This window comes from Polynucleobacter sinensis (assembly GCF_001595985.1).
Lineage (GTDB): Bacteria > Pseudomonadota > Gammaproteobacteria > Burkholderiales > Burkholderiaceae > Polynucleobacter > Polynucleobacter sinensis.
Map to the genome: position 1 here is coordinate 171,680 of NZ_LOJJ01000003.1, position 113,330 is coordinate 285,009.

Below are 113,330 nucleotides of genomic sequence, written 5' to 3' on the forward strand. Positions count from 1 at the left end.
CCATAAGGGCTTCCGCCGGTGGCAGTGCTCATGAGATCTGCTTCGCTGTAAGGGAGTCCGAGAATCATCATGCCATGGTGAAGCAGTGGAATCATCATTGTTAGCAGGGTGCTTTCTTGGCCTCCGTGAAGACTGCCAGTGCTGGTAAAGACGCACGCAGGTTTGCCAATCAGGGCGCCATTCAACCATTCACCAGAGCTACCATCCCAAAAATATTTCATGGGGGCGGCCATATTGCCAAAACGGGTTGGTGATCCAAGGGCCAAACCAATACATTCTTTGAGATCTGCATATTCAACGTAGGGGGCGCCCTCTGATGGCACGGCTGGTTCAGTTGCCTCGCATACGGTGGATATGGGTGGAACCGTACGCAGTCTGGCATTGGCACCAGGCACGCTTTCAATCCCTTCCGCGATGAGACGAGCTAGCTCTTTAGTAGCGCCGTGGCGGGAGTAGTACAAAACTAATATATCTGCGTGGCTCATATTCTTCTCTTATCTTTTATGATACGGCGATGCGTCTCATTCGTAATCCTCAATTATGGCTCTCTCTTGGGAAAGAGATCTGGGAGAGTAATCGCGGCCAAAATCTGAAGCAGGTGGCGGCAAGCTTAGCTTTTACGACGACCTTGTCTTTAGTTCCCATGTTGACCGTTGCCTCTATTTTGATTGGTTACCTTCCGAGCGTGATCCGTATCAAGTATGCGATTCAGGCTTGGCTATTGGATACGTATATGCCTGGCGGTCTTAATCAACAAGTTTTTAATTACCTCGATCAATTTTCCTCTCAAGCCAAAGGGCTCACATTGATCGGTTTGATTGGGCTGGTGATCACCACCATCATGACTATGGCGGTGATTGAGAGCGCCTTCAATCAAATCTTTCGAGTGAGCAAAAGTCGTCCAGTTGTGAAAAAGATTGCTATTTATTCTGCGGCTACGATTTTGGGCCCCATTTTGCTGGGTATTGGTACTTATTTGAGCGGTCTCTTATTAAGTGCAGCAGAAGGTTGGACTGAATCACTGAGCTTTGGTTTGAGCCTTGTTGCTACAGTTTTGCCGGTGCTGTTGGCGATATCGGTATTCACGGTCGCTTACAAAATCCTGCCTTATGCCCAAATTCAATGGAGTGATGCGTTTACTGGCGCTTTCTTTGCGGCCATGACTTTTGAGCTTATGAAGTTTGGTTTTGCATTCTTTTTGACGCACGTTGCCTTTTATAAGACCGTTTATGGTGCTTTCGCCATCTTCCCTTTAGCGCTGATTTGGATTTATCTAACCTGGTGGATTACCCTAGCTGGCGCTGTACTTGTCGCCAATCTTCCAAGTATTCGTAGTGGGGTAATCAGGGTTATTCGTTACTGAAATACTGTATTTGACCCTTGATTCTGCCCATGCTTAAGAATATATTGTTCCAATAAGAAAACCATTGTTGGAGACCCAATGAAAGTTCGTGACATATTGCGCGTGAAGGGCAGCACACTATTTACGGTGGCGCCAGAGACAGCGCTGCAAACTGCTGTCTTGGTAATGAGCGAACATGATATTGGCTCATTGGTTGTTATGGACTATGAAAAGCTGGTGGGTATTCTGACCTTCCGAGAGGTGATCGCCGCACTAGCAAAACACCATGGCAAGCTCGATGACTTGAAAGTTAACTCTGTCATGAATGCTAAGCCCCTGACTTGCAATATGGAAACGGAAATTGATGAGGTGAGGCGCATGATGTTGGTTGATCACGCCCGCTACCTGCCCGTCATGGACCAAAAGATGTTGATGGGCGTTATCTCGTTCTACGACGTCGCCAAATCGGTTGTTGAGGCGCAAGATTTTGAAAACACCATGCTTAAGGCCTATATTCGTGACTGGCCTGAGGGCGAGGAAAAGGCTGCAAGCTAGTCAAAACAAGCTGACAAGGCCTGTACTGGCCTAATACCCCTGACAGATGACATAATGTCGTTATGTCAGGAAATACTTTAGGCCTTCTCTTTACTGTCACCACTTTTGGTGAATCTCATGGTCCCGCAATTGGTGCTGTCGTCGATGGCTGTCCTCCCGGGATGTCATTAAATGAGGCGGATTTGCAGATCGATTTAGATCGACGTAAGCCCGGCACATCGCGCCATGTAACGCAGCGCCAAGAAGCAGACAAAGTCGAAATTTTGTCCGGCGTTTACGAAGGTAAAACTACGGGTGCTCCGATTGGCTTGCTGATTCGCAATACAGATCAACGCAGCCAAGACTACGGCAATATTTTGCAAACTTTTAGACCCGGTCATGCAGATTACGCTTATCACTACAAATATGGTTTGCGTGATCCCCGTGGTGGCGGTCGTTCATCTGCGCGCTTAACTGCTCCTGTTGTTGCTGCAGCAGCGATTGCGAAGAAGTGGTTGCGTGAACAATACGGTACTGAGTTTTATGGCTATATGAGCCAGCTTGGCGAGATCGAGATTCCATTTAAAGATGCGGCATTGATTGAAAGCAATCCTTTCTTTGCTGCTAATCTGGATATCGTTCCTCAACTTGAAACCTACATGGATGAGCTGCGCAAGGCAGGGGACTCCTGTGGAGCAAAGATTGAGGTACGCGCTCGCAACGTACCCATTGGTTTAGGTGAGCCCTTATTTGATAAGTTGGATGCCGATATTGCGCATGCGATGATGGGTATCAATGCGGTGAAGGGCGTGGAAATTGGTGCTGGTTTTAAATCTGTAGCGCAGCGCGGAAGTGAGCATGGCGATGAGCTCTTTACTGATGGTTTTGCGACTAATAATTCTGGTGGCACATTAGGTGGAATTAGTAGTGGGCAAGATCTGCGTGTATCAATTGCTATTAAGCCTACCTCTAGCATCATGACCCCCAAAGAGTCTGTTGATCTGAATGGCAAGCCAATTACCGTTCAGACCAAAGGTCGTCATGACCCATGTGTAGGAATTCGGGCGACACCAATTGCTGAAGCTATGTTGGCCTTGGTTTTAATGGATCACGCCTTGCGTCACCGCGCTCAATGTGGTGATGTGAAGCATACGGTTCCGCCTATTCCAGCGGCACGACCAGGATCGGCATCTGATTAATTTCAATCGATAAAATAAGAAAAAGAACATGACACCTTCAGTGCGGTGGGCCTTCGGGTCCTTTTTCTTTTTATATTTCGCTTATGTTGGCTTAGTCTCCCCGTACGCCAGTCTATTTTTTGTAGATCGCGGCTTTAGTGTCATTGAGATTGCTGTTTTAATGTCAATGCTCCAAATTACCCGTATTGTTGGCCCATTTTCTTGGGGGTGGTTATCAGACTATCTATCAAATCGTATTGGCATCATTCGCGTATGTGCATGCTTGGCAGCGATCGTGTTTCTTTTTATCTTTTTCCTGCAGAGTTATGCTTCCTTCTTTGTCTGGATGTTTGTCTTACATACGATTCTGAGTAGTCTGATGCCTTTGGGCGAGTCCGCTACCGTGCACGCACTCTTTAAAGATAATTCTTTTGATAAGCGTTATGGTCGCTTGCGTCTATGGGGTTCCATTGGTTTTATTGCAATGGTTCTCTTTGCTGGAGAGTTGTTTCAGCGTAGCGGTATAGAGCTTTACCCCATCGTAGGCACGGTTGTGCTATTTGCCTTGGCTGCAATTACGTTCAAGTTGTACGAACCCAAGATGGAGCGTCGCAAGATGGTAAAGGGCGAGCTTTTGGTGGTGCTCTTTAATCCCGATGTGCGTTGGTTCTTGGTGTCGGGATTTTTTATGATCTTTGCTCATGCCGCCTTGTATGTTTTTTACTCGTTGTATTTGGCGGACCTTGGTTATAACAAGTTCGAGATTGGTTTGTTTTGGGCTTTGGGGGTCTTTGCTGAAGTGATTTTCTTTTACTTTCAGAGCAAAGTGCTAAGTCGTTTGGATGCAGAGATAGTCTTACAGGCGGCATTTGGGATTGGGGTGCTTCGATTCATCTTGATCGCATTCTTCCCGGTCACTTGGGTTTTGATCATCGCCCAATTAATGCATGCAGGAACATTTGGCGCTCACCATAGCGCGGCGACTAAATTATTGCAGCGTTGGTTTACGGGACCCCTACAAGCCCGTGGCCAAGCTTTGATGGCTACCGTATCCTATGGTTTAGGTGGCACACTTGGTGGATTGGTGGCGGGGTGGTTATGGGATGCTACGCAACCACGAAATGTATTTGTCATGTCAGCTTTGGCTTGCGGTCTAGCGGGTATGGCGATTCAAAAACTACGACCTCGCCATTACCCGACTCGATAATTTAAGAGCTTACATCGAAGCGTAGTTTGGTCCGCCGCCACCCTCTGGTGTAACCCAAACAATATTCTGACTTGGATCTTTGATATCACAAGTTTTGCAATGTACGCAATTTTGTGAGTTGATTTGCAAGCGTGCTTGACCATCATTCTCGACATACTCATAAACGCCAGCAGGGCAGTAGCGTTGCTCCGGACCTGCATATGTTTTGAGATTGAGGTTGACGGGAACCGCATTGTTCTTCAGCGTTAAATGAACGGGCTGATTCTCGGCGTGATTAGTATTAGAAATAAATACTGAGGAGAGGCGATCAAATGTGATCTTGCCGTCAGGCTTTGGATAGTCTATCGGTTGATATTGCGCCGCTGGTTCTAGGCATTCATGATCCGCATGTTTTAAATGGACTGTCCATGGCATGTTTCCGCCTAATAGTTTTTGCTCTAAGCCAACCATCAAGGTGCCAATATAGAGACCTTTTGACATCCATGGTTTGAAGTTACGCGCTTGGTTTAACTCAGTATGCAGCCAGCTATTTTTAAATGCGTTAGGATACGCAGCCAATATATCGGCTGAACGATTTTCGTTCAGCGCAGCCACAGCAGCCTCAGCGGCTAACATGCCAGTTTTGATTGCTGCATGACTTCCCTTAATGCGTGAGGCGTTTAAGAAGCCAGCATCACAGCCAATCAGTGCACCGCCTGGGAATACCGTTTTTGGTAGGCTATTGAGACCTCCGGCTGTTAGTGCGCGTGCACCATAGGCGATACGCTTTCCACCCTCGAATGTCTCGCGGATTTTGGGATGTAATTTGTAGCGTTGAAATTCTTCAAATGGAGAGAGATAAGGATTCTTATAAGAAAGACCCACAACCAAACCAACTGCAACTTTGTTATCGCCCAAGTGATACAGGAATGAGCCACCATAGGTGTCGCTCTCCAAAGGCCATCCGGCGGTATGAACGACTAGGCCTGGCTTACTCTTAGATGGTTCAACTTCCCAAAGCTCTTTGATGCCAATTCCATAACTTTGAGGATCAGCATCTTTATCCAAAGCAAACTTGGCGATCAATTGTTTTCCTAAATGGCCTCGGGCACCTTCAGCAAAGAGCGTATATTTGGCGCGTAACTCCATGCCTAGCTGAAACTGGTCTGTGGGTTGGCCTTCTTTGTCTAAACCCATTGCTCCGGTAATCACGCCACAGACTGCGCCATGCTCGTTGTAAAGAATTTCTGCAGCGGGAAAGCCTGGAAAAATTTCCACCCCAAGATTCTCCGCTTGCTGACCTAGCCAGCGTGTGACGTTGGCTAAACTCACTATGTAATTACCTTCATTCTTGAAGCAGTGAGGCAGCATCCAATTGGGAACCTGAAATGCGCTTTCTTTAGTCAAGAAAAGGAATTGATCTTGGGTTACTGCAGTATCTAGTGGGGCGCCTAATTCCTTCCAGTTGGGAAAGAGTTCTGTGAGCGCTTTAGGATCCATGACGGCGCCAGACAGAATATGTGCACCAATTTCTGACCCTTTTTCGAGAACGCAGACGCTTATTTCCTTGCCAGATTCATTGGCCAGCTGTTTTGCTTTAATAGCCGCCGATAGACCTGCGGGACCACCGCCGACAATAACAAGGTCATAGTCCATGGATTCTCTGGGGCCAAACTGTTCAAGCAATTCCTGGGCATTCATATAATTTCTCCGACAATTCTCAAAAATAGGGTCTTAAAGCAATTTTCCGTAATTTTTAGCAATTCCAGCATGTTTAGGGGCTCAATTACTCCCCTTAGTTTAGATCTAAGTAGGAAAAACTTAGTTGGCATTTGTCACCAATGGGCTTTGGTGTCTAAAGCGTTATGATTAGCTTTTTACCCTCTTTGGCAATAAATAGGACGAATGTATGAATAAAACTTACCCCTCAGCAGTTGATGCCCTACGGGATATCTTGAAAGATGGCCAAAAGTTGGCCGTTGGTGGTTTTGGACTTTGTGGCATTCCAGAGGCCTTGATTGGTGCGGTAAAAGACCTTGGCGCGCAAAATTTAACGGCGATTGCTAATAATGCTGGAGTTGATGGCATTGGCTTGGGTTTGTTGCTCAATTCAAGACAGGTAAAAAAAATGGTCGCCTCTTATGTGGGAGAGAACAAAGAATTTGAGCGTCAGTATTTGGCAGGCGAGTTGGAGTTGGAATTTACGCCACAGGGCACTCTCGCGGAAAAGTTGCGGGCTGGCGGTTGCGGAATCCCTGCTTTTTATACCAAGACGGGTGTTGGTACCTTGGTTGCTGAAGGTAAAGAGGAAAAAGAATTCGATGGTGAGCGATACATCATGGAACGCTCCATTATTTCTGATATTTCATTAGTAAAAGCGTGGAAAGCCGATAAGTCAGGTAACTTGATCTATCGCTATACCGCTCGAAACTTCAACCCAGTAGTCGCGATGGCTGGGAAGATCACAGTTGCCGAGGTTGAAGAAATTGTTGAGAACGGTCAACTCGATCCGAATGAGATTCATACTCCCGGTATCTATGTTCATCGCCTAGTGCTAAATGCAACGCCCGAGAAGCGTATTGAGCATCGCACTTTATCCGCCGCTTAATCAGCGCTAACAGTACAGAATATTTAGGAAGATCGACATGCCTTGGAATAGAGATGAAATGGCGGCACGAGCCGCTAAAGAGTTAAAAGATGGTGACTACGTTAATTTGGGTATTGGTATGCCAACTTTGGTTGCGAACCATGTGCCAAAAGAGATGGAAGTTTGGCTGCAATCTGAAAATGGTCTTTTAGGTATTGGCCCGTTCCCAACAGAAGCGCAGCTTGATCCGGACTTAATTAATGCTGGTAAGCAAACGGTTACCACTTTGCCTGGCTCATCTATTTTTTCTTCAGCGGATTCATTTGGAATGATTCGTGGCGGCAAAATTAATATTGCCATTCTGGGCGCTATGCAAGTGAGTGAGTTCGGTGACTTGGCCAACTGGATGATCCCAGGAAAAATGGTCAAGGGGATGGGGGGCGCCATGGATCTCGTGGCGGGCGTTAAACATGTAGTGGTCTTAATGGAGCATGTCGCTAAGAAAAAAGATGGCACGGAAGAGATCAAAATTCTGCCTAAATGCACTTTGCCATTAACGGGGGTGGGCGTAATTAGTCGCATCATCACCGACTTATGTGTGTTAGATATCACACCAAAAGGTCTGAAGTTGGTTGAGCTCGCTCCAGGAGTCACCAAGGAGGAGGTGCTCTCTAAAACAGGTGCCCCTATTGATACGTCTGGTTTCTAAATACTTTCTCAGTTAATGAAATAATGGGGTCTTAATGACCCCATTTCCTTTTAGGGATATCTCTATGAGTGCTGCAGACCATTCACTTCATGCTCACAAGCGGGGCGATGCCAAGCATTCCCATAGCAAAGAAGTTTCCAATCAAAACTTATTACTTATCGCCTTAGTCTTGACGCTGGGTTTTTCGGGTGTGGAGGGTGCAGCAGCTTACTTTGCCAATTCTTTAGCATTAATTTCAGATGCCGGCCACATGGTGACCGATGCTGCTGCACTAGGCTTGGCTTTATTGGCGCAAATTATTTCTCGTAGGCCGCCATCACCAAAACATTCATTTGGTTTTGGTCGCGCAGAGGCCTTAGCCGCATTCATTAATAGCATTGCAATGTTGGCATTGGTCGTTTGGATTATGGTTGAAGCAGTCAGCCGTTTTTACTCCCCACACCAGGTAGATGGCATCACTGTTACGGTGGTTGCCGCTATTGGGCTTGCAATGAATATTGTTGTTGCTTGGGTTTTGTCGCGCGATAAAAAAAGCGTCAATACTCGCGCGGCTTTAGTCCATGTGATGGGCGATCTTTTAGGTTCGATAGCAGCTTTGATCGCGGGTGTGGTCATTCAGCTTACTGGTTGGATGCCGATTGATGCAATTCTCTCAATCCTAGTATCTCTTTTGATCCTGAAGTCCACCGTTTCAATATTGCGTGAGTCATACCACTTCCTCATGGAGGGGGTTCCGCTGCACATTGATTATTTGCAAGTGGGCGATGATTTGAAAAGGATGCCTGGTGTGTTGTCTGTGCACGATCTTCACGTGTGGGAGATGACCCCTAGCTTCCCCGCTTTAATTGGGCATATTGAAATTGCCGACATGAATCAGTGGCCTGAAATTATGTCGCGAATTAACGCAATGTTGCTAGATAAACATGGCATTGATCACGTTACTTTACAGCCGGAGGTTGCGGGAGGTGATGATGAGCATGCGCATGATGATCCAGTCAATGATGCAGTAAATAAGACCAATGTAATTCATCAGGGTGACACTTTTTATGTGACTTGCACAAGTAGTGACGGGCCTCATCGCATGGCTTATCACGCTTGGGGAAACCCTCAGAATCCGCGAGTGCTGTTTTGTGTTCATGGCTTGACCAGACGCGGGAGTGATTTCAAGACGCTTGCCCAGGCAATGAGTAACGAATATTACGTCGTATGCCCTGATGTCGTAGGTCGTGGCGATTCCGATAGGCTAAAAAATCCGATGCTCTATGCGGTTCCTCAATATGTGGCGGATATGGCATCTCTCGTTAAGCATCTAAGGGTATCGCAGATCGATTGGTTTGGTACCTCTATGGGTGGGTTAATTGGAATGGTCTACGCTTCCATGCCAGGTAGCCCAATTCGTCGTATGTTAATTAACGATGTTGGTCCCCGTATTGAACCTGAAGCTATTGCGCGTTTGGGTTCATATGTCGGGCAGCCGTTTACCTTTGCTAATCGCGCTGATGCCTTAAATCGCTTAAATCAAATTTGTGCTTCTTTTGGCGAGCACACCCCAGAAGAGTGGGAGGTTTATAACGGCCCCATGCTGATTCAGAAGGATGGTGCATGGGTGATGCATTACGATCCAGATATTGCCGTACCTTTTGCGTCAGTCAACCCGATTATGGCTAAAGCGGGTGAGATGGCGATGTGGCACGCGTTTAAGAAAATTCATATTCCAGTGCTGATTGTGCGCGGTGGAGATTCTGATTTGTTGTCCGCTAAAACAGTCGCAGAGATGTGCAAGGTTAATCCTTATGCCCGTAGTATTGAGATACCAGGGGTGGGGCACGCGCCTGCATTTGTTAAGGCGGAACAAGTGGCATTGGCAAAAGAATTCTTTAGCTAAGGATCTCATTAGGTAATGTCTGCGCCAGCAAATGCATCCGAGGGATTTCAAGTGGTTGATGGTTGGTATGGTGAGCCAGCCGAGGATCATGCTGCCGGCGTTCTAAGCATTCTGCAGGGGCTTCATCTGGATGAGGCGACGCTAACCGCAGCAAATAATATTGCCCGCACTCATGGCCGAGAAGCGCTCACTAAGTTAATCGGTGATGAAGCTGCGAAATTACTAATTGGCTATCGAGGTCTCAGGCAGGCCCAAGCAAAGCTTGTGCGTAATGATGGCGGTCTAAGTATTTCTGGGCAAGAAGAGATGCTCAGAAAGATGCTCCTTGCTTTTGGTGATGACTTGCGAGTGGTTCTTATCTACCTGGCATCACGCTTGCAAACATTGCGCTGGATTACTCGCGAGAAGATTGTCATGCCCAAGGCTTGGGCGCAAGAGATTCTAAATATCGATGCAACCTTGGCCAATCGATTGGGTATTTGGCAAATGAAATGGGAGATGGAGGACTTAGCCTTTCGGGTTCTCTCCCCTGAAACCTATCGTGATATTGCCAAGATGCTCGATGGTAAGAGAGTTGAGCGCGAAGCATTTATTCAAAAGATTGTGGCGCGTCTCAAGCAGGAGTTAAGTCTTGCGCATATTACCGGCGATGTACAAGGTCGCCCGAAACATATCTACAGCATTTGGAAGAAGATGCAGGGTAAATCTCTGGACTTTGCCAATCTCTACGATGTGCGGGCATTCAGGGTGTTAGTCGATGATGTGAAGTCTTGCTACGCTATCTTAGGATTGGTGCATAACATTTGGCAGCCAGTGCCACGTGAATTTGATGATTACATTGCGCGGCCTAAGCCCAACGGCTATCAATCACTCCATACCGTTGTCATGGATGAGCAAGGTACGGCATTTGAGATTCAGGTACGCACTAACGAGATGCACCAGCAGGCTGAGTATGGTTTGGCTGCGCATTGGCGCTATAAAGAAGGTGCCTACAGTGGTGCTGCTACACCACCCAAGATAAATAAGGCTCCTGCAAGCTCTAGCGCCGTTCATCAAATGGGCACTCATAGTGCAGCTGTGGCCTATGAGCGCCAAATCGCTTGGGCAAGGCAACTGATTTCATGGAAAGAGGATGCCTGGGAGCAGCTTAAGCATCATGAAATAGACGATCATATTTATGTGCTGACTCCATTGGGAAAGGTCATTTCTTTGGAGAAAGGCTCTTCACCAATTGATTTTGCTTATGCGGTGCATACCGATTTGGGGCATCGTTGCCGTGGTGCGCGGGTGGATGGCGCTATGGTTCCATTGGATACCCCCTTGCAAAATGGTCAAACAGTGGAAATTATTGCCGTCAAGCATGGGGGTCCATCACGTGACTGGATTAGCCCAAGCCGAAATTATTTACGCTCGCAACGGGCCCGTACTCGGGTGCGTACTTGGTTCAATGCTTTGGATGACGAGGGGGCTGGGGCCAAGCCGACCGAAACAAAGTTAGACCAAAAAGTTGAAGCTAAATCTGCTACTGCAACTCCAGAGATTGTGCTACGCCAGAGTGCTCGTAAGCCAGGGCAGGTTGGTGATGTGCTGGTGGTAGGGGTGGACTCTTTGCTCACTCAGCTAGCGCGTTGCTGTAGACCGGTTCCTCCTGATGCGATTGCGGGTTTTGTAACTCAGGGTCGTGGTGTTTCCATTCACAGAAGATCTTGTAAAACATTTAGAAGTCTTTTGGAGAGAGCTCCCGAGCGTGTTATTCAGACGGCATGGAACGAATCAAGCTCTGACATTGGTGGTGGAAATGAGGCTAAAAAATTGTTTCCGGCAGATTTGGCAGTCACTGGCTTGGATCGCCCCGAGCTCATGCGGGAATTATTTGAGATATTGACCAGGCAAGGTGTACACGTGGTGGATTTGCGAAAGTCCTCCAAACGGGGCATGGCTCAAATCCTGCTAACCATTGAAATTAAAGACTCGGAAGCCTTGCGTATCGTGCAAAACAGCCTTGAAGAGGTGAAAGGTGTCACGCAGGTGCGCCGCCGGTGATAAACTCTAGGGCTATATAGGCTCGTAGCTCAGCTGGTTAGAGCACCACCTTGACATGGTGGGGGTCGTTGGTTCGAGTCCAATCGAGCCTACCAACGAATAAAGACCCAAAAGAGCGCGGTTGCCGAAATGCTTCCGCGCTTTCTTTTTTGTAAGTAAATTGATGGAGTTGTCATGCTTGTAGTTACTCTGCCAGACGGATCAAAACGAGAGTTTGATGCTCCTGTTCGCGTCATTGATGTCGCACAAAGCATTGGTAGCGGCCTTGCTAAAGCGGCGCTAGGCGGCATTGTTGACGGCAAGATGGTTGACGCCAGCTTTGTGATTGATAAAGACAGTCAACTCGCCATCATTACTGATAAGAGTCCAGAAGCGCTCGAGATCGTGCGCCACTCCACGGCACACTTGCTTGCTTATGCCGTTAAGGAATTATTTCCCGAGGCTCAAGTCACTATTGGCCCTGTAATCGAAAACGGTTTTTATTACGACTTTTCCTACCATCGTCCATTTACTCCAGAGGATTTGGTCGCGCTTGAAAAGAAAATGGCCGAGCTCGCTAAAAAGGATGAGCCAGTTACTCGCACGGTAATGCCTCGCGATGATGCTGTGAAGTTCTTTAAAGATCAAGGTGAAAACTATAAGGCAGAGTTGATTGCGAGTATTCCCCAGGGGGAGGACGTATCTCTTTATGCCGAGGGTAAGTTCACAGACTTGTGTCGCGGTCCCCACGTGCCATCCACTGGTAAGTTGAAGGTATTTAAACTCATGAAGCTTGCCGGCGCTTACTGGCGTGGCGATAGCAAAAATGAGATGCTGCAGCGTATTTACGGTACGGCTTGGCTAAAAAAAGAAGATCAAGATGCTTATCTCAATATGCTTGAAGAAGCTGAGAAGCGTGATCACCGTCGTTTAGGAAAGCTGCTCGATCTGTTTCATTTTCAAGAAGAGGCTCCAGGACTGATTTTCTGGCATCCAAAGGGCTGGTCCATTTGGCAAGAGGTTGAGCAGTACATGCGTCGTGTATACCAACGTGAAGGCTACCAAGAGGTCAAGGCTCCTCAGATTTTGGATCGCGGACTGTGGGAAAAATCTGGTCACTGGGATAATTACAAAGAAAACATGTTTACCACTGAGTCGGAAAATCGTGCCTACGCACTAAAGCCGATGAACTGTCCTGGCCATGTTCAGATCTTTAATTCTGGTTTGCACAGCTACCGTGAATTGCCTTTGCGTTACGGTGAGTTCGGTCAATGTCATCGTAATGAGCCATCAGGTGCTTTGCATGGCTTGATGCGGGTGCGTGGCTTTACCCAGGATGATGGTCACATCTTCTGCACCGAAGATCAGATTCAGGCTGAAGTAGCTGCCTTTGATAAGGCGGTTCGCGAGGTTTACAAAGATTTTGGCTTCACTGAAGTTGCTGTGAAGTTGGCTCTTCGCCCAGCCAAGCGTGTTGGCGATGATGCCATTTGGGATAAAGCCGAAGCTGCCTTACGTGGCGCTTTGACCGCCTCCGGTCAAGAATGGGAAGAATTGCCGGGTGAGGGTGCTTTTTACGGCCCTAAGATCGAATATCACCTCAAAGACTCTATTGGGCGTACTTGGCAGTGTGGCACGATTCAGGTGGATTTCTCGATGCCAGCCCGTTTGGGTGCTGAATATGTCACGGAAGAGAACACCCGCAAGGCTCCTGTGATGCTCCACAGGGCGATTGTGGGCTCTTTGGAGCGTTTTATTGGCATTTTGATCGAAAATCACGCTGGAAATATGCCAGTTTGGCTCGCGCCAACCCAGGCTGTAGTCCTTAATATTTCTGGAAATTCCGCTGCATACGCTCAACAAGTCCAGCAATCTCTGAAAAAACAAGGGTTTAGAGTCGAATCTGATTTGCGGAATGAGAAAATTACGTATAAAATACGCGAGCACGCATTACAGAAGATCCCATTTTTGCTAGTTGTTGGCGATAAAGAGGCTGAAAGTAATTCGGTAGCCGTTCGTGCCCGTGGCGGAGTTGATTTAGGCGTAATGCCTCTTGATGCCTTCGTTGCCCGACTCCAGCAGGATATATCCCAGAAAGTCGGACCCGAGCCTAGCTAGGGGTAGAACGGTTTTGATTGTTTTTTTATAGGAATTAAGAAGATCGCTACTGATAAATCGCAGCGCATAAACCGGGAAATTACTGCTCCTGAAGTGCGTCTGATTGGAATGGATGGGGAGCCCATCGGTGTAGTTAAGTTGAGTGAAGCCTTGGCTTTAGCTGAAGAGAAAGAAACCGATTTGGTGGAAATTGCTCCGACAGCTGTGCCACCTGTAGTCCGTATCATGGACTTCGGCAAATTCAAGTACCAAGAAGCCAAACGTTTGCATGAAGCTAAGCTTAAGCAAAAAGTGATTCAGGTGAAGGAAGTAAAATTCCGTCCCGGCACAGATGATGGCGACTACGGTGTAAAGCTACGCAATCTAATCCGCTTTTTAGAGGATGGCGATAAGACAAAGATTACGCTGCGGTTTCGGGGTCGTGAAATGGCCCATCAAGAAATCGGAGTCAGAATGTTGGAGCGTTTGAAGTTGGACTTACAAGAGTATGGCCAAGTTGAGCAGTTTCCAAAAATGGAAGGCCGCCAGATGGTGATGGTATTGGCCCCCATTCGTAAGGCTAAGTAACTGGGTTTTACCTGGTTCTTATGTAGGGAGGCGTTGTCAGTGAATAACTGAAACGCTGGTAGTTTGAAGTGCTTCTGGGTACAGGAAGAGTAACCGTCGGTTGCCACCTATGTTGCACAAGTAATTGAAGGGGTGCTTTATGCCCAAGATGAAGAGTAAGAGTAGCGCTAAAAAGCGCTTCACGGTTCGCGCAGGCGGAACGATCAAACGAGGTCAGGCTTTCAAACGCCATATCCTCACTAAGAAAACCACAAAGAACAAGCGTCATTTGCGTGGTTCCACTGAAGTTGCGAAGGCAGACGTTAAGTCAATTCGCTCCATGCTTCCTTACGCTTAACCTCAGACTAGATAGGAGAATTTAAATGCCAAGAGTCAAACGTGGGGTTACAGCAAGAGCCCGTCATAAGAAAATCACCGATGCCGCAACAGGCTATCGTGGACGTCGTAAAAATGTATTCCGTATCGCTAAGCAAGCAGTTATGCGTGCTGGTCAATATGCATACCGTGACCGTCGTAACAAGAAACGTGTATTCCGCGCATTGTGGATTGCTCGTATCAACGCGGCAGTTCGTCAGCATGACATGACCTATAGCGTATTCATGAATGGTATGAAGAAGGCTGCGATTGAACTCGACCGCAAAGTGCTTTCTGATATGGCCATTGCTGACAAAGCAGCATTTGCTGCTTTGGTTACTCGGATCAAATCCGTAGTAAACGCTGCAGCTTAATTCTTAGTTCATTTAAAAACTAAGCTGCAATGGTTTCTCTCGACCACATTGTCGAGGATGCTAAACGTGATTTCCTCGGAGCTGCCGATGCGGCAGCTCTAGAGGACGCGAAAGCCAAGTATCTCGGTAAGTCAGGTGTTCTCACTGAGCGTCTTAAGGCGCTTGGTGGAATGTCGCCTGATGAACGTAAGAGTGCTGGCGCCCAAATTAATCAAATCAAAACTCAAGTAGAAGCTGCATTACAAGAGCGTCGCCAAGCGTTAGCCGATGCTGTTTTGTCGCAACGCCTTGCGGCCGAATCGATCGACGTTTCTTTGCCTGGCCGTGGCCAAGCAGTAGGTAGCCTGCATCCTGTGATGCGTACCTGGGAGCGCGTTGAAGAGATCTTTCGTTCGATTGGTTTTGATGTGGCTGATGGACCTGAAATTGAAACTGATTGGTTTAATTTCACAGCCTTAAATAGTCCTGAAAATCATCCTGCTCGATCAATGCAGGATACCTTTTATGTTGATGGCAAAGATTCCAATGGGAAGCCTTTGTTGTTGCGCACGCACACTAGCCCCATTCAGGTTCGCTATGCAAGTGAGCACGTTAAAAAATATGCCAACACAGATGTTATGCCACCAATCAAAGTGATTGCGCCAGGCAGAACTTATCGTGTGGATAGTGATGCTACTCATTCGCCGATGTTCCATCAGGTGGAGGGATTGTGGATCGCTGAGAGCGTTTCCTTTGCCGACCTCAAAGGCGTGTACACCGATTTCTTAAGAACTTTTTTTGAGACAAATGCCCTTCAAGTGCGTTTCCGTCCATCGTATTTCCCATTTACTGAACCTTCCGCTGAAATCGATATGGCTTTTGGAAGCGGTAAGCTAGCTGGCCGTTGGTTGGAAATTTCTGGAGCGGGACAAGTACACCCAAATGTATTGCGCAATATGGGTATTGATCCAGAGCGTTACACCGGTTTTGCTTTCGGCTCTGGCTTAGAGCGTCTAACTATGTTGCGTTACGGCGTTGATGATTTACGTCTTTTCTTTGAGAACGATCTCCGTTTCTTAGCGCAATTCCCAGCTTAATTAGCTAACCTTCTAATAGTAGATAGCGCATATGCAATTTTCTGAATCTTGGTTACGCCAATACGTCAATCCTTCCCTCGATAGCAATGCCTTAGGCCATGCAATGACTATGGCTGGTCTTGAGGTGGAAGAACAGCATTCAGTTGCACCTGCATTTACTAAGATTGTGGTGGCTCAGATTTTGTCGGCAGAGCAGCATCCTGATGCGGATCGTTTGCGTGTATGTAAAGTTGATGCTGGTACTGGCCAAGAGTTGCAAATTGTTTGTGGTGCGCCCAATGCGCGCGCGGGCATTAAGATTCCCTGTGCATTGGTAGGCGCGGAGTTACCCCCGGCAGAAGCTGGTGGCAAGCCTTTCATGATTAAGGTGGGTAAGTTGCGTGGAGTAGAGAGCCAAGGCATGTTGTGCTCTGGTCGCGAACTTGGACTCGGTGATGATCACGAGGGCATCTTAGAGTTACCCGCGGATGCACCAGTTGGACAAAACATTCGTCAGTATCTTGATCTAGACGATCAAATCTTTGTTATCAAATTAACGCCTAACAAAGCAGATTGCCTATCGCTTATCGGTATGGCTCGCGAGGTTTCGGCAATTACTGGTGCTAGCTTATGCGCACCCCAGTGGACTTCGGCGCCAGTATCTATTCAAGATAAGCTGAAGGTTAGCATTGAGAGTGCCGACCTGTGTGGTCGCTTTGCGGGTCGCGTGATTCGCGGTGTAAATCCCCAGGCAAAAACTCCGGATTGGATTGTGAGACGTTTGGCACGTGCTGGCCAACGTAGTATCTCGCCTTTAGTAGATTTATCAAACTATGTCATGCTAGAAATGGGTCAACCAACCCATGTATTTGATATCGATAAGTTGACTGGTGATTTATCGGTTCGCTGGGCTAAATCCGGTGAAACTCTTGAGCTGTTAAATGGACAGACGGTGACCTTGCAGGGTCCTGACACGGCCGGCAAGATTCAAGATGCGGGTGTGGTGGCGGATCAAACGGGTCCAGTTGCTTTAGCTGGAATCATGGGTGGCAATCACTGCGCTGTAAGTGATGACACAGAAAATATTTATGTGGAGGCGGCTTACTGGCAACCTTCCGCAATACAGGGACGTGCTCGCCGCTTTAATTTCAGTACTGATGCTGCGCATCGATTTGAGCGTGGTGTCGATCCTCAAAATACTGTTAACTGTTTAGAATATTTAACCGCTTTGATTGTTGAGGTTTGTGGTGGCCAAGTAGGCCCTATAGATGATCATGTTTTGGCCTTGCCCGAACGCAAGCCCGTGCGAATGAGGATGTCGCGTGCCATGAAGGTGATTGGCATCCAGTTGACCGGTGAAATTATCGCTGATGTATTTCAGCGTCTTGGATTTGAATTTAAGCACGAAGCTAATGACGTCTTTGTCGTCACGCCACCAAGCTATCGTTTTGATATTGAAATTGAAGAGGATTTAATTGAAGAAGTCGCACGTATGTACGGCTTTGAAAATATTCCTGATGTGCCACCAACCTCCTCTTTAAAGATGAGTGCAAAAGCTGAGGCAAAGCGTGGCATTCATCTATTGCGCCAACGTTTAGCTTTACAAGGTTACCAAGAGGCGGTGAATTTTGGTTTTACGGACCTTGAGAGTGAGCAGCGCTTAGCAGGTGTCACAGAAAAAGATGTGATCGCTGTTGTTAACCCAATTGCCAGTCAATACGGTGTTATGCGCAGTAATCTTTGGGGTGGACTTTTAGCTAACCTCAAATCCAATTTAAATCGTGGTGCAAGTCGCGTCCGCTTGTTTGAGGCAGGTCGTGTATTTAAGCGAGACGCTCATGTTCAAGAAGGACCCGGGGTAGTGGCTAGCTTTTATCAGCCGCAGAGAGTCGGCGGTTTAGCTTATGGCACATTTATTCCCGAGCAGTGGGCAAGTGTTACACGGGCTGTAGATTTCTTTGACGTAAAGGGCGATCTAGAGCGTGTACTGGATCCGCTGCATTTCACTACTGAAGCCGCAGTTCATCCTGCGTTACATCCAGGACGTAGCGCCCAAATTCAATTGCTAAGCTCTAGTGGTAAGCGTAATATTGGCTGGATTGGTGAATTACATCCAGCGCTTCAGCAAGTTTATGAATTACCGCAAGCGCCGGTGCTATTTGAGTTCGATCTGGAGGCTGTTCGTGAATTGGGCTTGCCTCAGCCTGAGGAGTTGAGTAAGTTTCCTGCAGTGCAACGTGACCTAGCAGTTGTAGTAAAGCAAAATGTTTCCGCTCAATCCTTGATGGATGCAATGGCATCAAGCAAACAGGCTTTAGTAAGGGCGGTGGAGCTTTTTGATGAGTTCAAGCCGAAGGCCGGTTCGAGTAGCATGGCTGACGATGAAAAGAGTTTGGCTTTCCGCGTTACTTTATTAAACCCCCAGGAAACATTGCAGGATGCCCAAATTGAAGCGGTTATGATGACCTTATTAGCCTCACTAGAGAAAAATTGCGCAGCTCGTCTGCGCTAGGTTTAGTATTAGAAACATATACAGTACGAAAAGAGCTTAGTAATGACTGAACTAGCGAACAATGACACCGTTACCAAAAACGAACTTTCAGAAGCACTTTTTGATCAGGTTGGCCTGAATAAGCGTGAAGCAAAGGACATGATTGATGCGTTCTTTGACCGTATTGGTAAATCCCTGGAATCGGGTGTTGAGGTAAAGATTTCTGGTTTTGGAAACTTTCAATTGCGTAATAAATCTGCACGTCCTGGTAGAAACCCAAAAACGGGCCAAATGATTCCGATTGCTGCTCGTCGTGTAGTTACTTTTCATGCTAGTCAAAAGCTCAAGGATGTAGTTGAGTCACATGCTCGAGAAAACCGTATTTGATACTGGGTCGGCGCTGCCTAGTTCGCAGCTCCCCCCAATTCCTGCTAAGCGCTATTTCACAATTGGTGAGGTCGCAGAACTTTGCGGTGTGCGTTCCCATGTTTTGCGTTACTGGGAGCAGGAGTTTACTCAGTTAAGTCCCCAGAAGCGTCGTGGTAACCGTCGCTACTATCAACATCATGAAGTCGTCTTAATTCGCAAGATTAGGGCGCTTTTATACGAAGAGGGCTTCACGATTAGCGGTGCCCGCAATCGCCTTGATGAGGCACGCGGCGAATTGCGTCTGCGTGATGAATTGCAGGCAGTTCTTCAAATTCTCTCTAAATAGATACTGCTACAATTTAGTCTCTTGTCGGGGCGTAGCGCAGCCTGGTAGCGTACATGCATGGGGTGCATGTGGTCGGAGGTTCAAATCCTCTCGCCCCGACCATCTTCTTCGGTGCGATGATCTTCTTTATCTCGGCCTTAATTCACGATGAAAATTTAATTCACAATCGTATCTACCCTCTGGGTGGTAGCTTACGGTGATCTCAAACGCATTTTTTTGGACATTTTGGTAACTTCTCACGATTCGAAGAGCGGAGGAGTTGCTCGGGACATCAAGTTCTTTTGCCATCTCCGCATCTAATTTTGTGAGGCTAATTTTGACTTTAGCACTCTCAACTCGCTCTCCATAAAGCGCTTCTATTTGCTCGTGTACTGGAATGCTAAAGTGCGATTTATGTTTAACGACATCAGAGTAGCGGGGCAGGATGTAAAAATCAGTCCAACATAAAGGTTGGGAGTTTCCATCAAGCCTTCTTAGTGCTCCGATCTTGAACCAAGGTGTGCCAATCGGGCAGTCTAGTAATTGCGACAGAATACGATCACTTACGACATGCTGTTGGAGAATGTTTTGACGAATTGTATTTTGTGGATAGCTAAATAGATGACGCAGATCGCCCGCCACATGGGCAAAAACAGTGGGCTCACTTGCAGCAATGACTTTGGTGCCAGCCCCGGGACGGCGGCTAATCAGCCCTTTCTCAATCAAAAGTTTGAGCGCATCTCGAATGGTATGGTGACTGGCCTTAAATTCTTCGCATAAATTCGCCTCCGTTGGAAGGTTGGTACCAAGCGGGTATTCTCCACTGACAATGCGGTCGGAGAGAGTAGTGCTAATTTTTTGATACAGCGTTTGTTTGAGACTCATTTATTGCAACTGGCTATTATCTTTAATCACTTTGGTCCACTTGGTGCTCATATTAGTCCGCCTTAATATTGCCGTCTTTTACAATCTTGCTTAAACGCTGCATTTCTTTTTGAAAGTAAATTTGACTTTCAGCAGGCGTTGTTAGATTCATCACATCACCTCCATCAGCAACCACTTTTTCCTTAAAGGAATTAGATGTAATGACTTGCTCAATAGTTTTGCTCAATTTACTCAGGATCGGTGCTGGCACTCCAGAGGGAGCCCATACTGCATAAACAATTGACATCTCATAGTCTTTTAGATTGCCAGCTTCGGCAATGGTAGGGACATCTGGTAAGAGCTTGGCCCTAGTGGAGCTGGTGGTTCCAAGGGCAACGAGTTTTCCGGCCTTAACGTGGGGTAGTGCTAATCCAAATGCTGAAAAACTCAGAGGTATCTGACCGCTGATAGTATCAGTAATTGCAGGCGCACCTCCTTTATATGGAACGTGTGTCATTTTTATTCCTGCTTGATTGGTAAAGAGTGCGCCCGCTAGATGACTTGCGCTGCCGTTACCAAAGCTTGCGTATGCAATTCCATCTGGATCCTTTTTTGCAAGGGCAATCAACTCATTAATGTTTTTTGGCGGAAAGCTGGTATTTGCAACAAGCAACATAGGTACTGAGCCAACAATAGCAATCGGAATAATATCTTTTTCTGTTGAATAAGGAGTCTTGCCATACATAGATGGATTGATTGCATGTGAGGTAACCGACTGAAACATCAGGGTGTAGCCATCTGCTGGGGATTTGGCAACCAAATCAGCGCCAATCATTCCGTTTGCGCCACCGCGATTTTCAACGACAACTTGTTGGCCTAAGAGGGTGGTCATTTGGGTTGCCAGCGCTCTTCCTAGGGTGTCTGCAAATCCACCCACAGGCCAAGTGATGACAAGTTTGACCGGTCTATTGGGGTATGAGTCAGCTTGGGCCCAGGCTACCGAGGATATAGAGCTTAGGATGGTAAGTCCTACTAAAAAAAACTTTAAATTTGTGAAGCTTTTCATTGTCTCTCCGCAGGTAATTTTTAAGGCTATTAAGAAACTATCTTTTTATTTTTTAATTCATTAATTTCATGTTCACTCAAATCGAGATACTGAGTTAAAACCTGCTCAGTGTGCTCTCCAAGAAGTGGGGGTGCGTATCGAATCGAGCTAGGGGTTTGATTCATCTTTAGAGGAGTGCCTAGTGTTTTGAATTTACCGATCTTTTTATGCTCAAGCTCAATTACCATCTCTTTTGCCTGCGCCTGCTCTGTAGCAAGCGCTTCTTTGACGGTATTCACCTGTCCTACTGGAATGCCATTCTTACGAAGCAGTGCGATGAGTTGGCTGCTTGAGAAATGAATTAATTCTTTTCTAATTAACCCTTCAATAGCGGATCGATTATTCACTCTTGCTGCGTTTGATTTAAATCTTTCATCCTCCGCCCACTCAGGATGCTGGAGGATTTCAGAGAGCTTTACAAATTGCTTATCGTTACCAACAGCAAGCGCGATGACGCCATCGCTACAAGTAAAAGTAGTGTAGGGCACAATCGTGGGGTGGCCATTGCCATAGCGTCCCGCATCTTTTCCAGTGGCTAGATGGCTATTCCCTACGTTGGCAAGAAGAGCAATCGAAGTATCAAATAAGGACACCTCTACAGCTTGGCCTTTTCCAGTTCTATAGCGCGCCAATAAGCCAGCTTGAATGGCATTAGCAGCCATCATTCCTGTGGCGAGGTCGACAATGGCAACGCCATACTTTGATGATTCACCATTGGGATCGCCTGTGATGCTCATTAATCCCGATTCAGCTTGCAAAATAAAATCGTAGCCCGGAAGTCCAGCTTGAGGGCCGGCGCTGCCATATCCGGTAATGGAACAGCGGACAACTAAAGGGGCATTTTTTTCAAACCATGCGGAATCAAACCCCCATTTTTCCAGCGTTCCACTTTTAAAGTTCTCAAGCAGTACATCAAACCTTGGAATGAGTGACGCTAAGAGCTCTCGACCTTCGGGTTGTGAAAAGTCAATCGTAATGCCACGCTTATTTCGATTGCACCCCAGAAAGTAGGCGGATTCGCCTTCAAGGAACGGCGGCCCCCATCCGCGAGTGTCGTCACCACCGTTAGGAGACTCTACTTTGATAACTTCAGCGCCTAAATCACCTAAAAACTGGCCGCACCAGGGTCCGGCCAGAACTCGGCTGAGATCTAACACTTTAAATCCTGCTAGTGCCCCAGTATTCACTGGCGAATTAGCGAGATTTTTTTCTTGCATACTCATTCCCATCAATATTAATCGCGCATATCTGGAGGTGCATTGAGGTTCTTGCGGAAGCCATCCATGTACTCTTCTAGAGCAGCTTTATTTTTTAAACGGAATTGTTGGAAATCTGGTTTGCGACCTTCTAAGAATGCATTCATTCCCTCGAGACTTTCCTCTGATCCCCAGACGTAAGCAAGTAGTTCCATGCCGTGTTGCCATGATGCATAGAGCTGATCAGATTCAAAATTCAAGCTCTTCTTAGTCATGCGAATAGTTTGTGAGCTATTGGACTTAATATTTTCACACCATGCTAATGTTTCAGTAAGGAGATCCTTTTCTGGAACGCATTTATTAATCAAACCAATTCTTTCGGCTTCTTTTGCTTCAAAGCGTTTGGCAAGAAAAATCATTTCGCGAGCAATGCGTTCGCCAACAATTCGAGGCAGGTATTGCGTCGCACCTACGGTAGGACATGCTCCAACCTTAGCGCCAGTTTGTCCAAACACCGATTTCTCTGAGCCAATCACTAGGTCGCACCAAAGTGCTAATTCATGACCTCCACCAACACACCATCCGTTTACCATGGCGATCACTGGAATTGGTATTCCGCGAATGGCCATTGCTAGCCCCAACATGCGATCATTCCACATCGAGCCATTAGTGAAGGTGAGGCGCTTCATTGCGTAAAAGTCACCACCTGCTGAGAAGGCTTTATCGCCTGCGCCGGTAAAGACTACGCATGCAATTGAAGGGTCTTCACGTGTTAACTTGACCGCATCAATCATCTCGTCCAAAGTTTGCTCGCGAAAGGCATTTAAGACTCTTGGGCGATTGATTGTGATCCAGGCAACCTGGTCCTTCACTTCAAAAAGGATATCCTTGTAGGGTTTTTCTGGTTTGAGGCTCATGCTATCTCCAATGGTTAGGTTATACAGATTATCCGAATAAAGTTTAAGAATTTATAATCTACTGGACTATCATAAGACCTAGTTATGTTTTTTTAACAATACTTTTTTTAAATATCCGAATAAATAGGAGAATATTTTTATGAACTTAGCTGATCCTAAGCCGGCTGGTGACCTTTCTACTGAATTTTTTGGGCTCAAAATTCCCTTTTTGGCCCATTTAGGTGTTGTGCCTGAATATGCGGAGGGTGGTAAGTCGCGGATCAGCCTCGTGGTGAGGCCAGAATTTGAGAATAGTTTTCAGATTGCCCATGGTGGGGTGGTGATGACACTGTTGGATTTTGCTATGGGCGCAGCTGCACGCAGCACAACCAACCAGCCTTTGGGTGCCATGACGATTGATATGAGTGTGAGCTTTTTGCGCCCAAGCGTTGGAAATATTGCTGTTGAGGGTACGGTTCTAAAGGCCGGAAAGACTGTGAATTATTGTGAGGCTGTAGTTCTAAATGAAGCGGGCGAAGTGACTGCTAAAGCCAGCGGTACTTTTATGCTAAGAAAATAAGATTGCTAGCGCAATAATATATATATTATTTATAACGATTATATTATTAATGTAACTATTATGTATATAAACCTCTAATTTATATGGTTTTTTGTTCATATTAAATATATTTACATAATCATAAATAAGCTAATATAATTCTCAGACGGGATAACCAGTTGTGGTTTTCTTATAAAACTAATATTCGGAGAAACTCATACATGTCTTCATATAAAGAGCTATTAGCGCAGCGCGAACAGCTGGACAAGCAGATTAAAGAAGCTATTCAGCGTGAAAAGGCTGATGGAATTGCCAAGGCAAAACTGATTATTGAGCAATATGATTTAACGGCTTCTGATCTATTTAGTCGTAAATCTGGTGCTCGCAGTGGCGGTGGTAAGGTGGCTCCAAAATACCGCAATCCTGCTACTGGTGAAACCTGGACAGGTCGCGGCAAAGCACCTAAATGGATCGAGGGTAGAGATCGCAGTAACTACTTGATATAAGTTATTGATTTAAATAAATTTTATTAGAAATAAGGCTGATGATTTAACCCATCAGCCTTATTTTTTTATCTTTATATTGCCGTTATTGAGTGCATTTTCTATTGAGGGCTTGAATGAAAACGGATTCCAGTAATTGGTGTCTATTTGCGTCACCAAGAATCAGTTCTGGGTCTGGATTGGTTGCTGGGTAGCCAATAATGAGAGGGTTTTGATCGATTAACCCCGTTTCTAGCTCCTTTTTTAGGGTTTGGGGGTGACCAGACCTGACGCCCAAGGTATTTTCATCTGCTAATCCCATCACACCCGGATGGAGTTTGATGAATTCTTCATCCACCAGTATCGGAATACGCTGTGTGTCCTTGTTTTTGCTCAAATAATGAATCAGATGCACTTGCTCTACTGGTGGAATCAGGGCATCCAAAAATATTAAATCTGGAGTAATGGAAACTGCCTTCATCAGCCCCTCGAGACTATCTACCGAAACTTCCATGTCAACTTTTAATTGCCAGGACTGGATAGATTCAATTAATTCATGGCTATTTTCAATTCTCCGGAATATACCCATAGCAATGCAATTTTGAGTTGATTTTTGACGCATGGCTCTTTTTCGGCGTGCTAACTGCTGATCTAGGGAGCTTGCTAGTATGCGCCGATGGCCGCCACGGGTTTTCCATGCAATTAACTCTCCCAATTCAACCATTTTTTGTACTGTTCCTAAAGAAACCTGTAACACCTTGGCGCTTTGTCTAGTGCTTAAATATTCCATTTCTGGAGTTATTGCTTTCATATTTTATTAATCCCATTAATTCATTTGAAGATTTAGAGAATACGAATCAATAATGAAGGAATCTGTCAGGAGCGGTTTAAATGAGGGTAGGAAAATTCTTATTCAGCCTCTAAATAGGGAAATACCCCCAACCCCCTATAAATCAGGGAAAGCCCTTTATGTGTCAAAGGGTAATCGTGTTAAATTAACGAGGTTGTAACAGTATTCGCACAGATCAATTCGTTAAGCGGTATAGCCGTAGAGCGAATGGTTTTAACCACAGTTTTTATTCGGGAAACCCGATGAAAGGTGAGCATCATGATGCAGGATCAAAGAGATAATTCCTATCTCTTCGGTGGAAACGCCCCTTACGTAGAGGAACTCTACGAATCTTACTTGCACGATCCGGCTTCCGTTGCCGATCATTGGCGAGACTATTTTGATAATGTGAAGCAAAAGCCTGCAGCCGACGGTTCTTCTCGAACCGACGTTGCCCATGGTCCTATTGTTGCTTCCTTTGCGGAGCGCGCAAAGCAGGGTCCGATTAGAACGGTTTCTGCGGATTCTGCGGATTCAGAAATGGGTCGCAAGCGCGTAGCTGTTCAGCAGTTAATTGCGGCATATCGCAACGTTGGTAATCGTTGGGCGGATATTGATCCGTTAAAGCGCAGTGAGCGTCCTGATATTCCTGAATTAGATCCAGCTTTCTATGGCTTTACTGATGGCGATATGGATATCGTCTTCAACACAAGCAATACCTTCTTTGGTAAGAATGAAATGAGCTTGCGTGATTTATTGCAAGCTCTGCGTGATACATACTGCGGCAAGATTGGTGCTGAGTACATGTATATCGCCGACCAGAAGATTAAAAAATGGTGGCAAGAAAAGTTAGAGTCGATTCGTTCGGCTCCAAGATTTAATGTTGATGAGAAGCGTCAAATCTTAGATCGCGTAACAGCGGCGGAAGGTTTGGAGCGCTATCTGCAAGCGAAATACGTTGGTCAAAAACGATTCTCACTAGAGGGTGGTGAAAGCTTCATTGCCTGTATGGATGAGTTGATTCGTGAGGCTGGTGCTAAAGGCGTTCAAGAGATTGTCATTGGCATGGCCCACCGTGGCCGTCTCAACGTGCTGGTAAATACTTTAGGCAAAATGCCTACAGATTTGTTTGCTGAGTTCGAGCACAAGGGCCCAGAGACATTGCCAGCAGGCGATGTGAAGTATCACCAAGGTTTCTCGAGTGATATTTCCACTCCGGCTGGTCCAGTTCATCTATCACTAGCATTCAATCCTTCCCACTTAGAGATTGTTAACCCTGTGGTTGAGGGTTCTGCGCGCGCTCGTATGGAGCGTCGCGGAGATATGTTGGGTGAGCAAGTGATGCCAGTGTTGGTTCATGGTGATGCGGCGATCGCAGGCCAGGGCGTGATGCAGGAAACTCTCGCGATGGCTGAGGTTCGCGGTTATTCCACAGGTGGAACAGTGCATATCGTGATTAATAATCAGATTGGATTTACCACCTCTGATCCACGCGATTTGCGTTCTAGCTTGTATTGCACCGACATCATGAAAGTGATTGATGCGCCGGTATTGCATGTCAATGGTGATGATCCTGAGGCGGTGGTATTGGCAACAAAATTGGCTGTGGAATTCCGCACTCAGTTCCATAAAGATGTGGCGGTGGATATCGTTTGCTTCCGTAAATTGGGTCACAACGAACAAGATACGCCAGCAATGACTCAGCCCTTGATGTACAAAATTATTGCAGCCCATCCTGGCACGCGTAAGTTGTACGCCGATAAGTTAGAAGCCCAAGGCGTATTGCCAGCAGGTACTGGCGACTTGATGGTCAAAGAATATCGTGCAGCCATGGATGCAGGTAAGCAGACATCCGACCCGGTTTTGAGTAACTTTAAGGGTAAGTTTGCAGTAGATTGGGCACCATTCTTAAATAAAAAATGGACCGATGAGGCCGATACAGCAATTCCATTAACAGAGTGGAAGCGCTTGGCTGAGAAGATCTCTACGATTCCTGATGACTTTAAAGCGCATCCACTGGTTGAGAAGGTCTATAAAGATCGTGCTGCCATGGGTCGCGGTGAAGCCAATATCGACTGGGGCATGGGGGAGCATATGGCTTTCGCATCCTTAGTAGCTAGTGGCTACCCAGTGCGCCTATCTGGTGAGGATAGCGGTCGCGGTACATTTACCCACCGTCATGCTGTTCTGCATAACCAAAATCGCGAAAAATGGGATACCGGAACTTATGTGGCGCTTCAGCACGTTACTAAAGATCAGGCACCATTTACTGTCATTGACTCCATTCTTTCCGAAGAAGCGGTTCTTGGCTTTGAGTATGGCTACGCAGCAGCAGAGCCAAATACTTTGACTATTTGGGAAGCGCAGTTTGGCGACTTTGCCAACGGTGCTCAAGTAGTTATCGACCAATTTATTGCTTCAGGCGAAGTGAAGTGGGGTCGCGCAAATGGTTTAGTCATGATGTTGCCTCATGGTTATGAGGGTCAAGGCCCAGAGCATTCATCTGCACGCTTAGAGCGCTTCATGCAGTTATGCGCCGACACCAATATGCAGGTGATTCAACCAACTACAGCATCGCAAATCTTCCACGTCTTGCGTCGCCAAATGATTCGTCAGTTCCGCAAACCCCTGATTTTGATGACTCCAAAATCATTGTTGCGTAACAAGGAAGCTGCTTCACCGTTGACTGAGTTTACTAAGGGTGGATTCCAAACCATTCTGCCTGAGCGTGATGAAACCATTGATGCGAAAAAGGTGACCCGACTTTTGATGTGCTCTGGTAAGGTCTATTACGACTTAGCTAAAACTCGTACTGAGAAGAAGCAGGACGAAGTTGCAATCATTCGCTTGGAGCAGTTGTATCCATTCCCGCATAAAGCTTTGGCTGCTGAGTTGAAGAAGTATCCAAATCTTGAAGAGATTGTGTGGTGTCAGGACGAACCACAAAATCAAGGCGCTTGGTTCTTTGTTCAGCACAATATTTTGGAGAACATGACTGAGGGAATGAAGTTGGGATATGCCGGACGTCCTGCATCAGCTTCGCCCGCTTGTGGATATGCCCATCTTCACCAGGAACAATTGAAATCTCTTTTGACAGCAGCATTTGCAAAACTCAAGGGTTATGTCATTACGAAGTAATCGTAGACATCGCTCATATACAAACATTAAATAGGATTAATCATGGCTATTTTTGAAGTTAAAGTTCCTCAGCTCTCTGAGTCAGTAGCAGAAGCTACTTTGTTGCAATGGAAGAAGAAAGTCGGAGATGCTGTTGGTCAAGACGAGATCTTGATTGAAATTGAAACAGACAAAGTGGTATTGGAGGTTCCAGCGCCTTCTGCTGGTGTATTGACAGAAATTGTTGTTGCTGACGGTGGCACTGTTGTTGCAGAGCAGTTGATTGCAAAAATTGATAGCACTGCGGTTGCTTCTGCTGCACCTTCTGCAACCGCGCCAGCACCGGCTGCTGCTCCTGCTGCCGTAGCGACTCCAGCTGCCGCTTCTGCTAAATCATCCGGGGCTTCTGCAGCACCTTCTGCTGCTAAAATTCTTGCGGAAAATAATATCAGCGCTGGTCAAGTTGCCGGCTCTGGCCGTGATGGTCGTGTTACCAAGGGAGATGCGTTGAATGCTGTTGCTGGTGGCGCAAAATCTGCTCTACCAAGCGCACCAATTCCTACTGGTGATCGCCCAGAAGAGCGCGTACCAATGAGCCGTTTGCGTGCACGTATTGCTGAACGCTTGCTTGAATCCCAGGCTAACAATGCCATCTTGACTACATTCAATGAAGTCAATATGGCCCCAGTAATTGCGATGCGCAATAAGTACAAAGATCAGTTTGAGAAAGTTCACGGTGTGAAGTTGGGCTTTATGTCTTTCTTTGTTAAGGCAGCAACTCATGCATTAAAGAAATTCCCATTGTTAAATGCTTCCGTTGATGGCAATGACATCGTGTATCACGGTTATTTTGATATCGGTATCGCAGTGAGTTCGCCACGTGGTTTAGTGGTACCTATTTTGCGCGATGTTGATCAAATGAATTTAGCTGATATCGAGAAGAAGATTGCAGAGTTTGGCGTGAAAGCGCGCGAAGGCAAGTTATCTATTGAAGAGTTGACTGGTGGCACCTTCTCCATCTCTAACGGTGGTGTATTTGGATCTATGCTTTCTACTCCAATTATTAATCCTCCGCAGTCTGCAATCTTGGGTATTCATGCAACTAAAGAACGTGCAGTAGTGGAAAACGGTCAGGTTGTCGTTCGCCCAATTAACTATCTTGCATTGTCTTATGACCATCGCATTATTGATGGTCGTGAAGCTGTGCTTGGTTTGGTTGCTATGAAGGATGCTTTGGAAGATCCTTCACGTCTCCTTCTTGATTTGTAAGAGGGATAGTCATGAGTCAATCATTTGATGTATTGGTTATTGGTGGTGGCCCCGGTGGCTACATCGCCGCTATTCGTGCTGCGCAATTGGGCTTTAAGGTAGCTTGCGCTGAATCGAATGCTTACGATGATCCAAAGGGTGAACCACGCCTAGGCGGCACTTGCTTAAATGTAGGCTGCATTCCTTCCAAAGCCTTGCTGGCCTCTTCTGAAGAGTTTGAAAAGATTAGTCATCATGTGGCTGATCATGGCATTACCGTTGGTTCGGTGAAGTTGGATTCTGGAAAGATGATCGCTCGTAAAGATGCGATTGTTACCAAGATGACTGCGGGTATTCAATTCTTATTCCGCAAAAACAAAATCACTTTATTAAAGGGTCACGCTTCATTTGAAGGTAAGGGCGCTGATGGCTATCAGGTCAAAATTGATGGCAAAGATAAAGAGACTGTTACTGCGAAGAATGTGATTATTGCTACTGGCTCTAAGGCTCGTCATTTGCCGAACATTCCTGTTGATAACGTTCTGATTAGCGATAACGAAGGCGGTCTTAAATTTGACTCCATTCCTAAGAAGCTTGGCGTGATTGGCGCGGGTGTGATTGGCTTGGAATTGGGCTCTGTGTGGCGTCGTGTCGGTTCTGATGTCACTATTCTTGAAGCTCTGCCAACTTTCTTGGGTGCTTGTGATCAAGGCATCGCAAAAGAAGCCCAGAAGATTTTTACGAAGCAGGGCCTAAAGCTCAATATGGGCGTGAAGATCGGTGAAGTGAAGGCCGATAAAAAGGGTGTTGTTGTTAACTACACCGATAGCGAAGGTAAGGCTCAGAAGCTTGAGTGTGATCGCTTAATTGTTTCTGTCGGTCGCGTTCCAAATACTGAGAAATTAGGTCTAGATAAGATTGGTTTGAAAGTAGATGAGCGTGGCTTCATTCCAATTGATGACCATACTTGCGCAACCGCTGCTCCTGGGGTCTATGCGGTAGGTGACGTCGTGCGTGGACCTATGTTGGCGCATAAAGCTGAAGACGAAGGCGTGTTGGTTGCTGAAGTTATCGCTGGCCAAAAACCTCATATCGATTACAACTGCATTCCTTGGGTTATCTACACTGATCCTGAAATTGCTTGGGTTGGTAAAACCGAACAGCAACTCAAAGAGGCTGGTATTGCTTATAAAGCGGGCCAGTTCCCATTTGCCGCTAACGGTCGTGCTCTAGGTATGGATCGTGCCGATGGTTTCGTAAAGGTATTTGCAGATGCTAAGACCGATGAAATCCTGGGTGTTCATATTATTGGACCAAATGCTTCTGATTTAATTGCTGAAGCTGCTGTAGCGATGGAGTTCAAAGCGGCAGCTGAAGATATTGCTCGTATCTGTCATCCGCATCCAAGCTTGTCTGAAGTGATGCGCGAAGCCGCTTTAGCGACAGATTCACGCGCATTAAATATGTAATTGAAAGCATTAGAGTATTACCATCAAGAGTTAAAGGCGCGCGGGTATCAAAGTGATCCCGCGCAGCTTGCTGCCATCGAGCGCTTGCAGCGTTGTGAAGATGAGTGGATTGCCTACAAAAAAATTCGCAGTAGTGGATTAAAAAAGAAACTCTTTAAGCCGAAGTTGCCTCGCGGTGTTTATCTTTGGGGCGGAGTAGGTAGAGGCAAATCATTTCTCATGGACTGCTTTTATGCGGCCTCACCTTTAGAGAAAAAAATTCGTATTCACTTTCACGAGTTCATGCGTGAAGTTCATCGCGAGCTTCATGAGCTATCCGGCTTAGCCGATCCATTAGATGAATTGTCCAAAAGAATTGCTAAGCGCTATCGACTGATTTGTTTTGATGAGTTTCATATCAATGACATTGCTGATGCGATGATTTTGTATCGCCTCCTCAGCGCCCTGTTCGAGGATCGCGTGCAGTTTGTGATGACCTCCAACTATCAGCCAAGTACGCTTTATCCAAATGGCTTACATCGCGATCGTTTGCTACCTGCGATTAAGTTGCTAGAAGACAAGCTTGATGTGATGAACGTGGATGCTGGTAATGATTACCGTCGAGTGCAGATGGCCCAAGTGGAGGCTTATCTCACCCCTTTAACTGCTGAAACACATGTAACCCTCATGCAAATGTTTCAAACGCTGATTGGCAATCAAAAGGAAACTTCTAGGCCTGTCCTTCGAATTGAGTCTCGCGAACTCAGGCCGCTTCATATGGCCGAAGGGGTCGTTTGGTTTGACTTTCAGACCCTGTGTTGTGGTCCTCGGTCACAAAACGACTATTTGGAGATTGCCAACCAGTTTCATACGGTCATTCTGTCGGGGGTGCCTTACATGCCCCCCAAAATGACCAATGAGGCCCGTCGCTTTATTTGGTTAATTGATGTTTTATATGACCATAAGATCAAATTGATCATTTCAGCGGAGGTTCCTGCCACGGAGCTCTATACAGAGGGCCAAATTACCGGGGAATTCTCCAGAACGGTCTCCCGCCTCATAGAAATGCAGTCCCGCGACTATTTAGATGCTCCCCGTCGAGTGATTGACACCAGCTTGACCTAAAATAGGGTCATGTCTAGCAATTCCAGCATAAATGCTGATCTTCACTGCCATTCTGTCGTCTCCGACGGGACTTTAAGTCCTGAGGAGTTGGCTGAACGTGCGCATGCTAACGGGGTTCATCTTTGGGCGTTGACTGACCATGATGAGTTAGGCGGCCAGTCGCGTGCGAAGGGTGCTGCCGAAGCCTTGGGAATGAACTATCTCTCTGGGGTTGAGATTTCAGTCACTTGGATGGGGCAAACCATCCATATAGTCGGGCTTGGGATTGACGCTACCCATTCTGGGATTTTGGAGGGTTTGCGCCAAACTCGTGCAGGCCGCGGCAATCGTGCCAAATTAATGGCAGATCAATTACTCAGGGCTGGGATTCCAGGTGCTTATGAAGGCGCCCTGCATTTTGCCGGTAACCATGAGTTGATTTCGAGAACTCACTTCGCACGCTATTTAGTGGAGCAGGGCGTTTGCCGGGATACCGACCATGTTTTCAAAAACTATTTGGTTGAAGATAAGCCAGGTTATGTTCCACATTCGTGGGCTACCCTGGATGATGCCGTAGCTTGGATTAAAGGTGCTGGTGGTGTTGCTGTGATTGCTCATCCAGGGCGCTACAAGCTTAATGCCATGCAGATGGATGAGTTATATAAACACTTCAAGGAAATCGGTGGCGTGGCGATCGAAGTGATCACCGGAAGTCATAGTCCAAATCAATATCAGACTTATGGCAAGATTGCACAGCACTATGGATTTTTAGCTTCCCGAGGATCTGATTTTCATGATCCAGGTGAAAGTTATACCGATCTCGGAACTTTGCCGCATTTGCCCGAGCATTTAACACCGGTGTGGTCACTTTTTCATTAACCTTTTTTACTCTTAAATAATAAAGATCAAGATGTTTGCTGAACGCGTTCTCTCTGGCATGCGACCAACTGGTAGTTTGCACCTAGGCCATTACCATGGTGTTCTTAAGAATTGGGTTCGCTTGCAGTCCGAATACCCTTGCTTCTTTTTTGTGGCGGACTGGCATGCGCTAACAACCCACTACGAGACGCCTGATGTGATCGAGCGATCTGTCTGGGATATGGTGATTGATTGGCTTGCTTGTGGAGTGGATCCCAATCAAGCAACGCTGTTTATTCAGAGCAAGGTTCCTGAGCATGCAGAGCTGTTTTTATTGCTTTCTATGGGTACGCCATTGGGTTGGTTAGAACGTGTTCCCACCTATAAGGATCAAATTGAAAAGCTCAAAGAGAAAGATTTGCAGACCTTTGGTTTCTTAGGTTATCCATTGCTCCAGGCCGCTGATATTTTGATCTACCGCGCTCAATTTGTCCCTGTTGGTGAAGATCAAGTTCCCCATGTGGAGATGACTCGTGAGGTGGCGCGGCGCTTTAATTATTTGTATGGTCGCGAGCCCGGTTTTGAAGAGAAAGCTTTGGAAGCTGTCAAAAAACTTGGGAGCAAGCGCGCCAAGATGTATGCGGAACTGCGGATCGCATTTCAGGAGCGCGGTGATGATGAAGCTTTGGAGCAGGCCAAGGCCTTGCTTCAAGAGGCGCAAAGTCTCTCAATGGCGGATCGCGAAAGATTGTTTGGTTTTCTAGAGGGTGCGCGCAAAATTATTCTGCCAGAGCCGCAAGCTTTGCTTACTGCTGCTTCTCGGATGCCTGGTATTGATGGTCAAAAAATGTCTAAGTCTTATGGCAATACGATCAGCATTCGTGAAAAGCCTGAGGAAGTCATGCGCTCAATTCGCACTATGCCTACCGATCCAGCTCGAGTGCGTAGAACGGATGCCGGCGATCCATCCCGTTGCCCAGTTTGGCAGTTGCATACGGTTTATTCAAATGAAGAGACAAAAACCTGGGTTCAAAAAGAATGCAAGTCGGCAGGCATTGGTTGTTTGGAATGTAAGCAGCCCGTGATTGATGCCATTTTGGCAGAGCAGCAGCCGATGTTTGAGCGTGCCCAAAAATACTTAGATGACCCAAGTCTTTTGCGCTCTATCATCGCAGATGGTTGCGATAAAGCGCGCAAGGTTGCTCAAGAGACCATGCGTGAAGTGCGTGAGTCCATGGGTTTGGCATACGATTAACCACGGACAAAACTTGCCGCATATGTCTGGTGTGACATCTGATGCTTCGCCTTGGGTGCATCGTTTTGCTCAAGCCATACCCAAAGAGGGGCTTGTCCTAGATATGGCCTGCGGTAGCGGTAGACATTCTGTTTTGCTGGCTAGCTTAGGGCACTCGGTGTTGGCGGTTGATCGTGATATTGCTGCCCTGCAAAATCTACAAGATCCACTAATTCAAGTTGAAAAGTACGATCTAGAGGGATCGGATTGGCCCCTCCATGACCTGCAACTTGCTGGCATTGTGGTGACCAACTACCTGTATCGACCTTATTTGGCTTTTTTGCCAAAAATGCTGATTGAGGGCGGTGTATTGATTTACGAAACCTTTGCTGATGGTAATGCTCAATTTGGCAAGCCATCTAACCCCGATTTTCTATTAAAACCCGGTGAATTGCTCACTTTGGCCCAAGAATCCAAGCTGAAGGTGCTGGCCTACGAGGATATTTACCTCGACCAACCCAAACCGGCTATGGTTCAGCGCATTTGCGCTGTAAAAGGCCATTTAAAAGGGCGCATTCCGTTACAATTTCAAGGTTAATACAGCTAAAAATCGGTGCATATTCGGTGACAAATAAAGCTCAATCCTACGGTAGTAAAAAGCCCATCGCTGGCAGTATGCCGGCTATCGTCACCCCAATGTTTGAAGATGGCAGCCTGGACTTTCCAGCATTACGCTCTTTATTGGATTGGCATGTTGCTGAGGGCTCTGATGGGATTGTGATTGTAGGCACTAGCGGTGAGTCCCCAACGGTTTCCGTTGAAGAGCATTGCGAACTCGTTAAAGCTACGGTTGATCATATTGCTGGACGCATTCCAGTAATCGCCGGTACTGGTGGAAATTCAACTACCGAGGCAATTGAACTCACTCAGTTTGCCAAATCAGTTGGTGCTGACGCGAGTCTTCAAGTGGTGCCTTACTACAACAAACCGACTCAAGAGGGAATGTATGCCCATTTCAAGAAAATTGCGGAGTCGGTTGATCTCCCAGTGATTCTTTATAACGTTCCTGGCAGAACCGTTGCGGATTTGGCTGGCGAAACAGTTGTCCGTTTAGCCGGAGTTCCAGGCGTGATTGGAATTAAAGATGCGACTGGTAGTATCGAACGCGGTACTTTATTGCTTGCTGATCTGAAGCGTGCCGGCCATGCAGACTTTTCTGTGTTTTCTGGTGACGACTTAAGCGCCGCCATGCTGATGCTTATGGGTGGTAAGGGCAATATTTCGGTTACCGCAAACATCGCGCCTCGCCTGATGCATGATTTATGTCAAGCTGCTATGTCAGATGATGTGGTGAGGACGCGTGCAATTCAATATCAATTACTGGCTGTTCATAAGGCCATGTTTACCGAGGCAAATCCAATACCAGTGAAATGGGCCCTTCATGAAATGGGAAAAATTACTGCTGGAATTCGTTTACCTTTAACCCCTTTGAGCGTTGCTTTGCGTGAACCTTTAAAGATAGCAATGAAACAGGCCGGCTTACTATGATGAATTTGATGCAACTCTTGCGGCAGCATAGCGCTACTGTACTTATTCTTGCTATGGCAACTACATCCCTTGTTGCATGCAAGTCGGTTACCACAAGTGATACCGTTGATTACAAGAGTGCAGGTGCAGTTCGCGGTCCAAACTTGGCTTACCCCCCTGACTTAATTACGGCCCAGGCCGACCGTCGTTACATTGTTCAGGATGGCTCGGCGACGATGTCTGAGTACAACGCCGCTGTGAAAAAATCTGTTCAGGCGCGCAAAAATGTGATGACAGGCATTCCTGGCATGCGTATCGCTCGTGACGGAGAACGTCGATGGTTGGTTGTGGAAAAGCCAGCCCCAGAGTTATATCCTCAGATTAAAGATTTCTGGCAAGAGAATGGTTTCTTATTGGTGATCGATTCACCATCTACCGGGATTATGGAGACTGACTGGGCCGAGAACCGCGCTAAGATTTCTCAAGACTTCATTCGAACACTTGTTGGTGGTGCGCTTGATTCGATCTACGATACTGGCGAGCGCGATAAGTACAAAACTCGTTTGGAAGTTTCTAAGCCAGGTGAAACCGAGATTTATATTACCCAGCGGGGCGCAATTGAAAAATGTACTACCGATAATTCTGGCGCATGTATTTCTACTATTTGGACACCACGTCCGAATGATCCAGAGTTAGAGGCGGTGTTTTTGGCGCGCTTGATGGAGCGCCTAGGGATGACTCAAGAGCAGGCCAAGGCTCAAGTTGCAGTACCTTTGGGCCCCAAGACTCCTAAAGCGAAGTTGGTTCAAGAGGGCGTGAATACTGCGCACATTGAGATGGCTGCTGGATTTGATCGCTCTTGGCGTGATGTTGGTCTTGCGCTGGATCGCTCAAACTTCACTGTCGAAGATCGCAATCGCTCAAACGGTATTTACTACGTACGCTTTGTGAATCCCAAAGACTTGGGTGACACCAAAGGTTTCTTCTCCAATCTCTTTAGTAGCAAAGATGAATCCGGTTTAAAGGCTAAGAAATATTTAGTAGTGGTTAAATCCTCTAGCGAGAATGCATCGAACGTATATGTCCAAAATGCGGATGGTAAACCAGAGAATACTGCCGCCGGCTTGCAACTCCTTACCTTGCTTACAGAGCAGTTGGCGCGTTAAGTTTCCGGGTAAGCTATTTTTAGCCAATAAAAAAGCCGCTTTTCAGCGGCTTTTTTTCTTCAAGGAGAAGATTACTTCTTAGCGTCAGCAGCAGGAGCAGCTGGAGCAGCAGGTGCAGCAGCAGGAGCGTCAGCAGCTGGAGCAGCAGCAGGAGCAGCAGGAGCAGCTTCTACAGGTTTTGCTTCTTCTTTTTTACCGCAAGCGGCCAAGGCGATTGCCAACATTGCTACTAGTGCGAGTGACTTCTTCATTTGTAATTTCCTCTTAAAAAATTATCATTAGTTACCGGTAATAAATGCATGGATTGCACAGGGAAACCCTTAGGTACTTTCCAGCAATGATTATAGCCATCTCCCAGCTCAGGGTTGGAAAACGATCCAACCGGCCATATATGCCTGATAAAGACTATTTTCAGGGTCGATTTTGCCTTGCTTCATAGTCCTGAGTGAGTGTTTCCTGGCAAGGGAGTTCCAGGCGGTCTGGGTATCCTTGCTCTGGCCTGTGGTCATATTCTCACCATTGCAAAAGACGGTCTTTCCAGTGGCGAGAAGGCGTGTTTGAGGATGCGGGATCAGGACGCCTTTCGTGATAGCGGCCTGAAATTGCAGGGGAGATTGAATGGGTTCTGGACCATTAAAAATGGCTTGTGGCTTGGGTTCACTCAGATAAGCGGCAATTCCAGGTAAAAAGCTTTCCACTCGATCAAGGTGTAGTCCCTGCAGCTTTTGAGTAAGCTGCTGAACCATTTCATCTGGCAGTTGCTCTGGGCTATTGGTGGCAACCTGTTTTGGGTCGGCAAAGCGCTCTTCTAGCTCTGGAATAGTTTCTAAATGTTCTGCCAGGCGCCATAAACCTTCTTGTAGCAATTCCTTGTAGCTTTGGGCTCTAAAGCCTACAGACCAGGTTTGACATCCTGGATCAAGTGCGATGCCATCATGCGCTACGTGAGGGGGTAAGTAGAGCATATCGCCTGGCTCCAAATCCCACTCATGCTCAGCCTGAAAGTGCTGCAATATTTTTAGGGGGAGCTTTGGATTTAGGCTCAAATCGGTTTGCTTCGAAATACGCCAGCGCCTGCGACCCGACATCTGAATCAAAAAGACATCGTATGAGTCAAAGTGGGGGCCAACGCCACCGCCCGGTCCTGCAATGCTAATCATCAAATCATCTAATCGGGCATCGGGTATAAAACGGAACCAGGAAATTACCTTTGCCGCGGCGGGATGCCTTGCTTCCATACCCTGCAATAACAGTGTCCAGTCTTGGGCATTTAAAGCGGGAATGGTTTTTTTCTTAAAGGGACCGGATGTAAGACTCCAGGGTTTTGCTTTAATCAGTCTTGATTCGACATTTTCATCATTGGCTATAGCAAATAATTCAGCCGCTGAAATCGCACTTCCCAGGGGTTCGCCTAATTGCTTCGCCAAGCTAAAGGCAGGGATGGCGCCACGCACTAATAGAGGCTTCTTATGCCAATAGGATTTCATGAACTCTGTGGGGCTGCGATTGCCTAATAAAGCCCAGGGGAGGTCCAGAGGAAGGTTTTCGGGGGCGTGCGGTGGCTTGTAAGGCTTGCTCAAGTAAAATGAGTTCATATGAGTAAAAAGACTGTTTTAAACAATGTTGAATGAATTACGCATGAAGATCGAAAAAAATACCGTTGTATCCCTACGCTATAAGTTAACTGATGCGCAAAATAACATTATCGAGGAACCAGATTCTCCGATGGTATACCTGCACGGTGGGTATGAGGGAACTTTTCCTAAGATTGAGACATTGTTAGACGGTCAAGATATTGGATACGAAGCTAGCATTCAGCTCGAACCCAATGAGGCGTTTGGTGAATACGATCCTGAGTTGCTCAAAATTGAACCTCGCGCGCGTTTTCCTGAGCCGCTTGAAGTAGGTATGCAATTTGAGGGCGTGCCCGATGCAGATTCAGAAGATGGCGGTCATGTCTCTGATGTAGATGATGAGCCTTTAATTTATACCGTTACTGACGTTGCTGATAGTCAAGTAGTGTTAGATGGCAATCATCCTCTTGCGGGAATGGCATTGCGTTTTTGGGTTCAAGTCGAGGACGTGCGAGCTGCGACTGATGAGGAAATTGAAAATCGCCATCCTGAAGGTGCCGAAAGTTTTACCTTTGGCATGCCTGATGATATGGACGCGGATGAAGATTCTGAGGATGATTTCCCCGGGGATCAATCAAGATCAGGTGGCGCTTCACCGACGCTGCATTAATTCCAATAAGAGAGTAAAGAAAAGGGCGCTGAGTGCGCCCTTATCGTTGATAGCTTTATCGTTTACTCTTTTAGCCATTCCTTGAGAGCGCCTAGATCGCGCTTCGTATCACTTGCAGCACCGCTTGATTCCTCGCTAATCCCGGAGGTATTGGTAAGTTTCGCAAGCGCTTTTTCAAGTGATGCAATTTTGGCTTCTTGCTCTAAAGTCGCATCAATTAAACCTTTTAAAGCCATTGAGACAGGGTCATCGACATTTGGTGTAACGCCATATGCAGAGAAATATTCCTTTGCTTTACTGTCAGGCTTGGTCGCTTGAGGCAAATCTGGGTGCAAGATACGCGCTGGTATACCAACAGCTGTAGCGCCAGGCGGAATTTCTTTTAGTACCACCGCATTTGATCCTACTCTTGCGCCATCACCAACGGTAAATCCACCAAGAACTTTTGCTCCTGCGCTAATTACAACGCCTTTACCTAGGGTGGGGTGACGCTTAACACCTTTATACAGAGAGGTGCCACCTAAAGTGACGCCTTGATAGATAGTGCAGTCATCCCCAATTTCGGTGGTTTCTCCAATCACTATTCCTAGCCCGTGATCTAAAAAAACACGACGTCCAATTTTTGCGCCAGGATGAATTTCAATACCGGTAATCCAGCGCGAAACCATCGAAAGTAGTCGAGCAATCCATTTGAGACCTAAATTCCATAAACCATGTGATGCACGATGAATCCAAACAGCGTGCAAGCCTGGATAGCAGGTGATGACCTCTAGGCGATTTCTAGCGGCAGGGTCGCGGACAATGATGGAATCGACTTGGTCGAAAAGCGAATTAAACATACAGCGATTTTAACGGCAAAGCCTCAAAATGATTATTTGAGAAGCATCTGCTTTGCAATTCCCCGCAGGAGATCGATTTCTTCTTGATGCAGGCGGCTTCTAGCAAATAGGGCCTCTAGACGGGGCATGAGTTTCTTGGGGTTAGCTGGATCCAAGTAGCCTATGGCCTCAAGACCATGGCGCCAGTGTTCAAGCATGGCGGCTACTGCTACAGGATCAGCATAGGCTGCTACATCGCTGAGCGCTTTCTCATTGCCATCGGCTAAAGCCTCTCTGAGGGTGTAGGCGCAAACCATGATCGCTTGAGCAAGGTTCAGGGAGGGGTAAGCAGGGTTGGCATCTAGCCAAACACGGTGAGTGCACAGAGAGAGGTGCTTGTTATCTAGTCCAGTACGTTCCGGCCCAAAGAGCAGGGATACTGTTTGTCCACCATTTACTGCTGCTTTAATAAGACCTCTAGCATCGACCCAGTCAAGGGCTGGGGGGCCAAACTCACGGTCGCGACTGGTTAGGCCTAGCACTAGAGGGCTGCCTTGAACAGCCCCCGCCAAAGAGCTTGATTCCTGGCTAGACTCAAGGATATCGACTGCGCCACTTGCTAAAGCGACTGCTTCAGCTTGTTGGGCAATGCCCCTAACTTTGGGGTTAATGAGGCGCAGATCGCTAAAACCCATCGTTTTGAGGGCGCGGGCTGCCGAACCCACATTGCCTGGATGGCTAGTTTCAATAAGTACCCAGCGCAATCGCTGGGCTTGTTCTGCATTCATGGCGGCTAGCTTAGTAAGCGTTTAGAGAAGTAATCGTTTAGAATCAAGGTATTCGCTCCATATTGTCATGCAGTTTGCAATTTAACGAGCCCGTTCTTATTTAATTTGTCCATCGATACTATGCATCCCATGTTAAATGTGGCCGTTAAGGCTGCCCGTCGTGCCGGAACCGTGATTAATAGAGCTTCGCTTAATTTAGAGCGTTTGCAGGTTGATCGCAAACAACATAACGACTTTGTTACAGAGGTGGACAAACAGGCCGAAGCGGCCATTATTGAAACTTTGAGCGAGGCCTATCCAAGCCATGGTTTTTTGGCTGAAGAAACTGGCGCACAAAATGCCGACGCAGAAAATGTTTGGATCATTGATCCATTGGACGGCACTACCAACTTTATCCATGGATTTCCGCAATATGCGATCTCTATCGCACTGTCTGTGAATGGCGTGACTCAGCAAGCGGTGGTGTATGACCCAAACCGTGATGAACTATTTACTGCAACTCGTGGCGCTGGTGCCTATTTGGATCGCCGGCGTTTGCGTGTGGCTACACAAGACCGTTTAGCAAATTCTTTACTCGGTACGGGCTTTCCTTATCGTGAAGATCAAGATCTCGAAAAATATTTAAAGATCTTTGCTGATATGTCTCGACAGTGCGCTGGACTTCGTCGTCCTGGTGCCGCTTCCCTTGATCTCGCCTATGTCGCTGCAGGGCGTTACGATGGTTTTTTTGAGAGCGATCTTAAACCTTGGGATATGGCTGCAGGTGCTTTACTGATTACTGAAGCTGGCGGCCTCATTGGCAACTATCGTGGTGAAGAAGGGTATTTGCAAAGCGGTGAAGTGATGTGTGCAAATCCACGTATCTTTGCGCAAATGGTCCAGTGTCTTTCTAAATACTCCAACTGCTAAAAACTGACTAGTATTCACGGGATCCCGAGGGAACTATAGGGATCCTGAGTTTTTAATCAAATCGGCGAAACGTGCGCCATTGGCATCTATGAGTAGTGCGCTTGCTCTAGGACGACCACTCTCGGGATGGTCTAAGTCCCAGTCGGATAGAACCCATCTTTGCCATTCTTGATTTTGGAAAGTCTCATGATGATGGGCGGATAAGTGTGTATGTCCATGAATCAAATTGACACCAGACTGATCGCGTAATACAGCTGCGCAAGCTGCCAAGGTGACATTGGTTTTGGTTTGCGCTGAAGCTGGCGTCATGCGTTGATACTGCGCGGTGCTATTGCTACGTAAGTGATTCGCAATAGAGCGCCGCCAACGTAATGGCAGTTTCAAGAACAATTTCTGAGCCCAGACTTTGCGCGTCCACGCGCGAAAGACTTGATACCCCACATCTGCTGTGCAGAGTGAGTCCCCATGACAAATGACGTACTCAGCATCGGCGACACTAATTTTGCTTGGATCGGCAAGCGCAGTCATGCCTGTTTTATTGAGGAAATCCTGACCCAGTAAAAAGTCGCGATTGCCGTGAATATAAAAAACTTTTACCTTGGTAGAAAGGGTGGCCAGAGCGCGTCTGACCTCTTGCTGGAACGGCGAGTGAAGGGCTGCATCATCACCAACCCAGTACTCAAAGAGGTCGCCCAAAATGAATACTGCTTGTACCTTCGGAGCATCTTTTTCACAGAAGTCAAAGAAGCGCTGCGCCGTTAAAGGCATTGACGGCGTAAGGTGCAGGTCGGAGATGAGCAGAGCGCTCGCGTATGACGGCATCATTCTTCGAGAACGCTGGCCTTCTCAATCACCACATCTTCAGTGGGAACATCTTGATGAAATCCGGAGCTGCCAGTCTTCACCCTGCGAATGGCGTCGACTACATCAAGTCCATCAGTGACTTTGCCAAAAACGGCATAACCCCAGCCTTGTGCATTTGGTGCAGTGTGGTTCAAGAAATCATTGTCATTCACGTTAATGAAAAATTGTGCAGTGGCGGAGTGAGGATCACTGGTTCGCGCCATGGCTACAGTGCCACGCTCGTTCTTTAAACCATTATTTGCTTCATTTTCAATTTCAGCGCCAGTAGGTTTTTGCTTCATACCAGCGATCATGCCACCACCTTGAATCATGAAGTTGTCGATCACACGATGAAAGATGGTGCCATCGTAATGACCGCTCTTAACGTACTGTAAAAAATTCGCAACACTCTTTGGTGCTTTAACGGCGTCGAGCGTGAGGGTGATATCACCCTTATTGGTTTTCAGAAGAACTTTGGCCATGATGGAATCTACTTTCTAATTTCTAATGGGTTAATAAAAAAATGGGGAATCGAATACTTTACTTGCTGGGGGTGGGTGCCCCGCCTCGTTTAGGGGTTTGCACAATCTCCAATAAAGCCTTTGCGCGATTATTGTATTGGCGTTGATTCAGTTGTGAATTCTTGGCTGCATCTTCGTAGGCGCCTGCGCCAAGACGTACATATACTTCGCCTAAATTAGCCGAGGCAATCGCGTAGCTAGGGCGTAATTTCAGCGCAAGCTCTAAATAATCTCTTGCTTCAATCCAATTGCCCTGATTGGCCGCAAGTGCTGCTAAGTTGTTGTAGGGCTCTGGTAGCTCTGGAAATTGTTGGGTAATTTCAATCAATGTCTTTTTGGCCTGATCCGTTTGACGCAATTCTATTTGTAGGCGTGCTTTGACGTAGCGCAGTTGTACGTTGCGCGGGGTCTTCTTGAGTTGTTGATTAATGAGATCAATCGCTTCTGGATATTTTTTGGCTTTGACCAGCTTTTCTACATCAGACGGAACCGCATTTTTTGTCACAGGGTCGGGTTCGATGATTAAAAAGGATAAAAAGGGGACCGCTACAGAGTCTGAAAGTTCTGGATTAAATTGATCGAATCCTGAGTTGCTACCTGCTAGTCGTGGCGGATCCATGGGGCCATAAGAGCCAACATAGGGCGCCGGGGTATTGCCTGGAGGGGAGGCTGTATTCAGCGCCTGGATTTCTGCTTCCGCCAATTGCTGACCCGGTGTGCTGCAAGCACCCAAGGCCAATAGCATGAGAAGCGGGCTCAATACCCCAAAAAGGGCTGAAAGTCGTACAAAACGGGTGGCTTGCATATTGGGAAGGGTAGAAAACTGGCTCATTCGATATACTCAGCGCTCAGTCTAACAAATTGGCGCTACTTGCCCACCTTTATAGCCCTTTATGCTGCAAATCTATAACACCCTCAGTCGTTCAAAGCAGATCTTTAAGCCCATCGAGCCAGGCAAAGTGAAGTTGTATGTCTGCGGCATGACGGTTTATGACTTTTGCCACATTGGCCATGCTCGAGTCATGATCGTATTTGATATGGTGGTGCGCTGGTTGAGAGCTAGCGGCTATGAGGTCACATACGTGCGCAATATTACCGATATTGACGACAAAATTATTCAGCGCGCCGTGGAAAATGGCGAGCCAATTGCTGCTTTGACCCAGCGCTTCATCGATGCTATGCATGCTGATTCCGATGAATTGGGTTTAATGCACCCCGATCAAGAGCCTCGCGCCACTGATTTCATTCAACAAATGCAAGGGATGATTGGTAAGCTCATTGAGAAAGAGTTGGCTTACCAAGGTGATGATGGAGATGTGAACTTTGCAGTGCGTTTGTTTCCTGAGTACGGGCGTCTCTCTGGTAAGTCTTTAGATGAGCTCAATGCGGGTGAGCGCGTTGCTATTGGTGGCGGTAAGCGGGACCCATTGGATTTTGTCTTGTGGAAAAGCGCCAAACCAGAAGAGCCTGCAGATACTCGATGGGCTTCCCCTTGGGGTGAAGGGCGGCCTGGTTGGCATATTGAATGTTCAGCGATGTCCTGTGATTTGCTGGGCGAGCATTTTGATATTCATGGTGGTGGTGCGGATCTGCAATTTCCTCATCATGAAAACGAGATCGCGCAAAGCGAGGGAGCTTTGTACGGTCAGTCCCATACAGCCCGAGACCAACCAATGGTGAACTATTGGATGCATAACGGTCATATTCGGGTAAATGAAGAAAAGATGTCCAAATCTCTTGGAAATTTTTTCTTAATTCGTGACGTACTCAAGCGTTTTGATTCAGAAGTCTTGCGATTTTTCATGCTGCGCGCTCACTACCGCAGCCCCATAAATTACAGTGATACTCAGCTAGAGGAGTCTCGCGCTGGCCTGGTTCGTCTCTACACCGCATTGGCTCAAGCGCCAGCACAGTCCTTACCTTTGGATGCTCAGTCTCCATGGGTGCAGCGCTTTACCCAGGCCATGAATGATGACTTCAATACGCCTGAAGCAGTTGCAGTTCTGTTTGATTTAGCAAGCGAGGTCAATCGTGCTCAAGGCGATGAAAAAATTCAGCTGGCGAGCACCTTAAAGGCGCTTGCCAATACTCTGAACTTTTTACAACGCGATCCCACTGTATTTTTACAAGCAGGATCTCGCGGTGATGGCGCGACTTTAACGGCTGAGCAAATTGAGACGCAGATTGCCGCACGTGTGGCGGCTAAGTTAGCAAAAGATTTTGCCAAAGCCGATTTAATTCGTAAGGAATTATTAGAGCAGGGCGTAGTATTAGAGGATCGACCAGGCGGAGTGACCGAATGGCGTCGCAGTTAACGTATTAAGGTAGCGAGTGGATTTATTTTGAGTAAAGAAGTGGCAGATCAGCCGATGATTGAAGCAATAGCCCCAGATTATTGGGAGCAGGCATGTGCCGAGCTCATGAAGCAGGACCGTATTCTTAAAAAACTGATTCCCAAGCTTGGTCCAGGCTTTTTAATGACGCGCGGAGATCCCTTTAGCACTCTTGCTCGGTCAATTGTTGGGCAGCAAATTTCTGTAGCAGCGGCGCAGTCAGTCTGGAATAAGGTGTTGCTGACTCTCAAAAAGAGGGTTACACCGAAAAACATATTGGCACTAACGGTTGATGAGCTCCGTGCGGCTGGTTTGTCTGGTCGTAAGGTCGAATACATTAGAGATTTAGCCGAACACTTTGTTTCTGGGCGCTTGCATGCCAATCAGTGGAAGGGCATGGAAGATGAGCTCATTATTAAAGAATTGACCGAAATTCGGGGGATTGGGCGCTGGACCGCTGAAATGTTCCTGATTTTCAACATGGTTCGCCCTAATATCCTCCCCCTAGACGATGTGGGTCTAATTAAGGCGATTTCCTTGAATTACTTCAGCGGAGAGCCTGTCAGTAGGCATGAAGCCCGCGAGGTGGCCGCAAATTGGGCCCCTTGGCGCACCGTTGCAACCTGGTATATGTGGAGAAGTATCGACCCCATCCCCGTTGAATATTAAAATTACCCTATGAAAACGACTTTCCTGGATTTTGAGCAGTCAATCGCTGAACTAGAGTCAAAGATTGAAGAGCTGCAATTTGTGCAAGATGAATCATCAGTAGATATCTCTGATGAGATCAAAACGCTCACTGAAAAAAGTCAGCAACTTACTAAAGATGTTTATGCCAATCTCACACCTTGGCAGGTTTCCCAAGTTGCCCGTCATCCACAGCGTCCTTACACCTTAGATTATGTGAGCGCCTTATTCACCGATTTTCATGAACTACATGGCGATCGTAATTTTGCAGACGACCAATCCATTGTTGCTGGTTTAGCCCGATTTGATGGTCAGGCTTGCATGGTGATTGGCCATCAAAAGGGGCGCGATACCAAGGAGCGTGCATTGCGTAACTTTGGTATGAGTCGTCCAGAGGGGTATCGCAAGGCTAAGCGCTTGATGCGCCTTGCGGAAAAATTCCAGTTACCCGTATTTACATTCGTAGATACGCCAGGTGCTTTCCCGGGAATTGATGCGGAAGAGCGTAACCAATCAGAGGCGATTGGCCATAATCTCTATGTTCAAGCAGAGCTTGAAGTACCCATCATTGCTACGATTATTGGTGAGGGTGGCTCAGGTGGCGCCTTGGCAATTGCGATGGGTGATGTAGTCTTGATGTTGCAAAACTCGACATACTCCGTTATCTCTCCAGAAGGCTGTGCCTCTATTTTGTGGAAGACGGCAGAAAAAGCACCGGAAGCTGCAGAGCAATTGGGTCTTACCGCACAACGTTTAAAGGCGCTGGGTTTGATTGACAAAATTGTCGCCGAACCAACAGGTGGAGCGCATCGTGATTACGACACTATGATGAGTAATATGCGCAAAGCCTTGTCTGAATCCTTGAAAACGTTTGATGGCATGAAGGTCGATGCGTTACTTGAGCGTCGCCATGAGCGTCTAATGAGCTATGGCAAGTTCAAGGAAATCGAAGCCAAGTCCTAAGAAGCCAATCAAGCGGATTGCAGTTGCCCTTAGCGGCGGCTTAGATTCGGTTGTATTGCTCGACACTGTTTGCAAGGCTGCGCAGGCAAACACAGCAATCATTTCTGAAATTTGGGTGTTCCACATTCATCACGGACTACAAAAGCCTGCTGATCAGTGGCTTGAGTTTTGCGAAAAGCTTGCCAAAAAGTATCGGGTGCAATTTGACTTTCGTCTCTTGCATTTTGCTGATAAATCACAGGGCAATATAGAGGCAAGAGCACGAGCTGCGCGTTATGAGGCTCTAGCCGATCTTTGCGCAGATCATGAGATTGAAGACCTCATGCTGGCTCATCATCAAAATGATCAAGCAGAAACAGTCCTTCTCCAATTATTACGTGGGGCTGGTGTAGCGGGTCTTTCTGGTATGCCGGAGCAGCGCATGATGACAAGTTTGGGCCAGTCAATTTCGCTATGGCGACCACTTCTCAATCAAAGTCGGTCTGATCTGGAGGCTTATGCCAAGCAACATCGATTGCGGTGGGTTGAAGATCCCTCCAATCAAAGCGTGCTGTACCGTCGCAATGCGATTCGTAAACAAATCATTCCTAGGCTGGCAAAAATTCAACCCGAGGCAATCGCGAACTTAGCTCGTAGCGCTGAACTCTTGGCACAGTCGCAAAAATTGCTTGATCGCTTGGCTGCTATAGATGGTGAGGCAATTCTTCAAGATGCAGCATTAAAGCTAAAACCTTTTATTGAGTTAGCAAAGCGTGATTTGCCGGCAGCTAATAACTTGATGCGATATTGGTTAAGGATGAGCGGGCTAGCTATGCCCTCTCAAGAGCGCCTAGATTCATGGTGGCGGGACCTGCTTGCGGTTAAGGCAGATTCCCAGCTGGAGTGGCGACATGATGCTGCCAGTATTCGTCTATGGCGCGGTCTCTTGCAGGTAGCGAAATCAGTAGCAGGGGAGTGGGTTTTTGAGTCTATACCCGCCAACAGTAAGAAACTTGGCCTATCAGCCCAATGGGTGGCCCATTGCCATCAGAATGGCCTCATCGAGCAAAGGCAGCGCCAGGGTGCTGAAAAAATCCAAATCAAAGCGAATACACCACGCAAAACCCTGAAGAACCTTTTTCAGGAGGGTGACATTTCCCCATGGGAGCGTCAAACGCCTTTGCTGTATCTCGATGGAGAGTTGGTTGCCGTGGCAGGGGTGGGGGTTAGTTACCCTCATTTAGTATCTTCTGGAAAGCGAGTCTTTCCTCGGTGGCTGGAGAAGCCTTAGCGTCAGCAAAAACCCTGTAAAATAAGCCCCTTTTAGACCCTTGGCAATGTCTTAGTTAAGAAATTGCCTGTAAATAGATTTTTCGACAGTTTTTATGGCTCTTATCGTTCATAAATATGGCGGCACCTCAATGGGCTCGGTTGAGCGCATTCAGAATGTTGCGAAACGCGTTGCCAAATGGATGCGGGCAGGTCACCAAGTGGTGGTGGTACCTTCGGCTATGTCTGGTGAAACCAATCGCTTGCTTGGTCTAGCAAAGGACATTAATCCCGATGCCAATCCACGCGAGCTTGATCAAATCGCCTCTACCGGTGAGCAGGTGAGTTCGGGGCTTCTGGCCTTGGCATTGCTACGCGAAGGTATCGACGCTGTTAGCTATGCTGGATGGCAGGTAACAGTACATACCGACTCTTCTTTTACTAAAGCGCGCATCAAGAGTATTGATGATAAAAAAATATTAGCTGATCTCAATGCAGGTCGCGCTGTTGTGGTTACTGGTTTCCAAGGGGTAGATCCTCATGGCAACATCACCACATTGGGCCGCGGCGGTTCCGATACTTCCGCTGTTGCTATGGCTGCAGCATTAAAGGCCGATGAGTGCCTCATTTACACCGATGTCGATGGCGTATACACAACAGATCCGCGTGTTTGCGAAGACGCGCGTCGCTTAGACAAGATTACCTTTGAAGAAATGCTGGAGATGGCTAGTTTGGGCTCAAAGGTATTGCAGATTCGCTCGGTTGAATTTGCTGGTAAGTACAAAGTTAAAACCCGTGTTCTGTCATCACTGACAGATCCATTGATGCCCTTAGATCTCGAGATGAAGTCGGGCACCTTGATTACATTTGAAGAGGACAGCACTATGGAAGCCGCAGTTATTTCCGGCATCGCCTTTGCGCGTGATGAAGCAAAAATTACCGTACTCGGGGTTCCTGATCGCCCTGGTATCGCTTATCAAATTTTAGGTCCTATTGCTGATGCCAATATTGATGTGGATATCATCATTCAGAACCAATCTTTTGAAGGCAAGACAGACTTTACGTTTACCGTGCCGCGCGCCGATTATCAAAAAGCTTTGGATTTGCTCAAGAACAATGTTCAGTCTCACATTGGCGCCAAGGAAATTAATGGTGATCCTAAGGTCTCTAAAGTTTCTGTGGTCGGAGTTGGTATGCGCTCCCACGTCGGTATCGCAAGTAAGATGTTCCGCACCTTGTCGGAGGAGGGCATCAATATCCTCATGATTTCTACGAGCGAGATCAAGATTTCAGTCGTAATTGATGAGAAGTACATGGAGTTAGCTGTGCGTGCTTTGCATAAGGCTTTCGAGCTCGATCAGAAGTAAAAACAGCATCAAAAAGCACTAAAAATTGTTGTAAAACCCTGTAGCTTGCGGAATCCGTTAAACTGTGGGGCGTTGTATAAGCATCAATACGGAGACGTGGCCGAGCTGGTCGAAGGCACTCCCCTGCTAAGGGAGCATCGGGGCTAAAACTCTGATCGGAGGTTCGAATCCTCTCGTCTCCGCCAACACTACTGCATAGCCCCTTACCAAAGGGGCTTTTGCTTTTCTAGCCCTCTATTTTTATTCGCTTTCATTTCCTTGGCGTCCTTTGCGGGCGTCATTTTCTTTTTCCTTCGCATTTCCATTCTGGCGTGACGTCAATACAACATCATTACTAAAGTTCACAACTTCACAACTTCTGTGGTATAGTACTTGGACTGGAGGTGAAATGAGAAGAGCGATACCAAAAACGCATCAAGCTTTAGATTGGATAGGGAAGGGGATGACCGCAGCTCAAGCTGCTAGAAAGATGGAGATATCAGAATCTAGTGTCTATGCTGCCCTCAGAAAAACTAGAGCAAAAGATTCGGGTTGTTGTCCAACGTGCGGTCATAAATTAAGGAAATAAAAATGAAAAAAACTTTATTAGCTGTAGCCTCAATATCCGTTGCAGCCTTTGCCTATGCGAGCACGACATCTGATTCATCGGAATTGGTAAGTCAGCAATGCAAGATTTCTGCCGAAGCAGTTTCTACTCTGAAGAGCTTGCGTTACGGTAATACATCGATTAGGAAAGATGTAGCCAGCCTAATCAATGTGAGCTTAAAGGTTCAAGAAAATAAAGATGCCGCTCAGGCTACCTTAAACCGCATGGTTGATGACTCTGTTGCGACTACCTCTGCGTTGGAAGCGAAATATTGTTCTTAATTGATTTTGGCGGCAGTCTGCTTAAGACCGCGCTAAGGTAGTGATGGCGCATACATTTGAGTGTCCTGAGTGTGGAAATCCTCGGGGCATGCAGGGGGCTTGTCGTCAGTGCGGCAGCGAAGAGATGCCTCAAGCCCATGGTGATACGCTAGTCCTCAATCTTAAACACGATAATCCTAGGGCTGAAGAGGCATTGGATCGACTGACTCTGGCGTTACGTCGTGCGACTGAGGTTGGCATTAAAGTCATGATTGTGATTCATGGTTATGGCGCTAGCGGCGAGGGCGGCCGTATTAAGTGGGTGATTCATGATGCACTTGAAAATAATTATTTTTCAGACCGTGTCCATGAATACCGTTTTGGAGAGGAAATTGCGTTTGGTACTGAGGCCTATCATGCTCTGCTACGTCGAAGACCTAGTCTGAAATCACACCTAAAGCACTTTAAAGAAGGTAATGCAGGAATGACGGTATTAATACTGGGCTCTCATGCCAGAATTGCTTAGAATAGGCTCATTGAGCGAATCTTTATAGGCGAGGAGTGGTGATGACCGCTAAAAAATCTACAGCAGTTCACGAGGATCTTCAAATTAGTACCGAGCACTTGATTGGAGATTTTAAGGCTTTGATGGCTGATGCTGAGGAGCTAATTAAGGCTACCGCTCATCAGGAGGATGGAGCGCTCAGTGCGATTCGTTCAAAAGCCCTTGATACCCTTGCTAATGCTAAAGAAAGCCTTTCTTCGGTCGAGAGTACTGTCGCAGAAAAGGCTAAAGTGATTGCTACTGGTACAGATGAGTTTGTGCATCGCAATCCTTGGGAAGCGGTGGGCGTAGCCGCTGGGTTGGGTCTATTGATTGGCCTTTTTATTGGTCGTCGTTAAGCTGCTATGTCACAAGAAAATCTTCTATCCGCGCTGAAGAATCTAGTCTCCACTGGAGCCTCCATAGCGCAAACCCGCCTGGAATTAATTTCTACGGATGTGCAGATTGCACGCACTAAGTTTCTGAGTCTTTTGGTGATGGTGATCTTCACCTTATTCTTCTTATTCTTTGGTTTAGTCATGCTAGCTCTGCTGATTGTGATTTATAGCTGGGAGAGTGATCGCATGTTGGCACTGAGTTTACTGACTAGTGGATTTTTGGCGGTCGGCCTTATTCTGGCGCTTGTGGTGCTACGTTCATTAAAGACTATGCCAAAACTTTTTGAAGCGACTATTACTGAATTGAGTAAAGATCGCCAAGAGTTGAGTAAACGGTGATCGCTTGATGAGTAAGACTCTGGGAGATTTAGAGGCGCGGCAGCGTCAATTGCAAGCAAAGGCCGCAAAAGAGCGCGAAGAGTTTGCGGCGCACTTTGAGCCCCTGGAAAAACCTCTATCGTGGGCGGATAAAGGGATGGACGCCTTTCATTTTTTAAAAAGCAATCCCGTGCTGTGGACTAGCGCTTTTGCTGTTTTGGCGCATTACCGCCCCAAGTTGGCTAGTAAGGCGCTAGCAGTAGGCTGGGGCGCAATGAAGCTACTGAAAAGTGCCAAAAATCTGATTTAAGATTGAAGTCTTACGCTATTAGCACCGCATAATTGGCAATGCCTTTTTGACGAAGTGCATCCCCGCCATGCAAATCCGCTATTTCTAGAAAAGTGAGCGCACCTGCTACCTCAAACCCTGCCTTTTCCAATAATTGGCTTGCCGCAATAATGGTCCCCCCAGTGGCAAGTACATCGTCAAGGATGAGTACCTTGGCATCGGCTGGTAGAGTTGATTGTTGAAGTTCTAGAGAGTCTGAGCCATATTCCAGGCCATAAGACTCTCGATGGCTAGCGAGCGGTAGCTTATTGGGTTTTCTGGCCAAAGCTAGCCCTTTATGGGCATGGTGCGCTAAGGCCGACCCAAAGATGAAGCCACGAGATTCAATTCCTAGAATATGGGTATAGTCGAAGTGTTTGGTCAAGGCCTCCAATTGCAGTACCGCCTCTCGGAATGCCGCTGGATTGGCAAGTAGAGGAGAGATATCTCTAAATAAAATCCCAGGCTTTGGAAAGTCTGGTACTCCGGGTAGATAATCTAATAAATTCATTTTTTGCCATTATGAAAACTGATCTACTCATTATCACCGCATTGGAATCCGAACTGGGGTCAGGCGAGTTGCCGCCTGAGATTAAGATTGTCTACTGTGGGATTGGCAAGATTAATGCAGCCATTGCTAGCTATAAAGCAATGCATGAATATGAGCCAAAGAGGGTGTTGAATTTTGGCACTGCGGGCGGGATAAATCCCGGGCTGACTGGTTTACTCGAGATTGGTAGGGTGCTTCAGCGCGATATGGTGACCGAGCCTTTGGCGCCTAGAGGGCGAACTCCCTATTGCACTAAGCCGCATGAGTATTTTTCGATTGGTGGCAAGCATGTCTGTGGCTCCGGGGATAGTTTTGTTACCGCTCATGATCCTTGGTTATTAGAACAAGGTGTCGATGTGGTTGATATGGAGCTCTTCGCTATCGCGGCCAGCGCTCATCACTTTGGCATTCCGTGGCAATCCTTTAAATACATTACAGATGACGCTAATGAAAACTCCGGCGATGATTGGCGCGATAAAGTCAATCATGGTCAAGAATTGTTTCTTCATAAGCTAAAAGAGTTGATCTAGTATTGGCGCATTATGAATCCTAGATTACCTTGGTTAAACCATTACCCCCAGGGCGTTCCGCACGAGATTTCTCTTGGGCAATATTCTTCATTGGTAACGCTGATTGAAGAATCGTTTGCGCAACTCCCCGACAGAGTTGCTTTGGAGTTTATGGGCTGCTCCATCAGCTATCGCGAACTCGATGCCTTATCTCAAGAATTCGCGGCTTATCTGCAAACATTAGCGCTAGAGTCAGGTGCGCGGGTCGCCATTATGCTGCCCAACGTCCCTCAGTATGTGATTGCAATGCTAGGCACTTTGCGAGCAGGCTATACGGTGGTCAATGTCAATCCACTTTATACCGCGCGCGAGTTAGAACATCAGTTACGTGATAGCGGTGCCAATATTTTGGTCGTCCTAGAAAACTTTGCTCATGTGTATCACGAGATTGCTGCCCAAGCTCCCATGAAAAAAGTGATTGTTACCAGTTTAGGGGGGTCAATTGGACCCAAGGGTGTGATCGTGAATTTGATTGCGCGCCACATCAAGAAAATAGTGCCTCACTGGGATTTTCCTTGTGTGAAATTCAATGCAGCGCTCAAAATTGGTAAAGGCCATGGTTTTAGAGCTACGACAGTGGGTCTTGATGACATTGCCTTCTTGCAATATACCGGTGGTACCACTGGCGTATCTAAGGGCGCTGTATTGTTACACCGCAATATCTTAGCGAACATCATCCAAATTGATGCATGGCTAGAGCCTGCTATGCGACATCAGCAACTGCAGCCATTAGTCTTTTTATGCGCATTGCCTATGACCCATATTTTTGCTCTAACCGCATGTGCTTTGTTGGGAATACGCAAGGGCGGAAAGTTACTTTTGGTTGCTAATCCTCGGGATATCAGCGGTTTTATCAAGCTACTTTCCAAGCATCCAGAGATCTCGATATTTCCAGGGGTGAACACATTGTTTCATGCATTGATTCATCGGCCTGAGTTCTTAAGAGTAAAGTTTCCAAACTTGCTGGTTACGATTGGCGGCGGTATGGCGGTGCAAAAAAAGACTGCTGATTTATGGAAAAAAATGACGGGTGTTCCAATTGCTCAAGGCTACGGGCTATCTGAAACTTCACCTGTCGTGTGCGTCAACACACCTTTGGTTACTGAGTTCACAGGCTCAATTGGCATGCCCGTTCCCGGTACCGATGTCTTGATATTGGACGACCATGGCAACGAAGTGCCGTTTGGGGTTGCTGGTGAAATTGCCATCAAAGGGCCTCAGGTAATGGCCGGTTATTGGAATCAACCTGAAGCTACTACTGAGTCAATGACTGAGAGTGGCTACTTCAAGTCGGGGGATATTGGCATCATGAGTCCCGATGGCTATGTGAAGATAGTCGATCGCAAGAAAGACATGATTGTCGTAGCAGGCTTTAAAGTATTCCCCAATGAGATTGAAGAAATTATTTCTCAAATGCCTGGTGTAAAAGAGTGCGCTGTGATTGGTTTGCCCCATCGCAAGTTGGGGGAAATTGTGAAGGCCTATATCGTTAAAGCCGATGAGAGCTTAACGGAAGCGCAGGTTGTGCGCTATTGCAAGGAGCAAATGACGGCTTACAAGCGCCCACGAAAAATCACATTTATTGATGAGATGCCAAAGTCAATTGTAGGAAAAATACTGCGTAGACAATTACGGGATTTATAGGCCGCCACCAAAACGATACTGCCAAGATATACCCAATAAATCATAGTTATTATTCGTGCGAGAGTATGCACCGGTACTCGCCGTTAGGCGAATCGAGTTGTGTTTATTAACCGGTAAGGACATCGTCGCCCCAAAGCGCCAGTTCTCTTGAGTGCCGCTAATTAGGTTGCCATTGAGATAGGATTGTCCGCCAGTAAAGTAAGTGGCATCGACAGAAGCCCAAGCGGTATTTTGAAAATAGTAAATCGCGTGGGTTTGTGCTGAGTACACGGGATTTTGGGATAGTGAATTGGTGCCCATGAAATTGGTGTTGCTGGTGTAGAAAATCCCCGATCCAGCCAATTCAAATCTCCAGGGTCCAATGGCCTTTGACGCACCAATGCCTGGTTGCACAAACCAACGATTGGCACCTACATTAATGAGTTGGTTGTCATCATATTTACCCCAGGGAATAGAGGCGGTTAAGGTGGCACCAATAATCAAATCTTGTTGATAGCTTTTGAACTCATCGAGGGTGAGAGCGGGTGCTCCATAGAGATTAATAGCCGCTTTAATTAATGGATCTGATAGACCCTCGGTCGAGGCATTGACGGTTCTACCACCCAAGGTGGTTGATCCTGTTAATTGACCATAGGGAAGTACCAGGGTTAACTTGCCAGATTGGCCGCCAACATCAATGATGTGCGTAACGCTCATTGCCTCGCTTGTGAGAGTGTAATTTCCTGCTTTGGCTTGAGCGACACCTGCGCTGATAAAGGTGATGCCAATAGGCGCATTCGAGTAGGTGCGAGCCTCTATCTCTTGCGCACGAATAGACTGACTAAATAACGATGCGTAGACTAGTAAGCAAAAAAATGCATATTGCCACAGTCGTTGAGCATCGCTAGGCATTGCAATTACGACTGAGTCTTTTTGCGTGGGCCAAAGAGTAGTTCAATAGTGGCGACATTACCCAAAGAAAGTTTTAATCCGCAATAGAGCAGGTATGGCCAAACAATGAGCCAATACACAATGCACATCGCTACCACTCGCAGAGGATTGGATTTGCCGAATTCAGCCATCGAAGGAATGAACTCTTTTCCATGGATCAAGCCGTGTACACCTGCTTCTATGTAATTGAGTGATAGGACTATCAAGAGGTAGACCACGGACTCCAGAATGAGAGAGCTCACAATGCCATGATTTTTGCTCACTTTAATTGGAAACACCATTTGTCCAACCATCAGGAATTTGGCGCATACCGCCGCTTTAATAATGGCGAAACCAAAAATCGATAAAGGAATGGGGCGCTCATCTAAAGAGGTGGCAGCCAAAAATGCTAGGGCGCAAAACCATGAGCCAAAATAAAGAGTCAGGGTAAATGCAGTTTGAACTTCTTCTTTTAATTTACTTAGCAAGGCTGATTTACTCCAGGATGGTAGATTGCGTTGTTATAGATGAATCGGTATATGAATTACGCCTTATTGCTAAACTGTGCCTCCCAGGCATGAATCTCTGGAAGACCTAAGGCATCACTGTACTGCGTTGGGGTGAACATATTTTCAGTGTAGTTGCCTAATTTTTCATGGGACTGCAAGTGTTTTAATGCGAGCTCCATTGCATGGCCAAATACGCCACGGGCAAGGCTTGGGTGAATCGCGATATCGATACCATGCTCTTTAAGCTCAGACGCTTTCAGCAATGAAATCGGGCCGCCGACATCCACATTAAAGAGGCAAGGCGCTTTAACTTCGCGCTTAATCAACTCAATCATTGATAAAGCATTCTCATTGGCCTTGAGCTCTACAAATACGGCATCTGCTCCAGCGGCAACGAATGCCTTAGCGCGATGAATTGCTTCATCTAAACCAAAGGCACCAGCACTATCGGTGCGCGCTATGAGCATGAGTTGGGGGTCGGACCGCGCTGCAACAGCTGCCTTTATGTGATTTAGGGCATCGGTAAAGCTTAAGACCGATCTTGATCCCTCAAATTGCGCACATTGCTTAGGAAAGGTTTGGTCTTCAATATGTAGAGCTGCAACGCCAGCCGCCTCAAATTCTTGTATGGTGCGCTTGATGTTTAATACACCGCCATAACCAGTATCTGCATCACAAATGAGGGGGATGTCAATACAGGCTGCAACCCTTCGAGCATGATCGGACATTAAAGTTAAATCAATCTGACCAATATCTGGTGTGCCAAGTAGGGCGGCTGAAACACCATTACCAGTCATATAGGCAGCTTTAAAGCCCGCGTTTTGCACTAATCGTGCGCCATAGCCATCGTAAATACCGGGAGCAATCACCGCCTGATTCTGCTGTAGAAGTTCACGAAGTTTTGCTCGCTTTTGAGTGGCCGTTGACGACATTATGCAAATTTCCAGTCGGGATGTGCTTTTAGAAAAGGAATTAAACCACCGTATTCAATCAGGCGAATCATTTCCTTGGGTAGGGGCGGTGCATTTAAGATCATATTGCCAGTAGCGGCAATAGTGCCTGTTGCAAAATTCACAGTCAGAGATGATCCGTCGAGAATGGTCGAGGTATCGCACTCAAGAACTGGCATGCCATTATTGATTGCATTTCTAAAGAACTGGCGACCAAAGGATTTAGCAATAATCCCTCTGATGTTCATAATTTGCATAATGTGTACTGCTTGCTCGCGCGAAGAGTTGATACCAAAGTTTTCTCCTGCGACCAAAATGCCGCCTTGGGCAGCGGCTATGCGAAGCGCTATTCCTGGCGATAGTTGATCAAATGCAACCGTAGCAATGGCTTCGGCAGTTTTATTTGGCAAGTATTTTCCAGAGCAATTGACATCAGTATTGACGTGATCACCTAAAACAAAAGCCTGACCCTGCACTTGAGAGAGGTCGATATTGCTCATGACAGTGCCCTCCATTGACCGCCATTTACTGTGCGTGGGTCGGTGATGAAGCCGGTTAATGCGGAGGCTGCTACGGTGGCTGCTGAACCCAGCCAAATGTCAGCATCTGGATTAGAGAGCCTGCCCTTAAAGTTTCTGTTGGCAGTAGAGATGATGGTGTCGCCATCACCCGGGACGAGGTGATTAGTGATGCCAACGCAAGTGCCACAGCCTGCTGATTCAAAGGAGGCTCCAGCCATGGTTAGGATTTCAATAAGGCCCTCGCGTAATGCCGCCAAATAGATTTGACGCGAAGCTGGGGTCACGATCATTCGTACGCCAGAGGCCAGTTTCTTACCTTTGAGAATGGCTGCCGCTTGACGAATGTCATCTAAACGTCCGTTGGTGCAGGTACCAATGAGGGCAAATTGAATTCTTTGTTTAACCACCTCGTGTGCAGCAACTATGTCATCGACTTCGTGCTTGCGCGCAACTTGCGGAGCTAATTGACTGGCGTCTATATCAAGGGATTGTGCGTAGACTGCATCAGCATCGGCGAAGACTGGTTTTGGTGTTTGTGCTCCATGGGTCTTTAGCCAATCGATGGTCTTTTGATCTGCTTCTAGTATCGCTGCCTTGGCACCTAACTCCGCTGCATGATTGCAGAGTGTCATGCGGTCATCAATATCCATCGCCGAGACCGCATCACCTGCATATTCAATTGCTTTGTAATTGAGGCCTTCGGCACCAAACTTACCAAGCATGTATAGCGTAATGTCTTTGGCCCAAACACCAGGCTGAAGAACATTATTTAGTTTGACGTGTACCGTCTCGGGAACGCGAAACCATAATTTTCCAGTGGTCATCACAGCCGATACATCAGTGCCCTCAATGCCAGTACCGAAGGCATTAAATGCCCCGTAGGTGGTGGAGTGGGTATCAGTACCAACAATCAGGTTACCAGAGGTCAAATGCCCGCCTTCCGGTAATACCTGATGACAGATGCCATCACCAATATCGTAGAGTTGCGTTCCTTCTTTTTGAGAGAAAGCGCGCATCTCCGTGTGAATTTGCGCCGCCTCAAGATTGGGTGGCGGCGAGTAATGATCAAGTACCAATGCGGTCTTGTTGGCAAACTGAAGTTGTTTGCTACCAATACGATTGATCATTTTGATCGAATTAGTTGCCCTTGTATCGGTCACCATTGCAAAGTCAACATCACAGACAACAACATCACCTGCTTTGACGGATTGACGCTGCGCATGAGCAGCCAAGATTTTTTCGCTAATCGTAGAGCCCATATTATTGGCGGGGAAGGTTAATATTTTTGATGAGTTTTCCCCAGAGTTCGTATTCTGATTTCACAGTATTAGAAAGTTCTTGAGGTGTGGAGGGTGATGGCTCTAAGTCCACTTTGCGCAAGCGCTCAGCCGTTCCCGGATCCTTTAAAGTGGCCACAATCGCCTTATTGATCTTGTTAACTAGTTCTGGATTCATCTTGGGCGGTGCAATGAACGCATACCAATTTAAAGCTTGGTAACCAGGGTAGCCTTGTTCGGCAATTGTCAGAACATTTGGGAGTCCAGGTAGACGCTTTAAGCTGGTGACAGCCAAGGGTCTAATTTTGCCACCTTCAATTAAAGGGACGGCGGTAGGGGTGCTGGCAAAAATTGCAGTAATGTTGCCACCGAGAAGGTCTGTCATTGCTGGTCCACCCCCTTTGTAGTTAATATGCTCTCCCTTCATTCCAGCGCGCGCTTTTAGAAGTTCGCCAGCAAGATGCCCGGTGCTTCCATTTCCAGATGAGCCAAAGGTCACAAATTCATCTTTATTCTTTCCGGCCGCCACAAAATCACTGAGATTTTTAATGGGAGAATCCGCTTTTACGACCAAAATATTGGAGAAAGTGACACCCTGAGATAAAGGGGTGAAGTCGGTTAATGGGTTAAAGCTGGTGCCGCCTGGCATATGGGGATTAATAGCCATGGAGCCAACGGTAGTGAGCATGAGGGTGTATCCATCAGGATCCGCTTTCAGAAGCTGTTCGCTCGCTAAATTACCTCCAGCGCCAGGACGGTTTTCAATCACAATCGGCTGGCCCATTTTTTCCCCCAGTTTGGGTCCTAAAATTCGGGCCGCGCTATCAGCTCCACCACCAGGAGCAAAGCCAACAATAAGACGAATGGGCTTATTGGGATAAGTACTTGCTTGGGCGTTGCAAATTGCTGGAATGCCCAATAAGGTAAGAGCTAGAGGGGCTAGAATCTGAAAAAATGAACGGCGTTGGTTTTGATGTATTTGTCTCATATTTTTTGTAAAAAAGTGTTTGTGCAATATTAACTGAATCGGGCTAGTCATGGCATGGTGCGGGTAATGGGATTGAGTCGTGCTAAATCAAGCCAAAAATCATAGATAATCGATTTTCAATAATAAAAACTGATGATGGAGATCAATTATGGGTATGTCTAGAGGTGGGGTGCTAGCAATATTAGTGTCATTGCTGTCGGCCGTTTGGAGTGTTGGAGCCAATGCGCAAAGCTGGCCTCAAAAACCGATCAAATTTATCGTGCCATTCTCAGCGGGTGGCGCAAATGATTTGATGGCAAGGGCTGCTGCTGAAGGTGCAGCTAAGGTCTTGGGTCAAGCGATTGTGGTTGAAAACAAACCCGGGGCTGGCGGTACTCTTGGTACCGTATTCGTAAGCAAAAGCGTTCCAGATGGTTACACGTTCCTGATAAGCGCGGCAGGTGTTGTTTCAAACAACATGATTAAAAAAACGACTAACTATAAAGATAGCGATTTAGTGCCAGTGGTCATGATTGGTTTGGCTCCGTCAGTCATTGTGGTGCCTGCTAATTCGAACTATAAAAATTTACGCAATTTAGTGGATGCATCCAAAGAGGGGGCTGGGCTTCATTTTGCTACCGCAGGCACTGGCAGCACACCCCATTTTGTTGCGGAGTTACTTAATACTCGATACGGTGCGAAATTTATTCCGGTTCCTTACAAGAGTGGCTCAGAAGGTGCCGCTGCGGTGATGGGTGGTCAAGTTGCCGCCACCTCTGAGGCGAGCATTGTGGCGCTCCCCCATATTAAGCAAGGTGGAAAATTTAAAGCCTTGGCTACGACATGGACTAAACGTATTTCTGCATACCCTGAGCTGTCCACCGCAACAGAGCAAGGATTTCCAGAGTTGCAAATTGCTCATTGGGCAGGCATTCATGCTCCTGTAGGTGTTCCGCCAGAGATCATGGACAAGTTAGCTGCTGCTGTAGATGTCGCTATGAAATCTCCACAAGTAGCTGATCGCTTAAAGAGTCAAGGGATTGAGCCTGTAGGAGGTACGCGAGCTTCGTTTAATGAATTTGTTGATGCGGAGCGCGCGCGTCTTGGAAGTATTGTCAAAGCAGCCAATATGAAAGACGACCAATGAAGTCTGATCACGAGTATGGCGCCATTCTGCGCAAAAAGATCTCAGCGAAATCAGGCCTTCTGGTAGCGGGCGCTTCTAATGCATTGGCTGCTCGAGTGATTGAGCAGCAGGGCTTTGAAGCGGTTTATCTCAGTGGTGCCGGTTTAACCAATGCCTTTTATGGAATCCCGGACCTCGGTTTCGTAGGTCTAGGGGATTTAGTGCAGCACACTTCGGCAATTCGGGATGCGATTGCACTGCCGATCATTGTTGATGCCGATACAGGATTTGGCAATGCCCTCAACGTGCGACATACCATTCGCTCGCTTGAGCGTGCTGGTGCCAATGCGATTCAGCTTGAAGACCAAGTCATGCCCAAAAAATGTGGGCACTTTACGGATAAGTCCGTGGTTGATGCGCGGGAGATGGTATCGAAAATTCGCGCCGCTGTTGATGCGCGTGAGAGTGCAGACTGCCTGATTATTGCGCGTACTGATGCGCGAGCTATTTATGGTTTAGATCATGCGCTTGAGCGCGCACAACTTTACGCTGAGAATGGTGCCGACATTACTTTTGTCGAGGCGCCTGAAAGTATTGAAGAGCTCGAGCGAATCGCAAGTGAATTAGCTTGCCCACAAATTGTCAATGTAGTGATTGGTGGTAAAACACCCAGCCTTTCTCAAGCAGAATTTGCACGCATGGGTTTTGGAATGGTGCTGTATGCCAATGCCGCTTTACAAGGCGCGATGCGCGGTATGACAAATGCCTTATCGCATTTAAAGCAGCATGGGGAACTTAAGGAAGATCCCAATCTCGTTGCTACTTTTGAAGAGCGTCAAAAGTTTGTGCAAAAACCTTTTTTTGACGAGTTAGATAAGCGCTATCGGGAGTAATCTTCCTGATTGCTCCGTCAAGTTTTTGGCCATTCAGCGACTCAGACGTAGCGCGCAATAAAGGCTTTATCCCCCTTGATCGGCGCCTTAATCCAAACAATATGACCTGAACCAGGGGCTACATCAATTGGTTCACCCTTGAGATTCCACATGGCATCGAGGGTTAGGTCCTGATTACCAGTTGGTTCAATGATTTCCAGTTTATCGCCCAAGGCAAAATGATTTTTCACATCCACCTTCACGCGGCCCGAAGCTTTATCAAACTCCAAGGTTTCACCAACGTACAGACTTCTTCCTGATAAAGAGTGACCTCGCATATAGAGTTGGTACTCTTTATCGTGGTGACGCTCATAAAAACCGTCTGTATAGCCACGATTTGCTAAGCCCTCTAAATTACCAATAAGAGAGGTATTCATAGGCCGGCCTGCAACCGCATCATCAATAGCGGTGCGATAGGCTTGACAGGTTCTTGCAACGTAGTAGGGTGATTTAGTGCGGCCTTCAATCTTGAAAGAATCCACGCCCATCTTGGTCAATCTCTCAATATGTTCAATGGCTCGTAGATCCTTAGAGTTCATGATGTAAGTACCATGCTCATCCTCTTCCATAGGCATAAGATCGTCTGGCCTTCTTGCTTCTTGAATCAGCACCACATCTCCACTGGCGTTTTCCTCGGCCGGTTTGACTTGGTAGTCCCAGCGACAGGCATTAGTGCAGGCGCCTTGGTTGGAGTCGCGATGAGACATGTAACCAGATAAGAGGCAGCGCCCAGAATAAGCAATGCACAATGCGCCATGAACAAAGACTTCTAATTCCATTTCAGGACAGTCTTGACGTACTTCTTCGATCTCATCGAAAGACAATTCGCGGGACAAAATGACACGACTAATACCCACTGAACGCCAGAATTTGGCTGAAGCACCATTTACTGTATTGGCTTGAACGGATAAGTGGATCGGCATATCAGGCCAAGCTTCTCTAGCCATCATGATGAGACCAGGATCGGACATGATGAGTGCGTCAGGCTTTAATCCTACGACTGGATCCATATCCTTAATATAGGTGCGGGTCTTGCCGCCGTGCGGAAGCAAATTAGAGACTAGATAAAACTTCTTGCCAAGTTGGTGGGCAGTGTCAATTCCTTCTTTGAGGGTTTCCATCTTGCCAAAGTCATTGTTTCTGACTCGCAGAGAATAACGGGGTTGTCCTGCATAAATGGCATTCGCACCGAATTCAAATGCGGTACGCAGCATATTGAGGCTGCCTGCGGGGGCTAGTAGTTCTGGAATTTTGGTCATGAGTGCTATTTTAGTGCTCAATCTTTTAAATCGATAGATTTAAAGTCTTTTATGGACTAGCACAGCGCTTTAAAGCTCCAACGGACCGACTCTAGTGCTCCTTTTAGCAACGATTCTTAGATTAGTTTTGACGCTCACTTTGAGTGAACTTCATCTGCAAGTCGAGGCAAGGCCCGCTACTTGGAGTTCAATTTTTATTGCCCTAATTCAAAAAGGGTTATTTTCTATTATGTTGATAAATTTTCAATATAAAAGTTGTTTTCGATTCACCTAGGTAAATCTATGGCTTAGTAATATTATCCCGTCATGCCGCCGCTTTACCTTTCTTATCTTCATCTCGCAAGCTCCATTAGGGAGGTCAATAAAAGCTATCGGCTGACTGATGGCAAGCAAGTGATGGTGCTTGAGGCCATTCTTATGGCGTATTCGCAAGATAAGCCCTTTTCTATGTTGGACTTAGTGTTACTAAATGAAATTGCCTCACAAGTAACCCTGCATTCAATTGCAAAGCAATTAATACAACTGAAGTTGATTCAGGCCCATACGTCCAAAACTGATGCAAGGCGAAAATATATCCATCCAACAAAATTAGGGTTAAGTTGGTTAGATGATTGCGCGAAAGTTTTAAGTTCGCTAAATATGAGTCACGAATAAAGAGGCTAAATTTGTTTAGCTTTTTATATGCGGAAATTCTTCAGCAAGCTTTATAAATACTTCTGTCAGGTTGCGACTGATAAAACTCTTTTGATATCTATTTATGAGTTCCCAAGACCGAGATTTACCGGTATTTTTGAGATCTGTTTGGGTAAAGTCATCGTTTTTCATACTCCATATGATTTTTTGAGCACAACACTTGATGAACTAAAGTCACGGATTGATGCTCAAGGTATAAATTTGACCGGCCTAAAGTTTAATAAAATTAAATACCGCAATATCAGTCCACTTGCCATTCAAGGAATTCAAGATTGGTTTGAGGTTAAAGATTCAGATGGCATAAGTGAAGCTTATCTTGCGGGGCCGGCTATTTCGATGGAGGCTCCTAGCGAAGCAAAGGCTCTTGAAGATGCTGTGCTTGAACTGCGTGATTTGGCTAAACGACTCGACTCTTATACTTTATCTAAATACTTGGCGCTTAAGACAAACATTTTGGCCGATGAAATTGCTGAATGTAAGTCCTCCATATACGACTCAAAATTATTGCCTTAAATTCTCTTTTTTGGGTGCAGTCTTTTTGTGCCAACTTGCTAGTCATCAACCCTCGACTCTATCTGCCTCGCAAGAGGTATGTTGTCTGTGGATTAGAAGGTAAAAAAGCCTTCGGAGCGATTAACTCTGAAGGCTTTTACTTATTTGGCTCCTCGACCTGGGCTCGAACCAGGGACCTACGGATTAACAGAGATGTTCTTAACGCTTCAGCTCTCATTCTTACACAGACTTACACATTCATGCAAGAGGGAAAAGCTACGGATTTGACATCCTATTTTGAGGTTTTGGCTTCAGTAAGTTTGATCATTTTCGATGGCTCAATATTCAAAGCCTTAGCCAACTTAAATATGACGCTAATCGTAGGTTGATTTCTGCCTAGTTCTATGAGGCTTACATAGTTACGCTCGATACCAGCCTCAAAAGCGAGATTTTCTTGGGTAAATTCCGCTTTTTTTCGTAATTCACGCAGAACAATGCCAAATGCTTTGCCAGGAGAGGTGTCTTTATATTTGCCCATTATGTTGGGCAAACTTTGACCTAGATGCTATTCTGTGTCTTCACAATATATTATGAATTTTATTACTGTTTATCTTCTCGCTGTCCAATAAATAAGGGTTATCAGTTATGCACTCCGAAATTGAGGAATTTAAAATTCGACACTCAATCTCAGGAATCCCTTTATGTTTTTATTCGATTGTGGATGGAAAGACTTTAGATAGAAAAGCAAAAGTAAGTAGTCGACAGGAATTGGATGTTGTACTAGAGACAAATGGATTGCGCTCAAGTTGGGATCAACAGTGGGAGGAAATTTCAAGACTCACTAATCCCGAGACAAATCAATATGTTGATCGGGGGCACATAAACAAATTTTTTGTTGCTCTTGCTAAAGAGTTAACCGAAGAGGCTGAGGAAAAGGTTGGCAAAATCCAATCTATATTGGTAGATGGGATAGATTCATCGGAGGGTTCTATTTGGGATATATTATGGAACTTTTATTTCTTCAATGATCCTGCGCTTAAGAATTCTAGTAATGAGGAATTAAGCGAGCCAATTGCCACTCTTTCAGAGCCAGAGCCGAATATTTCGGATCAAAAATATAAAGTAAGCCTTGGTTTAATTGACAGATTGATTGGCAAATCTAGCCAAAAAAGCAACTTCAATACTGCATTATTTGAATCAGATCATTCCTCTTGGCTGGAGAGAAGGAGGTTGGCTGAGGCTAAGGTCAAGTCAGCCAATGAAGCTCTTCAAAAATGGGAGCAGAGGGAGGCTGAGAATGCAAGGCTATTGAAGGCTAGATCTAAGGCTATCGATGAATTAAAGTCTCAATATGAAGCTGGAAACGCTGATGCAATAGTGGAGTATTGCGATATAGCATTAGGAATGTCGAACTTTCCAGATTGCATTCAAAATATTTACGATCTTGAATATACGCCATCAACTCAAACTCTTTTGATTGAGTTTTTACTACCTAATGTTGAGGATCTTCCTAAAATAAAGGAGTGGAAATATACGGCAACAAAAGGTCTTCTATCTGCAAAGGAATTGAGTGTAGCCGACCTCAATAAGCTATACGATGAGGCTATTTATCAAATATCTTTAAGGGTCATTCATGAAATATTTGACTCGGATAAGGGTAACTATATTGATGGGATAGTCTTCAATGGTAGGGTTGTGTTTACTAATAAAAGCACAGGGCATGAAGAATCAGCCTGCATAATTTCCATACAGGCATCAAAAGATGAGTTTTTAGCTATCAACCTATCAAAAGTCGTTGCTAAGGACTGCTTTAAGTTGCTTAAGGGTGTTGGGAGCTCAAAGTTGCACGGAATGTCTGCAATTGCCCCAGTTATGAGTATGAGGCGTGAAGATGGTCGTTTTGTGTCGGCTCAAGAGGTGGCAAGTACTGTCAATGAATCGACAAATTTAGCTGCAATGGATTGGCAAGACTTTGAGCATCTCATTAGGGAAATCTTTGAAAAAGAATTTTCAATCAATGGGGGTGAGGTCAAGATTACTCAAGCCAGTAGAGATGGTGGGGTGGATGCTGTTGCCTTTGATCCTGATCCAATTAGGGGTGGGAAAATTGTTATTCAAGCTAAGCGATACACCAATACTGTGGATGTATCAGCTGTCCGTGATTTGTGGGGTACTGTAGATCATGAGGGGGCAATGAAAGGAATTCTTGTTACCACTTCCGATTATGGCCCTGATGCGTATAACTTTATTAAAGGTAAGCCTCTTGTTCTTTTAAATGGTGCGAATTTATTACATCTTTTGGAAAAGCATGGGCATAAGGCTCGTATTGATATTCAAGAAGCAAAATTAATGAACGGATAAGCTATGAATGCAATAAAGTATTTTTTGGTTCTTGTATTTTTCGCTTTGAGTGTTGGTTGCTCGACAACACCAACGCCATCCTCCGAAGCTATCCCCACTCCCAAGGATCGAGTTCTAGCCTTTCAGGATAAGTCAGCAGATAAAACATCTGTCATAGTGGTTACGAGAGATCAAGGATTTGTGGGTGGCGGGTGCTTTTATGCCGTCTCAATTGATTCAATCCTCTCTGCTAGGTTGGATGTCTCTGAAAGAGCGCAGTTTTATTTAGCTCCAGGAGAGCATTTATTAAAGGCAGGAAGAGACCCGCAGGGTGGTGGTTTGTGCGGTCTTGGTTCAGATATGTGGGTGCAAAGAGAGACTACACTTAAGGCTGGGGAGACTAAATATTTTCGCTTCTCCATTGATATGAATGGAACGCCTGATATACATAGGGCAGATTGATATGGCAAATGATAATAATGACAAGTCTGAATCCCAGTTACTTTGGGATACAGTTGCTACGGCAGGAAAAATTGCAATGGTAGTTGTCTTATTGATTGGTGGATGCATATATCTCGGTAGCGACGATAAGCGCCCAGCATGGGATAAGGCGGTTGCAGAAAAAAATAAAAATTGCTCAGTCGCTAAACAGATAGGAAATATTAAAAATATTTCTCTTTACTGCAATTAGTTTTTTTATTCAATTTATTTCTAAAGTAGATAAATTCAAAATATCGTTTTCGGACATGCCTTCACAGTAGTGGGCGACATCCCCCCCTAGTCGGCTGAGTGGGCTACTCCCTACTCGGATATACAAACCGAGTAGCTAAAGTGTCTTCAAATAGCGGAGTAATTCAGCCTTATCAATACAACATACAAGCCCTGTAGAAGTAATGGCTTTGTAGCCTCCTGTAGCCACAAAGTCGATGTTGGTCTTCCTTCTTGACGGCTTACCCTTACTTTTTCTTTCGTGGCTTCTTGGTTCGTTTAATTGAGTCATCTTCTATGCCCATCTGCTTAGCAAAAAAGCTAATCACTAGCCTGCCAATCGCTTGTGCCTGCCTGCTTTCAATTAAATCCTCTTCGGTAGGCTTTTCACCTACTGCGTAAAATTTGATCAATGCAGGCTTCTGAAATAAGCGTTTGTGGCGGATTTCAAGTAGCTCTAAGCGTCTATCAAGCCTAGGCATTGCGTTGATCTTCCAAAGCTTTGATGCGTGATTCCACAGTACTACCTTCGATGACTCTGCCGATCAAACTGAGTATGTTTGCGAGCTTTGAGGCGTCTCCAATTTCTATCGATTGGTCACGGCTAGCTCGATAAACCTTACTTAATTCTTGCCTCACTTGTTCCATGGTCTTGAGTGGGCGGTGTCTGCGGGCAGGGGCTTTTTGTTCTAGGGTCGGTAATTTAACGACTTTTTGGGTATTCATGATGTTTTTCCGTAGAGTTAAGGGGCTTAAAAGCCCCTATAAGTTTTAGATTGAAGCCTTTAAAGCGCCAACTAATTCGGCTTGTGCGTTATCGGCTAACTCTTGCTCTCGCTCAATCTCACGCATTCGCTTGGAGTCCATAAATGCCTTTAATCCATTTTGATAAGCCCTCATGAATGAGACAACGGATGAGCTATAAATATCGTCCAAGTTTTTTCGCTCTTTAAGAAGTTCATGAGCATGCTGTCCGAAGTAAATGCTGAAATGGGATTCTTTCTCTCCTTCGGCCAATCCTGAAAGAAAAGCGGGGGCTTCATAGATTGCACCTAAGACTGATGATTCATTCTTTTTAACCAAGTCGAGCATTTTGTTTGTCCTATGCTCGGATGACATTTCCTTAAGAGATCTGCGGATTTCATCCCCAAAATTTGAGGGTGCCGATAAACCTGTAGAGCGCAAAATCTCATTTTCTACTTGCAAGTAATAGGATCGATAGAACTCAAAGAGTTGATCGTTATCTTTTTGCCATTTTTGTAGAAGCATATTTGCTTGATTGCTGACACGCAGAAAGTGGGATTCTGGCGTCTCTCGTGGTGATTTAAGCTCTGCTGATTTGGCTAGTGCATCGAATAGGCTGGTTAGGTTATTGACCTTGGCTCGGATACCCTGAGCGCCTTGCCGATTTGTATAGCCTTCTAAATTGCTGTCAATGCGGTTAGCAATGAATTTTAATGCTCCGGTTTTGTGATTAACTACCATGTTTACTTCTCCTGTATAAATTTGACTTCCGAAAATATTGCCGTAAGACTTGTAAAGTTTGTTTTGACTCTGTTCCCCCGTTAAGTATTAATGTATGTAAAGTAAGCAAAGTATGAAAAGTTTGTTAAGTACGCATGGATATTGGCTTGCAGGGCGATCAAGTAGTGCTGATAAGTGATAAATGAATTCATACTTCGCAACTTTGCAGGTGTGCGGAAGCCTCTGCACTTATCAATGAATATATGAGGCCGTTTTTGGGTGCTTTAGTTGCAATCCATAAAGGTGCATCCCCACTTGAGTAAGCTCTTAAGACCTTATCGATATTTCTTCGTGTGAAGCCATTTCCCATAGTCTTGGCTACTGCCTCTAACTCTGTAGGGGAGCGTTCTTTAATCATTAAGCTCTTTTTAATGAAGTTGATCATGGGCTGATCTTTTGCGAGTTGGTCAGAGAGAGCCTTTTTTAACTTTATGTCTTCATAGGGAATTATTTGAATTATTCGATCCTTGCCATTAATAGTGAAGGTTATATCTTTCACCTCGGCACGGCACTTATCCATATCAGTTGATACTCTTAGTCCCCCATCAATTTTTTCACTTACAAGGTAATACAGTTCATCCACATCATTGCGGATATCCCCAGTCCCCTCGAATACCAACTTTCCAGCGTTGTCCTGATGTTTATTTGTATGTCCGAGGCAAATAACTGTGACTCCCTTCGCAGTTAAGGCTCTAAGGGTTTTTAGAAATCCCTTTACCTTATTCTTTCCAATTACATCCACAAACTTTTTAATTGTGTCAATCACAATCACAAGGTAATTAAAATCCTCGTTGGATTTAGCCATCTCCTCTAAAATTTTGACCACACCCTCACTCGATAGATTGTTTAGGTCAGGGGCAATCAGTCTGTACCCATTTGCCATTGCATGATTGTGATAAAACTTTAAGTCAGGGGCTGAGGCATCTGCATTGATATACATAACCTCAAAACCTGCTCTAACCATCTCAGCCGAGGCGTGAATCGCAAATGCTGTTTTACCCGTATTGCCTGGCGCACAAATCATGATGAGATGACTCATGGGTATCAACCTCAAATAGCAATACCCTGTATCTTGAATATTTTTCATCATGGCGTCTGTGGTCTGTTGTTCATAGAATTTTTCTAGGATGCTCCGAGGCTCTGTATTTGACATGGTGATCAATCGCCCTGTAAGGCTCTCTGACCTATGATCACGACTGCATTGTCAAATGCGAGCTCGTTCACCATAAGTTTTCGAGTTGGCCATGAGAGGGCATTCAATTCCATTAAGGTTTCCCTTTGTGTTCTTACAAACCACTCAAGCGATGCCTTTGACGGAAAAATATGACTCCTAGATTTTTGATAATCCTCCATACTGAGTAAGTTATTTAATGCCATTTGCTTTCCTCATTTCTTCTCGTAGTTATTACTTCTTTTTCTGCTTACCATTTACCTGTTGACGGGCTTTTCCGAGCCTCATGTTGAGTTTCAATTAATTGAGTGATTTAGATGCTGAGGATTCTGATCAAAATTCTCAGAGTTAATTTTTGGGTAATAAAAAACCGCCAATTAAGGCGGTTGTATAGGTTGGATCTTAATATGACATTAGTCTTTTAAGTAATAGACCCTTACAGGTTTCATTCGTTCAAACAAATCATGTTTTGGTGGATTCTTTGCATCGCCTAAAAGATATTTTCTTGGGGTGGTGGGATTCGGCATGGTATCTTGCCTGACCCATGCATTATTTTTTCCGTCACCCAATTTATTCCCATTTAAGTCTTTATATTCGGATAGAAATTTGAAGAAATGTTTTGGTGGATCAATTTCCTCAATTCGCAAGCTCTCACTTATAGCCCTATGTTCTTTGGCTAAAAAATTAGCTGTTATGTAGTAATCAGGCTTTCCCCCAGCTTCTTGATATTCTTTTAAAGCGATGGTCTCTCTGTGCATCCAGCCCTGAAGATGAGCCCAAATTGAAGGAAATCTTTTTTCATAAAGCTCATCCCACTCTCTAGGTGGGTTATCTGCCTCATATTTTTTGATCCTTTCACTTTGATTCTTTATAACCTCAACTTGGTACAAAAGAAATGTCTTTAGGTGGGGATAATCAGCCTGTAGGCGCTTGCTTTCTTTAATTGCAGTAAGTAGGCTATCTTCAATATTATTGGGCGTTATGTTGGTCAAATTAACTCCCAATTCCTCCAGCATATCTAAAAATAGGGCAGGGCAACCACTCTGTTCAAAATTTAGTACTCTCATAGTTGCTCCTTATCTAATTTCACCTAGAACACGATTAATCAATTTCGTCTTGTGATCCGAACAGAGATGCGAATATCTCTTCGTCACATTAAGTTGCCTGTGACCCAAAACTTCGCCTATCTCCAATAAAGTACATCCGTTCTGAGCCAGCATCGAGGCGCATGTATGTCTGAGATCATGGAATCTAAAGTTTTTAATATTAGCCATCTTCAAGGTTTTATACCAAATATCAACAAAACTAAAAGCTGAGTCTGGCCTTCTTTTTGAGGCAAATACCAACTCTTGTGGATTGCTTGTTTTGAATTTGTTTAGTTCATCAATCACTGAAGGTATTAAAGGAAGATTCTTTTTATCTCCGTTCTTGGTTTGATGAACAGAGGCGATTTGACGCTCAAAATCAATGTCGCCCCAGGTAAGCCTAAGAAGCTCTCCACGCCTTGCGCCTGTTGTTAGGGCAACCATCACAAGTAGATAGAGTTTGTCCCATGTAGAAGCTCTACAAGCGTTTAATAAGGCAGTGCGCTCACTCTCGCTTAAAAATCTAACAACCTCATTATTTTCAGGTCTTGATTCGATTCCCTTGCAAGGATTCTCATAGCCTTTAGGGGTGAGCCTTTTCTTAATGCACCAAGTGAATAGACCTCCAATAGAGGCGCTGTAGCGGTTGATTGTGGCAGGCGAGAGGGTCTTGCCCTTAGCCTTGTGAATATCCCTGCCATCAGCATCCTTGCCAGCATAAAAGCGACTCTTTTGGGTCTGTAATTCCTCTAGGGCAAAGAAAATATGGTCTTCATCGACTTCGGCAAGGGTGAGGTGACCTAGCTTTACGCTCCACCATTGCATACGCTGGCCTCTGCTGGTATCTCTACCTGCATAGCTTTGCATAAACAAATTAATTGCTTCTCTAATCGTGATTTGCCCAGTGCGTAGCATGCCCAAAGGCACGCTACTAGGGACTTCTAGACTACTTTGCGCTGTGCCGGAAAACACTAACGCTGTATTACCAACGGACTGAAAATTACTTTCCATTTTTAAGCTCCTGTTCCAATCTCCGTGAAATTCACCCACGGATTAAGTGGAAGCCTAAGAAATGCCCGCCAATATAGGTATTTGGCTCCTCGACCTGGGCTCGAACCAGGGACCTACGGATTAACAGTCCGGCGCTCTACCGACTGAGCTATCGAGGAATAAGCCGATATTATAGCAAGATGAAATCACCTACTCCAACTTCTATACAGATCCCTAGAGTATTGACCATTGCCGGCTCGGATAGCGGGGGCGGGGCAGGCTTACAGGCGGACCTCAAGGTCATTACCGCCCTTGGTGGGTATGGGATGTCAGTCATTACAGCAATTACCGCCCAAAACACCTTGGGGGTTAGCCGTATTCAGGATATTGACCTTGATGTCGTTGAAGCTCAGATAGACGCGGTATTTCTAGATATTGGGGTTGATATTGTCAAAATAGGGATGCTGGCCAGTCCAGAAATTGTACGTACTGTGGCGAGGGCTCTAAAGCGCCATGGAGCAAAGCAAATCATCTTAGACCCTGTTTTAAGGGCAACGTCAGGCGCTAGCTTGGGCGGCGACGATACAGCTCAAGCCATGATTGCGGAGCTGTTTCCGATGGCAAGCCTGATAACTCCGAATCTTGAGGAGGCATCTCTATTATTAGGTCGAGATATTACAGGTCCCAATGATTTCAAGTTAGCCGCAGAAGAGTTGCTGGATATGGGGCCTCAGGCCGTACTGATTAAGGGTGGGCATCTAGACTCATCTCATACTCAATTAACGGATTTCCTCATGTGGCGCACCATTGAGGATGGTCTTGAAGTAGTTCAGTCAAAAGAATTTAAACACTATCGCGTGAATACTCCCAATACTCATGGGACGGGTTGTTCATTGGCCTCTGCGATTGCTACTTATTTGGCCGATGGTCATGATCTGCCGCATTCAGTTGCTAAAGCCATCTCTTTTGTGGAAGCCGGATTGGAGGCGGGACGTTTTTTAAGTATTGGGGAAGGTCCTGGACCCTTATGGCATATGCATGAGTTTTATAAAACTGCATTACCTGATGAAGGCGGCAAATACTGAGCACGTCATCAATGAATACTTCTACTTAGGTCTTCATTAACTCTTGTAAGCGTTTCACTGCCGCCTTGGGGTCGCTTGCGCCATTGATTGCCCTGACAACAGCAACGGATCCAACACCGCTTTGCGCAACCGCATGAATGCTCTCTTCGTTGATCCCACCAATTGCCACCAAGGAGTAGTGACTCATTAATTTTGCGTACTGATATAAGCGCCCTAAACCCTGAGGCGCAGTCGCCATCTTCTTGAGGTTCGTAGGGAAAATAGCGCCCATAGCGATATAGCTAGGGCAGAAGCGATCTGCATAAACCATTTCTGCATAGCCATGAGTGCTGAGACCTAAGCGCATACCAGCGGATCGAATGGCATCTAAATCAGCGAGCTCTAAATCTTCTTGCCCCAGATGAACACCATATGCCTCAGCCTCGATGGCTTCTTGCCAAAAGTCATTAATGAAGAGCAGAGTCTTACTACCTTTAACCGCTTCAACCGATTGGGCAATTTGTTGTCGAATTAATTGTTGATCATCCGACTTCAAGCGCAGTTGCACTGTCGGAACTTCAGCCTCTACCATACGTTTTACCCAATCAGCATCGGGCATGACAGCATAAAGTCCCAGTCGTTTTGGGCAAGAGGGGAAGGCCTGGGGATTCATATCCCGAGTCCATGGGAGTAGATCAAAATACTCAGGTCTAGAGGGCCATTTCAATGGAGAGAAGCCGCCATCTTGATGAACCATGCGTGACCAAGCTTTGCCAAGTACTTTGGCATCAGCCTCTATAAACCCCATTTGAATAGCGGCGACCATACCAGCTAGTTCGTAATGATCCGAGGCATGCTCGTTATCAATCATCGGCGGTGGTGATGTGAGGCTAAATTTAGGAATGGGGATGCACAAGTCATCCTTGCGATGAGCTGCAATAATTTGATCTGCTAGATCGCGCACTAAGCTCATCGATATTCTTCTTTAACTCTGATGCCAGAAGGGGGTGCCAACCAAGGGAGTGCTTGCTTGTGCAGAATCTTGGGCCTGCATTGCTCCTGATTGATAGGCGGTGCGGCCAGCTTCCACAGCCATAGCAAAAGCTTTAGCCATAGCTACAGGATCATCAGCAAGGGCAACCGCAGTGTTCAGAAGAACGCCATCAAACCCCCATTCCATAACTGTACAAGCATGTGAAGGTAGTCCCAATCCAGCATCCACTAATAAGGGCACATTTAAACGATCGCGAAGTAATTGCAAGGCATAGGGATTTAAAGGGCCCCTGCCAGTCCCGATGGGGGCAGCCCAGGGCATCACCGCTTGGCAACCAACATCAACTAAACGTTGGCACAAGATGAGGTCTTCGGTGCAATAGGGCAGCACTTTAAAGCCATCTTTAATTAAGGATTCTGCTGTAGAGGCTAAGCGCAAAACATCTGGTTGCAAAGTGTAGTCATCGCCAATGAGTTCAAGCTTGATCCAGTTGGTTTCAAATACTTCTCTAGCCATTTGTGCCGTCGTGATTGCTTCTTGAGGGCTGTGACATCCAGCGGTATTGGGCAGCACGGGAACGGCCATCTTTTTGAGTAAATCCCAAAATCCAGAGTGTGCCTCTGTAATCGATGTGCCTTGCCTGCGAAGGCTGACTGTAATCATTCCGGGATTTGAAACCGCTACGGCATTTTCTAATACCTGTGGAGAAGGATAGCGCGATGTCCCCAGTAGGAGGCGGCTCGCAAACGTTTCTCCATAGAGAACTAATGGGTCTGCAGTATTGAGTGAATAAGGTAAAGGTGCTGTCATGAATATTTATCTTGTTCTGTACTTGGCTTAGCCACCTGTTACCGGCGCAATCACTTCCATTTCATCACCGTCACGCAAGATCTCGTCAGCATGTTGAGTTTTAGGAACGAATTGGTAATTAATCGCTACGGCGTAGGGTGGTTTAGCATCAATCATCAAGAGCACATCATCAATGGTGCTATTTTCAGGGACATCTCTCGGGATTTGATTGACCATTATGCGCATAAGCTAAGCTCGCTCAGATCTTTAGCAAAACCAACATGTAGACCAAGATCATTTGCAGTGGCGCTTTGGCCACTAGCAAGAAGTTCTAATGCGCAATCTAATATCGCTGGTGAAATCATAAAGCCATGGCGATAGAGGCCATTGATGGTCATCAATCCGGTTTTACCAGCTTGATGTTGGATGGTGATCTCGGGAAGATTGTCTTTGAGAGTAGGGCGACATTGGGTGGCCATTTCTAAGATGCGAGCCTCAGCAAAGCCGCTATGCACGGTATAAACCGCACTTAACAGTTCCATTGCTGAGCGTACGCTGATAGGGGAGAGATCCTCTGACTCAATCTCGGTTGCACCTACAACATAAACATCATCTTCTTTTGGGGCAATATAAATCGGATAGCGCGGATGAATTAAACGGGTAGGACGACGTAGCTTTACCTCTGGAGCATGAAGGCGAATGACTTCACCCCGCACGCCACGCAAATTGCTTAAAGCGTCTTTGGCACCTAAGCCACGACAATCGATTACCCAATCAAATTTTTGTAGCTCTTTGCCATTAGTGTTGCGCAAGATCTCTGGTTCAACTGCCTCATTCCAGTGGCACGGTACTCTCATTAAATGTAATTCAACCTGTAAAGCTTCTAACAATTGGCGGTTATCCAATTGACCCTCATTGGGAAGATAGAGCCCCTGTGTAAAGCGATCTGCTAGTGCAGGCTCGATTTCACTAAGTGTTTGCTTATCTAAGCGTTGCGGGGAAGGTAGCGATATGTTGAGGGCGCTATTGTGCTCTAAATGCGATGTGAAACGTTCGGCATTGGCGGCATCTTGGCGATGCCACAAAATGAGGGTGCCATCCTGTTGAAAATAGACGGGTTTAGCTAATTCATCAATCAGTTGCTTCCAGCGTGGCAAACTATATACACCCATGCGTACGACATTACTTTCAGTGATGGCGGATTCTGCTAAGGGGGCTAGCATTGCAGCAGCAATTCGGGCTGGAGAGCCTAAACCATCGGGCCCTGATTTTTCAAATACAGTGACCTCAGCGCCACGTTTGGCAAGCGAAACCGCAAGCAACCGACCTATCAGGCCGGCGCCAACGATTGCGTATTTCTGACCTGCAAACACGGGGCTCTTCACTAAATCAAATGGTTGATTACTGATAGATTTCGCTGCCACGTTTACGAAATTCTGCTGACATCTCTTCCATTCCCTTTTCTGGATCTGTGGCAATCGGAATCACTTTTGAAGTCTTAGGATTGCCATCAGCATCAAGAGTGGCTGCGTAATCGCGCACCTCTTGAGTGATTTTCATTGAGCAGAACTTTGGACCGCACATTGAGCAGAAGTGAGCAATCTTCGCGCCTTCAGCTGGTAAGGTGGCATCGTGATATTCACGAGCGCGCTCTGGATCAAGACCCAAGTTGAATTGATCTTCCCAGCGGAACTCGAAGCGTGCTTTAGATAAAGCATTGTCACGCACTTGAGCGCCAGGCAATCCTTTGGCCAAGTCAGCACCATGGGCAGCAATTTTGTAAGTGATGATTCCTTCGCGTACATCTTCCTTATCAGGCAAGCCTAAATGCTCTTTTGGAGTGACATAGCAAAGCATGGCTGTGCCATACCAGCCAATTTGCGCTGCACCAATACCGCTGGTGATGTGGTCGTAGCCAGGAGCGATATCCGTGATCAATGGTCCGAGTGTGTAGAAAGGCGCTTCTAAACAGTGCTTTAATTCCTCAGTCATGTTTTCTTCAATGCGCTGCATTGGTACATGTCCAGGACCCTCAATCATGACTTGAACATCATGTTTCCAGGCTTTGGCTGTGAGCTCGCCAAGGGTATGGAGTTCGCCAAATTGAGCAGCATCATTAGAGTCTGCGATACACCCAGGACGCAAACCATCACCTAAGCTAAATGAAACATCATAGGCCTTCATGATTTCGCAGATTTCATCAAACTTTGTGTACAAGAAGTTTTCTTTGTGGTGCGCTAAGCACCACTTGGCCATAATGGATCCACCACGAGAAACAATGCCTGTAATGCGGTCGGCTGTCAGTGGCACATAGCGCAGCAACACGCCAGCATGAATAGTGAAGTAGTCAACACCTTGTTCAGCTTGTTCAATCAGTGTGTCACGGAACATTTCCCAGGTGAGGTCCTCGGCAATGCCACCGGTCTTATCAAGCGCCTGGTAAATCGGTACAGTACCGATTGGTACTGGTGAGTTACGAATAATCCATTCGCGTGTCTCATGAATATGTTTGCCAGTTGAAAGATCCATGATGGTGTCGGCACCCCAACGGATAGACCAAACCATTTTTTCTACTTCTTCATTGATAGAGGAAGTAACCGCAGAGTTTCCAAGATTGCCATTGATTTTCACGCGGAAGTTGCGACCGATAATCATCGGCTCTAATTCGGGGTGATTGATATTGGCAGGGATGATCGCGCGACCAGCAGCGATCTCTGAGCGCACAAACTCTCCAGTCACGATATCCGGAAGATTGGCGCCGTAGCCCTTACCAGGATGTTGCTTGAGTAATTGTTTGTAAGCGGGATCTTTGCGCAATTGCTCAAGACCCATGGATTCACGTAGAGCAACGTACTCCATTTCAGGGGTAACGATTCCCTGACGGGCATAGTGCATTTGACTGACATTCTTGCCGGCCTTAGCAACACGTGGCGCATTAATGTGTGCAAAGCGGAGGCTTTGTGTCGCCGCATCCTGGGAGCGTGCAACGCCATATTCCGATGAAGGGCCAGATAATTGTTGAGTGTCACCACGCTCTTCGATCCAATTTTTGCGCAGTAAAGGCAACCCCTTCTCTAAATTAATCACGATATCTGGATCGCTATAAGGGCCCGAGGTATCGTAGACAGGTACAGGAGGATTGGCGACCAATTCTTCGCCCACGCGTGTAGGCAGTTGTTCAATCATCCGAATCGGTGCTTTGATATCTGGACGCGAACCTTTTAAATAGGTTTTAGTGGAGGCGGGGTAGGCAAATTTTTGTCCGAAATCGCGCTCTAAGCTTTTTAGACTTGGAATTTCTTGTTTTTGTTTATTGGTGTTACTCATGTCCATCTCCTGACGTAATTTAGATGGACGAAACCGGGTGTCGGTCTGATGGAAATCTCCCCACGCCAGCATTACCTGGATCGGGTTAGAGGGTCTTTCTCAGCGCCTCAAAGCGACATCGCTCATGAGGGCACCCCTGTTTCATCCTTAGGTCTTATTTAACCACGAAATCCCATTTTGGTTTAGTGGAAAGAGGGCGTTCTTGCAGGAAGTTACCTGGAATGGCGCAAAATGAAGTCGGCCGTTACAAAAGCGGCATCGCTCGTGAATTCATCGGCCAAAATCCTAGCTGCAGCCTCTGAAAACGGGATTTCAATGAAACTACTGACTTCCCCATCATGGTTGGTGGGGATGAAGTTGTCTGCAACCTCTAAATCGTAGATATATAGGTGCTCATCGTGAAAACCTCGCCCAGGAATGGGTCTGCGCATATGAATTCTGCCAATAGGCTCAATTTGGTCGGCAATTTGGCTTGGTACCCCAGCTTCCTCCCATAACTCCCTGCGGGCATTAACCCAAGGGGTTTCATCGGCGCCAATGCCGCCCGCAGCCAGGTTATCTAACCGTCCGGGATCGGTAGTCTTGGTTTCGCTGCGCCGCCCAAGCCAAATATTGCCAGCTTTGGTATATCCGTTGATATGCGTAGCCATACTGCGAAAGCCAAAAGTTCTGAAGGCTGAGCGCTCTAAGCGAAAGTATTCATGTCCATTTTGGTCTACCCAGGCGAATTCTTCATGTCTCCAGCCTGGAATAAATCCCCCTTGACGCATGCGATCTGCTAAAGCAGTCAAGCTAGTGGAAAGATGAATGGGCTTGGAATACAGAATGCTAAGTCGATCATGATCCATTTGGATATGTGCAATGGGACTTTTATTTAGAGACTCCTGCAGGTAAGGAATAAATTCTGGATTGAGATGACCAATCACCTGGCTATTTTGTGGCCCACCGGAGAAATGGATCGGCATAAAGTCATGAGGGGCCGATCTTGCGGTGTTCTGAAGCATCTCTTCTAAGGCGGCCAGAGTGCTGGTAGTGAGCTTGTGCATTCCTCAAGTGTAAGAGAATTCAAGAATATGTAGGAAAGACTGCTAAAAATTCCTTAAAGCATTCTGCATTGTCAATAGATATTTTCTGATTTACTTATCAGATCATGCTGCACAGAATTTAAGCAAGCCAGGTCACTCTATACAAATCCACGACTTAGGAAAACTTTTCGGGATTTATCCACACAAGCTGTGGATAAGTATTGAATGTTTCATGGTCCCGCCGACAGGAATCGAACCTGTATCCCACGCTTAGGAGGCATGTGCACTATCCATTGTGCTACGGCGAGTGTGCAAAAACATAAACACATAAATCTCAAGAAATACTGCAACGAGGAAAGTATTATCCACGCATCAAGGATTTACCAACCACACATTGCTAAAAATTGATTGCTCAATGCAACCATCATTTCCGGGGCAAAGTACATTGCAAAAACAGCGCCAAGTGCAGTGGCGGCTACTAAGACCAACAGAAGCTTAGCAAACAATCTTGCTGGGTTCATTGTGCGCATTTATGCTGGCACTACGCGATGAATGGCGCGTTCCTTGACTGGCAAATTCACCAGGAAGGCAAAGACTCCAAGGGCAATGGCAATATTCCAGACAATGGAATAAGAGCCAGTGCGATCAAATAAATAGCCCCCAAAGTAAGCGCCACAAAAGCTGCCCAACTGGTGAGAAAAGAATACGAGACCAGAGAGCATCGATAGATATTTCACGCCAAAAATTTGCGCCACAATCGCATTGGTTAATGGAATGGTGGAGAGCCATAAAAATCCCATAATGGCGGCAAAAATATATGTCGACATTGGGCTAAGTGGCAGCCACAAAAAACCCATGATGGCGATTGATCGAGATAGATAGATGGCTGATAAGAGGTAGCGTTTTGGAAAACGCTGTCCTAATATGCCGGCACTGTATGTGCCAAAGATATTAAATAAACCTATCAATGCAAGTGCAGTGGTCGCGACTGCTGGTGCACCTACTTCTGGATAGATGAAAGATAAATCTTTCAAGTAAGGCGCCAAATGAACAGCAATAAATACCACCTGAAAACCACACACAAAATACCCCAAGGTTAGCAACCGAAAGCTAGGATTTCCGGCGGCTTCTTTTAAGGCCTCCTTAATCGTTTGATCGCCACGTTGATGGGTATTGACGACATTAGGTTCGCGCAACATCAATGCAATTGGAATCATGAGGCTAGCCATCAAAGCCAGTAGCAGTAGCGCATCGTTTGCACCAAAGCTACTAAGCAAACCTTGCTCTAATGGGATCATTAAAAATTGACCGAATGATCCTGCTGCTGCTGTGATACCCATTGCCCAGACACGTTTCTCTGCGGAAACATTGCGCCCTAAAATCCCGTAGACCACGCTATAGGTTGTTGCGGTTTGCGCAAGCCCAATCAGTAAGCCGCCTGCTAACGAAAAGTTCAGCGCATCCGTTGACAAAGCCATCCCAGTCAAACCAAGGGCATAGAGGGTGCCTCCGGCGATCATGATTTTCAGTGCGCCAAAGCGATCAGCTAATGCGCCAGTGATCGGTTGAAATGCGCCCCAGATCAAATTTTGCAGCGCAATAGTAAGGGCGAAGGTTTCACGCCCCCATCCATTCGCAGAGGTGATGGGCAAGTTAAAGAGCCCAAAACCATGGCGAATACCCATGGACAGAGTCACTAAGAGTCCGCCGTAGATCAGTAGCTGTCTAAGGGGGAGCTTTTGGGCTGACTGGATCATTGGCCTAAATAATGCCTTTGTTATGGAGAGCCTTAATAGCCTGGGTATCTAAATTTAAGCGTTCACGCAGAATGTCGTCCGTATGTTGGCCTAAGGTTGGTGGTGGCATGCGCACCTCGACCGGCGTTTCCGATAAGCGCATTGGACTTGAAACCAACTTCATTGTGCCTGTGGTGGGGTGTGGAACCTCGATTTGGATACCTCTAGCCTTCACTTGTTCATTCTCAAATACTTCCTGGAAGTTGTTTATGGGCCCGCAAGGAACATTTGCCTGCTCTAGTAGGGCTATCCATTCTGACTTGGTTTTTTGTTTGGTCATGCTTTCTAGCAATGGAATCAAAGACTTGCGGTTTTCCACCCGAAGTGGGTTGGTGAGATAAAGGGGATTGTCAGCTAAATGAGCCTCACCACCGACGGTGACAAAGTGCTTGAATTGACCATCATTGCCAACTCCAACAATCATCCAACCATCAGCCGTGGGGAATGTTTGATAGGGAACAATGATAGGGGAGGCGTTTCCCCATCGCCTTGGGATCTGATCGGAGCAGAGATATGCGCTCGCCACATTGGCCATGACTGCAACCTGAGTATCCAAAAGGGCCATATCAATGTATTGCCCTTGACCGGTTTGGTCACGATGCACTACTGCCGCCAAAATCGCCGTAGTGGCATACATGCCGGTAAAGATGTCAGCAACGGCCACCCCAGCCTTTTGTGGGCTCGCCCCTGGGAAGTCATCTGCCTCCCCAGTAACGCTCATAAAACCGCCCATACCCTGAATAATGAAGTCGTAGCCTGGGCGGTGGGCATAAGGACCATTTTGACCAAAGCCGGTAATGGAGCAGTAGATCAGGTCAGACTTAACCTTCTTAAGGCTTTCATAATCAAGGCCATACTTGGCCAGGTCGCCAACTTTGTAGTTTTCAATGACCACATCGGAGTCTTTTGCCAGTTGGCGAATAATGTCCTGACCTTCTGGCTTGCTGATATCGACGGTGATCGAGCGCTTATTGCGGTTGATGCAGATGAAGTAGGCTGACTCAGTAGTTTCTTGGCCATGAGGATCTTTGGCGAAGGGAGGGCCCCAGTGTCGGGTATCGTCTCCAGCCCCGGGCCGCTCGACTTTGATGACGTCAGCGCCAAGATCAGCAAGATTTTGTGTGCACCATGGGCCGGCAAGAACACGGCTGAGGTCTAAAACGCGAATATGACTTAAGGCTCCCATTGTTCAATTTTGGCACGAAAGATGGGGGAATTCTGCAAAATTCAGGTTTTGTCTTCGGACATGACTACAATTTGCGCGCATGGCTACTCGTAAAACATCCGAATACAGCGAATCATCGATTCAGGTCCTCAAGGGACTAGAACCTGTCCGTCAGCGGCCAGGTATGTACACCCGCACCGACAATCCTTTGCACATCATCCAAGAGGTCTTGGATAACGCTTCTGATGAAGCCCTAGGAGGCTTTGGTAAGCAAATTATCGTTACCTTACATACCGATGGCAGTGTGAGCGTTGAAGATGATGGCCGCGGAATTCCCGTGGGAATGCATCCTACCGAAAAGTTGCCAGTCGTTGAAATCGTCTTTACGCAACTGCATGCAGGTGGCAAGTTTGAGAAAGGTACTGGCGGTGCCTATGCGTTCTCTGGTGGATTGCATGGCGTTGGTGTTTCTGTCACCAATGCGTTATCTAAGCGTCTGAAAGTGACTGTGTGGCGCGATGGGCAGGTTTCAACACTCACTTTTGCTGATGGCAAGGTGATTGAAAAGTTGAAATCAGTAGCGTCAAGCAAAGAAGATAAGTCTCATGGCACGCGTGTCCGCGCATGGCCAGATGGAAAGTATTTCGATAGTTCTGCGATACCAATGCCAGAACTCATTCGTTTGTTACGCTCTAAAGCTGTTTTATTGCCTGGCGTCAAAGTCACTTTGATTCAAGAAAAGTCTGGTGAGAGTCAAACTTGGCAATATGCCCAAGGATTGCGTGGTTACCTCAATGAGGCAATGGCTCAAGCTGGTCATGGCGCTGAAGTCATTCCTCCGTTTGAGGGCGAACAATATGCGACCGGTAATGGCGAGGATGATTCCTTTGCTGAAGGCGAGGGCGCTGCATGGGTTGTTACCTGGACGGAAGATGGAGCGCCAGTTCGTGAGAGTTATGTGAACCTTATTCCAACTCCTGCTGGTGGCACACATGAGAGTGGCTTACGGGAAGGTCTGTTTAATGCTGTCAAAGGCTTTATCGAAATGCATGCCTTGCAACCAAAGGGTGTCAAGTTGATGCCCGAGGATGTTTTCGCACGCGCCTCATTTATTTTGTCTGCCAAGGTATTGGATCCTCAATTTCAAGGTCAGATCAAAGAGCGTTTAAATTCTCGAGATGCGGTGCGTTTAGTTTCTGGTTACGCTAAATCTGCATTAGAGCTTTGGCTAAATGAGCACGTTGATTACGGACGTAAGCTCGCTGATCTGGTTATCAAGCAAGCCCAAGCAAGAACACGCGCTGGTCAAAAAGTTGAAAAGAAAAAATCTTCTGGAGTTGCCGTTTTACCTGGAAAGTTAACTGATTGCGAGAGTCAAGATACCAGTCTGAATGAAATCTTTCTTGTTGAGGGTGATTCAGCAGGCGGCTCAGCCAAGATGGGGCGCAATAAGGAATATCAGGCAATTCTTCCGCTGCGCGGTAAGGTGCTTAATACTTGGGAGGCAGAGCGCGATCGCTTGTTTGCTAACAACGAAGTTCACGACATTGCGGTAGCGATTGGTGTGGATCCGCATGGTGCAAATGACAATCCTGATTTGTCTAATCTGCGCTATGGCAAAGTTTGCATTCTGTCTGATGCTGACGTGGATGGTGCGCATATTCAAGTTTTACTTCTCACTCTGTTCTATAAGCATTTCCCTAAACTTATTGAATTGGGTCATGTGCACATATCAAGGCCGCCATTATTTAGAGTTGATGCGCCTGCACGTGGAAAAAAACCAGCGCAGAAAATCTATGCACTAGATGCAAATGAGCTGCAAGCGATTGAAGATAAGTTGCGCAAGGATGGTGTTAAAGAGTCCGCTTGGCAAATCTCTCGCTTCAAAGGCTTGGGCGAGATGAGTGCCGAGCAATTGTGGGATACGACATTAAATCCGGATACACGTCGCTTATTGCCCGTTACATTAGGTAGTTGGACTGAGGACGAAACAATCAAAACTATGGATATGTTGATGGGCAAATCTGAATCCGGGGCGCGAAGAGATTGGCTTGAAGAGCGTGGTAACGAAGTAGAGGCGGATATCTAATGGCGATTAAAAAAACTCCCGGTGAAATAGATCAGGCTGATTTATTTTCTAATTCCTCCGATGCTCTTGAGGTGGATATTGTTGAGGTAGATGCACCTCTTGCTCCTACGGCAGGTGGCCCTAAAGATCCTCATGATCCAAAAGTGGTTGAGCTCAATGAGGATGATAAAGACAGCTTAACGCTGGCAGTCTATGCCGAGCGTGCCTATCTTGATTACGCAATCAGCGTGGTTAAAGGTCGTGCATTACCCGATGTATCTGATGGTCAAAAACCAGTGCAGCGCCGCATCTTATTCTCGATGAGTGAGATGGGCTTGCGTGCAGATGCAAAGCCAGTTAAAAGCGCCCGTGTTGTAGGCGATGTATTGGGTAAGTTTCATCCTCATGGCGATCAATCTGCGTATGACGCTTTAGTACGTTTGGCGCAAAGCTTCTCATTGCGCTACCCGCTGATTGATGGACAGGGAAACTTTGGTTCGCGTGATGGTGACGGTGCGGCGGCAATGCGCTATACCGAGGCGCGTTTAACCAAGATTGCGAGTTTATTGTTAAGTGAGATCGATGAAGGCACTGTCGATTTTGCGCCTAACTATGACGGTTCGTTTCAAGAGCCAAAGCTATTACCAGCGCGTTTGCCGTTTGTTCTTTTAAACGGAGCTTCTGGCATTGCAGTGGGTATGGCTACCGAAATCCCTTCCCACAACCTCCGTGAAGTTGCTAGCGCTGCTATTGCTTTAATGAAGTCGCCAAAGATGACGACCTCAGAGCTTTTAGAGATCATGCCTGGACCAGATTACCCGGGCGGCGGACAAATCATTTCTTCGGCAGCAGAGATTGCGCAAATTTATGAGACTGGCCGCGGTAGCTTGAAGGTCCGTGCTCGATGGTCTATTGAAGAATTGGCTCGCGGTCAATGGCAAATCGTTGTGAATGAATTGCCACCCTCAACCTCATCTCAACGTGTTCTGCAAGAGATTGAGGAGATCACCAATCCAAAAGTGAAGGTTGGTAAAAAGACCTTAACTCCAGAGCAGAATAATCTTAAGTCCACCATCTTGAATGTCTTGGATGGTGTTCGTGATGAATCTAGTAAAGACGCAGCAGTGCGTTTGGTATTTGAGCCTAAAAGCAAGAATATTGATGTCAATGAGTTTGTTAATCTCTTGCTGGCTCACACTTCTCTAGAATCTAATGCGCCAATGAACTTGGTGATGATCGGTACTGATGGTCGTCCACGTCAAAAGGGTTTAAAAGAGATTATTTCTGAGTGGATCTCCTTTAGAGTGGGCACGGTGACTCGCCGTACCCAGTATCGTTTGGGTAAAGTCAAAGACCGGATGCATATTTTAGAAGGGCGTTTAACAGTTCTTCTCAATATTGATAAGGTCATCAAGATTATTCGCAATAGCGATGAGCCCAAAGTCGATTTGATCAAAGAATTCAAACTCAGTGAGCGCCAAGCGGAAGATATCTTAGACATCCGTTTGCGTCAGTTAGCTCGCCTTGAGGGTATTAAGATTGAGCAAGAGCTTAAAGAGTTGAAGTCTGAGCGCGATGATCTCGAGGGGCTGCTGCAAAGCGATACAGTATTACGCAAGCGCATCATCAAAGAGATCGAATCAGACATGAAAGAGTTTGGCGATGATCGTCGTACATTAATCCAAGAGGATAAGCGCGCTGTTGCGGAAACTAAAGTGCTTGATGAGCCCGTGACTGTCATTGTTTCTCAAAAAGGTTGGGTTCGCGTTCGCCAAGGACATGATCACGATGCCACTCAGTTTAGTTTTAAAGCGGGTGATGGACTCTATGCCACATTTGAATGTCGCACGGTAGATGTAATGCAGGGCTTTGGTAGCGACGGTCGTGTTTATACCGTCCCAGTCAGTGAGCTACCAGGCGCACGTGGTGATGGGTCGCCTTTAACTAGCTTTGTTAATTTAGCTGCAGGATCGCAAATGGTTGCGTATTATGCTGGCCAAGCAGATGATTTGGTATTGATTTCTACTAGAGCAGGTAACGGTTTCCTGGCTAATGTTGCCGATATGACAACGCGTAATAAGGCCGGCAAATCGTTTGTTGGAATCGATAGCAAGTTTGCTGGTGGAGATGCACCCTTGGGAGCTGCTAAGGTCACGGTGGGCATGAAGCAGGTTGCTTGCCTTTCAGAGAGTTCTAAATTGTTGGTATTCCCATTAGATGAACTCAAGCGCTTGCCTACTGGTGGTAAGGGCGTCATTCTGATGGGTTTAGATGATAAAGAAAAATTAGCCTCTGCGATTGCTGTTGGCCCTGAAGGCGCTACCTATTCTGGTGCTGGTCGTGCTGGCAAACCTACTGAATTGAATCTGGATGCGAAAACCTTAAAGTCCTTTGCTGGTAATCGTGCCCGCAAAGGTCATTTTGTCGAGCCGCGCCTAAAAGATGCAAAGTTAAAAGCTAACTAACTTTTGATGTACCCTCATAATGAAAAGCCCCTTCAGTAAATTGATCGGGCTTTTTCTTTTGCTACTTTTTGGGTGGTATGGGGGCGCCGTATTTAACTGCAATGACCTCAGCGAGGATAGACACAGCAATCTCTGGCGGTGTTAATGCGCCGATACTCATGCCAACTGGGCCATGCAATCGCTCAACCTCTTCACGTGTGACATCAAATTCGAGTAAGCGATCTTTCCGCTTCTGAGTGTTGACGCGGCTCCCTAAGGCGCCAACATAAAAGGCGGGCGACTTTAAGGCCTCCATTAATGCCATGTCATCGAGCTTGGGGTCGTGAGTCAGGGCAACAACAGCCGTATGCGAATCGACGCCAAGTTCAAGCAGCACATCATCAGGCATTCCCTTAATGAATTGAATATTCTCGCGATCAATACCTTCGGCATACTCTTCCCGAGGATCTATCACAATCACCTCAAAGTCAGAAGCCAAGGCAAAGTCAGCTGTGTATAAAGAAAGTTGTCCTGCGCCGATAATCACCATACGCCATCGTGGCCCGTAGGTGGTTTTCATGATCACATCGTCACATACAAATGCGTCATTGCGATCCCCCGGGGTGAGAAGTGATTTGCCGCTTGAGAGAGTGACTGTTCTCGACGTCATTTGATGATGCGTGATCGAGTGCAAAATCTCCTCTAATACATGCAATTCAGGCTTTGGCTCCACCAATAATCTTAAGGTGCCACCACAAGGGAGGCCAAAACGCGCGGCCTCTTGTTGGGTAACACCGTAAACCACCATCTCTGGGGTATCTAGAGTCATGATTTCTGATTGAACGCGGCGTATTAGATCATCCTCAACGCAGCCGCCAGATACTGATCCCATAACTTGCCCATCTTCACGTATGGCAAGCCACGAGCCAACGGGTCTTGGTGCCGAACCCCAGGTTTGGACAACGGTAGCTAAAGCAACCTGATGGCCGTGTTTAAGCCAGTCAACAGTAGTTTTTAATACGCTTAAATCGGTGCTGTTCATCTCTTATCTGGTCAATCTTCTGTTTAATATCAATTTGCTGCCGAATTAATTATTATCACCCTAATGATCCACTCTAGTGACTCTATTGATCCACTCTCTCTGCGCCTGGCAGTTTTATTGCTTGCAGCAGGAGAGGGGAGTCGTATGGGCTCAAGACCCAAGGCATTGCTAAAGAGGGGTGATCAAACTCTCCTTGAGCGCTGTATTGAGGCCGTTCAGCCTTTTTCACCTGTGGAATTTGTATTGCTGACAGGATTTCATGCAGAGCTCATAGAGAACTATCTGATTGATCTAAAGCCGGGTTTGAACTGTCCAATCCGAGTTGTGCGTAATGTTGCCCCTGAAAGAGGTCAGGCTTCATCAGTTCGCCTGGGACTAGAGTCGCTCAAGAGTGATTTTGATGTGCTACTGATTTTTCTCTCAGATCAACCCGAAATAACTGATCAGGAGATTGCGCAATTGATGCGGTCATATATCGCTAAAAGCGTTGGTAAAGAGATTGTGTTGCCTATGGTGAGTGGGCAAAGGGGCAATCCGGTCTTATTATCCCGGCAAGCCATTGCAAATATTCTGGAGACACCTGGCTTAGCATGTCGCCCCTATATGGATGCTCATCCTGAAAAAATTTGTTCAATGGAAACGGATAATCGAGCTTTTGTAGTGGATGTCGACACGGTGGACGACATCCAAAAGCAACAACTTGAATAAGAGTAATTTGTCGATTTAAATTTCAGCAATCAGTTCAATTTCTACGCAGGCACCCAAAGGAATTTGTGCGACCCCAAATGCGCTCCTAGCGTGTTTACCAGCCTCACCAAATACTTCAAAGAGAAGCTCAGAACAACCGTTGATGACAAGATGTTGTTCGGTGTAATCGCCAGTGGAGTTCACTAAGCCCATTACTTTCACAATGCGCTTTACTTTGTCCAGAGAGCCCAAATGATTTTGAAGGGTTGATATCAAATCAATCGCGATAGATTTAGCGGCAGCTTTGCCGGTGTCAGTATCCATATTCAGGCCTAATTTTCCGACCCAAGGTTTGCCATCTTTTTTTGCGATGTGGCCAGAGACAAATACGGTGTTGCCTGTGGTTGCAGCCATAACATAAGCCGCCGCTGGAGGGCCGGGTGGTGGTAGATCAATTCCAAGGGTTTTGAGTCGATCGCTAATATGATTTGTCATCGTGTATTTATAAAAGAGGGGTTAAAAAATAAAGGTGGGAAATAAGCTGCCGAATAATAATATTTATCCAAGATTTAAATCTTACTTGGAAAGCTGCCGCATGGCTGCCTCAAGACCATTTAGGGTGACTGGATACATTCGATCTTTCATCAATCCACGCATGATGTCGATCGATTGGCGATATTGCCAGACTGATTCGGGTTCGGGATTAAGCCATGCGAAATGGGGGAAATGTTCGATCAAGCGATTGATCCAGGTGGCCCCAGCCTCTTTATTGTTATATTCCACGGAGCCATTAGCACTCAAAATTTCATACGGAGACATTGTGGCATCACCAATAAAAATCAATTTATAGTCCGAACCATATTTGTTAATGATGTCCTGAGTAGCTGTGACTTGATCGCGTCTGCGGCGATTACTCTGCCAAAGGTATTCATAAACGCAATTATGAAAGTAGTAATACTCCAGGTGCTTGAACTCTGTTTTTACTGCCGTGAAAAGTTCGGATATCCGCGCAATATGATCATCCATGGAGCCACCCACATCCATCAACAATAAAACCTTTACTTGATTATGTCGCTCTGGACGCATCTGAATATCAAGCATTCCCGCATTGGCGGCAGTAGAGTGGATCGTTTTATCTAAATCTAGCTCGAAATTTGAGCCCTCTCGTGCGAAGCGACGTAAACGTCGCAGTGCCATTTTGATATTACGAGTGCCTAGGCTTAAATCGCTGTCATAGTCTTTAAATTCTCGCGCTTCCCACACCTTAATCGCAGTGCGATTGCCAGCACTCTCACCGCCAATTCGAATACCTTCAGGATGGTAACCGCTATGTCCAAAGGGGGAGGAGCCGCCAGCACCAATCCATTTATTGCCGCCACCATGCCACTCCTTTTGCTCCTTTAATAATTCTTGAAGTCGCTTTTGGAGAGCCTCTGGTCCGCCAAGTTTTTTTAGGGCGGCTTTTTCTTCCTCGCTCAATACACGCTGCAGTTTTTTCTCCAACCAATCGGCCGGTATATCTGGCGAGAGCGCAATGATTTGCTCGATACCATTAAAGTAGGCTGCAAAAGCCTGATCAAAGCGATCGAAGTGTTGCTCATCTTTGACCAAAGTCATCCGTGCTAGTTGATAAAACTCATCGATTGAGGGATCGATAACGCCCCTCTTTAGAGCATCAAGAAGAGTGAGAAACTCGCGAACCGATACGGGGACCTTGGCTTCTTTGAGTTTGAGAAAGAATTGAATCAGCATAGACGTGCCGAAAACTAATGCGGTTTTCGGTTAGCGATGATTGCGATTCATCATGACCAAACGCTCAAATAAATGAATGTCTTGTTCATTTTTTAACAACGCGCCATGGAGAGGGGGAACAGCAATCTTGTCATCGTTGCTATGCAGTGCGTCCGCGGGGATATCTTCTGCAAGCAGTAGCTTAAGCCAATCAATCAGCTCTGATGTAGAAGGCTTTTTCTTCAAGCCAGGAAGGGAGCGGATTTGGTAAAAAGATTTGAGAGCGGCCTCGAGTAGATCTTTTTTGATATTGGGGTGGTGCACATCGACGATGTTTTGCATGGTTCCAGCATCTGGAAATGAAATGTAATGGAAGAAGCAGCGACGCAAAAATGCATCCGGTAATTCTTTTTCATTATTTGAAGTGATGATGACTAAGGGTCTATGTTTTGCCTTGATCAGCTCCCGCGTTTCATAGACATAGAATTCCATGCGATCGATTTCACGCAAAAGATCATTTGGAAATTCAATATCCGCCTTATCGATTTCATCAATCAACAGCACAACAGGTTCATCCGCTTCAAAGGCTTGCCAAAGAACGCCTTTCACAATGTAGTTGCGAATATCTTTAACTTTTTCATCGCCCAATTGGGAGTCTCTGAGTCGACTCACTGCATCGTATTCATAAAGACCTTGCTGAGCCTTAGTTGTGGATTTGATGTGCCATTGCATTAGTGGCATCTTGAGAGCGGCAGCCACTTCCTCGGCTAACATTGTCTTTCCGGTGCCTGGTTCACCTTTAATCAGAAGGGGGCGTCCAAGCTGCATCGCAGCGTTTACAGCCAATTTCAGATCATCAGTCGCCACATAGCTTTGGGACCCGTCAAATCTCGCTTTTTTCGCAGTCATTGTTTTAATTCATTAAATATTGGTTCAATAGCCTTGCAGTATAGGTAAAAGCGCTCTGATTTTCAGTGTTTTTACGGATTTGGAGGTCCGATATGGCGTGTGCAAGCCACTCTCCGCTATACTCTTTGCAAATTGATTTAAATCAAACCTGTTAATGATGATTTCTATGAAAAAACACCTCATTCTTTCCCAATTGGCCCTATGCGCTAGCCTGGCATTTGCTGGAGTATCTGTGCAGGCTCAAGAAGTAAAAGGCTCGGCTCAGGCTGCTCAAGGCAAGGTTTGGCTCTGTGTTGGCTGCCATTCCATTCCTGACTATCGTGCAGACTATCCCTTTACCTATAAGGTGCCTATGTTGGGCGGTCAAAACGCCGCTTACATCGCTAGCGCTTTAGCTGCGTATAAGAAGGGTGAACGCAAGCATCCAACAATGCGCTCAGTTGCGGCCAGCCTATCTGATCAAGATATGGCCGACCTTGGCGAATACTATGCTGCGCAAACTGCCAGCTCACCGAATAACCCATTGAAGTGATATTTAGAGGCACGTTTATGAAAGTCGCACTATTTACCGCCATTTTGTTATCTAGCATTGGTTTAGCGCATGCTGCTAATGCAGATAAAGGTCAAGCACTCGTTGAGAAGGCAAATTGTGCCTCCTGTCATGGTGCTGGCTTAAATGCTCCCATTCTTCCTGCATACCCCAAGCTTGGAGGTCAGTATCAAGATTACTTGTATTACGCTTTACGCGCCTATCAATTGGGCAATTCCAATGCTCAATTTGGCCGCAATAACGCTGTGATGTCCTCTCAGGTTCAGACCTTTTCTGATGCTGATCTACAGGATATCGCTGCTTACATTTCGAAATTACCAGGAAATTTTGTGATCAAGAAGTAATTCTTTTTTCCTGAAGTGTCAAATTAAAGGCTTAGGATAATCTCCTAAGCCTTTGTTTTATATACACTTTTACTACATTCAACTTATTTTGTTGCCTCAAGCCCTCGAGCCAAATGCTTGCGCATAGCCGATTCGGCAGCTGCGGGGTCTCTCTTGAGGATGGCCTGAAGAATCTCCCGGTGCTCAAGTAGTGAACTTTGTAGGCGGCCGCTACGACTCAGGGAGTCTCTGCGTTGAAGCTTGAGAACCTTGCGTAAATCCTCAATCACGCCATTCATCCACTTGTTCCCGGCTATATCTTGGATGAGATCGTGAAAGCGGACATTTATCTCAAAAAATTGTTCAATATCTCGGTCAGCAGCCGCTTTTTCCAGGCGATGGTGCAGATTATCGAGCTGCGTTAATTGATCTTCGCTTGCTTTGGTAGCTGTTTCTTTTGCTGCTTGCCCCTCTAAGAGCGAGAGAATAGTAAAAATCTGCTCTAAATCGCGACGATCCACTTCAGTGACATATGCGCCCCGGTTCATTTTGGTTGTCACCAGACCCTCAGAGGCCAAAACCTTGATGGCTTCTCGCATTGGCGTTCGGCTGATGCCAAATTCCATCGCCAATTTTTGCTCATCCAACCAACTGCCTGGCGCCAACTCATGGGCAAAAATCTGCTCCCGCAAACGCTCAGCTACGTTTTCGTAAAGAGGTCTATTTAGTAATTTTGTATTCATAATTATGTATACAGTATCTAGACAAATTATAAATTGTCAAGCAAAATAGCCCTACAAATTTAGAAACAATGCAATAAAGCCAACCGGGAGTGCTTTATGAGTAATAGTAAAAAGTCTGCGTCACATTCTTCTAACAGTTGGCCAAATGTTCCAGATAGCAATTTAGAGGCCTGGAAAAAATCAGCTCAAAAATCTGCACCTAACGGAGATGTAGATCAACTCGGTTGGAAGACACCTGATGGTATTCATCTCAAGGCGCTCTATACCTCTGAAGATGTTGATGGTCTGCAATACACCAATTCCTTGCCAGGTTTTGAGCCGTTTGTGCGTGGACCACAAGCAACAATGTATTCCGTTCGTCCATGGACTATTCGCCAGTACGCCGGATTCTCAACAGCCGAAGAATCTAATGCGTTTTACCGGAAAGCACTTGCCGCAGGAGGTCAAGGGGTATCCGTAGCTTTTGATTTGGCAACTCACCGTGGCTATGACTCAGACCATCCGCGTGTTACAGGTGATGTGGGTAAGGCTGGTGTTGCGATTGATTCTGTTGAGGACATGAAAATTTTGTTCGATGGTATTCCGTTGGACAAAGTCTCGGTATCGATGACGATGAATGGTGCGGTCTTGCCAGTGCTGGCAGGTTATATCGTCGCAGGTGAAGAGCAGGGCGTTAAGCAGGAGTTGTTATCTGGAACAATTCAGAATGACATTCTCAAAGAGTTCATGGTGCGCAATACCTATATTTATCCACCAGAGCCATCCATGCGCATCATTGGCGACATTATTGAGTACACCGCTAAGCACATGCCAAAATTTAACTCGATTTCCATATCGGGCTATCACATGCAAGAGGCTGGAGCAAATCAGGTTCTTGAATTGGCTTTCACATTGGCCGATGGAAAAGAGTATGTCAAAACTGCTCTTGCTAAAGGTCTTGATGTAGATGGATTTGCTGGTCGTCTTTCTTTCTTCTTTGCGATTGGTATGAACTTCTACCTAGAGGTCGCCAAGCTTCGTGCCGCACGACTCCTGTGGTGGCGCATTATGAAGTCCTTTGAACCAAAAAATCCAAAGTCCTTGATGTTGCGCACCCATTGCCAAACTTCTGGCTGGTCGCTCACAGAGCAAGACCCATACAACAACGTCGTTCGTACGACGGTAGAAGCAATGGCTGCGGTATTTGGCGGCACGCAGTCTCTCCATACCAACTCATTTGATGAGGCAATTGCATTGCCTTCGGAGTTCTCTAGCCGCATTGCACGAAACACCCAATTAATTTTGCAAGAAGAGACGCACATTACGAGCGTGATTGATCCATGGGCGGGTTCATACATGATGGAAAATCTCACGCAAGAAATGGCTGATAAGGCCTGGGAGATTATTCAGGAAGTCGATGCTATGGGTGGCATGACCAAGGCAGTTGAAAGTGGCTGGGCAAAACTCAAGATTGAAGCTGCTGCAGCAGAGAAGCAAGCCAAGATTGATTCAGGATCAGATGTAATCGTTGGTGTGAATAAGTACAAACTCGGCAAAGAAGATTTGGTCGATGTTCTTATGATTGACAACGATAAGGTTCGTGAAAGTCAAGTGGCTCGGTTGAAGGAGATTAAAGCCAAGCGTGATAGCAAGAAAGTGGAGGCTGCGCTTGATTCATTAACAAAGGCTGCAGAAGAAAACACCGGCAATTTGTTGGAGCTGGCAGTGCAGGCAATTCGTTTGCGTGCAACAGTTGGTGAAGTTTCTGATGCTTTGGAAAAAGTTTACGGGCGCCATCGCGCCGATACTCAAAAGGTGACAGGTGTGTATGCAGCTGCTTATGACTCAGCCGAGGGTTGGGAAAAACTGAAAGTAGAAATCGCCGATTTCGCAAAAGATTTTGGTCGTCGTCCACGAGTCATGATTGCCAAACTTGGTCAGGATGGCCATGATCGCGGCGCAAAGGTTGTTGCTACGGCCTATGCTGATTTGGGTTTTGACGTTGATATTGGCCCGCTATTCCAAACGCCGGAAGAATGCGCCCGTCAAGCCATTGAAAACGATGTGCACGCACTAGGTATCTCTACCTTGGCTGCTGGCCATAAGACTTTAGTACCCGCAATCATTGCAGAATTGAAGAAGCAGGGATCAGACGATATTATTGTGTTCGTCGGTGGTGTGATACCAAGACAAGACTATGAATTCTTATATGAAGCTGGTGTGAAAGGAATCTATGGTCCAGGCACACCAATTCCAGCATCAGCCAAGGATGTTCTTGAGCAGATTCGTAAGTCTGTAAAACCAGTCTAATACGGGATATTAGGTGCTTGAAGCTACCGACCAGGTCTTAGTAAACGACCTTACTGGCGCGCCATCGCTTAAGCAGCGACGCGCACTGGCGAAGATTATTACTTTGCTTGAGTCAACGCGTATGGATCATCGTCGGCGCGCTGACGAGGTTCTCAACACCTTATTGCCAAAAACAGGAAAATCATTTCGCTTAGGTATTTCTGGAGTTCCAGGAGTGGGCAAGTCCACCTTGATTGAATCACTTGGACTTTATCTCATAGAGAAGGGTCATCGTGTTGCCGTCCTGGCCATTGATCCTTCTTCCAGCTTATCTGGCGGATCTATTCTTGGCGATAAAACGCGCATGGAGAAGTTGTCGGTACTAGACAATGCCTTTATTCGTCCAAGCCCATCATCTTGCACTCTCGGTGGCGTAGCAGAGAAAACACGCGAAGCAATGTTGGTTGCTGAAGCCGCGGGTTTTGATGTGATTATTGTTGAAACGGTTGGCGTTGGTCAAAGCGAGATTGCCGTAGCGGGCATGACGGATATGTTTTTGCTATTGCAACTCCCAAACGCTGGCGATGATCTACAGGCGATTAAAAAAGGCGTCATGGAAATTGCCGATTTAATTGTCATTAACAAGGTCGACATAGACCCAGATGCCGCCATGCGTGCCCAATTATTTATTACTAGCTCTTTACGCTTGCTAGGCTTTCAAGGTAATCCAGATCACGCTTCTCACGATCAAGAGTTCTGGCATCCTACTGTGATGACCTTGAGTGCCTTGCAAGGTAGTGGCGTACCAGAGTTATGGGAAAAGATTTTGCATTTTCAAAAACTACAAAACGCTAATGGCAAATTGCAATCACGTCGTCAACAGCAAGCGGGCGCTTGGATGTGGGACAGGATTGATGCTGGACTGAAAAACGCTTTTCGGAATCACCCCGCAGTACAAACATTATTGCCCGGCATTACTGCCGAGGTAAATCAAGGAACCATGGCCGCTTCTGTTGCTGCGAGACGTTTGCTCGAGGCAATGGGGCATGAATTTTTCTAAGGGAGTAGGTATGAAGGAAATCATTCAACAGCTTGAAGCAAAGCGCGAACTCGCTAGATTGGGTGGCGGGCAGAAACGTATTGCCGCTCAGCACTCAAAAGGGAAGCTCACTGCTCGTGAGCGAATTGAGCTTCTATTAGATGCCGGGACCTTCGAAGAGTGGGATATGTTTGTCGAGCATCGTTGCTATGACTTCGGCATGGCCGATCAAACCGTTCCGGGTGATGGTGTTGTTACCGGCTATGGAATGATTAATGGTCGCCTAGTGTTTGTGTTTTCTCAAGACTTTACCGTGCTGGGCGGATCTCTTTCTGAGGCACACGCAGAGAAAATTTGCAAAATCATGGATCAAGCGCTCAAGGTAGGCGCTCCGGTTATTGGCTTGAACGACTCTGGTGGCGCTCGTATTCAGGAGGGTGTCGCATCCTTGGGTGGCTATGCTGAAATCTTCCAGCGTAACGTGACTGCTTCAGGTGTGATCCCTCAGATCTCCCTCATCATGGGTCCATCTGCTGGTGGAGCTGTATATTCCCCAGCTTTGACCGATTTCATCTTCATGGTGAAAGACAGCTCTTACATGTTTGTAACTGGTCCAGAGGTTGTCAAGACGGTGACCCATGAGGACGTGACAGCCGAAGAGCTGGGAGGCGCAGTTACCCATTCCACCGTTTCTGGGGTTTGTGATTTGGCATTTGATAATGATGTCGATGCCATCATGATGTTGCGTCGTTTCTTCAATTACCTGCCGCTATCCAATCGAGAGAAGCCTCCCATGATTAATGGGGCGATGAGGACTGAAGAGCCTGATTTCTCATTAGATACTTTGGTTCCAAGCAATCCAAATCAGCCCTATGACATGAAGGAATTGATTCAGAAGATTGTTGATGATGGCGAATTCTTTGAGTTGCAGCCAGACTATGCCAAAAACATCTTGATTGGCTTTGCGCGCATGGAAGGGCGCTCAATTGGTATCGTCGCCAATCAGCCTTTAGTTTTAGCTGGTTGTTTAGATATCAAAGCCTCAATTAAGGCTGCACGATTTGTTCGTTTCTGTGATGCCTTCAATATACCCGTGGTAACGCTAGTCGATGTTCCTGGATTTATGCCTGGAACGGCGCAGGAATATGGCGGCATCATTAAACATGGTGCCAAGTTACTGTATGCATATGCTGACTGCACCGTACCTAAGGTTACTTTGATTACACGTAAGGCTTACGGTGGTGCCTATGATGTGATGGCCTCTAAGCACTTGCGTGGTGATGTCAACTTCGCATGGCCTTCAGCAGAGATCGCGGTCATGGGCCCTAAAGGTGCAGTTGAAATTATTTTCCGTGAAGAGAAATCCGATCCTGAAAAAATTGCTGCTCGTGAAGCAGAATACAAGGCAAAGTTTGCAAATCCATTTGTCGCGGGACGCCGAGGGTATATCGATGATGTCATTCTGCCTCATGAAACCCGCAAGCGGATTTCACGCTCTTTAGCAATGCTCAAAGATAAAGAGCTGACTAATCCCGCGCGTAAACACGGCAATATTCCTCTTTAAGGCGCCGACACATCATGACTACGAAAATGTTTAAGAAAATTTTGATTGCAAATCGCGGCGAGATCGCTTGCCGTGTAATGAAGACTGCTAAGAAGATGGGTATCAAGACGGTTGCCGTCTACTCTGAGGCAGATAAGGAAGCGCGTCACGTACAAATGGCTGACGAGGCTGTCTGTATTGGACCGGCACCTTCTCGTGAGTCTTATCTGGTGATGGATCGCATTATTCAAGCATGCAAAGATACTGGCGCTCAAGCAGTTCATCCAGGATATGGCTTCCTCTCTGAAAACGAGCAATTCGCTCGTCGATGCGAAGAAGAGGGTATTGTTTTTATTGGCCCTAAATATCAATCTATTGCAGCGATGGGGGATAAGATTGCCTCTAAGAAGTTAGCGCTAGAGGCTAAGGTAAATACTATTCCAGGCTTCAATGAAGCGATTGAGAAGCCAGAGGATGCTGTCAAGATCGCGCAAGGAATCGGCTATCCAGTCATGATCAAAGCTTCTGCTGGTGGCGGCGGCAAGGGTCTGCGCGTTGCTTTTAATGACAAGGAAGCGTTTGAAGGTTTCACAGCCTGCCGTACCGAGGCTCTTAATAGCTTTGGTGACGACCGTGTCTTTATTGAAAAATTTGTCGAAGGCCCACGCCATATTGAAATTCAGGTCTTGGGGGACTCACATGGCAATGTCGTCTATCTAGGCGAACGTGATTGTTCTATTCAACGTCGCCATCAAAAAGTTATTGAAGAGGCGCCATCACCTTTTATTGATCCTGCCACTCGAAAGGCAATGGGTGAACAAGCGGTTGCATTGGCTAAGGCAGTGAACTATCAATCGGCCGGCACTGTTGAATTTGTTGTCGGTAAAGATAAGTCTTTCTATTTCTTGGAAATGAATACCCGACTCCAAGTGGAGCACCCCGTAACAGAGGGAATCACTGGCTTAGACCTCGTTGAGCAAATGATACGTGTTGCAGCTGGCGAGAAGTTGGCATTTAAGCAAGAAGATATCAAGCTTAATGGCTGGTCTATGGAGTGCCGAATTAATGCCGATGATCCGTTCCGCAATTTCCTCCCATCGACTGGACGTCTAGTTAAATACCGCCCACCAGCTGCGGTAGATGGCGTACGCGTGGATACAGGCGTGTATGAAGGTGGTGAGATTCCAATGTATTACGACTCAATGATTGCCAAACTCATTGTTCATGGCAAAGATCGTGCTGAGGCAATTGAAAAGATGCGTGCCGCTCTAAATGATTTCGTGATTCGCGGCATTCACTCAAATATTCCATTTCAGGCTGCCTTATTGCAGCATCCAAGATTCGTGTCTGGGGACTTTACAACCGGGTTTATTGCAGAGGAGTATCCAGAAGGATTTAAAAAAGACTCTGTTCAACCTTCAGATCCCAAACGCCTAGCGGCCTTGGCTGCATTTATGCGCTATCGTTATCTTGAGCACATCAAAATGATTGATGGTCAGCTAGCTGGCCATGAGATGACTATTGCAAAGAAATTTGTTGTAGTTACTGGTGCACGAGTGGGTTCGAGTGATGGCGCTCAAGAAGTTCCGATTCGGGTTGAACTTAAAGATGGTGTCTATTCCGTCTTCATCGATGAGCATGATGGCATAACTCGTTATGACATCGTGAGCAATTGGCGTCCTGGCCAAATCTGTTTGCATGCAACCATTAATGGAAGCAACAAGATCACTGCTCAAGTTGAACGCAAGGGTGTTAAGTACGTTTTGGTGTTAGATGGTGCGCATTACGAATGCATGGTTCTAAGCCCGTTGGGTGCAGAGTTGCAGCGCCGTATGTTAGTCAAGGTTCCCCCCGATACATCCAAGTTGGTTATGTCGCCAATGCCTGGTTTACTGACTAATATTTCCGTTAAGGTTGGCGACTCTGTTACCGCCGGTCAAAAATTAGCCGCGATCGAAGCCATGAAAATGGAGAATACTTTGGTTGCTGCGCAAGATGGTGTTGTTGCCCAGATTTGCGCCAATGTGGGTGAAAGTTTAGCCGTTGACCAGTTGATTATTCGCTTTGAATAGGGTGCATTATGACTAAGCCATTTAAAATTTTGGGTATTCAGCAAGTTGCTATCGGTGGAGAAAATAAAGATCGCCTACGCAAGCTTTGGGTGGATTTACTCGGCTTTGAGTACAAGAGCACTTTTGTCTCTGAACGTGAGAATGTCGATGAAGATATTTGCGCAATCGGAGAAGGGGTTCATGAAATTGAAGTTGATCTGATGCAGCCTTTGGATATTGACAAAAAGCCAGCTGTCCACCAAACACCCTTGAACCATATTGGTTTATGGGTTGATGATCTACCTAAAGCAGTCGAGTGGTTGTCTGCACAGGGTTTGCGTTTTGCACCAGGCGGTATTCGTAATGGGGCTGGTGGACACGACATCACTTTTGTTCACCCAAAAGGAAATGAGGAGTTTCCGCTCTGCGGTGAGGGCGTTCTCATTGAGTTGGTTCAAGCACCGCCAGATATCATTAAGGCTTTGAGTTGATAAATTATTAAGAGGGCCTAGATTGACCAATCTACTAGCCATCGATACCTCCTCCGCGTGGTGTTCGGTGGCTTTATCGTTAAATAATGCCGAGCCATTGCTGCGTCACCAAAAGGTATCTGCTGGTGCTAGTCAGCTGATCCTGCCTTGGGTTGATGAGTTACTTACAGAGGGTGGCATCCAACTTCGCGAGCTTGATGGCATTGCTATTGGCGTAGGTCCCGGTGCTTTTACTGGTGTGCGACTAGGCGTGGCGGTTGTTCAGGGCTTGGCAACAGCCGTAGGACTTCCTGTGGTGCCTGTCGCAAGTCTTGATGCTATTGCTGCAGAGCTTGTACTATCTCCGTCATTCATCGAATCTCAAGCCCAAAGTTTTGTCGTGGCAATAGATGCTCGGATGAATGAGGTGTATTGGGCTCGTTATCAAGTGATGCCTCATCAGATCCCGCAAAGACTGGGTGAGATTATTTTGAGTTCTCCAGATCAGGTTCAACTGATGGAAGCGCAGTATGTCGCTGGTAGCGCTATAAATGAGTTTGGTAAGCGCTTATTCGCTTCCACTCCAAGTCCTCTGCCGACGTCCTGTCAGGATGCTGATATTCACATTACTGCGCTTGGTGTCTTAGCGTGCGGACGAGCCCTTTGGTCGAAAGGTTTAAGGTCGGATATCCATACTTTAGAGCCACTGTATATTCGCAATAAGGTGGCTTTTACGCATGCAGAACGAAAACAGCAAAATGTCTGATTCCTCAGAATTAATGCATTCCTATGCAGAAGGTGTGTCTGAACTTTCTTTTTTGCCTATGACGAATGCTGACCTTGACGCTGTTTTAGCGATTGAAAATCTTTCCCATATTCATCCATGGACGCACGGCAATTTTGCAGATTCGATTGCCGCCGGTCATTGGGCGTATTGTGTGAGACCCCAAGTTGATGAGCCTATTGCAGGCAGCTATCTTGATCCCCAGATACTTTGGGCCTATTGCGTTTTATTCCCAGCAGTGGATGAGTTACATCTTTTAAATATTACGGTTTCACCTAAATTACGAAGATTGGGAATTGGTGCGAAGATCATGCAGGCGATTGAAGGTGTAGCTACCCAACAGAAAATTCCCCGCATTCTTCTAGAGGTGAGGCCGAGTAACACTAGCGCTTTAAAGCTATACGAGAATTTAGGATACGAACAAATCGGTCTTCGTAAACAATACTATCCACAAAATCCAAATACTGGAAATAGAGAGGATGCTCTTGTCATGGCCAAATCGATTAAGCTAGCATCATGAATACACATTCCTCGTTCCTCAAAGAGATGGGCATTACTGAGTGGACCTCACGCGATGCGTCACCTGTCGACCAAAAGGTGGGCGGCATTTCCACTCAAGTTAGTCAAGTAGATCCAGTTGCCCCCTCTAGTCAGGCACTCCAAGAGAGGGCTTCCATGGGTCTCTGGTGGTTCTTTGGTGCAAAGCCTCAAGGCGATGCTGAGATATTTTTTAATAACGTGATCCGTGTGTTGGGCCTAACTCCGCAAGAGTGGACCTGGAAACATCCCGCTGAATCTATTAACCCAGAGGAACTACCTCAAGATGGAACGCCAATTGTGGCATTGGCATTTGGTGGTGCGGCTGCCCAAAAGCTATCTAATGAACGAGATGGATTGGCGCAGCTGAGAGAAACTGTTTTGGCTATTGATGCTGATGGAGTTGAAGAAGTTCCCTTGATTGCCACATTTGAACTAAATCATCTCGTCAGTAGATCAGTAGATAAGGGCTTGTTTTGGCAAGACTTGCTTCTCGCTAAATCGGTCATGCAAAATATTTAGTAGTTCAGCATAAGCGCGCTGATGCCTTAATGCTTATGCTCACCGATGAGGTGCATGGAATCATATTCCGCTTGATTGGCTGCGTGTCTTTTGATTACGAGCCACATGATAAAACTGACGGCAACTCCAAAGCCAATAATGACGTACTGAATTGGCACATCTAGCCAAATTAATCCAGAATAGATCATCAGCATCATCAGTACCGAGATATTTTCATTGAAGTTTTGAACTGCGATTGAATGTCCAGCAGACATCAATACATGGCCGCGATGCTGCAGCAGAGCATTCATTGGAACTACAAAATAACCCGCCAGCCAACCTACCAATATCAACAATAAATAAGCAGGCAGAAGATTGAGTGATAACTCAAGATTGCCAATACTTAGCAATGTTGTATTGGGGAGCATATCGGAGTTGTAAATGGCCATGACACAAACTACGAGACCCATGGCAATACCGTAGGGGAGGACATTTAAAGAATTACGAAGAGGAACGCGCCAAGCAGCCCAGACAGCGCCGCCAGCAACCCCAAAAGCGGAGATTGCTTGAAGAATGGCGCCTTGGGACAGATTCATGTGCAAAGCAACTTGCGCCCACTTGATAACGATAAATTGCAGCGTGGCTCCAGCACCCCAAAAAAGCGTAGTCACTGCGAGGGAAATCTGACCAAGCCTATCATTCCATAATGTTTTGAAGCAACCTGCAAAGTCCTTCACCAGCTCAATAGGGTTAGTTTTCTGTGAGACATAGCGCGCCCCTGTATCAGGAATGCGTAAATTAATCAGTGCCGCTAGAACATAAATGAACATGATGATCATGATGGCTGATTCAGCAGCGGTATCAATACCAGTTTCTAGTGCAGGCATATCCCAGGCTAGGAGGCTCTGAGAGACGGTCTTGCTGATCAGAACTCCCCCCAATACGGTCCCCAAGATGATCGACCCTACAGTTAAACCCTCAATCCACCCATTAGCAGCTACTAGTTTTTCTGGAGGGAGAAGTTCGGTAAGGATGCCATATTTCGCCGGGGAGTAAGCAGCCGCGCCAAGGCCAACGATGGCATAAGCTAGGAGTGGGTGACTACCAAATAACATCACAACGCAGCCAACAAATTTGATAGTGTTGGTGATAAACATGACGTTACCCTTGGGCCGGGAGTCTGCAAAGGCTCCCACAAAGGCTGCTAGCAATACGTAAGAGAGAACGAAGAATAATTTGAGTAAAGGAGTCATCCAGGCCGGAGCGTTGAGCTGGACCAAGAGGGCGATTGCTGCGATCAGCAATGCGTTATCAGCAAGCGACGAAAAAAATTGCGCCGCCATAATGATGTAAAAACTACGGTTCATTCGTACAATCTATTCATTAATACAATTAAAACATGAAAGGAGGGGTGGATATGGGCTCATCAGCTAATCGCTTGATTAATAGACCAATTTTGGCATCCGTTCATACCGAGGCCTTCCGACATAATTTAAACAGAATTCGGGAGTTGGCGCCTGAATCGAAGATTTGGTCGGTTGTGAAGGCAAAAGCCTATGGTCACACCCTTGAGGCGGCCTTTAAGGGGCTTGAATCGACCGATGGTTTTGCCTTGCTTGATATCGCGGACGCTCAATGGTTAAGGGATCATGGATGGGCTGGCCGTATTCTGTTGTTAGAGGGCCTTTTTCACCCTGATGAGCTGGAAACAGCAGTGAAATTGAATTGTGACCTGGTTGTTCATAGCGAAAAACAAGTGGAATGGCTTCAGTCCCATCAAAACTATCCAGGTCATCCGCTCAATATTTTCTTGAAATTAAATTCTGGCATGAATCGACTTGGCTTTAGGCCCGAGCAATATCGTGAAGCCTTTCATCGCCTGCATGCTGCCAGATACCATATGCATCACATGACGCATTTTGCGAACGCGGATCAAGTTGATCGATTGCCGACTGTTGGGGAACAATTTGAATGCTTTGAGAAGGCAATTGATGGTCTTCAAGCCCCAACATCTTTAGCGAATTCCGCGGCGATTTTATGGCATCGCAATATGTTGGGTGACTGGGTTCGCCCGGGAATCATGCTCTATGGTGTTTCTCCTACAGGCAGCTTTGCCGATATCGTTCGCTCGGACTTGCAGGCAGTAATGGAGCTGAGAAGTGAGATTATTGATATTCAGCACCTCAAGAAGGGTGAACATGTGGGCTATGGCGGTCGCTATGAAGCGCCTGAGGATATGCGCATCGGCGTTATTGCCTGTGGATATGCCGATGGCTACCCACGTCACGCAAAGGATGGTACCCCGGTTTGGGTTGCTAGTGCAGGCCCTGATGGGGATGATGTGATTTGCCCGATTGTTGGTCAGGTTTCCATGGATATGCTGACGATTGATTTAAGGGGGGCTCCCAATGCCAACATTGGAAGCTTAGTGGAGCTTTGGGGTGGCGAGGTTCCTGTGGATGATGTTGCGCAAATGAGTGGCACCATTGGCTATGAGCTCATCTGCGCTCTAGCTCCAAGAGTTCCGGTGGTGATCAAGTAAATCACCGAGAGCAAGAACTCTTATTTATTCCAGATTTGCCACCAGCGACGTTCTTTTTGCACACGCTGGCCAGTAATCATCATCTGGCTATCAGGAAAATTGAGTTTGAAGACTCGTGCGGCATCATTACTGAGGTCTGTCATGCCCAACTTTTCATAGGACTTCACAAGAAGGTATAGGGCTTCTTCAACGGCTGGTGCGCGATCGTAATCACGTATCACGAGCTGAGCACGATTCGCTGATGCGAGGTATGCACCGCGTTGATAGTAAAAGCGCGCAACAATCACATCTGCTTCCGCGAGGGAGTTGACGATATAGCGCATACGGTCTAAAGCATCTGGGGCATATTTGCTATCAGGGAAACGCTCAACAACTACTTTAAAAGATTCAAATGCTTCCTTGGCTGCTTTGGGGTCTCGCTCGCTAAGATCTTGCCCGGTAAATTTACCCAGCCAACCGAGGTCATCATTAAAGCTAATAAGACCTTTGAGGTAGTAGGCGTAATCCAAGTTAGGACTACCTTGGTGCAGTTTAATAAAGCGATCAATTGCAACCAAGGCTTGAGCTTGCTCCTGCGCCTTCCAATAACAATAAGCCGCATTGATCTGAGCTTGCTGCGAATAAGGGCCAAATGGGAAGCGGGCTTCTAATTTCTCGAAATATTTTCCGCATTTTGCAAAATCAGCATCATTTAACTTTTCATTGGCCTCCGAATACAGCTTGGTTTCTGACCAAATATCAGTATCGTCTTTTTGGCCATCGCTACCAGCGCAACCGCTTAATGCCATACAAACCACACCCAGGCTCAGCAGGAGGGATGAAAGAGATTTCTTGGAAGATGACCCAAGAATGGCAGCAAGCCTTAAACTGGCGTCTGAAATAACGTCCGACATAACTAAAAGGCTCTTTAAGCGTGGCATTGCCGCATACTCCCGATTCGAATCCCATTGATTATATCGATGAAGAGGATTTTATTGCCCTAGAAATACCAGAGAATGTATCTGGAGAGCGTTTGGATAAGTATTTAGGCGGCGCTTTGCCGGATTATTCCCGTAATCGCCTTAAGGCCTGGGTTGAAGCTGGGGCCGTTACGGTTGATGGCAAGGTCACCAAAGCGCGTCATTTGTTGCGGGGTGGGGAGAGCATCAAGGTTTTTCCTCAAGAAATGCCTGAACAGTTTGCATTTGCCCCTGAAAATATTCCACTCGATGTGGTTTATGAAGACGACACTCTTATTGTGATTAATAAGCCCGCTGGACTTGTGGTTCATCCTGCCGCCGGAAATTGGACTGGCACCTTATTAAACGGGCTTTTATTTCACTATCCAGAGCTCAAGCACCTTCCTAGGGCAGGCATTGTGCATCGCTTGGATAAGGACACCTCTGGATTGATGGTGGTGGCTCGAACTGATCTTGCCCAGACATCACTTGTGAGGCAATTACAAGAGCGCACGGTAGGGCGTCGCTACCTCGCATGGGTTTGGGGCGAGGCCCCATCTCAAGGAAAAGTTCTCGCTACCGTCGGGCGGGATCAACGCGATCGACTGAAGATGGCGGCGGGGAGCCCACAAGGCAAGCCTGCGGCAACACTATTTCGGAGATTGGCTAAGGGTGAGTTTATGGGTGCCCCATTAGCTCTACTGGAGTGTCGACTGGAAACGGGCCGAACCCATCAAATCCGAGTGCACCTGGAATCTCTCGGATTTCCGTTACTAGGCGATCCCGTTTATCGCAAGCGCACCCCTGGTGCCGCCAAATGCCTGCCTTTTGAGCGCCAGGCTTTGCATGCTTACGCTTTGAGTTTGCAGCATCCCAGTACATCAACTGTGTTGACATGGTTTCGCTTACCACCGCAAGATCTACATGATCTTTTGCCTCTCATTGCCATGAGTGAAGATGATCTTCCAAAAGAGTCGACACTCCTTGCATCTCTCCAAAATGATCAACACCAGTAACTTTCACGTGCCCGATTGGGCTAAACCAAGCTCGGTTAAAGCTCTCGTGACAACCCGATCTGGAGGGGTCAGCCTTCCGCCTTACGATCAACTCAATCTCGGGCTTAACTCTGGCGATAACCTAGATACCGTGATGAAGAATCGTCAGATTGTGCGTCAATCACTTCCTGGTGAGCCCGTCTGGTTAAAGCAAGTGCATGGAATTTCTGTGAGCACACCAACAACGAGATTGGTAAATCAAGCTGGCCCAAATGAAGCCGATGCTTCCGTTACCAACCGGGTAAATGAAGTTCTCGCTATATTGACTGCGGACTGTATGCCGATCCTGTTTGCAAGTGACCATGGTGATGTCATTGGTGCTGCGCATGCAGGTTGGCGCGGTTTAAGTCAAGGCGTTTTAGAGCGCACCATTGATGCTATGTGCTTACTTAGGCCGGGGCTAGAACCTAGTGCTATCTCCGCATGGATGGGGCCAGCTATTGGACCTAACGCCTTTGAAGTTGGTGAAGACGTATACGAGGCCTTTTCTGATCACGACTCATCTCGCAAACCTTCAGCCTTTACACCTATTTCTGGAAAGGCTGGCAAGTATTTCGCCAATCTTTATATTTTGGCCGAACAGAGAATGAGGGCTACCGGTCTTAGCAAGATTCAGGGCGGCGGTTTTTGTACCTATCAAGATAATGTCAATTTTTATTCCTATCGACGCGATGGCATAACTGGACGCTTTGCATCATTAATTTGGATTTCACCCGTACGTTGAGATTGGGGTTATCACTAGATTCGCCCTTGGGCTAGGGTTAGTGCGTATAACCCTTCTGGCTATATAGAAGGAGAATGATCTCAATAACTTTAAGAGATTACTATGTTTGCAGGCATGAATACTGGTGTTGCGCCTTCCTTGGCGCCACAACATATGGCGTTAATTCCGCCAGAGCGTTTAGCAGAAATTCAAAAGGAATACTTCACTGAATTGGCACATCTTGCGACCAATCCAGATTCAATTGAACTGAAGGATCGTCGCTTCTCTGGCAAGGCTTGGCACTCTTCTTGGAGCAAGATGATTGCTGCAACTTATTTGCTGAACTCCAAACACCTACACGCACTTGCAAAAGCAGTAGAGGCTGACGAAAAAACCAAGGTCAAAATTCTGTTCACGACAGAACAAATGATTGATGCATTATCTCCATCGAATTTCATCGCAACCAATCCTGAAGTTCTAGAAAATATTATCAGTACGCAAGGCCAGTCGATTCAAAATGGCATCGTGAATCTGTTGGGCGATCTGAAAAAAGGCAAGGTTTCGCAAACGGATGAGAGTGCATTTGAAGTCGGTAAAAATATTGCCACTACAGAAGGCAAAGTTGTTTTCCGCAATCATCTTTTTGAATTAATTCAGTACACACCATTAACAGATACTGTTTTCGAGCGCCCTTATTTAATGGTGCCCCCTTGTATTAATAAATACTATATTTTGGATTTGCAACCTGATAATTCGGTTGTACGTTATATGGTTGAACAAGGCCACACTGTATTTTTGGTTTCTTGGAAAAATCCTGATGCATCAATGTCTAAGGTTACTTGGGATGATTATGTTGGCGATGGCGTCATTAAAGCCATTGAAGTCACAAGAGACATCGGTGGTACCGACCAAATTAATGCGCTGGGTTTTTGTGTTGGCGGTACCCTGACATCGACTGCGATAGCAGTGCTGGCGGCACGCAAAAAGGATTACATCGCCAGCTTGACCCTATTCACGACACTATTAGACTTCAGTGACACTGGAATACTAGACGTCTTCATTGATGAGAACATGGTGAAGTTACGTGAATCCACCATCGGAGGCGAGGGCGGTCACTACGGCATGATGTCAGGCCTAGAGCTTGGCAATACCTTTTCCTTCTTAAGGCCAAATGATCTCGTTTGGAACTACGTTGTTGAAAATTATCTCAAAGGAAATTCACCGCCTCCATTTGATTTGCTCTACTGGAATGGTGACTCTACCAATCTACCGGGACCCATGTACTGCTGGTACTTGCGCCATACCTATTTGCAAAATGAATTAATCAAGCCAGGCAAGCTTACCGTCTGCGGTGAAAAAGTGGATTTGGGCAAGATAACCGTGCCTGCTTATATCTATGCATCGCATGATGATCACATCGTTCCATGGAAGTCGGCCTATGAATCCACGCATATCCTCAAGGGTAAGAATCGTTTTGTACTTGGCGCCTCCGGACACATTGCCGGAGTGATTAACCCTCCGGCAAAAAACAAGCGTCATTATTTTGAAAACAATCAATTGGCAAAGACTGCTGATGAGTGGTTTGCTGGCGCCAAGGACATCAAGGGAAGTTGGTGGCCAAATTATGCGCAATGGTTGGAGCAGTTTGGCGGCAAGAAAATTAAAGCCAGTAAGACATTTGGTAATACACGATACAAATCATTAGAAGCTGCGCCTGGTAAGTACGTGAAAGAAAAAATAACAGCAGCTAATTCATAATATTTTTACAAGGGGAATCACATGTCTCAAAAGATTGCATATGTAACTGGTGGTATGGGTGGAATTGGTACCGCTATTTGTCAGCGCCTTGCAAAGGATGGTTTTAAGGTTATCGCTGGTTGTGGCCCAAATTCACCACGTAAAGACCGTTGGTTGGGTGAGCAAAAAGCATTGGGTTATGACTTTATAGCTTCAGAAGGAAACGTTTCTGACTGGGATAGCACTGTTGCCGCCTTTGACAAGGTGAAGGCTGAAGTCGGTCGCGTCGACGTTCTTGTAAATAATGCAGGTATCACGCGTGACAGCGTATTCCGTAAGATGACGCCTGATGCTTGGAAGGCCGTAATCGATACCAATCTCAATTCTTTATTTAACGTCACTAAGCAAGTGGTTGATGGCATGGCGGATAACAATTGGGGTCGCATTATCAATATCTCCTCTGTTAATGGCCAAAAAGGACAATTCGGGCAGTCAAACTATTCGACCGCAAAAGCAGGTCTTCATGGCTTTACGATGGCTTTGTCACAAGAATTAGCCTCCAAAGGAGTTACCGTCAATACCGTATCTCCCGGCTACATTGGGACCGATATGGTCAAGGCCATTCGCGAGGATGTGCTTGAGAAAATTGTTTCGGGTATTCCGGTCAAGCGTTTAGGCACTCCTGAAGAGATTGCTTCAATCTGTTGTTGGATTGCTTCAGATGATGGTGGGTATGCAACTGGTGCCGACTTTTCACTCAACGGCGGCCTGCATACGGGTTAAAAGCCCCAAAATAGCTGTTTTAGTACTGCATACGTCGGCATATTTACCTTTAGATCAAACTAGGGATAAACTATGCCGATGTTGCATTGCGGTATTAAGAATTAGGAAAATATTATGGCTACACGTTCTAAGAAGGCTGGCGAAGCTCGCCTCATTAAAAAATATCCGAATCGTCGTTTGTACGACACTCAGACTAGTACTTATGTCACGCTCTCCGATATTAAAAATTTGGTGATGTCCGGGGATGCTTTCAGTGTAGTTGATGCAAAGACTGACGATGATCTAACGCGCAATATTTTGTTGCAAATTATTTTGGAGGAAGAGGCGGGTGGTGCGCCAGTTTTCTCCACTCAAATGCTTTCTCAGATCATTCGTTTCTACGGCAATTCCATGCAAGGCCTCATGGGTAGTTATCTCGAAAAGACCATGCAATCTTTTGTAGACATTCACAATAAGTTAGGCGATCAAACACAAGGTCTCGGCGCTGGAAGCACTCCCGAGGCTTGGGCAAAAATGCTTAATCTCCAAAATCCCATGATGCAAGGCTTGATGGGTAATTACATGGAACAAAGTAAAGATTTGTTTTTAAAAATGCAAGAGCAAATGCAAAACTCGCCAACAATCTTTAGCGGATTTCCATTTACACCGCAACCAACTAAAACAGAAAAAGAATAGTTGTGGCGGGTAAAGTTGGTTTTGTTTCCTTGGGCTGCCCCAAGGCATTAGTAGATTCCGAGTTGATTCTTACCCAGTTAAGTGCCGAAGGTTACGAGACTGCTAAGGATTACTCTGGCGCTGATTTAGTGGTGGTCAATACCTGTGGCTTTATTGATTCTGCCGTGGAGGAAAGTCTTGCCGCCATTGGCGAAGCACTTTCTGAAAACGGCAAAGTTATTGTTACTGGTTGCCTGGGTGCACGCAAGAATGCGGACGGCTCTGATTTAATTCAAAGTATTCATCCTAAGGTGCTTGCTGTTACCGGACCCCATGCGACTGATGAGGTAATGCAGGCTATTCATTTGCATCTACCTAAGCCGCATGATCCATTCACTGATTTATTGCCACCGATTGGTGTCAAACTCACTCCAAAACATTACGCCTATCTTAAGATTTCCGAAGGATGCAATCACCGCTGTACCTTTTGTATTATTCCTAGCTTGCGCGGTGATTTGGTTTCGCGTCCTATTGGCGAGGTTTTGCTAGAAGCTAAAAAATTATTCGAGTCAGGCGTTAAGGAGTTGCTAGTTGTATCTCAGGACACCAGCGCTTACGGCGTAGATATTCAATATCGCACTGGTTTTTGGGGTGGCAAACCGGTGAAGACGCGCATGTTTGATTTGGTGAATGCCCTCAATCAGATCGCCCGCGAACATCAAGCATGGGTAAGATTGCATTATGTTTATCCCTATCCTCATGTAGATGATATTTTGCCTTTAATGGCGGAATTTTCCGAGCATGGTTTTGGTGTGTTGCCTTACCTTGATATTCCCCTGCAGCATGCTCACCCAGATGTGCTCAAGCGTATGAAGCGTCCAGCGAGCGGTGAAAAAAATATCGAGCGGATTGCTGCCTGGAGAGCCGCTTGCCCTGACTTAGTCATTCGCAGCACTTTTATTGCTGGCTTTCCTGGAGAGACTGAGGAAGAGTTTCAATATCTTTTGGATTTCTTGGATGAGGCTCAGATTGACCGCGCAGGTTGCTTTGCGTACTCCCCCGTGGATGGAGCAACTGCAAACGCATTAGACAACCCGGTGCCTGACCCCATTAGAGAAGAGCGTCGCGCTCGCTTTATGGCCAAGGCTGAGGCTATCTCTACAAACCGACTTGCTAAAAAAATAGGCAAACGCATTCAGGTCATTATCGATCGAGTGGATGAATCTGGTGGAATTGGCCGAACAACTGGGGATGCCCCTGAAATTGATGGTTTGGTCAGGGTTTTACCTCCCAGTAAGCCGTCAAAACGCTATCGCGCTGGAGAAATCATCAAAGCAACGGTGATTAGCTCCCAAGGGCATGACCTAATAGCCGAAACTTGACTATTAGAATAAAAATAGTATCTGGGCCCGATGTTAGGGTCGTTAATTTGCCTAATTAGGCGCAGCTAAGGGGATTGATATGGGTCGTGACGTCGTCGTATTAAGTGCTGTACGTTCTGCAATTGGTGCCTTCAATGGATCACTGAGTAGCTTTGAGCCTTCTGAGCTCGGCGGTATTGTGATGAAGGAGGCCGTTGCCCGCTCTGGAGTAGATCCTGCGTTAATTAATTATGTGACCGTAGGCAATACTATTCCTACGGACAGTCGCTATGCCTATGTCGCTCGCGTTGCCTCCATCCAGGCCGGTCTACCAATGGAATCTGTGGCGATGGCATTGAATCGTTTATGTAGCTCTGGCTTGCAAGCGATTGTGACAACAGCCCAAGCCATCATGCTGGGTGACTGTGATTACGGTATTGGTGGTGGCGTAGAAGTAATGTCTCGCGGGATGTATGGCTCACCAGCAATGCGCAGTGGCGCTCGTATGGGTGACACTAAGATGCTCGACTTGATGGTGGCCGTTTTAACTGATCCATTTGGCGTAGGTCATATGGGTGTTACCGCCGAAAACTTGGTGGAAAAATGGAAGCTCACACGCGAAGAGCAAGATGCACTCGCAGTGGAATCTCATCGTCGTGCAGCTAATGCCATTAAAGAGGGCCGCTTTAAATCGCAGATTGTTCCAATCACCATCAAAACTCGTAAGGGTGATGTCGTATTTGATACTGACGAGCATTGCAAGCCTGATACCACCATGGAGACTCTGGCGAAGATGAAGGCCGTCTTTAAGAAAGAGGGCGGTAGTGTGACCGCTGGAAATGCTTCAGGCATTAACGATGGCGCTGCGTTCTTCGTCTTAGCTGATGCTGAAACAGCCAAGAAGGCTGGTCAGAAACCAATCGCACGTTTGGTGTCATATGCTATTGCCGGTGTACCCAATCACATCATGGGCGAAGGTCCAATTCCGGCGACGAAGATTGCTCTTGAGCGCGCCGGCTTGAAGTTGGATCAGATCGACGTCATCGAATCTAATGAGGCTTTTGCTGCTCAGGCACTAGCTGTTACTAAAGGCCTTGGTTTGGATCCAGCAAAGACCAATGTGAACGGCGGTGCGATTGCATTAGGCCACCCAATTGGTTGCTCTGGTGCTGCAATTGCTACTAAGGCGATTCATGAATTGCATCGCGTTCAAGGCAGGTATGCCTTAGTAACTATGTGTATTGGTGGCGGTCAAGGTATTGCAACGATTTTCGAGCGCCTGTAAGTTAAATAGTAATCGCTTCAGATTTACTGCTATTCGCTAATTAAGCGATGAGTAGTAGAGCAGCATCCAAGCCGACTCGGTCAAAAGCCGCGTCGGCTTTTTCTTTCACAATTGGTTTTGCGCGGTATGCAATGCTGATGCCAGAGCCATGCATCATTGGTAAATCGTTCGAGCCATCCCCCATGGTGATGGCATGATTTTTATGGCAACTCATTAGAGAGCAGGCTTGATCAAGATAAGCGGCTTTAGCAGCACCATCGACAATATCTCCAATCACTTTGCCGGTGAGTTTGCCATCAATGATTTCTAAAGTATTAGCTTG

The 113,330-nt window shown here is 46.4% G+C and carries 115 protein-coding genes, 5 tRNA genes, 2 pseudogenes and 1 riboswitch (2 of these 123 running past the window's edge); of the genes and pseudogenes, 73 read left to right on the forward strand and 49 right to left on the reverse strand.

What is annotated here, in order from left to right:
* Window positions 1–485, reverse strand: partial view of an NAD(P)H:quinone oxidoreductase gene (wrbA, locus tag AOB49_RS04590; RefSeq protein WP_062308520.1) — the 5' portion only. The gene continues 118 nt to the left of window position 1, outside the view; only the first 485 of its 603 coding nucleotides appear in the window; the start codon lies at window positions 483–485; its stop codon lies off the left edge, out of view.
* Window positions 486–514: 29 nt separating this feature from the next.
* Here wrbA and AOB49_RS04595 point away from each other — a divergent pair, with 29 nt between their 5' ends.
* The 4 genes from AOB49_RS04595 (at window position 515) to AOB49_RS04610 (ending at window position 4,261) form a co-directional block, all read left to right on the forward strand.
* On the forward strand, window positions 515–1,363 hold the full coding sequence (locus AOB49_RS04595; RefSeq protein ID WP_062308522.1) for a YihY family inner membrane protein: 849 nt from the start codon (window positions 515–517) through the stop codon (window positions 1,361–1,363).
* Window positions 1,364–1,441: 78 nt separating this feature from the next.
* Window positions 1,442–1,897 (forward strand): CBS domain-containing protein, encoded by a 456-nt coding sequence (locus AOB49_RS04600; RefSeq protein ID WP_062308523.1) that lies wholly within the window; start codon window positions 1,442–1,444, stop codon window positions 1,895–1,897.
* Between the two features lie 62 nt (window positions 1,898–1,959).
* Window positions 1,960–3,075 (forward strand): chorismate synthase, encoded by a 1,116-nt coding sequence (aroC, locus tag AOB49_RS04605; RefSeq protein ID WP_062308525.1) that lies wholly within the window; start codon window positions 1,960–1,962, stop codon window positions 3,073–3,075.
* A gap of 28 nt (window positions 3,076–3,103) precedes the next feature.
* Entirely contained in the window at window positions 3,104–4,261 is a 1,158-nt protein-coding gene (locus AOB49_RS04610) for an MFS transporter (protein WP_062308528.1), read from the forward strand.
* Window positions 4,262–4,270: 9 nt separating this feature from the next.
* Here the strand turns inward: AOB49_RS04610 and AOB49_RS04615 are convergent, their stop codons facing one another.
* A complete protein-coding gene (locus tag AOB49_RS04615) occupies window positions 4,271–5,941 on the reverse strand; it encodes an electron transfer flavoprotein-ubiquinone oxidoreductase (RefSeq protein ID WP_062308530.1) in 1,671 nt (556 codons plus the stop codon).
* A 208-nt stretch (window positions 5,942–6,149) separates the two neighbouring features.
* Here AOB49_RS04615 and AOB49_RS04620 point away from each other — a divergent pair, with 208 nt between their 5' ends.
* From AOB49_RS04620 to AOB49_RS04685, 14 genes and pseudogenes are all read left to right on the forward strand, one after another.
* A complete protein-coding gene (locus AOB49_RS04620; RefSeq protein ID WP_062308532.1) occupies window positions 6,150–6,848 on the forward strand; it encodes a CoA transferase subunit A in 699 nt (232 codons plus the stop codon).
* A 37-nt stretch (window positions 6,849–6,885) separates the two neighbouring features.
* Window positions 6,886–7,536: a CoA transferase subunit B gene (locus tag AOB49_RS04625; protein ID WP_062308534.1), complete on the forward strand. Its 651-nt coding sequence runs from the start codon at window positions 6,886–6,888 to the stop codon at window positions 7,534–7,536.
* A gap of 34 nt (window positions 7,537–7,570) precedes the next feature.
* Entirely contained in the window at window positions 7,571–9,421 is a 1,851-nt protein-coding gene (locus AOB49_RS12385) for an alpha/beta fold hydrolase (protein WP_342667197.1), read from the forward strand.
* Between the two features lie 15 nt (window positions 9,422–9,436).
* Complete coding sequence (locus tag AOB49_RS04635; RefSeq protein ID WP_062308535.1) at window positions 9,437–11,464, forward strand: RelA/SpoT family protein; 2,028 nt, start codon at window positions 9,437–9,439, stop codon at window positions 11,462–11,464.
* Between the two features lie 18 nt (window positions 11,465–11,482).
* A tRNA-Val gene (locus AOB49_RS04640) sits at window positions 11,483–11,559 on the forward strand.
* Between the two features lie 79 nt (window positions 11,560–11,638).
* The gene (gene thrS / locus AOB49_RS04645) at window positions 11,639–13,561 is read left to right on the forward strand and encodes a threonine--tRNA ligase (protein WP_062308537.1); all 1,923 of its coding nucleotides are present in this window, start codon (window positions 11,639–11,641) and stop codon (window positions 13,559–13,561) included.
* A 27-nt stretch (window positions 13,562–13,588) separates the two neighbouring features.
* Window positions 13,589–14,128: a translation initiation factor IF-3 gene (gene infC / locus AOB49_RS04650; RefSeq protein ID WP_407070231.1), complete on the forward strand. Its 540-nt coding sequence runs from the start codon at window positions 13,589–13,591 to the stop codon at window positions 14,126–14,128.
* 139 nt (window positions 14,129–14,267) lie between these two features.
* Window positions 14,268–14,465: a 50S ribosomal protein L35 gene (gene rpmI, locus AOB49_RS04655; protein WP_011902674.1), complete on the forward strand. Its 198-nt coding sequence runs from the start codon at window positions 14,268–14,270 to the stop codon at window positions 14,463–14,465.
* A gap of 25 nt (window positions 14,466–14,490) precedes the next feature.
* Window positions 14,491–14,856, forward strand: a complete 366-nt coding sequence (gene rplT / locus AOB49_RS04660) for a 50S ribosomal protein L20 (RefSeq protein WP_011902675.1) — start codon at window positions 14,491–14,493, stop codon at window positions 14,854–14,856.
* 29 nt (window positions 14,857–14,885) lie between these two features.
* Window positions 14,886–15,932, forward strand: coding sequence for a phenylalanine--tRNA ligase subunit alpha (gene pheS, locus AOB49_RS04665; RefSeq protein WP_062308540.1), 1,047 nt, complete (start codon window positions 14,886–14,888; stop codon window positions 15,930–15,932).
* A 31-nt stretch (window positions 15,933–15,963) separates the two neighbouring features.
* Window positions 15,964–18,423, forward strand: coding sequence for a phenylalanine--tRNA ligase subunit beta (gene pheT, locus AOB49_RS04670; RefSeq protein ID WP_062308542.1), 2,460 nt, complete (start codon window positions 15,964–15,966; stop codon window positions 18,421–18,423).
* Between the two features lie 42 nt (window positions 18,424–18,465).
* Window positions 18,466–18,789, forward strand: a complete 324-nt coding sequence (locus AOB49_RS04675; protein ID WP_062308544.1) for an integration host factor subunit alpha — start codon at window positions 18,466–18,468, stop codon at window positions 18,787–18,789.
* Window positions 18,767–19,081 (forward strand): annotated as a pseudogene (locus AOB49_RS04680) (MerR family transcriptional regulator); the annotation flags it as partial. The gene AOB49_RS04675 and the pseudogene AOB49_RS04680, both read left to right, overlap by 23 nt.
* Window positions 19,082–19,142: 61 nt before the next feature.
* Window positions 19,143–19,219: transfer RNA gene (locus tag AOB49_RS04685), tRNA-Pro, on the forward strand.
* Window positions 19,220–19,243: 24 nt separating this feature from the next.
* Here the strand turns inward: AOB49_RS04685 and AOB49_RS04690 are convergent.
* From AOB49_RS04690 to AOB49_RS04705, 4 genes are read right to left on the reverse strand one after another with little or no spacing between them, the layout of a single operon-like run.
* Window positions 19,244–19,981: a GntR family transcriptional regulator gene (locus AOB49_RS04690; protein WP_062308547.1), complete on the reverse strand. Its 738-nt coding sequence runs from the start codon at window positions 19,979–19,981 to the stop codon at window positions 19,244–19,246.
* Between the two features lie 52 nt (window positions 19,982–20,033).
* Window positions 20,034–21,026, reverse strand: a complete 993-nt coding sequence (locus AOB49_RS04695) for a Bug family tripartite tricarboxylate transporter substrate binding protein (RefSeq protein ID WP_062308549.1) — start codon at window positions 21,024–21,026, stop codon at window positions 20,034–20,036.
* Window positions 21,027–21,055: 29 nt separating this feature from the next.
* Window positions 21,056–22,288: a CaiB/BaiF CoA transferase family protein gene (locus AOB49_RS04700; protein ID WP_216634646.1), complete on the reverse strand. Its 1,233-nt coding sequence runs from the start codon at window positions 22,286–22,288 to the stop codon at window positions 21,056–21,058.
* A gap of 11 nt (window positions 22,289–22,299) precedes the next feature.
* Window positions 22,300–23,178, reverse strand: coding sequence for an enoyl-CoA hydratase-related protein (locus AOB49_RS04705; protein WP_062308551.1), 879 nt, complete (start codon window positions 23,176–23,178; stop codon window positions 22,300–22,302).
* Window positions 23,179–23,317: 139 nt separating this feature from the next.
* On the opposite strand from AOB49_RS04705, the gene AOB49_RS04710 reads away from it, so the two are divergent.
* Together AOB49_RS04710 and AOB49_RS04715 are read left to right on the forward strand one after the other, a co-directional pair.
* Window positions 23,318–23,737, forward strand: a complete 420-nt coding sequence (locus AOB49_RS04710; protein WP_062308553.1) for a PaaI family thioesterase — start codon at window positions 23,318–23,320, stop codon at window positions 23,735–23,737.
* A 200-nt stretch (window positions 23,738–23,937) separates the two neighbouring features.
* Window positions 23,938–24,222 carry an H-NS histone family protein gene (locus AOB49_RS04715; protein ID WP_062308555.1) on the forward strand — a complete coding sequence of 95 codons (285 nt, stop codon included), beginning with the start codon at window positions 23,938–23,940 and terminating at the stop codon, window positions 24,220–24,222.
* 82 nt (window positions 24,223–24,304) lie between these two features.
* Here the strand turns inward: AOB49_RS04715 and AOB49_RS04720 are convergent, their stop codons facing one another.
* Window positions 24,305–25,009, reverse strand: a complete 705-nt coding sequence (locus AOB49_RS04720) for an excisionase family DNA-binding protein (RefSeq protein ID WP_062308556.1) — start codon at window positions 25,007–25,009, stop codon at window positions 24,305–24,307.
* Between the two features lie 297 nt (window positions 25,010–25,306).
* Here AOB49_RS04720 and AOB49_RS04725 point away from each other — a divergent pair, with 297 nt between their 5' ends.
* From AOB49_RS04725 to bamC, 9 genes are all read left to right on the forward strand, one after another.
* Window positions 25,307–28,165 carry a 2-oxoglutarate dehydrogenase E1 component gene (locus AOB49_RS04725; RefSeq protein WP_062308558.1) on the forward strand — a complete coding sequence of 953 codons (2,859 nt, stop codon included), beginning with the start codon at window positions 25,307–25,309 and terminating at the stop codon, window positions 28,163–28,165.
* 42 nt (window positions 28,166–28,207) lie between these two features.
* Window positions 28,208–29,413 (forward strand): 2-oxoglutarate dehydrogenase complex dihydrolipoyllysine-residue succinyltransferase, encoded by a 1,206-nt coding sequence (odhB, locus tag AOB49_RS04730; RefSeq protein ID WP_062308559.1) that lies wholly within the window; start codon window positions 28,208–28,210, stop codon window positions 29,411–29,413.
* Window positions 29,414–29,424: 11 nt separating this feature from the next.
* A complete protein-coding gene (gene lpdA, locus AOB49_RS04735) occupies window positions 29,425–30,861 on the forward strand; it encodes a dihydrolipoyl dehydrogenase (RefSeq protein ID WP_062308561.1) in 1,437 nt (478 codons plus the stop codon).
* On the forward strand, window positions 30,862–31,965 hold the full coding sequence (gene zapE, locus AOB49_RS04740) for a cell division protein ZapE (protein ID WP_062308563.1): 1,104 nt from the start codon (window positions 30,862–30,864) through the stop codon (window positions 31,963–31,965).
* Window positions 31,966–31,974: 9 nt separating this feature from the next.
* Window positions 31,975–32,823 carry a 3',5'-nucleoside bisphosphate phosphatase gene (locus AOB49_RS04745; RefSeq protein WP_062308565.1) on the forward strand — a complete coding sequence of 283 codons (849 nt, stop codon included), beginning with the start codon at window positions 31,975–31,977 and terminating at the stop codon, window positions 32,821–32,823.
* 31 nt (window positions 32,824–32,854) lie between these two features.
* Window positions 32,855–34,057: a tryptophan--tRNA ligase gene (locus AOB49_RS04750; protein ID WP_062308567.1), complete on the forward strand. Its 1,203-nt coding sequence runs from the start codon at window positions 32,855–32,857 to the stop codon at window positions 34,055–34,057.
* On the forward strand, window positions 34,029–34,634 hold the full coding sequence (locus AOB49_RS04755) for a class I SAM-dependent methyltransferase (protein ID WP_342667198.1): 606 nt from the start codon (window positions 34,029–34,031) through the stop codon (window positions 34,632–34,634). The genes AOB49_RS04750 and AOB49_RS04755 overlap by 29 nt, the downstream gene beginning before the upstream one ends.
* Before the next feature lie 77 nt (window positions 34,635–34,711).
* Entirely contained in the window at window positions 34,712–35,584 is an 873-nt protein-coding gene (dapA, locus tag AOB49_RS04760; protein WP_062308571.1) for a 4-hydroxy-tetrahydrodipicolinate synthase, read from the forward strand.
* Window positions 35,581–36,729: an outer membrane protein assembly factor BamC gene (gene bamC / locus AOB49_RS04765; RefSeq protein ID WP_082784061.1), complete on the forward strand. Its 1,149-nt coding sequence runs from the start codon at window positions 35,581–35,583 to the stop codon at window positions 36,727–36,729. The genes dapA and bamC overlap by 4 nt, the downstream gene beginning before the upstream one ends.
* Before the next feature lie 71 nt (window positions 36,730–36,800).
* On the opposite strand, the gene AOB49_RS04770 is transcribed toward bamC, so the two are convergent.
* Together AOB49_RS04770 and AOB49_RS04775 are read right to left on the reverse strand one after the other, a co-directional pair.
* Window positions 36,801–36,980 (reverse strand): hypothetical protein, encoded by a 180-nt coding sequence (locus AOB49_RS04770; RefSeq protein ID WP_062308574.1) that lies wholly within the window; start codon window positions 36,978–36,980, stop codon window positions 36,801–36,803.
* A gap of 108 nt (window positions 36,981–37,088) precedes the next feature.
* On the reverse strand, window positions 37,089–38,324 hold the full coding sequence (locus AOB49_RS04775) for a cupin domain-containing protein (RefSeq protein ID WP_062308575.1): 1,236 nt from the start codon (window positions 38,322–38,324) through the stop codon (window positions 37,089–37,091).
* A gap of 43 nt (window positions 38,325–38,367) precedes the next feature.
* Between AOB49_RS04775 and AOB49_RS04780 the strand changes: the two genes are divergently transcribed.
* Window positions 38,368–38,973 (forward strand): FKBP-type peptidyl-prolyl cis-trans isomerase, encoded by a 606-nt coding sequence (locus AOB49_RS04780; RefSeq protein ID WP_062309315.1) that lies wholly within the window; start codon window positions 38,368–38,370, stop codon window positions 38,971–38,973.
* A 62-nt stretch (window positions 38,974–39,035) separates the two neighbouring features.
* Here AOB49_RS04780 and cysE read toward each other — a convergent pair whose 3' ends face one another.
* Complete coding sequence (gene cysE / locus AOB49_RS04785; protein WP_062308577.1) at window positions 39,036–39,812, reverse strand: serine O-acetyltransferase; 777 nt, start codon at window positions 39,810–39,812, stop codon at window positions 39,036–39,038.
* A gap of 32 nt (window positions 39,813–39,844) precedes the next feature.
* Window positions 39,845–40,579, reverse strand: coding sequence for an RNA methyltransferase (locus AOB49_RS04790; RefSeq protein ID WP_062308579.1), 735 nt, complete (start codon window positions 40,577–40,579; stop codon window positions 39,845–39,847).
* A 120-nt stretch (window positions 40,580–40,699) separates the two neighbouring features.
* Here AOB49_RS04790 and AOB49_RS04795 point away from each other — a divergent pair, with 120 nt between their 5' ends.
* On the forward strand, window positions 40,700–41,488 hold the full coding sequence (locus tag AOB49_RS04795) for an inositol monophosphatase family protein (RefSeq protein ID WP_062308581.1): 789 nt from the start codon (window positions 40,700–40,702) through the stop codon (window positions 41,486–41,488).
* A gap of 33 nt (window positions 41,489–41,521) precedes the next feature.
* Here AOB49_RS04795 and AOB49_RS04800 read toward each other — a convergent pair whose 3' ends face one another.
* The 3 genes from AOB49_RS04800 to AOB49_RS04810 are packed head-to-tail and all read right to left on the reverse strand — an operon-like array spanning window position 41,522 to window position 43,684.
* Window positions 41,522–42,313 (reverse strand): UDP-2,3-diacylglucosamine diphosphatase, encoded by a 792-nt coding sequence (locus AOB49_RS04800; RefSeq protein WP_062308582.1) that lies wholly within the window; start codon window positions 42,311–42,313, stop codon window positions 41,522–41,524.
* Window positions 42,310–42,813: a peptidylprolyl isomerase gene (locus AOB49_RS04805; RefSeq protein WP_062308584.1), complete on the reverse strand. Its 504-nt coding sequence runs from the start codon at window positions 42,811–42,813 to the stop codon at window positions 42,310–42,312. Before AOB49_RS04805 ends, AOB49_RS04800 begins: the two co-directional genes overlap by 4 nt.
* A 58-nt stretch (window positions 42,814–42,871) precedes the next feature.
* Entirely contained in the window at window positions 42,872–43,684 is an 813-nt protein-coding gene (locus tag AOB49_RS04810) for a tetratricopeptide repeat protein (RefSeq protein WP_062308586.1), read from the reverse strand.
* A gap of 61 nt (window positions 43,685–43,745) precedes the next feature.
* Here AOB49_RS04810 and cysS point away from each other — a divergent pair, with 61 nt between their 5' ends.
* The 11 genes and pseudogenes from cysS to AOB49_RS04870 all read left to right on the forward strand — a co-directional run bounded on the left by cysS (window position 43,746) and on the right by AOB49_RS04870 (window position 51,866).
* Window positions 43,746–45,167: a cysteine--tRNA ligase gene (gene cysS / locus AOB49_RS04815; protein ID WP_062308587.1), complete on the forward strand. Its 1,422-nt coding sequence runs from the start codon at window positions 43,746–43,748 to the stop codon at window positions 45,165–45,167.
* A gap of 48 nt (window positions 45,168–45,215) precedes the next feature.
* Window positions 45,216–45,854, forward strand: a pseudogene (locus tag AOB49_RS04820) (DNA-3-methyladenine glycosylase family protein); the annotation flags it as partial.
* 9 nt (window positions 45,855–45,863) lie between these two features.
* Window positions 45,864–46,835: an acetyl-CoA carboxylase carboxyltransferase subunit alpha gene (locus AOB49_RS04825; RefSeq protein ID WP_062308589.1), complete on the forward strand. Its 972-nt coding sequence runs from the start codon at window positions 45,864–45,866 to the stop codon at window positions 46,833–46,835.
* Window positions 46,801–48,105, forward strand: a complete 1,305-nt coding sequence (gene tilS / locus AOB49_RS04830; protein WP_062308590.1) for a tRNA lysidine(34) synthetase TilS — start codon at window positions 46,801–46,803, stop codon at window positions 48,103–48,105. The genes AOB49_RS04825 and tilS overlap by 35 nt, the downstream gene beginning before the upstream one ends.
* A gap of 94 nt (window positions 48,106–48,199) precedes the next feature.
* Window positions 48,200–49,450, forward strand: a complete 1,251-nt coding sequence (locus tag AOB49_RS04835; RefSeq protein ID WP_062308592.1) for an aspartate kinase — start codon at window positions 48,200–48,202, stop codon at window positions 49,448–49,450.
* Between the two features lie 90 nt (window positions 49,451–49,540).
* Window positions 49,541–49,635: transfer RNA gene (locus AOB49_RS04840), tRNA-Ser, on the forward strand.
* A gap of 385 nt (window positions 49,636–50,020) precedes the next feature.
* Window positions 50,021–50,317, forward strand: a complete 297-nt coding sequence (locus AOB49_RS04850; RefSeq protein WP_062308596.1) for a hypothetical protein — start codon at window positions 50,021–50,023, stop codon at window positions 50,315–50,317.
* Between the two features lie 43 nt (window positions 50,318–50,360).
* On the forward strand, window positions 50,361–50,822 hold the full coding sequence (locus AOB49_RS04855) for a Smr/MutS family protein (RefSeq protein ID WP_062308598.1): 462 nt from the start codon (window positions 50,361–50,363) through the stop codon (window positions 50,820–50,822).
* Between the two features lie 41 nt (window positions 50,823–50,863).
* A complete protein-coding gene (locus AOB49_RS04860) occupies window positions 50,864–51,199 on the forward strand; it encodes a DUF883 family protein (protein ID WP_062308600.1) in 336 nt (111 codons plus the stop codon).
* A 6-nt stretch (window positions 51,200–51,205) separates the two neighbouring features.
* Window positions 51,206–51,577, forward strand: a complete 372-nt coding sequence (locus tag AOB49_RS04865; protein ID WP_062308602.1) for a phage holin family protein — start codon at window positions 51,206–51,208, stop codon at window positions 51,575–51,577.
* 7 nt (window positions 51,578–51,584) lie between these two features.
* Window positions 51,585–51,866, forward strand: a complete 282-nt coding sequence (locus tag AOB49_RS04870; protein WP_062308604.1) for a YqjK family protein — start codon at window positions 51,585–51,587, stop codon at window positions 51,864–51,866.
* Window positions 51,867–51,876: 10 nt separating this feature from the next.
* On the opposite strand, the gene AOB49_RS04875 is transcribed toward AOB49_RS04870, so the two are convergent.
* Window positions 51,877–52,395, reverse strand: a complete 519-nt coding sequence (locus AOB49_RS04875; RefSeq protein WP_062308606.1) for an adenine phosphoribosyltransferase — start codon at window positions 52,393–52,395, stop codon at window positions 51,877–51,879.
* A gap of 11 nt (window positions 52,396–52,406) precedes the next feature.
* Here AOB49_RS04875 and AOB49_RS04880 point away from each other — a divergent pair, with 11 nt between their 5' ends.
* Together AOB49_RS04880 and AOB49_RS04885 are read left to right on the forward strand one after the other, a co-directional pair.
* On the forward strand, window positions 52,407–52,964 hold the full coding sequence (locus tag AOB49_RS04880) for a phosphorylase family protein (protein ID WP_062308608.1): 558 nt from the start codon (window positions 52,407–52,409) through the stop codon (window positions 52,962–52,964).
* 12 nt (window positions 52,965–52,976) lie between these two features.
* Window positions 52,977–54,647, forward strand: a complete 1,671-nt coding sequence (locus tag AOB49_RS04885) for an AMP-binding protein (RefSeq protein WP_062308610.1) — start codon at window positions 52,977–52,979, stop codon at window positions 54,645–54,647.
* On the opposite strand, the gene AOB49_RS04890 is transcribed toward AOB49_RS04885, so the two are convergent.
* Genes AOB49_RS04890 through AOB49_RS04915 form a run of 6 tightly spaced genes read right to left on the reverse strand, consistent with a single transcriptional unit; the run spans window position 54,642 to window position 59,801 of the window.
* Window positions 54,642–55,538 (reverse strand): transporter, encoded by an 897-nt coding sequence (locus tag AOB49_RS04890; protein WP_062308611.1) that lies wholly within the window; start codon window positions 55,536–55,538, stop codon window positions 54,642–54,644. The two genes, AOB49_RS04885 and AOB49_RS04890, sit on opposite strands and share 6 nt — an antisense overlap.
* Window positions 55,539–55,543: 5 nt before the next feature.
* The gene (locus AOB49_RS04895) at window positions 55,544–56,044 is read right to left on the reverse strand and encodes a hypothetical protein (RefSeq protein ID WP_062308613.1); all 501 of its coding nucleotides are present in this window, start codon (window positions 56,042–56,044) and stop codon (window positions 55,544–55,546) included.
* Between the two features lie 56 nt (window positions 56,045–56,100).
* Entirely contained in the window at window positions 56,101–56,997 is an 897-nt protein-coding gene (locus AOB49_RS04900) for an isocitrate lyase/PEP mutase family protein (protein WP_062308615.1), read from the reverse strand.
* Window positions 56,997–57,515 carry a LeuD/DmdB family oxidoreductase small subunit gene (locus tag AOB49_RS04905; protein WP_062308617.1) on the reverse strand — a complete coding sequence of 173 codons (519 nt, stop codon included), beginning with the start codon at window positions 57,513–57,515 and terminating at the stop codon, window positions 56,997–56,999. Before AOB49_RS04905 ends, AOB49_RS04900 begins: the two co-directional genes overlap by 1 nt.
* The gene (locus AOB49_RS04910) at window positions 57,512–58,795 is read right to left on the reverse strand and encodes a 3-isopropylmalate dehydratase large subunit (RefSeq protein WP_062308619.1); all 1,284 of its coding nucleotides are present in this window, start codon (window positions 58,793–58,795) and stop codon (window positions 57,512–57,514) included. The genes AOB49_RS04905 and AOB49_RS04910 overlap by 4 nt, the downstream gene beginning before the upstream one ends.
* A 1-nt stretch (window position 58,796) precedes the next feature.
* Window positions 58,797–59,801 carry a Bug family tripartite tricarboxylate transporter substrate binding protein gene (locus tag AOB49_RS04915; protein WP_062308621.1) on the reverse strand — a complete coding sequence of 335 codons (1,005 nt, stop codon included), beginning with the start codon at window positions 59,799–59,801 and terminating at the stop codon, window positions 58,797–58,799.
* Window positions 59,802–59,955: 154 nt separating this feature from the next.
* Between AOB49_RS04915 and AOB49_RS04920 the strand changes: the two genes are divergently transcribed.
* Both AOB49_RS04920 and AOB49_RS04925 read left to right on the forward strand, forming a co-directional pair.
* Window positions 59,956–60,927 carry a Bug family tripartite tricarboxylate transporter substrate binding protein gene (locus AOB49_RS04920; RefSeq protein WP_156471357.1) on the forward strand — a complete coding sequence of 324 codons (972 nt, stop codon included), beginning with the start codon at window positions 59,956–59,958 and terminating at the stop codon, window positions 60,925–60,927.
* On the forward strand, window positions 60,924–61,799 hold the full coding sequence (locus AOB49_RS04925) for an isocitrate lyase/PEP mutase family protein (protein WP_062308625.1): 876 nt from the start codon (window positions 60,924–60,926) through the stop codon (window positions 61,797–61,799). The genes AOB49_RS04920 and AOB49_RS04925 overlap by 4 nt, the downstream gene beginning before the upstream one ends.
* Window positions 61,800–61,840: 41 nt before the next feature.
* Here AOB49_RS04925 and AOB49_RS04930 read toward each other — a convergent pair whose 3' ends face one another.
* Window positions 61,841–63,097 (reverse strand): peptidase U32 family protein, encoded by a 1,257-nt coding sequence (locus tag AOB49_RS04930; RefSeq protein WP_062308626.1) that lies wholly within the window; start codon window positions 63,095–63,097, stop codon window positions 61,841–61,843.
* Window positions 63,098–63,403: 306 nt separating this feature from the next.
* Here AOB49_RS04930 and AOB49_RS04935 point away from each other — a divergent pair, with 306 nt between their 5' ends.
* On the forward strand, window positions 63,404–63,751 hold the full coding sequence (locus AOB49_RS04935; protein ID WP_062308629.1) for a hypothetical protein: 348 nt from the start codon (window positions 63,404–63,406) through the stop codon (window positions 63,749–63,751).
* Window positions 63,752–63,898: 147 nt separating this feature from the next.
* Entirely contained in the window at window positions 63,899–64,303 is a 405-nt protein-coding gene (locus AOB49_RS04940; protein ID WP_156471336.1) for a hypothetical protein, read from the forward strand.
* Between the two features lie 271 nt (window positions 64,304–64,574).
* Here AOB49_RS04940 and AOB49_RS04945 read toward each other — a convergent pair whose 3' ends face one another.
* Complete coding sequence (locus AOB49_RS04945) at window positions 64,575–64,820, reverse strand: helix-turn-helix domain-containing protein (protein WP_062308633.1); 246 nt, start codon at window positions 64,818–64,820, stop codon at window positions 64,575–64,577.
* A 107-nt stretch (window positions 64,821–64,927) separates the two neighbouring features.
* Here AOB49_RS04945 and AOB49_RS04950 point away from each other — a divergent pair, with 107 nt between their 5' ends.
* Genes AOB49_RS04950 through AOB49_RS04960 form a run of 3 tightly spaced genes read left to right on the forward strand, consistent with a single transcriptional unit; the run spans window position 64,928 to window position 67,313 of the window.
* Window positions 64,928–66,643 (forward strand): restriction endonuclease, encoded by a 1,716-nt coding sequence (locus tag AOB49_RS04950; RefSeq protein ID WP_062308634.1) that lies wholly within the window; start codon window positions 64,928–64,930, stop codon window positions 66,641–66,643.
* 3 nt (window positions 66,644–66,646) lie between these two features.
* A complete protein-coding gene (locus AOB49_RS04955) occupies window positions 66,647–67,084 on the forward strand; it encodes a hypothetical protein (RefSeq protein WP_062308636.1) in 438 nt (145 codons plus the stop codon).
* 1 nt (window position 67,085) lies between these two features.
* Complete coding sequence (locus AOB49_RS04960) at window positions 67,086–67,313, forward strand: hypothetical protein (protein WP_062308638.1); 228 nt, start codon at window positions 67,086–67,088, stop codon at window positions 67,311–67,313.
* A 265-nt stretch (window positions 67,314–67,578) separates the two neighbouring features.
* Here the strand turns inward: AOB49_RS04960 and AOB49_RS04965 are convergent, their stop codons facing one another.
* The 8 genes from AOB49_RS04965 to AOB49_RS05000 form a co-directional block, all read right to left on the reverse strand.
* A complete protein-coding gene (locus tag AOB49_RS04965; protein WP_062308639.1) occupies window positions 67,579–67,812 on the reverse strand; it encodes a hypothetical protein in 234 nt (77 codons plus the stop codon).
* Window positions 67,805–68,056, reverse strand: a complete 252-nt coding sequence (locus tag AOB49_RS04970) for a hypothetical protein (RefSeq protein ID WP_062308641.1) — start codon at window positions 68,054–68,056, stop codon at window positions 67,805–67,807. Before AOB49_RS04970 ends, AOB49_RS04965 begins: the two co-directional genes overlap by 8 nt.
* A 45-nt stretch (window positions 68,057–68,101) precedes the next feature.
* A complete protein-coding gene (locus AOB49_RS04975) occupies window positions 68,102–68,815 on the reverse strand; it encodes a hypothetical protein (RefSeq protein WP_062308643.1) in 714 nt (237 codons plus the stop codon).
* Window positions 68,816–69,002: 187 nt separating this feature from the next.
* The gene (locus AOB49_RS04980) at window positions 69,003–70,007 is read right to left on the reverse strand and encodes an AAA family ATPase (RefSeq protein ID WP_062308645.1); all 1,005 of its coding nucleotides are present in this window, start codon (window positions 70,005–70,007) and stop codon (window positions 69,003–69,005) included.
* A 5-nt stretch (window positions 70,008–70,012) separates the two neighbouring features.
* The gene (locus tag AOB49_RS04985) at window positions 70,013–70,231 is read right to left on the reverse strand and encodes a hypothetical protein (RefSeq protein WP_062308647.1); all 219 of its coding nucleotides are present in this window, start codon (window positions 70,229–70,231) and stop codon (window positions 70,013–70,015) included.
* A 207-nt stretch (window positions 70,232–70,438) separates the two neighbouring features.
* Window positions 70,439–71,092 (reverse strand): hypothetical protein, encoded by a 654-nt coding sequence (locus AOB49_RS04990; protein ID WP_062308649.1) that lies wholly within the window; start codon window positions 71,090–71,092, stop codon window positions 70,439–70,441.
* Between the two features lie 9 nt (window positions 71,093–71,101).
* Window positions 71,102–72,121 (reverse strand): tyrosine-type recombinase/integrase, encoded by a 1,020-nt coding sequence (locus tag AOB49_RS04995; RefSeq protein ID WP_062308651.1) that lies wholly within the window; start codon window positions 72,119–72,121, stop codon window positions 71,102–71,104.
* A gap of 82 nt (window positions 72,122–72,203) precedes the next feature.
* Window positions 72,204–72,279, reverse strand: a tRNA-Asn gene (locus AOB49_RS05000).
* 21 nt (window positions 72,280–72,300) lie between these two features.
* On the opposite strand from AOB49_RS05000, the gene thiD reads away from it, so the two are divergent.
* Entirely contained in the window at window positions 72,301–73,185 is an 885-nt protein-coding gene (thiD, locus tag AOB49_RS05005) for a bifunctional hydroxymethylpyrimidine kinase/phosphomethylpyrimidine kinase (RefSeq protein ID WP_062308653.1), read from the forward strand.
* Window positions 73,186–73,210: 25 nt separating this feature from the next.
* On the opposite strand, the gene AOB49_RS05010 is transcribed toward thiD, so the two are convergent.
* The 10 genes from AOB49_RS05010 to AOB49_RS05050 all read right to left on the reverse strand — a co-directional run bounded on the left by AOB49_RS05010 (window position 73,211) and on the right by AOB49_RS05050 (window position 82,281).
* The gene (locus AOB49_RS05010; protein WP_062308655.1) at window positions 73,211–74,137 is read right to left on the reverse strand and encodes a thiamine phosphate synthase; all 927 of its coding nucleotides are present in this window, start codon (window positions 74,135–74,137) and stop codon (window positions 73,211–73,213) included.
* A gap of 12 nt (window positions 74,138–74,149) precedes the next feature.
* A complete protein-coding gene (locus AOB49_RS05015) occupies window positions 74,150–74,968 on the reverse strand; it encodes a thiazole synthase (RefSeq protein ID WP_062308657.1) in 819 nt (272 codons plus the stop codon).
* Window positions 74,969–74,995: 27 nt separating this feature from the next.
* A complete protein-coding gene (gene thiS / locus AOB49_RS05020; protein ID WP_245640616.1) occupies window positions 74,996–75,184 on the reverse strand; it encodes a sulfur carrier protein ThiS in 189 nt (62 codons plus the stop codon).
* Complete coding sequence (locus AOB49_RS05025) at window positions 75,184–76,320, reverse strand: FAD-dependent oxidoreductase (protein ID WP_172793405.1); 1,137 nt, start codon at window positions 76,318–76,320, stop codon at window positions 75,184–75,186. The genes thiS and AOB49_RS05025 overlap by 1 nt, the downstream gene beginning before the upstream one ends.
* Window positions 76,321–76,348: 28 nt before the next feature.
* Entirely contained in the window at window positions 76,349–78,274 is a 1,926-nt protein-coding gene (gene thiC / locus AOB49_RS05030; protein ID WP_062308661.1) for a phosphomethylpyrimidine synthase ThiC, read from the reverse strand.
* Window positions 78,275–78,314: 40 nt separating this feature from the next.
* A riboswitch (TPP riboswitch) is annotated at window positions 78,315–78,422 on the reverse strand.
* Window positions 78,423–78,486: 64 nt separating this feature from the next.
* Window positions 78,487–79,320 carry an NUDIX hydrolase gene (locus AOB49_RS05035; protein WP_062308662.1) on the reverse strand — a complete coding sequence of 278 codons (834 nt, stop codon included), beginning with the start codon at window positions 79,318–79,320 and terminating at the stop codon, window positions 78,487–78,489.
* A 212-nt stretch (window positions 79,321–79,532) separates the two neighbouring features.
* Window positions 79,533–79,607: transfer RNA gene (locus tag AOB49_RS05040), tRNA-Arg, on the reverse strand.
* Window positions 79,608–79,679: 72 nt separating this feature from the next.
* Window positions 79,680–79,820: a hypothetical protein gene (locus AOB49_RS12000; protein WP_156471337.1), complete on the reverse strand. Its 141-nt coding sequence runs from the start codon at window positions 79,818–79,820 to the stop codon at window positions 79,680–79,682.
* 9 nt (window positions 79,821–79,829) lie between these two features.
* Window positions 79,830–81,056: an MFS transporter gene (locus AOB49_RS05045; RefSeq protein WP_062308664.1), complete on the reverse strand. Its 1,227-nt coding sequence runs from the start codon at window positions 81,054–81,056 to the stop codon at window positions 79,830–79,832.
* Between the two features lie 4 nt (window positions 81,057–81,060).
* The gene (locus tag AOB49_RS05050; protein ID WP_062308666.1) at window positions 81,061–82,281 is read right to left on the reverse strand and encodes a CaiB/BaiF CoA transferase family protein; all 1,221 of its coding nucleotides are present in this window, start codon (window positions 82,279–82,281) and stop codon (window positions 81,061–81,063) included.
* A gap of 79 nt (window positions 82,282–82,360) precedes the next feature.
* Here AOB49_RS05050 and AOB49_RS05055 point away from each other — a divergent pair, with 79 nt between their 5' ends.
* Window positions 82,361–84,349 (forward strand): DNA topoisomerase IV subunit B, encoded by a 1,989-nt coding sequence (locus AOB49_RS05055; protein WP_062308668.1) that lies wholly within the window; start codon window positions 82,361–82,363, stop codon window positions 84,347–84,349.
* A 71-nt stretch (window positions 84,350–84,420) separates the two neighbouring features.
* Window positions 84,421–86,793: a DNA topoisomerase IV subunit A gene (parC, locus tag AOB49_RS05060; RefSeq protein WP_245640639.1), complete on the forward strand. Its 2,373-nt coding sequence runs from the start codon at window positions 84,421–84,423 to the stop codon at window positions 86,791–86,793.
* A gap of 61 nt (window positions 86,794–86,854) precedes the next feature.
* Here parC and AOB49_RS05065 read toward each other — a convergent pair whose 3' ends face one another.
* Window positions 86,855–87,814 carry an XdhC family protein gene (locus AOB49_RS05065; RefSeq protein WP_062308670.1) on the reverse strand — a complete coding sequence of 320 codons (960 nt, stop codon included), beginning with the start codon at window positions 87,812–87,814 and terminating at the stop codon, window positions 86,855–86,857.
* A 63-nt stretch (window positions 87,815–87,877) separates the two neighbouring features.
* Here AOB49_RS05065 and AOB49_RS05070 point away from each other — a divergent pair, with 63 nt between their 5' ends.
* Window positions 87,878–88,522 (forward strand): nucleotidyltransferase family protein, encoded by a 645-nt coding sequence (locus tag AOB49_RS05070; protein ID WP_062308672.1) that lies wholly within the window; start codon window positions 87,878–87,880, stop codon window positions 88,520–88,522.
* A gap of 15 nt (window positions 88,523–88,537) precedes the next feature.
* On the opposite strand, the gene AOB49_RS05075 is transcribed toward AOB49_RS05070, so the two are convergent.
* The 3 genes from AOB49_RS05075 to AOB49_RS05085 all read right to left on the reverse strand — a co-directional run bounded on the left by AOB49_RS05075 (window position 88,538) and on the right by AOB49_RS05085 (window position 91,141).
* Window positions 88,538–88,996: a RidA family protein gene (locus AOB49_RS05075; RefSeq protein WP_062308674.1), complete on the reverse strand. Its 459-nt coding sequence runs from the start codon at window positions 88,994–88,996 to the stop codon at window positions 88,538–88,540.
* Window positions 88,997–89,077: 81 nt separating this feature from the next.
* A complete protein-coding gene (locus AOB49_RS05080; protein ID WP_062308676.1) occupies window positions 89,078–90,253 on the reverse strand; it encodes a vWA domain-containing protein in 1,176 nt (391 codons plus the stop codon).
* 30 nt (window positions 90,254–90,283) lie between these two features.
* Complete coding sequence (locus AOB49_RS05085; RefSeq protein ID WP_062308678.1) at window positions 90,284–91,141, reverse strand: AAA family ATPase; 858 nt, start codon at window positions 91,139–91,141, stop codon at window positions 90,284–90,286.
* 166 nt (window positions 91,142–91,307) lie between these two features.
* Here AOB49_RS05085 and AOB49_RS05090 point away from each other — a divergent pair, with 166 nt between their 5' ends.
* Both AOB49_RS05090 and AOB49_RS05095 read left to right on the forward strand, forming a co-directional pair.
* Window positions 91,308–91,673 carry a c-type cytochrome gene (locus AOB49_RS05090; RefSeq protein ID WP_062309323.1) on the forward strand — a complete coding sequence of 122 codons (366 nt, stop codon included), beginning with the start codon at window positions 91,308–91,310 and terminating at the stop codon, window positions 91,671–91,673.
* A gap of 17 nt (window positions 91,674–91,690) precedes the next feature.
* Entirely contained in the window at window positions 91,691–92,035 is a 345-nt protein-coding gene (locus AOB49_RS05095) for a c-type cytochrome (RefSeq protein WP_062308680.1), read from the forward strand.
* 83 nt (window positions 92,036–92,118) lie between these two features.
* On the opposite strand, the gene AOB49_RS05100 is transcribed toward AOB49_RS05095, so the two are convergent.
* A complete protein-coding gene (locus AOB49_RS05100) occupies window positions 92,119–92,757 on the reverse strand; it encodes a GntR family transcriptional regulator (RefSeq protein WP_062308682.1) in 639 nt (212 codons plus the stop codon).
* A 96-nt stretch (window positions 92,758–92,853) separates the two neighbouring features.
* Between AOB49_RS05100 and scpA the strand changes: the two genes are divergently transcribed.
* The 8 genes from scpA to AOB49_RS05140 are packed head-to-tail and all read left to right on the forward strand — an operon-like array spanning window position 92,854 to window position 101,971.
* Window positions 92,854–95,046, forward strand: a complete 2,193-nt coding sequence (gene scpA / locus AOB49_RS05105; RefSeq protein WP_062308684.1) for a methylmalonyl-CoA mutase — start codon at window positions 92,854–92,856, stop codon at window positions 95,044–95,046.
* 13 nt (window positions 95,047–95,059) lie between these two features.
* The gene (meaB, locus tag AOB49_RS05110; protein WP_062308685.1) at window positions 95,060–96,085 is read left to right on the forward strand and encodes a methylmalonyl Co-A mutase-associated GTPase MeaB; all 1,026 of its coding nucleotides are present in this window, start codon (window positions 95,060–95,062) and stop codon (window positions 96,083–96,085) included.
* A gap of 10 nt (window positions 96,086–96,095) precedes the next feature.
* On the forward strand, window positions 96,096–97,628 hold the full coding sequence (locus AOB49_RS05115) for an acyl-CoA carboxylase subunit beta (RefSeq protein WP_062309325.1): 1,533 nt from the start codon (window positions 96,096–96,098) through the stop codon (window positions 97,626–97,628).
* A 26-nt stretch (window positions 97,629–97,654) separates the two neighbouring features.
* On the forward strand, window positions 97,655–99,679 hold the full coding sequence (gene accC, locus AOB49_RS05120) for an acetyl-CoA carboxylase biotin carboxylase subunit (protein WP_172793407.1): 2,025 nt from the start codon (window positions 97,655–97,657) through the stop codon (window positions 99,677–99,679).
* 8 nt (window positions 99,680–99,687) lie between these two features.
* Complete coding sequence (locus AOB49_RS05125) at window positions 99,688–100,149, forward strand: VOC family protein (protein WP_062308689.1); 462 nt, start codon at window positions 99,688–99,690, stop codon at window positions 100,147–100,149.
* A 22-nt stretch (window positions 100,150–100,171) separates the two neighbouring features.
* A complete protein-coding gene (gene tsaB, locus AOB49_RS05130; protein WP_062308691.1) occupies window positions 100,172–100,894 on the forward strand; it encodes a tRNA (adenosine(37)-N6)-threonylcarbamoyltransferase complex dimerization subunit type 1 TsaB in 723 nt (240 codons plus the stop codon).
* Window positions 100,887–101,432, forward strand: a complete 546-nt coding sequence (rimI, locus tag AOB49_RS05135) for a ribosomal protein S18-alanine N-acetyltransferase (protein ID WP_245640618.1) — start codon at window positions 100,887–100,889, stop codon at window positions 101,430–101,432. The genes tsaB and rimI overlap by 8 nt, the downstream gene beginning before the upstream one ends.
* Complete coding sequence (locus AOB49_RS05140; protein WP_062308692.1) at window positions 101,429–101,971, forward strand: uracil-DNA glycosylase family protein; 543 nt, start codon at window positions 101,429–101,431, stop codon at window positions 101,969–101,971. The genes rimI and AOB49_RS05140 overlap by 4 nt, the downstream gene beginning before the upstream one ends.
* A 26-nt stretch (window positions 101,972–101,997) precedes the next feature.
* Here AOB49_RS05140 and lplT read toward each other — a convergent pair whose 3' ends face one another.
* Window positions 101,998–103,317, reverse strand: a complete 1,320-nt coding sequence (gene lplT, locus AOB49_RS05145; RefSeq protein ID WP_062308694.1) for a lysophospholipid transporter LplT — start codon at window positions 103,315–103,317, stop codon at window positions 101,998–102,000.
* A gap of 50 nt (window positions 103,318–103,367) precedes the next feature.
* Here lplT and alr point away from each other — a divergent pair, with 50 nt between their 5' ends.
* Entirely contained in the window at window positions 103,368–104,492 is a 1,125-nt protein-coding gene (gene alr, locus AOB49_RS05150) for an alanine racemase (RefSeq protein WP_407070229.1), read from the forward strand.
* Window positions 104,493–104,512: 20 nt separating this feature from the next.
* Here alr and AOB49_RS05155 read toward each other — a convergent pair whose 3' ends face one another.
* Entirely contained in the window at window positions 104,513–105,385 is an 873-nt protein-coding gene (locus AOB49_RS05155) for an outer membrane protein assembly factor BamD (protein WP_062309331.1), read from the reverse strand.
* Between the two features lie 20 nt (window positions 105,386–105,405).
* On the opposite strand from AOB49_RS05155, the gene AOB49_RS05160 reads away from it, so the two are divergent.
* From AOB49_RS05160 to AOB49_RS05190, 7 genes are all read left to right on the forward strand, one after another.
* Window positions 105,406–106,446 carry an RluA family pseudouridine synthase gene (locus tag AOB49_RS05160; protein WP_082784065.1) on the forward strand — a complete coding sequence of 347 codons (1,041 nt, stop codon included), beginning with the start codon at window positions 105,406–105,408 and terminating at the stop codon, window positions 106,444–106,446.
* 46 nt (window positions 106,447–106,492) lie between these two features.
* Window positions 106,493–107,209 carry a peptidoglycan editing factor PgeF gene (gene pgeF / locus AOB49_RS05165; protein WP_245640619.1) on the forward strand — a complete coding sequence of 239 codons (717 nt, stop codon included), beginning with the start codon at window positions 106,493–106,495 and terminating at the stop codon, window positions 107,207–107,209.
* 102 nt (window positions 107,210–107,311) lie between these two features.
* Window positions 107,312–108,946 carry a class I poly(R)-hydroxyalkanoic acid synthase gene (phaC, locus tag AOB49_RS05170; RefSeq protein ID WP_062308698.1) on the forward strand — a complete coding sequence of 545 codons (1,635 nt, stop codon included), beginning with the start codon at window positions 107,312–107,314 and terminating at the stop codon, window positions 108,944–108,946.
* Between the two features lie 21 nt (window positions 108,947–108,967).
* Window positions 108,968–109,708, forward strand: a complete 741-nt coding sequence (locus AOB49_RS05175; protein ID WP_062308700.1) for a 3-ketoacyl-ACP reductase — start codon at window positions 108,968–108,970, stop codon at window positions 109,706–109,708.
* Window positions 109,709–109,822: 114 nt separating this feature from the next.
* Entirely contained in the window at window positions 109,823–110,383 is a 561-nt protein-coding gene (gene phaR, locus AOB49_RS05180; RefSeq protein WP_062308702.1) for a polyhydroxyalkanoate synthesis repressor PhaR, read from the forward strand.
* Between the two features lie 2 nt (window positions 110,384–110,385).
* The gene (gene rimO / locus AOB49_RS05185; RefSeq protein WP_062308704.1) at window positions 110,386–111,744 is read left to right on the forward strand and encodes a 30S ribosomal protein S12 methylthiotransferase RimO; all 1,359 of its coding nucleotides are present in this window, start codon (window positions 110,386–110,388) and stop codon (window positions 111,742–111,744) included.
* Between the two features lie 79 nt (window positions 111,745–111,823).
* Window positions 111,824–113,008, forward strand: a complete 1,185-nt coding sequence (locus tag AOB49_RS05190; RefSeq protein WP_062308706.1) for an acetyl-CoA C-acyltransferase family protein — start codon at window positions 111,824–111,826, stop codon at window positions 113,006–113,008.
* 40 nt (window positions 113,009–113,048) lie between these two features.
* Here AOB49_RS05190 and serB read toward each other — a convergent pair whose 3' ends face one another.
* Window positions 113,049–113,330: the 3' portion of a phosphoserine phosphatase SerB gene (serB, locus tag AOB49_RS05195; protein WP_062308707.1), read on the reverse strand. 609 nt of this gene lie beyond the right edge of the window; the window shows 282 of its 891 coding nt (coding positions 610–891); its start codon lies off the right edge, out of view; the stop codon is at window positions 113,049–113,051.

Bases quoted from the DNA above. Each gene is read 5' to 3' on its own strand.
- AOB49_RS05015 (WP_062308657.1), bottom strand. From the start codon at position 74,968: ATGACAGCACCTTTACCTTATTCACTCAATACTGCAGACCCATTAGTT.
- rplT (WP_011902675.1), top strand. From the start codon at position 14,491: ATGCCAAGAGTCAAACGTGGGGTTACAGCAAGAGCCCGTCATAAGAAA.
- AOB49_RS04955 (WP_062308636.1), top strand. From the start codon at position 66,647: ATGAATGCAATAAAGTATTTTTTGGTTCTTGTATTTTTCGCTTTGAGT.
- AOB49_RS04860 (WP_062308600.1), top strand. From the start codon at position 50,864: ATGACCGCTAAAAAATCTACAGCAGTTCACGAGGATCTTCAAATTAGT.
- odhB (WP_062308559.1), top strand. From the start codon at position 28,208: ATGGCTATTTTTGAAGTTAAAGTTCCTCAGCTCTCTGAGTCAGTAGCA.
- pheT (WP_062308542.1), top strand. From the start codon at position 15,964: ATGCAATTTTCTGAATCTTGGTTACGCCAATACGTCAATCCTTCCCTC.
- AOB49_RS05080 (WP_062308676.1), bottom strand. From the start codon at position 90,253: ATGCTGATTCAATTCTTTCTCAAACTCAAAGAAGCCAAGGTCCCCGTA.
- AOB49_RS04615 (WP_062308530.1), bottom strand. From the start codon at position 5,941: ATGAATGCCCAGGAATTGCTTGAACAGTTTGGCCCCAGAGAATCCATG.
- AOB49_RS04595 (WP_062308522.1), top strand. From the start codon at position 515: ATGCGTCTCATTCGTAATCCTCAATTATGGCTCTCTCTTGGGAAAGAG.
- thiC (WP_062308661.1), bottom strand. From the start codon at position 78,274: ATGAGTAACACCAATAAACAAAAACAAGAAATTCCAAGTCTAAAAAGC.
- AOB49_RS04775 (WP_062308575.1), bottom strand. From the start codon at position 38,324: ATGAACTCATTTTACTTGAGCAAGCCTTACAAGCCACCGCACGCCCCC.
- tilS (WP_062308590.1), top strand. From the start codon at position 46,801: ATGGCAAGTTCAAGGAAATCGAAGCCAAGTCCTAAGAAGCCAATCAAG.
- aroC (WP_062308525.1), top strand. From the start codon at position 1,960: ATGTCAGGAAATACTTTAGGCCTTCTCTTTACTGTCACCACTTTTGGT.
- AOB49_RS04705 (WP_062308551.1), bottom strand. From the start codon at position 23,178: ATGAGCCTCAAACCAGAAAAACCCTACAAGGATATCCTTTTTGAAGTG.
- AOB49_RS05085 (WP_062308678.1), bottom strand. From the start codon at position 91,141: ATGACTGCGAAAAAAGCGAGATTTGACGGGTCCCAAAGCTATGTGGCG.
- scpA (WP_062308684.1), top strand. From the start codon at position 92,854: ATGAGTAATAGTAAAAAGTCTGCGTCACATTCTTCTAACAGTTGGCCA.
- AOB49_RS04865 (WP_062308602.1), top strand. From the start codon at position 51,206: ATGTCACAAGAAAATCTTCTATCCGCGCTGAAGAATCTAGTCTCCACT.
- lplT (WP_062308694.1), bottom strand. From the start codon at position 103,317: ATGAACCGTAGTTTTTACATCATTATGGCGGCGCAATTTTTTTCGTCG.
- AOB49_RS04965 (WP_062308639.1), bottom strand. From the start codon at position 67,812: ATGCCTAGGCTTGATAGACGCTTAGAGCTACTTGAAATCCGCCACAAA.
- AOB49_RS05095 (WP_062308680.1), top strand. From the start codon at position 91,691: ATGAAAGTCGCACTATTTACCGCCATTTTGTTATCTAGCATTGGTTTA.
- AOB49_RS04810 (WP_062308586.1), bottom strand. From the start codon at position 43,684: ATGAGCCAGTTTTCTACCCTTCCCAATATGCAAGCCACCCGTTTTGTA.
- AOB49_RS04910 (WP_062308619.1), bottom strand. From the start codon at position 58,795: ATGGGCTCTACGATTAGCGAAAAAATCTTGGCTGCTCATGCGCAGCGT.
- AOB49_RS04695 (WP_062308549.1), bottom strand. From the start codon at position 21,026: ATGAAAAGCTTCACAAATTTAAAGTTTTTTTTAGTAGGACTTACCATC.
- AOB49_RS04935 (WP_062308629.1), top strand. From the start codon at position 63,404: ATGCCGCCGCTTTACCTTTCTTATCTTCATCTCGCAAGCTCCATTAGG.
- AOB49_RS04625 (WP_062308534.1), top strand. From the start codon at position 6,886: ATGCCTTGGAATAGAGATGAAATGGCGGCACGAGCCGCTAAAGAGTTA.
- pheS (WP_062308540.1), top strand. From the start codon at position 14,886: ATGGTTTCTCTCGACCACATTGTCGAGGATGCTAAACGTGATTTCCTC.
- rimI (WP_245640618.1), top strand. From the start codon at position 100,887: ATGTCTGATTCCTCAGAATTAATGCATTCCTATGCAGAAGGTGTGTCT.
- AOB49_RS04945 (WP_062308633.1), bottom strand. From the start codon at position 64,820: ATGGGCAAATATAAAGACACCTCTCCTGGCAAAGCATTTGGCATTGTT.
- AOB49_RS04975 (WP_062308643.1), bottom strand. From the start codon at position 68,815: ATGGTAGTTAATCACAAAACCGGAGCATTAAAATTCATTGCTAACCGC.
- dapA (WP_062308571.1), top strand. From the start codon at position 34,712: ATGCCGGCTATCGTCACCCCAATGTTTGAAGATGGCAGCCTGGACTTT.
- AOB49_RS04790 (WP_062308579.1), bottom strand. From the start codon at position 40,579: ATGAATGCAGAACAAGCCCAGCGATTGCGCTGGGTACTTATTGAAACT.
- phaR (WP_062308702.1), top strand. From the start codon at position 109,823: ATGGCTACACGTTCTAAGAAGGCTGGCGAAGCTCGCCTCATTAAAAAA.
- AOB49_RS05050 (WP_062308666.1), bottom strand. From the start codon at position 82,281: ATGGGAGCCTTAAGTCATATTCGCGTTTTAGACCTCAGCCGTGTTCTT.
- AOB49_RS04715 (WP_062308555.1), top strand. From the start codon at position 23,938: ATGTCTTCATATAAAGAGCTATTAGCGCAGCGCGAACAGCTGGACAAG.
- AOB49_RS04825 (WP_062308589.1), top strand. From the start codon at position 45,864: ATGAAAACGACTTTCCTGGATTTTGAGCAGTCAATCGCTGAACTAGAG.
- AOB49_RS04800 (WP_062308582.1), bottom strand. From the start codon at position 42,313: ATGATGCCGTCATACGCGAGCGCTCTGCTCATCTCCGACCTGCACCTT.
- AOB49_RS04905 (WP_062308617.1), bottom strand. From the start codon at position 57,515: ATGAGCAATATCGACCTCTCTCAAGTGCAGGGTCAGGCTTTTGTTTTA.
- AOB49_RS05115 (WP_062309325.1), top strand. From the start codon at position 96,096: ATGAAGGAAATCATTCAACAGCTTGAAGCAAAGCGCGAACTCGCTAGA.
- AOB49_RS04635 (WP_062308535.1), top strand. From the start codon at position 9,437: ATGTCTGCGCCAGCAAATGCATCCGAGGGATTTCAAGTGGTTGATGGT.
- AOB49_RS05190 (WP_062308706.1), top strand. From the start codon at position 111,824: ATGGGTCGTGACGTCGTCGTATTAAGTGCTGTACGTTCTGCAATTGGT.
- AOB49_RS04915 (WP_062308621.1), bottom strand. From the start codon at position 59,801: ATGAGACAAATACATCAAAACCAACGCCGTTCATTTTTTCAGATTCTA.
- AOB49_RS05125 (WP_062308689.1), top strand. From the start codon at position 99,688: ATGACTAAGCCATTTAAAATTTTGGGTATTCAGCAAGTTGCTATCGGT.
- AOB49_RS04995 (WP_062308651.1), bottom strand. From the start codon at position 72,121: ATGGAAAGTAATTTTCAGTCCGTTGGTAATACAGCGTTAGTGTTTTCC.
- AOB49_RS04875 (WP_062308606.1), bottom strand. From the start codon at position 52,395: ATGAATTTATTAGATTATCTACCCGGAGTACCAGACTTTCCAAAGCCT.
- AOB49_RS04980 (WP_062308645.1), bottom strand. From the start codon at position 70,007: ATGTCAAATACAGAGCCTCGGAGCATCCTAGAAAAATTCTATGAACAA.
- AOB49_RS04920 (WP_156471357.1), top strand. From the start codon at position 59,956: ATGTCTAGAGGTGGGGTGCTAGCAATATTAGTGTCATTGCTGTCGGCC.
- thrS (WP_062308537.1), top strand. From the start codon at position 11,639: ATGCTTGTAGTTACTCTGCCAGACGGATCAAAACGAGAGTTTGATGCT.
- AOB49_RS04780 (WP_062309315.1), top strand. From the start codon at position 38,368: ATGAAGATCGAAAAAAATACCGTTGTATCCCTACGCTATAAGTTAACT.
- AOB49_RS04600 (WP_062308523.1), top strand. From the start codon at position 1,442: ATGAAAGTTCGTGACATATTGCGCGTGAAGGGCAGCACACTATTTACG.
- AOB49_RS04745 (WP_062308565.1), top strand. From the start codon at position 31,975: ATGTCTAGCAATTCCAGCATAAATGCTGATCTTCACTGCCATTCTGTC.
- AOB49_RS04870 (WP_062308604.1), top strand. From the start codon at position 51,585: ATGAGTAAGACTCTGGGAGATTTAGAGGCGCGGCAGCGTCAATTGCAA.
- lpdA (WP_062308561.1), top strand. From the start codon at position 29,425: ATGAGTCAATCATTTGATGTATTGGTTATTGGTGGTGGCCCCGGTGGC.
- AOB49_RS04985 (WP_062308647.1), bottom strand. From the start codon at position 70,231: ATGGCATTAAATAACTTACTCAGTATGGAGGATTATCAAAAATCTAGG.
- AOB49_RS04960 (WP_062308638.1), top strand. From the start codon at position 67,086: ATGGCAAATGATAATAATGACAAGTCTGAATCCCAGTTACTTTGGGAT.
- AOB49_RS04900 (WP_062308615.1), bottom strand. From the start codon at position 56,997: ATGTCGTCAACGGCCACTCAAAAGCGAGCAAAACTTCGTGAACTTCTA.
- AOB49_RS04925 (WP_062308625.1), top strand. From the start codon at position 60,924: ATGAAGTCTGATCACGAGTATGGCGCCATTCTGCGCAAAAAGATCTCA.
- AOB49_RS04770 (WP_062308574.1), bottom strand. From the start codon at position 36,980: ATGAAGAAGTCACTCGCACTAGTAGCAATGTTGGCAATCGCCTTGGCC.
- AOB49_RS05070 (WP_062308672.1), top strand. From the start codon at position 87,878: ATGATCCACTCTAGTGACTCTATTGATCCACTCTCTCTGCGCCTGGCA.
- AOB49_RS04835 (WP_062308592.1), top strand. From the start codon at position 48,200: ATGGCTCTTATCGTTCATAAATATGGCGGCACCTCAATGGGCTCGGTT.
- AOB49_RS04885 (WP_062308610.1), top strand. From the start codon at position 52,977: ATGAATCCTAGATTACCTTGGTTAAACCATTACCCCCAGGGCGTTCCG.
- rpmI (WP_011902674.1), top strand. From the start codon at position 14,268: ATGCCCAAGATGAAGAGTAAGAGTAGCGCTAAAAAGCGCTTCACGGTT.
- AOB49_RS05045 (WP_062308664.1), bottom strand. From the start codon at position 81,056: ATGATCCAGTCAGCCCAAAAGCTCCCCCTTAGACAGCTACTGATCTAC.
- AOB49_RS05055 (WP_062308668.1), top strand. From the start codon at position 82,361: ATGGCTACTCGTAAAACATCCGAATACAGCGAATCATCGATTCAGGTC.
- AOB49_RS04890 (WP_062308611.1), bottom strand. From the start codon at position 55,538: ATGCCTAGCGATGCTCAACGACTGTGGCAATATGCATTTTTTTGCTTA.
- AOB49_RS04880 (WP_062308608.1), top strand. From the start codon at position 52,407: ATGAAAACTGATCTACTCATTATCACCGCATTGGAATCCGAACTGGGG.
- AOB49_RS04750 (WP_062308567.1), top strand. From the start codon at position 32,855: ATGTTTGCTGAACGCGTTCTCTCTGGCATGCGACCAACTGGTAGTTTG.
- alr (WP_407070229.1), top strand. From the start codon at position 103,368: ATGGGCTCATCAGCTAATCGCTTGATTAATAGACCAATTTTGGCATCC.
- AOB49_RS04990 (WP_062308649.1), bottom strand. From the start codon at position 71,092: ATGAGAGTACTAAATTTTGAACAGAGTGGTTGCCCTGCCCTATTTTTA.
- AOB49_RS04850 (WP_062308596.1), top strand. From the start codon at position 50,021: ATGAAAAAAACTTTATTAGCTGTAGCCTCAATATCCGTTGCAGCCTTT.
- AOB49_RS05175 (WP_062308700.1), top strand. From the start codon at position 108,968: ATGTCTCAAAAGATTGCATATGTAACTGGTGGTATGGGTGGAATTGGT.
- thiS (WP_245640616.1), bottom strand. From the start codon at position 75,184: ATGGTCAATCAAATCCCGAGAGATGTCCCTGAAAATAGCACCATTGAT.
- AOB49_RS04725 (WP_062308558.1), top strand. From the start codon at position 25,307: ATGATGCAGGATCAAAGAGATAATTCCTATCTCTTCGGTGGAAACGCC.
- phaC (WP_062308698.1), top strand. From the start codon at position 107,312: ATGTTTGCAGGCATGAATACTGGTGTTGCGCCTTCCTTGGCGCCACAA.
- AOB49_RS05075 (WP_062308674.1), bottom strand. From the start codon at position 88,996: ATGACAAATCATATTAGCGATCGACTCAAAACCCTTGGAATTGATCTA.
- AOB49_RS04795 (WP_062308581.1), top strand. From the start codon at position 40,700: ATGCATCCCATGTTAAATGTGGCCGTTAAGGCTGCCCGTCGTGCCGGA.
- AOB49_RS05090 (WP_062309323.1), top strand. From the start codon at position 91,308: ATGAAAAAACACCTCATTCTTTCCCAATTGGCCCTATGCGCTAGCCTG.
- AOB49_RS12000 (WP_156471337.1), bottom strand. From the start codon at position 79,820: ATGAACCCAGCAAGATTGTTTGCTAAGCTTCTGTTGGTCTTAGTAGCC.
- AOB49_RS05155 (WP_062309331.1), bottom strand. From the start codon at position 105,385: ATGTCGGACGTTATTTCAGACGCCAGTTTAAGGCTTGCTGCCATTCTT.
- AOB49_RS04970 (WP_062308641.1), bottom strand. From the start codon at position 68,056: ATGAATACCCAAAAAGTCGTTAAATTACCGACCCTAGAACAAAAAGCC.
- AOB49_RS05065 (WP_062308670.1), bottom strand. From the start codon at position 87,814: ATGAACAGCACCGATTTAAGCGTATTAAAAACTACTGTTGACTGGCTT.
- AOB49_RS05035 (WP_062308662.1), bottom strand. From the start codon at position 79,320: ATGCACAAGCTCACTACCAGCACTCTGGCCGCCTTAGAAGAGATGCTT.
- AOB49_RS04610 (WP_062308528.1), top strand. From the start codon at position 3,104: ATGACACCTTCAGTGCGGTGGGCCTTCGGGTCCTTTTTCTTTTTATAT.
- AOB49_RS05140 (WP_062308692.1), top strand. From the start codon at position 101,429: ATGAATACACATTCCTCGTTCCTCAAAGAGATGGGCATTACTGAGTGG.
- AOB49_RS04720 (WP_062308556.1), bottom strand. From the start codon at position 25,009: ATGAAAGCAATAACTCCAGAAATGGAATATTTAAGCACTAGACAAAGC.
- cysS (WP_062308587.1), top strand. From the start codon at position 43,746: ATGCTGCAAATCTATAACACCCTCAGTCGTTCAAAGCAGATCTTTAAG.
- thiD (WP_062308653.1), top strand. From the start codon at position 72,301: ATGAAATCACCTACTCCAACTTCTATACAGATCCCTAGAGTATTGACC.
- bamC (WP_082784061.1), top strand. From the start codon at position 35,581: ATGATGAATTTGATGCAACTCTTGCGGCAGCATAGCGCTACTGTACTT.
- AOB49_RS12385 (WP_342667197.1), top strand. From the start codon at position 7,571: ATGACCCCATTTCCTTTTAGGGATATCTCTATGAGTGCTGCAGACCAT.
- AOB49_RS04855 (WP_062308598.1), top strand. From the start codon at position 50,361: ATGGCGCATACATTTGAGTGTCCTGAGTGTGGAAATCCTCGGGGCATG.
- AOB49_RS04675 (WP_062308544.1), top strand. From the start codon at position 18,466: ATGACTGAACTAGCGAACAATGACACCGTTACCAAAAACGAACTTTCA.
- cysE (WP_062308577.1), bottom strand. From the start codon at position 39,812: ATGTTTAATTCGCTTTTCGACCAAGTCGATTCCATCATTGTCCGCGAC.
- AOB49_RS04710 (WP_062308553.1), top strand. From the start codon at position 23,318: ATGAACTTAGCTGATCCTAAGCCGGCTGGTGACCTTTCTACTGAATTT.
- AOB49_RS04950 (WP_062308634.1), top strand. From the start codon at position 64,928: ATGCACTCCGAAATTGAGGAATTTAAAATTCGACACTCAATCTCAGGA.
- AOB49_RS04700 (WP_216634646.1), bottom strand. From the start codon at position 22,288: ATGAGTATGCAAGAAAAAAATCTCGCTAATTCGCCAGTGAATACTGGG.
- AOB49_RS04805 (WP_062308584.1), bottom strand. From the start codon at position 42,813: ATGGCCAAAGTTCTTCTGAAAACCAATAAGGGTGATATCACCCTCACG.
- AOB49_RS05100 (WP_062308682.1), bottom strand. From the start codon at position 92,757: ATGAATACAAAATTACTAAATAGACCTCTTTACGAAAACGTAGCTGAG.
- AOB49_RS04690 (WP_062308547.1), bottom strand. From the start codon at position 19,981: ATGAGTCTCAAACAAACGCTGTATCAAAAAATTAGCACTACTCTCTCC.
- accC (WP_172793407.1), top strand. From the start codon at position 97,655: ATGTTTAAGAAAATTTTGATTGCAAATCGCGGCGAGATCGCTTGCCGT.
- AOB49_RS05010 (WP_062308655.1), bottom strand. From the start codon at position 74,137: ATGAGCTTAGTGCGCGATCTAGCAGATCAAATTATTGCAGCTCATCGC.
- AOB49_RS04930 (WP_062308626.1), bottom strand. From the start codon at position 63,097: ATGACCAAAATTCCAGAACTACTAGCCCCCGCAGGCAGCCTCAATATG.
- AOB49_RS04620 (WP_062308532.1), top strand. From the start codon at position 6,150: ATGAATAAAACTTACCCCTCAGCAGTTGATGCCCTACGGGATATCTTG.